Origin of the sequence: Paenibacillus periandrae (genome assembly GCF_022458865.1) — a bacterium.
Lineage (GTDB): Bacteria > Bacillota > Bacilli > Paenibacillales > NBRC-103111 > Paenibacillus_S > Paenibacillus_S periandrae.
On the sequence record NZ_JAJNMU010000028.1, the window covers coordinates 1 to 111,969 of the forward strand.

Consider the following 111,969-nt stretch of genomic DNA (forward strand, 5'->3'; position numbering starts at 1 on the left):
GTATTCAGGCTATTGCTGCTGGAGCGGTACACTTGATACTGCAGCGCACTTGACGCACTTACCGCATCCGCGGCCTTCGTCCAGTTCAATGTTACTCCTGTACCAGTGAGAGCTGAAGTGCTTATCGCCCCAACGGAAACAACCGGCGACGTCATGTCTGGCGTCACAACCTGCTTCGTTGTGTAGGCCGTCTTATTGCCCGCCTCATCCTTCACAATGACATTAAAGTAATAGGTTGCACCTTCCGCTAGTCCCGCTACACTATAGGTGCCGATATCCGCCGTATAGCTGCCCACTGTTGTTCCGTTGGCTTCGATATTTGCCACTGTATTCAGGCTATTGCTGCTGGAGCGGTACACTTGATACTGCAGCGCACTTGACGCACTTACCGCATCCGCGGCCTTCGTCCAGTTCAATGTTACTCCTGTACCAGTGAGAGCTGAAGTGCTTATCGTCCCAACGGAAACAACCGGCGACGTCATGTCTGGCGTCACAACCTGCTTCGTTGTGTAGGCCGTCTTATTGCCCGCCTCATCCTTCACAATGACATTAAAGTAATAAGTTGCACCTTCCGCTAGTCCCGCTACACTATAGGTGCCGATATCCGCCGTATAGCTGCCCACTGCTGTCCCGTTGGCTTCGATATTTGCTATCGTGTTGAGATTGTTACTGCTGGAGCGGTACACTTGATACTGCAGCGCGTTTGACGCACTTACCGTATCCGAGGCCTTCGTCCAGTTCAATGTTACTCCTGTACCGGTGAGACCTGATGTGGTGAGCGTACCGTCAGACACTGTTGGTGGCGTGACGTCCGCGCCCACCACATTGGCTATCGTAATATTATCAAAGTTTAAATTCGATGGTGCCAAGGTATTTGCGAATTTCCACGTTATCGTAATAGAGGCAACATTGTCGTAACTATAAGGTGACCCACCAAGCAAGCTGCTCAATTGAGCGGTAGTACTTGTAAGGATGACAGTCCCTGAGTTAGAGAGCGTAGCAATTGTAGCGCCCCCCGTATCTTTTAAGACTACAGAAAGCGAGGTAAGATTCTGACCTGATGCTTCATAAGAACTTATACCCAAATCCCTAAAGGTAAATGTCCTGCAGGTTGCCGTGCCTTCAGCCTTGATAACAAGAGTCCCTGATGTGTTAGCAGTTTGCTGATTCTCAGACCATAATTGTGTACCTGCAATAGCAAAACCATTGCTCACAATGAACTTATCAGCAAAGCTCGCATAACCGGTGCCTCCGCTATTATTCGCTTTTAATGGTCCACTGAAGTCGTAGGTGCCATTGGCTGTTCCACTAGATACTGCATATACATTTGAAGAATTTACACCAAATACAGTTACAAAAATGAGCAAAATGAATAACAACAGGCTGAATTTTCCAAAATATTTTCGCATAATGCCTCTAACCTCCGAAACCTAATTTTTGAACTTTACAGATCATGTGACGGTGAATGAGTCACCTCGTTTTATTAAGAGGAATATGAGGACGAACTTATAACTTTCATACTATAAGTCTACAATAGCCCAATAAAAGAATAATGAAAGAATCGAGCATTTTATAGAAAAAACTGCGTTATATCGCGATTTTATTAAATTTCCAACTATTTAAATATGAATAGATCGTCGGTAATGTCATCATGCTCTTGTACATTTACCTATGACAACATCCTGATTGTAGAGTAGAGAACTGAAATTTCTAAGGAGGGCGTATGCCCTCTTTATTTACTTTTTCAGCTCCCCCTTCATCAAACCGGACGTGAAGTTTTCCTTCATCCGGCTTTCCGATGTTCTTCTTTCTTCCGCGTTACGGTACTTCCCTAACCTACAAGTTTCTTTAATCCAGAACACTGAGCTACAAGGCCCGCTAATCTGGAGTTGCTGTGCTTCTTACGACGATTTCTCTTCTTGTTCCAAAACAGCATCAGTCTTTTTCGAATATACCAATCGATTTTATTCAGAAATAGATCGGCAAAGGCGTCCATCGCGTAGTAGTTTCTCCACCCCTGTATTTTCGAGTTGAGTTCTTCGACCATTCGGTTCATGGTCCAGAACAATCGGTTACGTGGCTCTGTGACTTCTTTTACCTTCTCTCTCATCTTCTTCATGGCTTTCTTCGAAGGGTAGCTTCGCAGGGTATAGCGGTCCACTCCCTTTATCTGTTTTGGGATTTTTCGGTGTTGCATGCCGAGAAAGTCAAATCCTGCTTTGTCACCCCATAGGTTGATCAATTTGGATTTGGACGTATTCATCTGTAGTTCGAGTTTCCCGAATACAGCTTTTAATACGTCGATTGATGTCAAGGCTTGCTCCTTGGTTTTGCATAGGATGACGAGATCGTCCGCATAGCGGACCAGTGTCCCCAGTTCAGTGAATTTCTTCTCCCAGATCGTATCGAGGTAGTTCAGATAGATGTTTGCAAGTAATGGACTAATGACTCCGCCCTGAGGGCTTCCGAGGTCGGTTTCGTAAAACTGATCATCTTTCACGAAGCCTGCTTTTAGCCATTTCCGGATGAGCTTGAGTATTCTTCTGTCGCTTATCCGCTCTTCCACAAGCTTCATTAGTTTCTCATGCGAAATGTTGTCGAAGTACCCGGCGATATCCACGTCTACTACCCAGTAAACACCTTTCTTTACCTCGCGTCGGATGTGGCGAATAGCTCCTTTAGCATCCCGTTTTGGGCGGAATCCATAAGAGAACTCCTTGAAATCCGTTTCAAAGATGGGCTCCATCACCCATTTCGTTGCCATTTGTACCACGCGATCACGCACAGCAGGAATTCCAAGAGGACGAAGTTTTCCGTCCTGCTTCGGTATCTCCTTGCGCCTTGCCGGTAACGGATGATAGGTGCCTGCGATCAGCTGTTCCCGAATTTCCTCAACGAATTTCTCTTCCCCGTAGGTCTTTACGATGTGGTCGATGGTTATCCCGTCCACACCTCCACTGCCCTTATTGCCTTTGACTCGTCTCCATGCTTCCCAAAGGATATCTTCCCGATAAATCTTGTCGTAGAGGGCATGAAACCTTCGTTTCGGATTTTCCTTGGCGGTAAGATATAGCTTGTTTTGAAGTTCTTGAGCTTTTACTTTGGCGTAGTTAGCAGGTTTGACTGCATTCACTCACTCGTACCTCCTTCACTTGCTTGAACAAAGCAGGGGCTCTTCCCTCCATGAGGTTTTGTTGTCCTCACTTCATCGGTAATACGGCCCCCTCCGACTCCCTTCCCGCAGCTCGCCACTTCACCTTTTGGGCTTATAGGTCCGCTCCTTACGAAAAAAAAAAATCTCGTGCGGGGGAGGGTCTCCCTAGTTCCAGACACAACTTTCCCAGCATGCCGATCCCCATACGCCGGAGAGTTCTTCCGCGCTGCACTTCCAAGGGCTTCACGCGTTCCATGGTCTTCGCCCAATTTCCCGGGGCTCAACTCTCTCTTGTCCTTTTCAGGTCTTTTTTGACGACGCGGCAGGATTCAATTCATGTTACGGCCTGTTGTTTTGCTCGCTCCCCTTTTGGGGCTACTTTGTCACAGGGCTTCAACCTTAGGATCTCTCCACCAGTTGCCTGTTAGCTACGAGGCGACTTGGCTCTTACCTCGATTGATCTTTCATCAATTAGTTGTGCCTAGCTTGGCTAGGCGCGCACAAAATAAAAAAGCCGCAATTTTTTGCGACTCTTAAGGAAAGAGGAAATGAGCAGCAAGCAAAAAAAAGAAACCCGGGTTCTTAAAAACCGGGGTTCTTGCCATACTGATTACTGAGTGTGAATTAAACTTGTACTGTTTTTTTCCAATCGGCAGCGAATTTATCCATACCTTGATCCGTTAGAGGATGTTTGGTCAATTGTTCGATAACAGCGAAAGGAACGGTTGCGATATGCGCGCCAGCCATTGCCACGCGTGTCACGTGATCGGGATTACGTACAGATGCCGCGATGATTTGTGCATCCAGCTTATGAGTACGGAACAATTCAGCGATTTTCGTCACAAGCAAAACGCCGTCTTCTGAAATATCATCCAAGCGGCCCAGGAACGGGGAGACATAAGTTGCTCCAGCGCGAGCGGCTAAAAGCGCCTGGTTTACAGTAAAGATCAGGGTTACGTTCGTTTTTACACCTTTTTTCGTCAGGTAACGGCATGCTTCTAAACCTGCCAATGTCATCGGAAGCTTGATGGTGATGTTTTTGTCGTTATTGTTGATTTTGATAAGTTCATTCGCTTGGGCGATCATGTCCTCAGCTGTTATTGCATCAGGCGTTACTTCGGCCGAAACGGATTCAACCTCAGGCACTTCGCGCAAAATTTCAGCGATACGATCTTCGAATTTAACGCCTTCTTTGGCAACTAGGGACGGATTAGTCGTAACACCGGACAAAATGCCCACTTTGTAAGCCTTTTTGATATCTACCAGGTTTGCAGTGTCGATAAAGAATTTCATTGTTATTACCTCCGGTTATATAGTTATATTTTAAATGACTTGCACAATCCGGCATAATCTCCAATAACATTCCAACTATGCACGGACTGCTGTTCTATTCTTACTATATTACTATAACAACTCTTTCGTCAAACGAACCACGTTATCCACAGAGAATCCAAAGTATTGCAAGACCTCAGCTCCTGGTCCTGAAGCGCCGAAGGTATCAATGGATAATACATTGCCGCTTGGTCCTGTGTAACGCTCCCAGCCGAGTGAAATACCAGCTTCTATAGCTAAACGCTTCGGAACAGCAGCAGGTAGTACCGATTCCTTATAAGCTTCTGTTTGGCGGCTAAACAGCTCACGGCTCGGCATCGCCACTACGCGTACAGAGATATTATCCTTCTCAAGCTCAGCTTTGGCGTTCACGGCCAAGGAAACTTCGGAACCGGTAGCGATCAGGAGTACATCCGGCTGATTGTTGGTTTCCGTCAGAACGTATGCTCCTTTGGCTACCCCTTCCACATTGCCTTTGGTTGCATCGTAGATAGGCAGATTCTGTCTGCTCAGCACGAGAGCAACTGGACCTTCATTTTGCTGCAAGGCATAAGCCCATGCACTTGCCGTTTCGTTGGCATCCGTAGGACGAATGACCGTAAGTCCCGGAATGGTACGTAGCGCTGCTAAATGCTCAACGGGTTCATGCGTAGGTCCATCTTCGCCGACAGCCACTGAATCATGCGTGAATACGTAAATAACAGGCAGCTTCTGCAGTGCAGCCAGTCGGATCGACGGACGCAGGTAATCACTGAATACGAAGAACGTGCTTACGAAGGGTTTAACACCTCCGTGCAGTGCCATACCGTTGCCAGCAGCGCCCATGGCATGCTCGCGAACACCAAAGTAGATGTTACGTCCAGCATACGATTCAACTGCAAAAATTTGCTCCCCGCTAATGTCAGTCATCGTCGAATGAGACAAGTCCGCGCTGCCGCCAAAAATCGAAGGAACTGATTTAACGAAATGATTGATCGCTTGACCGCTTGCTACGCGAGTTGAAATTGTCTTGGAAGAATCGAAAGTAAGGATGTCCGCGGCATCGATCACAACGGAACCATCGATGACTTGTTCAAGCTCTGCACCAAGCGCTGGATGCTGATCTTTATATGAGGAGAACAATTGGTTCCATGCTGCTTCTTTCGCTTCGCCATTTTGTTTAAGCTGTGCAAAATGAGCTTTCACTTCTGCCGGAACCGTGAATTCTTCCTCGTACTTCCAGCCATAAGCTTCCTTGGTTGCCTTTGCTTCTTCTTTGCCAAGTGGATTGCCATGTGCTTTATTCGTTCCCGCTACTTTACTTCCGTATCCAATAATGGTCCGGATTTCGATAATCGTCGGCTGGGAATCATTGAGCTTGGCAGCTTCGATTGCTTTAGCAATTTGCTCGATGTCGTTGCCGTCTTCAACTCTTAAATACTGCCAATGCGCTGATTCTGCTCTCTTTTGAATGTTCTCTCCGAAGGAAAGGTTGAGGTCTCCATCCAAGGAAATGTCATTGGAATCATACAATACAACTAATTTGTTCAGCTTCATATGTCCGGCCATGGACATCGCCTCGTAAGAGATCCCTTCCATCAAGCAGCCATCGCCTACGAGCGCATACGTGTAGTGATCGACGACCGGGAATCCACTCTGATTAAACTTTGAAGCCAGATGCGCTTCAGCCATCGCCATACCTACAGCCATAGCAATACCTTGTCCAAGAGGACCTGTTGTAGCATCAACGCCATCCGTGTGGCCAAATTCAGGATGTCCAGGTGTTTTGCTGTTCAGCTTGCGGAACTGCTTCACATCTTCTATAGAAAGCTTATAGCCAGACAAATGCAGAAGGCTGTACAGTAAAGCAGAGCCATGCCCTGCGGATAATACGAAACGATCGCGATTGAACCATTTTGAATTGGCGGGATTGTGGTTGAGGCTTTTACCCCAAAGTGCATACGCCATAGGCGCTGCACCCATTGGCAGTCCCGGATGTCCGGAATTAGCCGCGTTAGTAGCATCGATCGATAACGTACGAATCGTATCAATAGCCAGTTGATCAATTGTTTGTGTGGTAGGCATATTGTTCTCCTTTTATGGATTTGATTTCGGTTTCCGACTTCTCATCGAACCACCAGTGATAGCCGTCCTGCTCCAACAGTTCATCAGATTCGGCAGGACCATAGGTGCCGGCTGCATAGGAATGAAGCGGAACCAGATTCTCTTTGTAAGCATCTAAAATAGGCTGAACCCATTGCCATGACAATTCGACCTCGTCCCAGTGCGCGAAGAAGGTAGGATCTCCATGCAAAGCGTCACGAATCAAATTCTCGTAAGCCTCGGGCACATGATCCCGATTTTCATGAAAGTCGATGTGCATGGGCTTGAACTTCCCTTTGTTCAAAGGATCTCTTGTATTTAATTGGAGCGATATGCCTTCGTGGGGACCGATTTCAATTACGAGCAGATTAGGTGTTTTGTTGTCATCATTGGACCCAGGCTGCTTTAAAGGTTCCTTGAATTCGATCACGAGTCGCGTTGATTTGTCCTTCATTCTTTTGCCTGTACGGATATAAAAAGGAACGCCGCGCCAAAAATAATCATCGATTTGCAGCTTAGCTGCGATAAAGGTGTCATTGCTTGAGGTTGCCGCAATATTCGGTTCGGATGTATAACCGACCACAGATTGTCCTTGAATCGTTCCTGCTGCATACTGCCCGCGGATAACAGAGGAACTGACATCTTCTTTTTGCAGCTTTTCCAGAGATTCCATCACGAGCTTCTTTTTGTATCGGATATTCTCTGAAGTACTGTTGTTTGGAAGGTGGATCGTCAGCATCATGAGCAATTGCAGCATATGGTTTTGGAACATGTCTCTAACCGCGCCAACATGGTCGTAATAGCCAGCCCGCTCTTCAACACCGACGATTTCATTTGCCGTTATTTGAACGTTAGCAATGTAACGGTTGTTCCATAATGCCTGAAGGACAGGATTGCTTTGCTGCAGAACCTCAAGCTTTTGTACCATGGGTTTGCCAAGATAATGGTCCACTCGAAATATTTCATCTTCTGTAAAAACTTTGCTCAGATTATGATTCAAATCCCGAGCAGATTGCAAATCATGACCGAAAGGCTTCTCGATCACCAAACGCTTCCAGCCATTCGCTGAACCAAGTCCGCTCTCATGAATGTTGGCTGTAATCGGTTCAAAAAATTCAGGTCCTACGGACAAATAAAACATCCGATTCGGCTCCATGCGTTGCTCTTCTTCCTGCTGTTCAATCAGCTTCAGCAGCTTCTGATAATCTTCTTTGCGGCCAACATCGAGAACGCTATAACGGAATGCCCGCAGGAACTTTTTCATGATATCGGGATCATTCGCTTCGCGCCTGGAAAACATATGGAGTGATTGCTCGACATTTGCTTGAAAGGTTTGATCGGATAGTTCTCTTCTTCCCAGCCCGATCACGGAGAAGGATTGAGGTAGTTTCTGATCAATGAACAAATTATATATGGCTGGATAAATTTTTCTTTTGGCTAAATCCCCAGTCGCTCCAAATAAGACAAACGTGGTAGCTTCCATTTCTCTCTCTCCTTCCAGCAGGGCCTTCATCATTAGCTCTGGATTCTATTTCCTTTATCCACTATAATACGAATATCACCTATACAGGTAATTAATATATTTAACAGGGGCTATAGACCGTGTCTATGATCAATTACGAATTATACAAGGTTTTTTATTGGGCAGCGAAGACAGGAAGCTTGTCTAAAGCCGCCAAATCGTTGTTCATCACCCAGCCGAGCGTCAGCCACGCCATCAAGCAGCTGGAAGACAGTTTTGGGATCACCTTGTTTTACCGGAATTCCAAAGGCGTTGCCTTAACACAAGAGGGCGTCACCCTGTATTCCTATATTGAGAAGTCTCAGATTCTAATCGCACTGGCAGAGGAAAAGATGGCTGCACTTAAAAATCTGGACAGCGGCGAGCTGCGGATCGGCGGAAGTGATTCGTTGTTCAAGCACTATATGCTTCCTTATCTGGAAAGCTATCATCAGAAGCATCCCGGCATCAAGCTGCATCTGAATCATGGGACGACGCCAGAAACCATTGCATTTTTAAAAGAGGGAAGAATCGATTTGGGCGTCGTTCGAATGCCTATTGTCGATTCTCAGCTGGAAGTAATGAAGGGCATTCAGCTGCAGGATTGTTTTGTGGCGGGGGCTCATTATGCCGAGCTTAAGGGCAGAGTACTTTCACTGGAGTTGCTGCTTCAGTACCCCATCATCCTATTCTCGCGCAATAGCAGGGTACGAATGGCGATCACAGAGCTATTTGAAAGCTATGGGTATGAGATCAAACCAGAAATTGAAGTGGGAAGCGTGGATCTTCTCATCGAGTTTGCGCGGAAAGGACTCGGTATCTCCTACATAACCAAAGAATTTATTTCCAAGGAACTGGAGGAAGGCTCACTGTTTGAAATTCAATTAGATATCAAGATGCCGCCTTCCCAAGTAGGCTTCATGATCATGCGCAATATGCCGCTTTCCAACGCGGCAAGCAAGTTTATCGAGCTTGTGAAATAGCACAACCTGTACTTATAGGATCATACAAACAACGAAAATTAAAGCATCCGCAGCACGGTTAAAACCGGATGGGATGCTTTTCTTTTCACACACATCATAATTTCCTTTAGAGTCATCAGCCACCGCCCCATTTACAATCCATAGCTCCGCAGGATCGCTCCATACGCAATCTACCTTGCTGCAGCGACTTTTTATTACTATAAAACGTCTATTATGTATAACCGAGAGGTGAAAGTTTCTTGCATGATTCAGGAGGGAATATTCCATGAGACAAAGAGATAGGCACATCTTAAACATGAAAAATATAAGTAAGAAGACCGTCCGTTTTGGTGCAGTCGTACTCTTGAGCGGGGCACTTGGATTATTGACCGCTTGCACATTCGGAATAGGTCAGAAGGATAGCTTTGCCCTGCTAACACCAACTTCCTCTTCCCACAGCTCCAACAGTGAGCATGTAATTGCGCACGAACCAGTTAACTCATATTCGCTTGACAAAGAAGGCAACGTATCTGTTTCGTACCAGAATGGGAAAGTAAAAGCAAGGGTACCATTAAAATTAGATACAACGGGAACCACCATCGGTATGAGCAAGGAGGATACAGGCTTTTATATATCCGACGATAAAACCGCTATTGTGTATGGTTTTGCAGATGGGCAGTCATCACCGCTGCATGTATTGATTAGTAATGATATGGGGAAAACGTGGAATGACTATGAAATTAAAGGGGCAATGGGGTATGATAAGAAATTCATCGGTTTCACAACAAAAAATGACGGTTGGCTGGTCTCCGGCGGTTCAGCAGGTGTCGGACGTTCGCTGAATCATGTGTATCAGACCTCGAACGGCGGCCTAACATGGAACGAACTGGGTAACCCGAACGATCTATACTCAGAACAATTGACGGGTGCAGGCTTTTCCAATAAGGACATCGGGTTTTTGGGGTTCAGATATTATTCGGACAATGGACCCAACGTTTATTGGACCATAAATCAAGGGCAATCATGGGAAAAGCTTTCTATACTGCTTCCAGCCAAATACAATGAATATCAAAAAACTCCCCTTTCCCCTATTTTCAATGGAAAAGAGGGGCTTTTCCCCCTCGTGCTTCATAAGAACGGTAACGTGACAGATACCATTTATCTAATTAGTAATGACTATGGCCTAACATGGAATTATGAGGCATCACACGATAAGCTGGATAGCTCGATGACTTCTTTTTGATTGCAACTGTAAACCGCAGCCTGTATAGCTCCTCTCCAAGTTAACACAATGGAGTGGGTCACACCGTTCCAATCGGGCTCCCACCATAACATCACCTCTGCTGTCGTTTCACAGAAAAGTGTCCGGTTTCAGCGTCTTAAGTAAAAGCGTTCCGCATTGCCGCAGCGGAGTACATCTAGCTGCTCGTCTGTCAGCCCGCTTCCAAGCACCTCGTTGAACAACCGTGTGACATCCTCGTAGCTGCCAGCCTGCAAAGCAACTGGCCAATCGCTGCCATACATGAGGCGCTTTGTGCCAAACCACTCCAACAGCTGCTTCACATATCCGCGCAGCCGCTCAGGATGGAATCCGCCGGCTGGTGTAATCATGCCGGAAAGCTTGCACATAACATGAGGATAGGCCGACACTTTCTTCATTCCTTCCGCCCATTGACCAGCACTCGTCTCAGCCGCCGACAGCGGGGAACCCAGATGATTCACGACGCCCCGCAATAATGGCACAGTCTCCAGCAGCTGTACGACATACGGCAAATCTGCCGGCCGGACTAAAAGGTCGACATTGAATTCGTCAGCGGCCATCTGCCGGATATGAGACAGTCTCCTGCCGTGCTTTTCTTCAAGCGCACAGCGAATTTCAGCGCCGCCGAGCCGGATGCCGATAAACCGCGGATTGCTGCGGAGCTTTTCGTAAACGTCCAAAAAATCTCTATCAGCGATATCCAACCAACCGACGACACCGGCGATTAATGGATACTGTGCAGCTAATGTTAGCAAAAAACGAGTTTCCTCAACAGTCGAAGCAGCTTGCACGGCAATAACCTGATCGACTTGATATTTATTAAACGATGCCATCAACTGCTCGGGTAAATAATCTTGGTACAAAACCGACTTGTCCGGTGTAAGCCATCCGTAATCTCCCCGGTCCAGCTTCCAAAAATGGACATGGGCATCGATGTACATCCATACCACCTCTGCTTCGCTTGCATATTTTGATTGCTCTTTTTGTTTCCGCTTAATGATAAACCAGCGGTTTTCCTGCAAATAAGTCGAAAACCATCTGCTGGTCTGATTCTGCAAGCCCCTTACCGTCACAAAACGAAGCATTGTGCTTAATCATATCCGGGGTTGACGCACCGGACAACGTGACTGCGATATCCGGACAAGTCAAACTGAAGCGCATAGCCGCTTCAACCAGTCCATGCGGGCCCGGCGCTCTGAGAAATCGCAGCTGCTCCTTCCTTGCCTCCGTCTCCTCCATAATAGCTGCATGATTTAGCATAAAGCCCGCAGGCGTATCAGCTAAAATTCCCATATGAAGCGGACTGCCATTGATAACCGCGATATTGTATTCCCGTGTAAGCGGGAACAAATCCTCTCTTGCAGAATGATCCATCAGCGTATACCTGCAATAGGTTTGAACAGTATCCAACAGCCCCGTACGGATGTATGGCTCCAGAACTTCCAACCGCCGCGCATTAACGCCTATAGCCCGAATTTTGCCTTGCTCCTTCAGCTTCAAAAACGCTTCTATCGTTCCCTCCATGGATTCATTGAAAGTCGTAGACTCCGCTTCATGCAGCTGCATCACATCAATCCAATCAGTCTGCAGCCGCTGCAGGCTCTCCTCTACCGATTTTATTGTATTGGCATACGTATAGGCATCGCCGCGCATCACGGCCTTACTGGCCAGAACGACCTTATCCCTGTTGCCTTTAAGCCCTTTCCCCATTCGGCGTTCACTTTCACCCCGACCGTATAAAGGAGCTGTGTCATAGAACGTAATACCTTCATCCAGCGCTGCATGAATCGTACGGATTGCGTCCTCTTCGGCGGTATAACCGAAGTCACCTCCCAGCGGAGCGCCCCCCAGCCCAAGACGTGAAACCCATATACCAGTACGTCCAAGCCATGTATATTCCATCGTAATCCCCCCGCTTCAAAGATGTTCCAATGTAAAATGCAGCTTTAGCTTTGTATGGCCGACCAGCGTCCATTGAGCCAACCCGTAGTGGCCGTTCCGATTAGGCATCAGTCCGGGATGCAGTTCCAACGACGCCTCTGCGGCTCCAGTCCCTAGAAGCTGTTTGATTGTATAGACGACACTACCGTATTGAATAGAAACAGAGCCATCCGAGCTTTCGGACATTAGCGCCTTTTCTTTTCCATTCGTCTCCAGTAAAGGAACATTAACTGCAATCGCTGTAAGAAATGCACCCTCGGCCGCTTCCACTTCCCATTCAACCGTAACGCCTTGCCGAGAAATACAATAATGTTCCCTTATTATGCTGCAGCCTTCATTAGCCGGACGCGAAATAATATCCTCCCAAGCTCGACGCTGCACTTCTTCCGCCGCCACTCCGTTCACAGCTGGATTAAGCCCTGGAATTACCATTGAATTGCTCACGGCTTCATAAACGATTTCGAATTGCAAGGCTTGAAGGCCCGAGCATACCCTCTTTAAATCAGCCTGCCAAGCCTTAGCTTCCGGTTCCAACGGCTGTCCGTTTCGGTCCAGCGCGTGGTACACTTCATGCTTACGGCGGCCGTAATCGGCCAGACGGTGCCATGCGCCGTGTCCGTCCCGCCACTGCAAGCCGATTGCAGCCGCATGCAGCGGTGCAGGCAGCTCGTGCCTCGGCCGCATAAAAACAAGCGGAATTTCCCCGAAGCTGCCGGGGATTCCGACGGACAGAGCGGTCTCCCCCGGCAGGTCACGGCGGTGCAGGCGAACCCAGCCTGTCGCGTCCTGTCCAGCCTGGGCAGCCGTATCCATACACAGGTGGTAGCTACCTTGTGAAGGACTGCCTGCCGCATAAATGCGGTTAAACGACGGCAGGCTCAGCACATAATCTCCGGTATCGCAAGGAGCCGGCTGCTCCTCAATACTGTCATCCGCCAGCAGGTAACAGGATGCGGCGATTTTAGCCGCATACAGCAAATAGTTGGCGTAGTAGGCATACAGCTCATAACCGGCGCGGCTTGGCTCGGCAAAGCGATTTTTGACCGGACGGATAGAGTTGTCATCCGCTGTCGGCATCCACCGCTCAAGCGCCTCCATGGCCCGTCGGGCCGCCCGTTTAAAAACGCCGGCAAGTTGGGCATAACCTGATTTGTGATAGAGCAGAGCCTCGCGTTCACAGATGTGAGCGAAGGTCAGCTCGTTCCACAAAAATTGATTGCTCCGCCCCCCGCAGGACGTTTCACCGTTAACCGATTGTGTGAATAGCATTGTTAACGCGCCGCGCCTTAGCAGCGTATCCAACAGCCTGGAATATGGTCCCGAATAACCTTCAGCCAATAATCCGGCCAGGTTATCCCTTGCCGCCATATCATAAGCAGCTGGCAGGTTGGGATCGCGGTATAATCCTTCCGGCGTAAATCTCGGCATTTGCGCTTCCAAATATCGGTCAATAAATGCTTTGGTGAAGGCCAGACCGTCAGTGATACGCATCTGCTCCCCGAGCATCGCATAGGTCGCCCAATTGCGTACCTGCCGCAGCGGCATATGAGGCTCCACCTGAGAATAGACATGCTCCGGCTGGAAGGAAGCCAGTCCTTGCCTCCATACCGCCGAATTAACAGACATCCTGGTGTTCTTTTCCAGTATCCTGAGCGCCTTTATTAACATATGGGTCGTAAAATCGGCATGCCGATCCGGGACCCTATTATTGCTGAGCGCCGCTACGGCAGCATCCATGGCCTTAACAACCGGTTCCTCAAAGCCGCTGCATCGACCTGCCGATAGCAGAACTGCTCCTGTCATTGCAAAACTGGATGTTACGAACTGGCGTTCCTTATGGTCGAATGGATCTATAATAACTCCCGATTCATGCTGATATGGAATAAATTGTATAAATCTCGCTTCGGCAAAATCCAAATAACGCTCCTTGTTCCACCCCGTATGCTGCAGCTCAACAGACGGATCAGACTCTCGGGCAAAATAGCTTTCTATAAACGGCTGAACAGGATTGTCCCGCTCCAAGCTTTGTAAATACGCCAATTCATCCTCGGAAAGACAACTGCCACTGGACATGCTCGATCCTCCATCCTTTGTATGGAATGCTTACGATTCCTTGGGCTGCTGTATACATATCTGATCTATAAGCTTCTTCCGTGAATGATGCCTCCGGCTTCTGCTTCTCCGTACCACGGCGTATAATAGGTCGGCTTGTTACTGTATCGCTTCATGAACAGTTTAAGCCTGATACCCGTGCCGGGTGGAAGCTGGATTTCAAGCCATTTACTGTCCAATGAAACGCGTGTTAGCTCCTGTTGCTGATCATCAAGCGTCACAGCTTCCGTAAATTGATGCTCTCCGAAGCTTCCTCCCTGAATGATCAAGCTTCTTCCTTCCAGCAGGTTAAGATTTACCAGAGTTACTGTCGCTGCATCATCAGCAAGCTTCTCAATCAAAGCAGCCACCGATTCAGGAAGCCCCGGTCTTCTAAGCAAGGCATCATAATATCTTACCCTCGCATGCTGCAGACCACCGTGGGAAATATGCATTGGCGCGCCCAATGTAAGCTGTACAAGACTTTCAAAATAAACCGGACAAAATTCCTGCCAAAAGTGAATGCTGGACAAATCATCCGTATTGAACGTTCCATATTGCCATTGACGCGGATCGCCTGCCGTAGAACGCATTTTATCCAGCTGCTGCTTCAAAAGCCGGTGGTTGGCAAGCAATATTTGCTCTGGATAATCCGGCTTCAAGCCTTGAACGAATAAAAACCATGGATACGTATTTCCGATAAAATGCTTGGTCTCCTTGCGTGTTACCGGGTTTCGGCCGGAAACAGAGGGCACTTCGATATCGCGGTAATGAGGCTCCACCTCAATGCGTCGAACTCTGGCCAAATCCTCTGCCGCCATCGACACGGTCCATAGGCAAATCGAATGCTTCGGATCAGCCGGACGGTAATCCGTCCAACCGCTGTCAAAATGCTTATGTGGAACAAGATATTTACCGTTTTCTAGTTTACCAAGCTGCCAATTGCGGTCCAATTGATCGCGCGCTGGCTGCAATCTGGCGATATCGCCTGACATCAGGACCGCGTTCATAGCTGCATTGGTCAGCGGTTCGATGATCGTCATAAAGCCGTGCGGCCAACGCCAGCCGTAATAGCCGCCCCACCAGTTTCCGTTAAAGTTCTCGCCGATTTCACCGGACAGTCCCACGTTATCGGGCATGATGCCTCCGTTGCGTTCGGCCCTTTGTTCCCAGGCAGCATAATAATCGAGTACCCACTGCCGGAACTGCTCGTCGCCAGTGTACATATAAGCATTAGCAACGAGGCTGGTAGCATTCAGATTTAATGGAACGTCGCCCTTAGCCATACGCTCATTCATAAGTCGAACGATCTCGGTATAGACCGTATCATTGGACCAAGGGCATTTGCCGCTTGCGAAGTCGACGTCTGGAATATCCTCAAACGGAGCCAAATAATCGTCCAAAACGCCTCGATGGGTACACCAATCCTCTTCCGTCAGCATAAATTGTGGTCCTTTGCTGCCTGAGATCGGCGAACGAATCAACTGCAGCGTTTTGTCGTAATTCGGCACCTCAGGATCGTCTCCTGTATAAAATCGGGCGAATTTTACAGCGCGCTGAATATTTTTGGGCAAGCCCGGATCTATCAAGCCAAGAAAGTAAAAATATAAATAACCTTCACCGTGGTGCATCCAATCGTAATATGCGTCGAATTCATTATGAATTTGGCCATACTGCGTCCACTGCCACGTAAGGGTTTCCCACATGCTAATAGCAAGCTTGTGCACCTCCTCACTACCGCCTATTGCATACAGCAATGCCAAATTCATAAACGCTTCATAAGGATCGTCCGAGCCGTCCATACCTGGCCAATTGTCGCGCCAAATCAAGGTACCATCCGGATTCGTATAACGCTTGACGAACTCAACCGCAGCTTCATTCAAATTATTGAACAAATGACGCTGCAGCAGCGCCCATTGCGGCGGCATCCAGGCCGTTTGCGCAACTATCACCGGAATCGGCGCACTATCCAGCCTACTATTTTCATTTAAGCCTTGCATCCTGTAGTGCATCCTGTACATCCTCCTGAACGTTCTGCCCTGTCCGGCTTCCATCAAATGTCATGATTAAAAGATCGGAAAACGTGCTGATAAACAGATTTTCCGATGTGATAAGTTGTCATTGTGAGCATTTACTTACACATTTACTGTAAATTGAACCTTTACCTGTTCTTTGGCAGACGGTTCGTGCAAATCCAGTATGAGGCGGTATGCAGTTTGTTCTACGCCTCCAATCGTGCGGTAAGCTGCTTCTTCAAGCGTACAATGAAGCCGGCTGGCTTCATAATGCATTTCCAACGGTCCAATTCGAATGTAACCGGCTTGAATCGGTTCTGGCCGTACACTGCAAATAAACACCTCCCGAAACGATACAGGCTTCCCGGACCATTCGATAACATCGTTCATGGTCAGTGAATGCTTCCCAGCAGACCGATCCCAAATCCATTGACGATGAAGCAGACAAAGCCCTGCACCATCATAGGCCTTTGTTAAATCGAGCTCATAAAGAATCTGCTCCTGCGAAGCTTCATACCGCAGCACCTGCGCCTGATAATGCTTGCCGAATTGCTGATGCATGCCATTAATGACCGGAACGGAATGCCCCTGAGAGCCGGCCGTCAGCATCCTGTAGCGGTGAGCGGGCTGGAAATATTGACGGGTATATTCCCCCGCTCCGAGATCGCACAGCACGGAGCTGCCGTGTGCATGCACAATAAAATGACCCAAATCGTTGTGGTTGTGCGGCTCGTCATTACTGCCGCCCTTGGCCGCAAACGCAACAATGCCTTGCGGGCTTAACGTCTTACTGATCACCCAGCCGTGCTCACGAAAGAAATGATCCTCCGTATCGAACCGGGTACCGTCTACGACAGCTTCCTCATTGTCCTTATCCTCGCTCGGCTCTGATGCTTCTCCCAGCCACAACACCATGCGGCTGGCCATAATCCAGCAGCGGAACGCATCTCCGAACACCGGCTGCTGATCCGGCACCTTCATCTCCGGGAAACGCGAGCGCAGCTTACAATACAACCCTGAGTAATAATCGATAACAGGTGGAGCGTCGGAGAAATTAACAACCTGATTGCCAGTCAGCATGCCCGCTCCTGGAAACAAGGCAATACGACGAAGCTTTTCTCCGTCAAGAAGCTGTATGCTGCCTCCGGTTCTTGCAGCCAGCAGCTCGGCAAAATATACATAATACCCAAAACCGAACTGCCAATAAGCCGTACCCTCAGGAGTTGCCCCCTCTGCATCAAATCCCGACAAATGCTGCTTAAGCGACGCCAGTACCCTCCACAGCATGCCCGCTAACCGCTCCGGCTCCTTCACAAGCCATAAGGCTGCGCCACCGATAGAGGCAGCGCACACAGCCGGCCAGTTGTTAATTTTCATCTCCCAGTTTTGCGGCACCGGATCGTCAAAAAATACGCGGAATACACGACGTTCGATTTCTGCATGAACGCGGTGTACAACCCACGGCTGCAGACGCCCTTCCAGCACCTGGGTAATTTCCGCGAGAGCAAACGCTGTTTCCCCCGCAAACAAATCAACCGTTTCTCTGGGTGGAGCTGGCTGATCCCAGATTCCTTCCGGGTAACGATTATGGTATAAACCGACATGTGCTGGGATCACCCATGTATATTCATCGCATATGGCCCATATCACGTCCTCAAGCTCTCGCAGCCAACGCTCGTCGCCGTCCGCCAAATACAGCAGGGTCATAACGGAAAGTCTGCGCCTGCGGTCAAAATATTTATGATCGTATTGCGTTCGGTCTCCAGTCTTGTGAAACAAAGTAAATTCAGAATAGAGCAGCGGCTCCATCTGCATGCTCCTATATTGCGCTCCTGCTTCGCGTACTTCGTTCCAAAGTGTCCGGCAGCGTGGATCCTCCAGGCAGCCTAATAGCTTCCTACGGTCTGCCGCTTCCGGAAACAGATGAGTATTCCCCTCCGTTTGTTCGAGAATCGTTTTCAAAGCACGTAAGGTCAGCCCTTCCATATCGAACGATTGCTTCAATCGTGTCACCTCCTGTACATAAGATACCCTACCGGCGACGCTGTTTTTTCAACCTCACAACCTCGTCCGGTACGGGTAGGACTTCCATAATCGTTATTTTTTAGATTTCTTCCATTCGTCGAGCTGCTTCTGTGCTTCGATAATCACTTTATCACTGCCCGCTTTTTTCAGCTTTTCAAGAAATTCTCCCAGCTTACCGGTATCAACCGTTCCCGTACTGAGGCCAGGTGTATATTCATCAACAACCGCATTTATGTTGGCAATCTCCGCAGACACGGGGTCCGCTTTAAATTTAAAGCCCATAATTGGCGAGGGTTTGGCCGATTCGTTTTCTTTTTTGGTCATTTCAGCAATTTTCGGATCTCTTCCTTCTAATGGAAGTCCGTTGAACACATTGCCAAACACCCAATCCGCGGCCATATAGCCGGCGTCTTTATTCAGCTTAATGGTGCCGTCGGCATTTTTCGTATAATGCTTACCCTCAATTCCGAAGGATAACAGGTTAAACAGCTCTTTATCCGTGTTGACCAAATTCAAAAACATCATGGCACGCTCCGGATTTTTGGAAGTTCGGCTAATAGCTTGCATTGTAGTAATGATCGTGTTTGTGCCTGAGTACACATCTGTAAATGGAATATATACGTAGTCCACCCCGCCAGTTTGCGCTTTTTTCTCCTGCTCGCCACCCGGCTTCAATACATTATGGAAGCCTACCGCTTCCTTACCTATTTTGGAGTAATCGTTTGCATTTTTAAGCGTAGCGGCATCCTGGTTTATATAGCCCTTTTGAAACCATGAGCGCATAAGCTCCAAATAATTCTTATATTCAGGTGTTTCGTACATGTTAATAATTTTGTCCGGGTTGCTCAGGTTGATAGCGGCAATGTTGTTAATAACAGTTTCCATATTATTCGTCCGCATCATATTGCCGTATTTGCCTCTGCGGTCCATCATAAACGGTATGAGATCTTTTTCATTTTCCTTAATTTTGGCGAGCAAAGGCTCGACGTCTTCCAGTTTGGTAAACTGTGAAGCATTCATTCCGTACTTTTCCAAAAGCTTCTTTTGCGGAATCAAGCCTTCACGGTTGGTTACTGTTTGATAATTGGGCAATCCGTATATTTTACCTTCAATTTTGGTTGCGTCCCACACGAACGAAGGCATGCTTTTTTTCACTTCTGGTGCGTACTTATCGATTAAAGCATCCAACTCGATGAACGCGCCTTTGCTTTGATTTTGAACGTAATCAAAGTTCCAGTTCGAGGTCCACAAAATATCAAAAATCTCTCCCGAAGCAACAATCGTATTCATTTTTTGATTGTAATCGCCGGAGGCCACCGCGTTCAGCTTCACCGTAGCGTTAATCTTTGACTTCGTGATTTTGTTGACTGATTCCTCAACGGATTTAAGATCAGCAGGAATACCTAGGGTAGCCGGGTAATACCACGATATTTCTACCTGCTTCAAATCGCTCGACGCAGAGCCTGCGGCCCCAGCTGTTTTGGATTCTGCGGGGACAGGCGTACTTCCACTGCAAGCGGATACAACCATCGATAAACCAAGAGCAAGCGCCATAGATTTCATTCCATAATGACGAACTGTTTTTGTCATACATAAACCTCCCTGATTGTTTATTCACACTGGATCTATTAGATATCTTCGAGACTTGGGCTAGCTTTTTACAGACCCAACCGTCAACCCGGCAACGAAATAACGCTGAAAAAAAGGGAAAACAAACATCATCGGACCGGCTGCCAGCACAGCCATCGCCATTCTGGCGGAAAGACTTGGAAATTGGGTTAAATCAATCTGTACATTGACCATATCGATGTTGTTGGTCATAAATTCTATGGTGTTCATGATTCGATACAGCAGCAGCTGCAGCGGCACCAAATTCTGATTATCGATAAACAGCAGGCCCAGCCACCAATCGTTCCAATAAGCGAAAGCGATGAACAGACCGACGGTTGCCAAGGCAGGAGTCGATAGCGGCAGTACAATTCGGAAAAAGATCCGGTATTCACTGGCACCGTCCATTTTGGCGGATTCAAATATTTCTGAAGGCAATTTCTCCAAAAAGCCCTTCAGGATCAAAACATTAAAGGGACTCAGCAGGTAAGGGATGATCAGCGCCCATATGCTGTCTTTCAGATGAAGATATTGCGTAACGAGTATATAAAAGGGTACTAAACCACCGCTAAATAGCATTGTAAAAAAAACATACAACGTTGTGATCCGCGCATATTTGTAATCTTTGCGAGAGATCGAGAAGGCGATCATAGCAGTGAACAACAAGCTCAGAACTAAACCGGTCACGGTCACAAATATCGTGACGCCATATGCCTTGAGCAGCTGTGCCGGACTGTTCAGAATCAATTGGTAGGCTGTAAAGCTGAATGTCTCGGGGAGCAGCCTGTATCCATTTAACAACAGATTCTTCTCTTCTGATAGTGAGATCGAGATAACCAGCAGCAGTGGCATGACCATCACAACGGTAAGAAGCACAAACAACAGATTAATTGTAATTTTGGCGGCATACGACGGGCCGGATGCTGTAGGATTACTTGACATTTACGGCCTCCTTTCTACCAAAGCGCATTCTCGGAATTGATTTTTTTGATGATATAGTTGGTGGAAAGAACCAGGATCAAACCTACAACCGACTGGTACAATCCAATGGCCGAGGACATGCCCAAATCGCCGACAACTCTTAATGAGCGGTAAACATAGGTATCGATAACATCCGTCGTCGAATATAAAAAGCTAGTATCATTGGGAACAAAGTAGAATAAACCGAAATCCGCTCTAAAAACACTGCCCATCGCGACAATAAATAGGATGATAATCAGTGGCGTTAATAGTGGAACCGTAATCCGTCGAATCATTTGCAGCTTGGAAGCGCCGTCAATTTTAGCCGCTTCATAATAGCTTGGATCAATACCGATAATTCCCGCATAATAAATTAGGCTGGAAAAGCCTACAGATTTCCACAGGTGCACCAGAATTAAAATATAGGGCCAATACTCCTTTTCCTGATACCAGTTTACAGGGGATAATCCGGCGTGCTCCAGCATTTTATTCAAAAATCCGCTGTTATTGTCCAAAAAACCAAGCGTTACATAGCTAACTACAACCCAAGATAAGAAATAAGGCAGAAACAATGCCGTTTGATGAACCTTCAGCCAGCGCCGACTCAGCTCATTCATTAAGATGGCCAGGCCCACAGCTATAATCGTCGTAAGTATGATAAAGCTCATATTGTACAAAATCGTATTGCGAGTGATTCGGTAAGCGTTCTCGGAAGTAAAAAAGAATTCAAAATTTTTCAGGCCTACCCATTCACTTCCCCATAAACCTTTTGCATAATTGAATTTTTTAAAAGCGATAACAAGTCCTATTAACGGAAGATACGAAAAAATGAATTTGAATACTAGTGCTGGAAGCGACAATATAAAGAGCTCTCTGTTTTTTGCAAACAGCTTCCACTCACGCTTCAGCCTCTCCCCTGCTCCTGTCTTCTTCACCGTCAGGAAGGCTGCTGCATCGGCTGAACCGGTATGCTGTTTCATAGCTGGTTTCCCCCTTCAATTAAGATGTGCCTGTTTCATCCGCTGCTCGCTGTGCAGTTTGTTGATTAGCAGCGCTATGCCCTTTATTATGCTGATTTGCGGCTTGCCTGGATACTGTTTCTATTTGCGTTTCCTGCACATTACGACTGTATAATTCGTACTTTCCTTTATATTTTGACTGTTCCTCTGTACAGAAACGCTAAAATCCGTTTCCATTAAAAAAAAACGCCCGGCATGCCGGACGAATCAGATGTTTACTTCTATTCTTACTTTTCGTTGGCTTTTTTTAATCGGTACTCCCTCGGCGTAGAGCCTGTCTTCTTTTTGAAATGCTTGAAGAAATGGCTTTCATTAGAAAAACCGACCTGCTTCATAACGGCAGCAATGCTTTGCTCTCCTTCTTGTTCCAATTGCTCCAGCGCTCTACTTAGCCTTACCTCGATAATGGTATCCGCAATTGAGATGCCTTCGCTGGACCTGAAAAACCTGCCAAGATATGATGGAGACATCCGAAGCGCTGACGCAACGAACTGCAGACTCAGATTTTCATCTGCATAATTCGTTTCGATGATTTCCTTAACAGCCTCAATCAAGTATTCGTTTTTGCTTTCTTTAGCCGTATGAAGCTGCTTGTCCACCTCTTCAAGCAGATCAAACACAAGCTGTCTGACCTCGTTTAACGTCTCCTGCTCAAGCACTTTTTGATTAAATGCTTTCACTTCGATTACCATCGTTGACAATATGTTTGCGCTGATCTCTCTGACGGTCCGGTGTATAATCATCAAAAGCTGCAAAATCGCAAAATCAATAATTTCCGGGTCTAAGCCGGATACATAAGAAAATACGGTATCGAGCTGCACCTTTCTATCTACAGGGTCGTTGGAACGAATTGCACCGGCCAGCCTTTTCTCCAGCTCATACGGAATTTCATAATCTTTGCCGTTGATGTGGTTGCGGGCCAGCTCTGGTGTTATCACGGACATTTTCCCGTAAATGGTTCTGTACAGCGTCTGTGCAAGCGCTTGCTCATAATGAGTCGAGGTTTCCCGGTAATCATCGAACGGTCGGCTGATTGAGGCTGTCAAGGACAGGCTGTAATAGCTGTCCAATGTTTTTTGCGCAAAGGCTATCAGTCGTGTCAGCTCCCCATAAAGCGCTGCTCGCTGGTTTTTTGTAATTGCCACCATCACTGCCGTATGATCCTGCTTCATATCGATCGGTTGATTTGGAAAATGCTCTCGTAATACCTCGCTCGTAATATTCGTAACCGCAAACCGACAAAGCCTTTGCTCCGATTCGCTCCGCTCTTCCTTGAAATGGATAAAATCATCGATCTTCAACACAACAACCAGATAATGTACGGAATCGGCTTCTTGAATACCTGGTAACGGCAAATATTCCTCGGCTTCTTTTGCCGTAATAGCCGCGCTATCGGTTATCAGACGTCTCCAGCGGTAATTGTGCAGGATGCTATGGTTGCTGCTCTGCTCTGTTTGCAGCTTTTGGATATTCGTTGCAATATTCTCATATACCGATGACATGAGGCTTAGCTCGTCCTTGTCATCCAGCTGCGCATCAAGCTGTGAAGCCGGATTGGTACGAATTTGCTTCATTAGACGTCCGAGAGGACGGTAAAGTCGCACCGTCGCAAGCGCTGAAGCTGCGAAGGCCAGCAGCAGAAAGACACCCAGAATAACCACAATGAAGGTGTATAGACTATTGATTTTGCTAAAAATATGATCATACGGCTGCACGCTGACTATATTCCAGCCGTTTGCTTTCGATTTTAAATAGGTTACGATTTTTTTAGACTCGCCTTCGCCCAGCATAAAATAACCTGTCGAATCGGTGGCAGATTGAATGCTTTCGGTCATTTCCTTACGGATTTCATCGGTTAAAGGAGCCTCATTGGCAGGGCTGAAATAATTGCCATTCGCATCGAGAATAAACAGATCTCCTAATGAATTTTCACCCAGCTCGTTCAACCTTCTGATGTTGTCATAAAACCAATCCCCTTTGATCGCAAGCATAAGTACGCTCTCCTGCGGGGTATAGTCTCCAAGCTTGTTGTACGTCATATAGGCAAACAGCTTTTGTTTATCCTCGGCATTTCCGTTCATGATCGGCAGAAGTGTGAATTTAGGAAGCTGGCTAGAGCGGACGATATACGGCTTCAGCAAATTGCCAGTGCTGCGGTTATCAGGCTCAAGACAGGAAACCATCGAGGCCAGCCCAGTCGTATAGTAACACCCGTTGAATGCATTATATATCCATATCGAATGAATAAATGGATTAGAACTCACAAATATATCCAATTTGTAAAGTTTATTGTAAAGCTCAAATACTTCGATTTCCCGCGTATTCATCAGTGCGGTTACATCCCGGTCGTTGAATGCTGTAGTTGCCAAACTGCGCAGGGTCTCATTCAAATTATCGATATTATAATTAATTTGATTCAATACTTTGCGGTTCGCTTCCTGCTGGAGCTCTAAGGCCATGTTTTTGGAATAGGTATACAGCACGGATGAAAATATGAGCAGAAACAACGCCAGCAGCAAGGTTACTGTAAACAAAATACGAATAAAATACGTGCGGGAACGGAATATGCTCGTTAACCCCATATATGCTGCCTCCTTGATTTGTTAGCTATTACAATGTACCGTCACAGGTGTGTTACGCCAGATGGCATCCTAATTCTACCATTATTTATACTATATATACTGAACATAAAAAAGGTCAACCATATTAAATGGTTAACCAGGCTTGAATGGATTTAATTATCGCTTCCATGCCTTACCTTCTCGAAGAAATATTCGCCGCCAACCTGGCCTCCTTTAAGCACCAGCTCCAATCCATCAAACTGCGGATCATGGGAATAAGCCATGCATAACGGAGCTCCCGGATCCAGCAATGCCTTGCATGCCAGTGCGTACAGACACGACCAGCTTAGCTGTTGAACCTGGCTCTAAACTCGTTTAATGCATCGCCTTGCGACGGATGAATCCCGCGTATAAATGCGAGATACAGCGTGACATGATCGATCAGATAAACTAGCGAGCACATCCGCGCCAAGCGGCTCTCACCCACGGAAGTGATGACGCGCACAGCACCCGCCCGTGAGGCCAGCACTTCCCGGGTCGCCCGCAGCCTTCTTCCCATAGGCTCTGTATCCTCCCGATCATGGATCAGGGTAAAATGGAACTGCCGCAGCATCGCGCTGTCCGCATCCCAGCCGTTAGCTTCATCATGATGAAGCCCCGACATCGCGTTGCTGAAAGCCATCACCTTGCTGACCTCGGCCAATTGGTTCTTGAAGCGCACCGCAGAAGCATCCGTAAACGGCAGCGTGCCATATACTACAGGAATCAGCCCATCCATTTCAGTGGCAATCTGCTTGGCTTCATTGTCGGCCAGTACGGCCTGCGGCGCATAGGCTGGCGTCAATTGCTCGATCAATCGGATCGTTTCGGCAATCCCCTGATCGGGATCGGCAATCAGCCCCAGCCTATGCAGAATAACAAGTATTGGAACAAGAACATGGCTGGTGGAGATCATTCGTGGCTGCCTGCCCGCGGGCAGCTGGAACAGCAAATGTCCATTCTGCTCGGCAAGCTCCCTCGCCTTCCCGCCTGCAGTCAGTACAATAATCGTCGCCCCGGTTGTGATCGCATGTCGGTAGGCGCTGACAACCTCCTCCGAACCGCCGGAATAGTTGACGATGAAGACAATTGAATCGGAATCAACATAAGCAGGCATTGAATACGCTTGTGAAAGAATAATTGGAACCTTGATTTCATCGAACAGCAGCGACTTCAGCTGAACGAGACTGGCTACTGGCCCGCCGCCGACACTGCACATCACGATTTCATCTACCTTGCCGGACAGCGCCTTGACTTCAAGTGCCTTGGCCTGGGCATACCCATCTGCCATCCAGCTGGAATATTGGGCTGTTGCCTCGAATAATTGGGTCTTATCAAGCTGAAGCAGGGTATCGGATTGATCCAAATTGATTTTCATTCCTCGATCTCCTTTGGCGTTTCTTCAATCTTCACAACGATGGCGGCAAACTCCTGCAGCTCCGGCAGTTGAATCACTATCTTTCCGTTGGACGTGGCATAGATGGCTTCAACCTGCTCCGTTAAGCTTGTCAGCTGGCTGCAATGCCCTATATCATGCAGCGTGATCTCCAGCCTATAGACTGGAAGCGGCTCGGAATATGTCATCCCATTAAAGCCGGACAGGTTTAGCACATGCAGGATATAGGTTTGATCATCAAGCTTATTGAAGAACACCTCCACATTGGACGGAGCGTTGGTCGTCAGCCTCCAGCGCTGGTCCAGCATATTGTCCAATATATCGAGCACAATGTGCTTATGATCGGCATAGCCATACCTGTAGTACAGCTCCCCGGCCTGCCATGGCAGGTAAACGGCTCTGCGCAAGCTGTTCTTGCCTCCGCTGACCAGATTATCCGTACGGATCGAGGCTCCATAGCTTTTGTCAGAAATCAGATGTCCCGATGCACGCTCTGGCGGGCCGAAGGTTGAGGGGATGACAAAAGGCAGCTGCGGCAGCGTTTGCTGCCCGAATTCAAGCTCCTGAAATGTCCCTTTCAAAAAGATCCAGTCCCGCTCCGGAAAGCTTTTAAAGAGTCCTTTATCGGCAGTTTTCAAATAAGCGGCGTCCCGTTCGTACACCTGTGCCTGCCCGGGCAATAGATCGAATACACGCTGCATAAAAGATAGATTGGCCGCTCCCTCGGTAAAGGAGCATCCCGTACTGATGAGCTGTACTCCTTCCTGATAAAGCGTCTCCAGCAGCTGCAGTCCCTCCTCGGAAAATTCGGCAATGTCGGGGATGATCACAGCCTTGTAGCCCTGCAGGCTGTCTCGTCGATTCAGCAAATTATTTTGATGTATCACATCAAACACGATATGCTGTTCCTTGAGCATCTTGAACAGGCCTGAATATTCCTTCATGCTTTTGGGTGCTGGTCCGCCCGGCTTGATCAGCGCAACATCCGCAGCGGACAGAAAGCTGCCATAATAAGCTTCATGGTCCTTATGGTATTTGAAAATTTCGGCAACGATCGGCAGATTCTCACGGTCCGGGTAATCCTCAAACACCCCGATAATGCAAAAGTCCAGGCCCGAGCCGCTGGCGAGGCTTTCCCTTAAACAGATGCTCATCTCATGCTTGGAAACCGCTGTGAATCTATGTACCAGATCAATCGCATTGATACAGCAGTTGCTGATCAGCTTATCCTCCCACGAATCCTCCAGCGATTTTACATTTTCCGATGCTGAATACAGCCATAACGGGTGCGGACGCCTGTTATCCGTATTCGATTCCTTGCGGACAATATCGACCTTATGCTCGTTATAGGTCGAGATCGCAATATCTTTGCCCGTGCTTGTTACCAAGTCATGGATCCGCTCCAGCATTTCCTTCGTTGTCACATCCTGGAACACTTTGTACCTGCGGAAAACGGGATCATCCAGGCTTTGCGTTTCGGGAAGCTCCAGACCGCTCCACTCGCGGAAGCGGGTTCTGCAGTTGTCGCAGAAGCAGATGCCGTAATCATAACCGCTGTAATCACGGGTCTGATAGCCGAACATATTGAAGAAGATACCGTCCACCTCGTATTGGGAAATAACCTCGTTGATCAACTGCAGCGAGTATTCACGCTGGTAGTAGCCGTTGATACACGTATGGACGATACCGTGGTAATTGACTTCCTTGCCTGCCTTGGTACGGTAAAACCACTCCGGCCGTTTATTGAACAGGCTTTCGTGCGCTTTACTGAAATCAAACCGGGCAATGAACCTCATGTCGGCCGCATGCGCCTTGTCAATCGCTTCCTTGAGCAAATCCTTATGCTGATTGGCGGCTCTGTAATGATATTCAAGCCGGGTCGGGTAAAAGGCGACAATACCGCCTGCATTCATCATCATTACATTGGTAGATAACTTCTTCAGGTCGCTGATCAGCAGATCCACATCAAGGTTCGCATCGGTTTCACGAAGATTATTCTGGATAAGCCGCAGCTGATTGCCGGACCACCATGATGCCATGGGCATAGCCTCCTTAGTAGCCTTTTCCGAATTGGCGGATATTGATCATCTCGTCCGTCCTGCCTGCAAGGAACAAGTCGAGATTATGCATGAACCCCTGGCTGAACCGGTCGTGGAATTGATCCCCGCCGCCTGCGCAGTGCGGAGTGATGATGACGTTGTCCAGCTCCCAGAACGGACTTTCGGCCGGCAGCTTCCCGAGCTTGAATTCTTCAACGAACACGTCCAGTCCGGCTCCGGCAATCTTGTTGTTTTTCAAATAATCCAATAAAATTTCTTCGTTGATCAGCGCCCCACGCGATATATTAATAATAAATGCACTCGGCTTCATCAGCCTGAACTGCTCCTCATCCAACAGATTAAGCGATGCCTCTGTTAGCGGTAGTGTCAGTATAATAAAGTCGCTTTGCGCAATCACCTCATTCAACTGTGCTTGCTTGTACATCCGGTCGAATTCAGGCAGTGGATTGCCGGTCGTATTGACGCCGATTACCTTCACACCGAAGGCGCGGGCGCGAATCGCCGTTTCCGTTCCGACATCTCCGGCTCCGATAATACCGGCCGTTTTCCCGGACAGATTCATAAAGGGGCCAATACGTCCCCAGGTATGCTCGAGCTGGTTTTTGATGCCTTTGACGCTGTTTCTAGCCAGCATCAGCATCTTGGTCATAATATCCTCGGCAATTGGCAGTCCCATCGAACCACGGGCATTGATTACGATAACACCACGTTCCTTCAAATAATCCATCGGCAGACGCTCGATTCCGATATGGGCCACCTGCACCCACTTCACCCTGTCGCATTTCTCCAGAAAGTCCTGCTGCAGCGTACGGTGATTGGCAATGATGATATCCGCGTCGGTATAGGCATCGGAATCGATAAGCTCCTGTTCTCCTTTAAACAGGGTGACTTCGATTCCTTTACTGTTCATCTCGGTAACCTGTCCAGAATCGAACGGGTAGGTGGATACTATTTTCATAGGGCTTCCTCCTTAAAATTGGCTAAGCTTACTTGTTCAGTTTAAAGCGTTTGCAATGAGATACCTATACAAAAGATTTAAGATGATACCACTTTATTTGTGCAGGCTTCCTATTGGCTCAGCTTGAACTCCTGCGGTGTAACGCCATAATATTTCTTGAACACCCGGATAAAATAATGTGGTGTCTGATAGCCCAATTGGCTCGCGATGTTGTAAATTTTCTCATGCTTGTTGCGAAGCAGCTCGACGGCCTTCTCCATCTTGACCTTCATTACGTAATCGCTGATCCCGATACCGGTCTCGACCTTGTACATCTTGGACAAATAAGCCGGATGCAGAGCGACATGATCGGCAATCGCCTGCAGCGAGGCGTCACCATCCATATGCTGCTCAATATAGGCCTGAATCCGTTCAACAACGGTCAATTTGGGGTCCTTGTGCTGCTTATGCAGGTCATTTTGAAGCAGCGCGAACACATCGAATACCCATTCGCGTAACTGCGCAAGCGAATGAAAGGGACGAAAGGTGCGGTTCTGCTGCAGCTTCTTCCCGTAATGACCTATCATGTTTTGCAGCTGCCGCCCGTTCTTGTGTGAGATGTGCATAAAAGTGCCGGCGATGAAGAAAAAGGCCTCGCTCAAATACTCCGGTGATTCCCTCCACTTCGCATCCAGCTCCTTAAATACCAGCTCCAACCGCTCCTCTGCCATATCCCAGCGTCCTATTTCCAATACATGCAGCAGCATTGGCGGCTCATACAGGGAATGCAGCGAGCCAATACGGATCGTCTCGGCATCATCAGTAACAACAGCAAAAAACTGCTGCTCACTCCCGATATGCTTACGGATTCCGGCAATGGCACAATGATATAGAGGGACAATCTGCTCGGACAAACGCACCCAGCGATTGACTAACAGGACCGAGATTTTACGCTTCAGATAGGTTCTCGTTTTCTTCTGCAGCTCCCCGATATCCGCTGCCAGCTGCAGCCGGTACTGCTCATTCGTCTGCTCATGAAGCGGTTTTTCCAGCTGCTCATGATTGAGGCTGACCAGAAAAACCAGATGTCCATTAATGTCCTTGCAGTGCCAGAGATGGAAGGTTTCACGAAAGACCTCCTCGGCCATATTCGTAATCGCGTATTCCAAAAGGGACAGCTTGACTTCATCCTCCACAGCGCTCTCCTCATCCATCCGAATGACCATCATACACACATAATCCTCGCAATCAAACGGCAGCTCCAGCGCTCTCATCTTCTTGCATAACACGGGACGCGCGATTTCCCTGCCCTGCAGCAGGTCCATTAATAATTGGGATCGCAGAAAAGGAATGTTCTCACGCAACGTATACATCGCATTGTGGTATACCTCCTTCACATTCCACTCCTCCCGCAGCTCGCTGCAGATTTGCTCAATGAGAGCTGTCAATTCCCCGGTATCAACCGGCTTCATCAAATAGCCTGCCGTCTTAAATTGAATAGCCTGCTTGGCATATTCAAAGTCACTGTATCCGGACATCAGTACACAACGAATTTTCTCGGATATAGACCTTACGCTTTGGATAAGCTCCAGACCGTTCATATCGGGCATGCGAATATCCGTAATCAGGATATCAATGGATTGGGCCCGGATCGTTTCCAGCGCTTCCTTAGCCGAATATGCCTTATAGACCGCTTTGACTCCGTAATCACACCAAGGAATCGTCTGAGCCATACTATCGACCTGGGCCGGATGATCGTCAACAATCAGCAACTGCATATGCAGCCCTCCGCTGCGAGTATGTTCTAAACAAGGAAACGAATCAGCTTATCCGTACTTTCATCGTAAATGCAACCTTCCAGCCACCGAGCAGTGAAGCGGAAATATGCAGGCCGGAGCCTCCCCCGAATTGATGCCTCAGCCTCTGATGCACGTTCCACATGCCATGTCCAAGCTCTTCCTCCAGCCCTCTTTCAAACCTTTCATTCATCTGTGCAATTTCTTCCAGACTGCTGCCGATTCCGCTATCTTCGATGATCAGAGTGTGCTCTGTTTCGGTAGCATAACCGGAAATTCGGATCGTTCCGATACCGGACTTGCATTCAATTCCGTGAACGATGGCATTCTCTACAATAGGCTGGACAAGCAGTCTCGGAATAATACTCGCCTTCATCTCCTCTGGAACATCCAGCACGTACTCCAGTCTGCGGGTTTGCAGCTTATGAATTTCCAAATAATTGACAATTAAATTCAATTCATTCTCCAGTGTAACCTCCTGATGCTCAATATGGGTTGCATAACGGTAATATTTACTTAAATGCTGTGTCATGGCAATGATTGCCTGCTTGTTTTCCAACTGGGCCATGCTCTGGATAAAAGCCAGGCTGTTATACAAAAAATGCGGATTAATCTGTGATTGCAGCTGCTTCAGCGTCGCGTCGCGCACCCTGATTTTCTCCCGCAGCACCTTTTCCACCAAATCCTGAATTTGCTCGGCCATGCTGTTAAAATGATTGAATAAAATCGTGAATTCGCGGCTTGCCGTAAGCGTTATCCGTGTCGAGAAGTTTCCACGTTTCAGATTGTTTACGCTTCCAATCAGTCGGGTTATCGGAACCTGAACATTTTTAAATAACAGGTAGGAAGCCATAATACTCGTCAGCAGCAGCATCGAGATCGTGATGTAGAACAAATTGCGGCTTGTCGTAATCGGTGCCAGCACGCTCTCCAGCGGCACCACGTCAACCAGGTACCAATCCAGGGAGCTGGATTTGGCATAACTCAGCATATATTTGATTCCATTCATCTCCACAGTCCTGCTGCCCGACCGCTGCAGCTTATCGCCTTTGAGTAGAGCGGCCAGCTCCGAGACAGTTTGCCGGTTTGCCGTGGAATTCATGATCGGATCATACCCCTCATGAAAGAAAAATGGCTCCCCAACGCTGCCCGCTTTGAATTGGTCCAGCATCAGCTCGATATTGCGGGCTGCAAAAGCCACCTCAATGATGACATTCACCTGACTGAGGTCGCCAAACAGCAGTGACGGGTCGGTCGAATATCGGTAAAAATAGTTTGGCTGCTCGCTGCCACCCGTATGAGGACGATAAACCCAGTCGGGTGACATATTTTTCTGGAAATAGCTTAAATCATAATTTTCCAGGGCATTCGTCGATACCAGCTGCTTCAAAGCCGGCGAATAGATCGACAGCTTATTTGTCCAGCTGTAGGAGGCGCTTTGCAGATTGATTTTTTCCAGCAGCGTTTGTCGAATCTGAATCGAATCGAACAACTCGTAGGACAAATGAATCGACTGGAACTTGACCGCCTCCGGTTCTCTGCCCAATGTAAAAGCTACCTTGGCCAGCTGATCCGCGTTCGTATCCATTTGATTCAAAAAAAAGGAAAGACGGTTCACATTCGATTTCTCAATTTCCGACTTCACGACATTCGTGCTCACCTGATTCGAATAAGCGAACAACAGCAGCAGTGGAATCAGCAGCAAGCATACAATGATCATGATTTTGCTGAAAATACTCAAGTTTTTCACCATGACATGAAGCACCCCATTATCTATTATCCAAGGATACCCATATTGTACAGAGCTGTCCCCGCAATGCACAACCTTTTTTCACAGCAGGTCAGGGTACAGGCACACAGGGATTTAAGAAACGGAATGAGGTGTCAGGCCAGGCATCCATGCACGCTATTCTTTTATTCCTTGACGGACCCGAGAATAACTCCCTTAACAAAGTAGCGCTGCAGAAACGGATATACCGACAGTATAGGCAGAGCGCCGATAAACACCTGGGACGCCTTCACGGTCCGTGGCGATATGTTTTTGATCTCATCCTCGGTAAGACCGAGTACCGAGAAATTCTCGGAAACAATAATCGATCGCAAAAAGGTCGAGATCGGATAATCGCTGGCATTTGACAAATAAATCATCCCGTCAAACCAGGCATTCCAATGGGTCACCATCGCAAATAAAGAGAGCGTCGCCACTGCCGGCATCGAGATCGGCAAATATATCGTGAACAGAATCCGCAAATGGCTGGCGCCGTCCATCAATGCCGCCTCCTCCAGCTCCTTGGGAATCGCACGGAAGAAGTTCAGCATCAGGATCAGATTCCAGATGCTCACGGCTCCGGGCAGCACCAGCGCCCAGATTGTATTCATCAGGCCGGTTCCCTTGACTACCAGATAAGTCGGAATCAAGCCCGCATGGAACAGCATCGTAAATACGAACAGCCAGGCATAGAACGTCCGCCCTTGAAACCGCGTTTCTTCCTTGGACAGCGGATAGGCCGCCAGCACAACCAGCAGCATTGCCCAGTAGGACCCGCTTGATGCCTATCCATAACGCATGGAGGAAGTTGCTGTTGCCAAGCGTCTCCGTATACGCTTCAAATGTAAAATGAACCGGCCAAAAGGTGACAATATTACCGGTCGCAGCGGCACTTGAGCTTAAGGAAATTGCCAAAACGTGAATCAACGGAAGAACGCAAAGCGCGCTCAGGATGAACAGGCAGGCATAGTTGCAATAAGAAAACACTTTATACGGCATCGATCGATACATAGCAGCTCACCCGCTTCAAAATATTCGATAGTTGGCAAATTTGTAGGCCAACCGGTATGAAACGACAACAAGTATAAAGCCGATCAGCGATTTGAACAAACCGACAGCCGAGGCAAAGCTGAATTGTCCACCGACAAGCCCAACCCGATAAACGAAGGTATCAATAATATCCCCTTTGTTATATACCAGCGGATTATAGAGATTAAATATTTGGTCAAAGCCGCCGTCGAGAATTTTGCCTAGCGCCAATGTCGTGACAACGGCGACAATCGGCAGCACGGAAGGTACGGTAATATGAATCGTTTGCTCCCAGCGGTTGGCTCCATCCACTTCAGCGGCCTCGTACAAGGCAGGGTTGATTCCGCTTAATGCGGCCAAATAAACGATCGCCGAGAACCCAAAATCCTTCCATACATCGCTGACGATAACCGTAACCCGGAACCAATCCCCGTCTCCCAGAAAAAAAATCGGCTGAAACCCAAGCAGCTGCACCACATGGTTCACAATCCCGTCCTTTACCGAGAGTACATCAATCAATATCCCTCCAAGAATAACCCATGATAAAAAATGCGGTAGATACACGAGCGTTTGTACCGCCCGCTTGAAATACGTCTTTCGGACTTCATTCAGCAGGAGTGCAAATATAAAGGGAATCAAGATATTGGTACTGATCTTCAGCGTCGAAATCACGATTGTATTGATAATGACCTGTACGCTGTCGGGGTAGGTGAATAAATATTTGAAATGATCCAGTCCCACCCATTCGGAATTTATGATGCCCAGCCAAGGCTTGTATTCTTTAAAAGCTATGACGATGCCGAGCATCGGGATGTATTGATATATAATGACCACGATTAGTGCAGGCAGCAGCAGCAGATGAAAGCTCCAGGTTCTTTTGAAATAGGAGATGTATTTGGAGTTTTTTCTGGCAGCAGCAGTCTGTGTATCCGTGATCGGACGGATCAGCTCGCTCATATGCCTGCCCTCCTATTTTTTCAGCGTTTTGTACCACTCGTTGACTTCTTTGGTAATCTCATCGCCTCCGCTTGCTTTCCAGTCCGATACAAATTTATCGAAGGCTTCGACCGGCAGCTTGCCATATATAATTTGGGTAAAGGTTTCCTTTTCCATTTTTTCAAGAAGCTCCAGCTTGGTCCGCATCGTTTTGGTTGGTGCGCCTTTAAATTCATTCGCCAGATCGAATTTGTTCTGCTCTACCCTGATTTTACCTGCTAATTGGTGCACAGGCACCCGGTCCTTGATGCTGTCCTCGATAGGATTGGCAGGTGTCGCCTTTGGATCGTTGGCAAATTTGAGGATACCTTCATCGTATGAATAGGGCCGATTTAAATTCGTTCCGCCGATTAGCGAAGCATAGGCTTTGGCTTCAATCGGTGTTTTGCCATCAGGCAGCGGCCATTTGTCCTTAGGAATACCTGCCTGCTCGAACTGCTGGTAAACCGGCTTGCCATCCTTCATCACGTAATCATAGCCTTCGTGATTGCCAAGATAGAACTCCGAATCCTTGACAAAAAACTGGTATTCAAACATCTTCTGATAATAAGCAAACCACGCATCGATATGCTTGAAGTCCTTATTGAATAGAATTCCGCGCTTCACCATCGGCGTCTCGACTCTTCCTATATTGCCCGTTGGACCTGCTGGAAGGTAAAGCGGCTTGAATTCTGCTTGCGGATTGTTTTTCGTCGTATCCAGCAGCGGATTCGGATACATATGATACTCACCGGCAACCAAGCCGGCTGAGCCATTGACAAAGCTTTCCGTTGCTTTGTTCTTGTCTTTAATGCCCGCTTCCGGATCGATATAGCCCTTGGCCATCCAGTCGCGAATTTTTGAAAGCGCTTGCTTCACAGACGGCTGAATAGAGCCATACATCAAATTACCGTCCTTATCCTTGGTCCATTGAAAGGGCATGTTGTTACCATAAGCGCCGAATACCCAATCCACTGTTGCTCTCGTTCCATTGACCCGATCCAGCATGGAAAGCGCGAGACCGAATGTATCCTTCTTGCCGTTTCCATCCGGGTCCTGATTCGTAAAGGCCTCAAACACTTTGTCCATATCATCGATCGTTTTGGGATCAGGCAGATTTAATTTTTTCAACCAATCCTGCCGTATCCAAAATATCGTGCCGCCGGTCAGGCTCTCGTACATCGGGATTCCGTACGTCTTGCCATTGCTTTTAAACATATTAAATCCATCTGGGTATTTGGCATATAAATCCTTGATATTTTGCGGAGCATATTTGGCTATTGCCTCATCTACAGCCATCACCTTGCCGGACTGGATTAATTCACTGATCAGCGTCGGATCGCTCACTTGAAAAACATCAGGCAGCGGATCGCTTCCGGCCAGCAGCAGACGCAGCTTGGTATTGAAATCCTTATCATTGTTCACAACAAATGTATGTTTGACTTGAATCCCCATTTTATCCGCCATCCAGCGGGTGTGCACATTATCCTCGATCGTTTCGCCCGGTTTAAACTTCACATTTGGATCCAGCACACGCGCTGTTGTAATTGTAATTGCAGGATCATATTTTCCATTGACTACCTTGGCAGTTGCTCCTGTTGTTTCGCTTTTATCATCCGCACAACCTGCGACCGCCAACGCCATGCTTAATACCGTACCCGTGAGCACATAATTTTTATGTGACATGAACATGTTATTCTTCCCCCTACTGTACAAATATTTGGCTTACTTTTATTGTAAATCAGAGGGTCAAGTGAATATATACAAAAATTTTAAGGTGATACCACAATTGCTTTTCGTAAGACTTTTAAACATGAAAAAGCCCCCTATACACGGGAGCTCTCTAGGATTCGCTTATGTTGCTGCTTACTTCTTAACTGCTTCCTTGCCTGACCTTCTCAAAGAAATGCTCACCACCGACCTGGCCTCCTTTAAGCACCAGCTCCAAACCATCAAACTGCGGATCATGGGAATAAGCTATGCATAACGGAGCTCCCGGATCCAGCAATGCCTTGCATTCCAATGCGTAAATACCAAGCTCTCGCGTAATATAACCGGATGTATCTCCACCCGCAATCAGGATGCGGGAAAGACCAAGCTCAGCGATTAACCTGCGGGTCAGTACACCAAGAGCATTCCCTAATAATCGGCTGCTATCGTCAGCTTTTAAGCCTTGCTTCATAAGCGCTTCACGAATCATAGCGATGCTGCTATCGCTCGGACCCGCAGCCGTATACAAAATCATGCTTTTACCTTCGCTAATCGCCTGTTGAGCTTCATATTCCAGCTTGGCCAGCGCTTCTGCTGTCCGTTCAGTCTGGATCAGATCATGAACCGGAACCTGTATGCCGACAAAGCCCGCTTCCATAGCCACACGGATCTGTTTCTCAGTTACAGGTGAACAGCTGCCTGATACGACCAACAGCTGTTCAACCTTTCCAGCCGCTTCATGTTTTCTAATCAATGCAGCAGTGAGCCCATCTGCCTGCCAGCAGGCGCCAAGTGCGTATTCGACACCTGAGGAACCGATTACGAATAATCCGTCATCAGCTTCAGCCGCCTCAGCCCAGATTAATCGGCCTGCTGTCTCCAGCCTTGGCTCATCCAGCACATCAAAGAGCACAAGATCCGGCTGTTCATTGTGAACCAGGTTATGCAGTCTTTGTTCCACCTTTTCATAGATTCCGTCCAAGGCCAATAAGTCGAAGAGCGAGGTTTTAAGCAGGGTCTGCTTTTGCAAATGTTTAATTAGATCAGCCTCTGCCATCGGTGTCACGGGATGCTGTGACATCGTAGGATGACGGTCAAGCCTGTGAACTGTATCTCCGGCAGCCGCAAAATGATTGCCAAATATCGTGTACCTGCGCAAATAAGGAACACCCGCGAGTAGAGGTATATAACGGCTGCCGAACACAGCCTTACCTATTTCTGCTGCCTTACCGATGCTTCCGGTATGAGGTGAGGAATCGAAAGTAGAACAGATTTTATAGTGGGTGATAGCAGCTCCGGCGGTTTTAAGCGTCTCCAGCAGCGGACGCAGCTCGCGGTCCATTGCATCGGGAGAAAGTGATCTCCCTACACCCGCTACTCCAAAGCATTGTACGTTCCGAAACTGTTCACTCAGCATAGTTTCTGTAGGGGGCTCTAGGAACAATACCGTGCTGAGACCCGCATGAAACAAAGACTCAAGGACATCTGTTGATCCTGTAAAATCGTCTCCATAGTAGCAGAGCAGACGCTTGACCTGTGAGCGAGATGGGATTGGTTCCACATCCATTGTTGATTGTACATTCAAGCACTCGGATTGAGCTTGACCCGCTTTACGTTCATTATTATTTGTCTGCATCTCCGGTCAACCTTTCCCGTACTTATCGATTGCATGCTGCAGGGCCGGATGCTGCTGGGCATACACTTCAAGTGGAATTCCCTGTACAGCCGCTTCCCAGCCCAGCTTCATACTTTCAAAACCGGCTGCTGGTCCGTCAGGGTGGGCCAGCATACCACCACCAGCCAGATGCATCACATCAACTGAGCCCACAGCACTGTAGGTTACAGGAGCCGTTCCCGCCCATTGCATGGATGAGACTACTGGCATCGTTGTGTATCCGCCAAGTATAGGGGTTGTACAAGCATGAATGGAACGAGTAACCGATTCGTTGCTTTCATAAAACTTACTATTTAAACCATTTACATGCAGGTGATCCGCACCGGCAAGCCGGCACAGCTTTTGGTAGGCCGTGAATTCAATACCCAATAACGGGCAGCGCGTCAGCATCCCCCACTGGTTACGATGACCATGGATGGGAACCTCGCTATAGCTATTCAGGGCAGCAAGACCAGAGAGCCCTACACTAAGTATACTAACCATCACGCAGTTGCCCCCTGCCCTCACGACAAGATCATGATTGCGCCGCAGCTCATCATAATCACCCGTAATATTGAAGGCATACATCAGCTTCTTTCCCGTGACATCCGCTGCACGCTCTACTGCTTCCATGACTGCCTTTACCTTATGTTCAATGGGGGCAAAGGGCGGATTGGCATTTAATTCATCATCCTTGATAAAATCCATTCCCGCTTTTGCCAGTTTGCCAACCAAGCTCGACAGCTGTTCGGTGGTTAAACCTATGCTTGGTTTTACAATCGTCCCAAGAATAGGTCGGTCATGGACACCTGTGAGCCTTCGTGTTCCTGCAATACCGAATTTCGGACCTGGATAACGTGAAGTAAATGCCTCCGGCAGTTCTAGATCCATCAGTCGAAGACCCGACAGCTCTTGAAGCTCATATAAATTTCCAGCAACAGCTGACAGCAGGTTCGGAATAGATGGGCCAAAATTGTGCAGCGGAAACGATACGGTTATGATGCCACGACGAAATCGCCCGTCATGCGGAACAGGAATTTTTGCACCAGGCAAGGAAGGCGTAGCCACCTCCTCCAGAGCTTCGATCCGCTCTACCGTTGCTCCATAACGCTCCTTCAACTCATCTGTCTCTCCTGGTACCGCTGTAAAGGTACCCGTGGATTGCTCTCCCGCAATAGTCGCCGCTGCACGCTCCAAGGAATAAGGGGTTTCTACCAAATATGTCGCTTTCACTCGTTCCTGATTCAATGGTTCTCCTCCAATACTCTTATCTCTATGCAGTCGGTTCGGCTGCCTCAGCTGCTGCCAGTACAGCTTTTACTGCTTCAACACCCATCCGCGGCGAAGACAAAACGGGCTTACCGGTCACTTCGGCAAGTGTCTTCTCCATTCTAGCCATTGAGCCCTGTGCCAGCACAAGAACGTCCGCTTCAGCCGCGATCCGCTTGGCCGTTTCCAGCAAAATCCGGTCATGCTCCTCGGGACGTCCACCTACCAGCGCATCGAATGCACCATCGGCAAGTCCGTTAACTAGTGTAACCTGTTTACCTGCCAGGTCCGCTTGCTTGCGAATCAACCGTATTGTCGGCTCCAAGGTCGACGGCAGTGTAGCCAATACCCCAATACGCTCGTAACTGAGAGCTGCTTTGGCCGCCATCGACTCATCAATCTTCACAATTGGCACACCAATCAAACGTCGAGCATCATCGGCGACTTCACCTACGGAGGAGCACGTATTCAGAATAACATCCGCTCCCATTTCTTCCCCATGGTGAAAATATTGCACCAATCTTCGCGCTACGCCTGGTGGCACATGGCCTGCCTTCACCACATCACCGATCAGACTGTCGTCGATGATATTAACTAGCCGGACGTTCGGCAGAACCTCTTTAAATACCGCCTTCAGCGGGTCGGCCAGCCCTTGACCGGTATATACAGCTACTACGGTTTTCATATCGATATGCCTCCAGAACAGTTTATTTTTTTACGTGAAGGGTTACCACACAAACTCGTTATCCAGCCGACGGTAGTCACCCTCGCGCATAGGCGCTTCATTATATACCTTACGCCCGCTGTATAGCGGCTTCTTCGTTCCTTGCGGTGTAATACCGACGACATCATCGCCGCGCCACTGCGTCTCGAACGTTTGTCCGACTGCATTTTCCAGCGTACGGCGATAGCTGAGCGGGAACGTTACCGTAATGGTCTCTCCAGCAACAGCGGGTCCGAGGACCAGAAAATGCTTGTTCACCCATCTGCTCTCCTCATTGCCTTTACCTTCCGTTTCAACACCATCAAGGCTGCGGGTAAACCGAATTTTCGTAAAACCGGCCCATTCCGGAATCCGAATCAATAGCCGTGGGATATCCATATGAACATCAATGACGACTTTACCCTCATGCGGCAGGTAACTGCTGACATCAAGCCATTTGGAGCCCCGGTTCAGCAGGAAATTGATGCTGACCGTCCCGTTCTTCTCCGTCACGCTGTTGCTCCAGCCCATGAATAGCCCCCGTGTACCCGATCCGAGGCAGCATATTTGCAAATCACTTGTATGTCCCCGGCCCTCATTCACATCACAGACAAAATCATTGGGTGCCGAATATCCGGCGAATGCGCCTCTGGTACGTTTACCTACTTGAAAATAAGTCGTATGAGCATGAATATCGTTGGATTGATCATCCGAATCCTCAACCCAATCGAGATCCAATAACTGTGATTCCGCCAAGTGGTTGCGCAGGAATCTTTCGACCACACCCCAATACTCCACATAACCGCTCTTCGCCAGCGTAATTCCGGTAGCGATCAAATCGACCAATGAGCAGGTCTCGTGCTCGTAGGCTTGCTCATGCAAATCTCCGGGTGTCCAGCCGAAGGCTGTGGATTTGGTCAGCGCCCAATCGTAGCACTTTTTCACCCAGCTGATCATTGCCGCATCTCCGGTGAAGGCGCCAAACCGTGCTATCGCATCCAAAGTACCGATACGTGTGTGAAAATGACCGCTGCGATAGGCGAGTGAATCGTTAAAGCTGCCATCTTGATTGAAAACACCGCTACGCTCGATAATTAGGGCTGTAAAAAATTGACATAAATCAAATGCATCCTGGTTGCCCGTCAGCTCGTGATATTTTAAGAGCGGCATCACCAGCCGTCCGCAAAAGGCAGCTGGATCTGGCGCCAGCCGCAGCTGGATACCGTTGGCAGAAGGCCAGCCTGTTTCTTTATACTCTGAAGCGGGGTAGTACCAGACGTCACGCTCCTTGATTGCAATCCGCTTCAATGCAGCTACATGTCGATCCGCCGCTTCCTTAACCGCCACATCGCCTGTTTCCATAAACCAGGTCGTCAACGATAAAATAACGGCGCGTTGATCGATCAGATTGGCGTTCGGCTCCCAATTCCGGGTCGGATTGATCTGGCGATAGCTCATCCCGTCTTCCTTGAAGAAAGATAGCAGATTGGCCCGATAACGTGCCTCCACCTCTGCACCGAAGGTTTCACCTGACATATGGCGGGCAAGGATCAGTCCGTCAATCATTCTGCCATGTGAGGAACCGTAATCCCAATCTCCATGCGACATTTTTGACGGTTTATGCATCAAGTCCGCTCCGAAAAAGGGAATGTAATTATGATCGCTATCGGCCATGCCTACCATCGCATTAATGGCAGCACGCGCACGCTCCTCCAGCATAAGCGTATCCGGGATCCATCGTTTATGATCATCCCTGTTCAAATTATCGTTTTTTACAGTGTCCACAGTTGTTCTCTCCCTATTTTTAAAAGTCGGGTGAATAAGTCTCGCTGCGCTCGTTTCTTCACCGGACTTTTAAGTAATTTCGGCTAATATTCGGTAGTCACCAATCGTCATCCCGGTTTTTTTCTTAAAAATTTGACTGAAATAACGATAATCCTCGTAACCAACCATTTGAGCGATCTCGTAATTTTTATATTTCGACAGCTTCATAAGCTCCTTGGATTTGTTAATCCGAATATCCATCAAATAATCAACGAAGTTGTGGCCGGTCGTTTTTTTAAACAAACGGCTTAAGTAGTCGGTATTCATATAGTGACTAGTGGCTATCTGATGCAGTGAAAGAGGCTGGTCATAATGGGATTCAATTAATTTTTGCACCTCTCGAACCACCTTCTCTCCCTGCTTCTCACCCGAGCGTGAATAATAAGTCAGCACATGAGGAAGGATTTCCTTGTCGAAAATCGACTTGACCGAAGCTGCATCATTGCGGTGCTGAATGATTTCCGTGTACATCAGTGGATTTTTGCCGCATACCTCCTGAAGCCTTGTATCTGTGGCCCGCAGCTGTTTTTCAATAGAGTGGATAAGTAAAATAGCACTCCGCTGCATATGATCCACGGTCATCGTATCTTTACTGAATGCAGTAAACAGCTGTTCGAATTCTTGTCCGGCTGCTTCTTTATTGCCCATATGGAGCGATAGTAAAAAGGCGTTTTCTTTTTCTTGCGGGTACAGGTCCATTGAAGACTCGGAATCATGCCCTGTAAAGAGAATGGTTCCAGCCGCGCACAAGCTTTTGTTCTTTAAAGTACGTCTGGCTTCCAAATAGGCTTCCCTCAGGTGCTGAAGCTTTGTTCTTTTTTCACTGATACCAAAGCTGTAGCCGTGGTGATCGGCCTGCTTCAACACCGTCTGAAGCGACAGATTGAGCTTCACAATTTCCTCTTGCTGCAAGCGCGCTCCTGCAATGATCATCACCAATTCCCTGGAATCATCTGGAGCCGTCGTTACTACATAGTTCCAGCGTCCTCCAAACAGGAACGGCCGGGTTCGATTCAACTGCTCCCGAAGTGGCTGCAAAAGCTTCGCTTGCTCCGAGCACTCCCGGAATATATCCGGCTGCCCTACAAGCACGAAGGATTCACTTGTTGTCCACTCTTTAGGAAGCTGTGAGTACTCCTGATCATCAGACCCTCCGCCTTCGGCATCCGCTTGAAACAAAATTCGCTGCAGCCAATCCTCCCTATGATCCAGAGAAGATTGTCGCTTCTCGTTCTCACGTTTGGCTAATTCAGAAGTTGCTTTTTCCAGCAGCGCAGCGAGCTCCTCCTTCTTGACCGGTTTCAATAAATAATCGAAAGCTTTATGACGAATGGCCTCCTTCGTATATTCAAAGTCTGAATATCCGCTGACCACAACAGTCAGGAGCTCAGGCATATCGCGATTCAGCAAAGCAATTAGCTCTTTGCCATCCATACCTGGCATCCGCATATCCAGGAACAGAAGGTCCGGCTTCTGTTTAAGCGCGATCATATACGCCTCCTGTCCATCTCCCGCCTCTCCCACAAGTTCGAGTCCAAATTGATCCCATGGAATCGATTGAATCAGCCCTCTACGGATCCAACGCTCATCGTCGACAACCACGACTTTCCACATGGCTGGACCTCCTTTCTAAGCAAAAGTAATTTGAATCCGATTACCCTTTCATAGACCCCGCCGTTAATCCGTCGATAATATATCTTTGCAGCAGCAGGTATATGACCAATATGGGAGCTACAACAATAACCATAAAGGCGAACACAACACCCCAATTCGTACTGAACATCGTAACAAAATTAAATATCGAAAGCACCAAGGTCCACTTCGTACTGTCCGTCATTAAGTAAAAGGGTCCGAAGAAATCGTTCCATACCGAGACCATCACCACAATCGTAACCGTTACCAGCACGGTCATCAGCAGCGGCAGAATGATTTGAGCATACAGTCGGAAATAGCCACACCCCTCCAACAGCGCCGCTTCATCAAGCTCCCGCGGAATCGATTTCATAAATCCGACCAAGAGAAATACCGAGAAGGGCAGCAATACAGCCGTGTAATACATAATCAAACTAAAATAAGTTCCTTTGATATGCAGGTCACCCATCAGTTTGATGGTCGGTATGATCGACACCGGCACAATTAAGCCCATAATGAACATATAAAAAGAACCGCGCAGAAATTTGGAATCTCTCCGCTGAATAATAAACGCAGCCATGGAGGCAAATACATTGACACACACCACGGTAAGACCAGAAATCAACAGGCTGTTGGAAAATCCGCGCATAATATGACCTTGATTGAACACTTCCTTATAATTATCGAACTGCCAAACCGTAGGAAGCGATAGTGCGAACAAGGCGGATTCACGTATACCCTTGAACGAATTGACCAGAATCATCAGGAAAGGGATCAGAATGAGCAGCGCCAAAGCAATCGCCACCAATTCAAGCACAATCAGTCCCAGACGCCGCTTAGGCTTATAGCTTTTGACCATTTGCCTCTGTACAGCTTGTTCTGTGATCACATCTCCACCTCCCTTTTCTTCATCACAGCGAGCACAGGTATTCCCACAGCACTTACGAGCAGGAACAGCATAATGTTGATTGCCGTGGCATAACCGAACTCACCCGTACTGAACATCCCTCGTATATAAGTGAAGAACACTTCCGTTGTATAGCCGGGTCCACCCTCGGTCAGCACCATGACCATTTCGAATACCTTCATCGAGCCGATCATCGAGAGCAGTACATTCACGGTAAAGGCAGGAGCCAGCAGCGGAAATACGATATTGCGGAAACGTCTCCAATAATTAGCACCGTCAATGGACGAGCTTTCAATCAGATCTTTCGGAATAAACTGCAGCCCTGCCAAGTATACAACCATCGAGAATCCAGCAACACGCCAAAGATCGGTCACGATAATAGAAAACAAAGCGTAGCTTGGATCATTCAGCCAATCGTGCGAGAGGAACCCAAGCCCCGTACTCTTCAACACCACGTTCACAATACCATGCTCAGGATGATAAATGGCACGAAAAATATAGCCGATAACGAGAGGCGCGATCACGTAAGGCAGGAAAAATATCATTCTCAGTAAATTGCGCAGCTTCAGTGCCTCATTCAAAATCAAAGCCAGACCCAAACCGATAACGTTCTGCATAACCGTAACTACCGCCGCAAAAATCAACGTATTAGAGAAAGCTGTTGCCAATCTCGGCTCCTTCATCAGCTCTTTATAATTATCCAAGCCGATAAATTTGATGTTCGGCGCGTTGATGTTCCAATCAGTAAAGCTGTAATAAAATCCAATTATGGTCGGTGTAATAAAAAATAACAGGAAAACAGCGAGCGCAGGAAATGAAAAATAGAGTGGATACTTATTTTTCCCCATGTCTTCACCTCCTCAAAATTTTTGAAGAAAATTCGTTTGTTAAGCATTTGTTTAAGAGCTTTTGAACTTCTCTCTACCCCTTACTAAATCTCTGGTGAATAAGGAGCGGAGCGGCCGTAGTGTTCTGGAGAAGCGTTAGTGTTCGCCTTTGTTCAAGGATTTCCACCTCTAAATCATTCATATCATCAGGAAATCCTTGAACAACAGCGATCGTAGGAACACTATGGCCGCGCAGCAGATCGCATTCACCTACCTACCTCTCACTCAAATCCAGGAAGCCGCTTGGCTTTACCATCCTTCTTATAATTGGCATCAAATTCCTTGATAGCCGCATCAACACTGCCATTAATAAAGAAGGTTTGAAGCGTTTTTTGGAAATCAGCGAAGGTAGGTGTCAGACGGTTCTGAACATTCACCTTCGATTTGCCGGCAGCAATCAGATCGTTAACCGTTTGCTGAACCGGATACAACTCGCTTTTGGCACCTTTAAAAATAGGAATACCAGGGGCTGTCTGGTAATAGAGGTTCACCATGTCAGGTGAAATCATAAATTTGATTAGTTCTGCAGCTTCCTTGGCATTTTTGGCTTTGGTCGGTATCATCAGCTGGTTGGGAGGTGTGATTAACGCAGTACCTGCATCCTTAGCCGATGGGAATGGGAAGAACCCGATTTTATCCGTGACGAAGGGCTTGCCGAACTTCTTTTCCAGCTGCGGGATGATGCCGTCCAGCATAAAAGCCATCCCTACCTTGCCGTCACCCATTCCATTTTGCAGCTCATCATAAGTTCCAGCCAGTACGTTGTCCTGATACAGACCCAAATCCTTCAATTCCTTTTGCTTGGCGAACAAGTCTTTCAGCTCAGGTATATCGGCAAGATTCAGTTCGTTCTTCTCCAGCTTCTGTACACCTGCATCGCCAATAACAGGGTCTACGTTGGACACCCAACCGGTAAAGTAAAAGATTTGTGGCGGCCATCCGTCCTTCACACCCTCATAGAAAGGAGTAATTCCGGCGCCTTTAATTTTCTTCGCTATGTCGATCAAATCGGCGTAGTTTTTAGGTGCTTCAACCCCTACTTTTTTGAACACATCTTTATTGTAATAAATGCCCATCATTCCCGTGGCACCGAAGGGAACGCCGTAAATCTTTTTGTCAGGAGTCGTTTGAAATTCTTTCATTGAAGGAATAATCCGGTCCCATATATCAGCACTGCCTGACCACTCCTGCAGTGTTTCCTCCGCTCTCAATTTAACATTCTGCTTCGTACCCGGCTGCATCAGGAACAGATCGGGAAAATCACCTGTGGAAAATCGCGTTTTCATCATGTTATCAAATTCGCCGCCTGGCAGCGCTTGCAGTTCGACTTTGTTGCCGGTTTGCTTGGTGTAGGCTTCAAAAATTTTGTTAAAGGGTGCAGCATCGACCGTGTTGGCGATAACGAATGTCAGGGTAACGGGATCTTTTTTCTTCGCTGGCTCTGTAGCCGCAGGTGCCGCTCCTGTATCCGCTTTCTTATTGTCGACCGCTGGGGCTGCGATATTACTTGACCCACATCCGGCCAAAGCCGCTGCCGTCATACAGAACGCCAACAATGAAACCACCGTTTTCTTCTTGTTCATTTATTTAGACCTCCTCAAGGAATCGCTTACAACTTGATTATATGCAAACGCTTTCCAAAGCCATATCCATGATTTCGACCATTAATGTTGAATATTCTTACTGTGGTTTGGTAAGTGAGTTTTCCGCTGACAGCTTCAGTGTCACCGTGGTTCCTTGTCCAGCTTGGCTATCGATTTGGAACTCAAATTGGTCACCCAGCCTGATCGCATAACGTGCGTACACATTCCTGAGCCCAATCCCACCCTCGGATGCGGCGACCGGAAGATGCTCCATATAGAAAGGTTCGCCCAATCTGGCATGGATTTCTTGTAAACGCTCCGCACTCATCCCTACGCCATCGTCGCTAATCGTCAGCAGCATATGGTTATCCTCTTTGCGGGCAGTGATCCGGATCGTGCTTTTGCCAAGCTTTTGCTCCACTCCATAAAAGACGGCGTTTTCCACCAGAGGCTGCAGCGTCATTTTGAGAATAGCAAACGTATACAGCTCCTCTTCAATGTCCAGCTCGTAGGCTAGCTTATCCTCGAACCGCGTCCGCTGAATGTTCATATAAGCATCAATTTGCTCCAGCTCATCACGGAGTGTCACAACCTCATCCTTGCTCTTGGTGTTATACCGAAACATATCGGCAAGTGATTGTGCCATGTCCCCAATATCCTCAACCTTGTAATAATCAGCCATCGCTTTGATACTATCCAGCGTATTGTACAGAAAATGCGGGTTGATCTGTGAGTACAGCATCGCCAGCTCCACCTGCTGCAGCTTGATCTGGTAAACATATTTGGATTCAATCAACGTCTGCAGCTCATCCTGCATATCATTGAAATTCGTTGCAATTCGCCCGATTTCATCACTTCTTCTTACATGAACACGAACTGAAAAATCGCCTCTTTTGACCCGATTCACGGTTTTGTATAAGTCCAGAATCGGATTGGTAATGCTTCTTCCAAACAATAAAGAAATACATAAGGTTACGACAAACGCAATCAGTGCGGTAACCAGAGTCGTCGTTTTGATTTGATCCAATGGCCCGAATATTTCTTTCTTCGGCGTGACCAGCACGACTTTCCAATTGGAATACTCGGAACGTGTGTAAGCAACAAGCCTTTCGTCTTGACCGCTTCCGTACCAGAACTTGCCGCTTTCACTATTAATAAGAGACAGCATACCTGGCTCTGAGGCTGTATCCGGACGCTCAGAGGAACCGTAAACCTGTTGATTATGCTCATTCAGAATGATGATGCGGCTGCTCGCGGACAGGTTATCGTTCTGGCCAATACTGCGAAATAATTCATCATTGTATTCCGCACGCACGATAATAAAATTGACCGGATTCGAGAAGTCTCGAATCAGCAGCGAGGAAGAATAAGCAGCTTCCCCTGTTTCTGCAGGTGTGCTGGTGAGTGGACCGTTAAAGTGAACACGTCCGTCCTTGGCAACCGTTTGGCGAAACCAATCGGCATTTTGTACATCCTTGGCAGCGACCGCTTTGTAAGCATCTGATGCATTAAGAAGCTCACCACTGCTGTAATAAATTTGAAACCGCTTAAAATCGCGGATCGGGGTAATGTTGAAGCTCTTGAGAAACAGGTCGCCGATTTTTTGTCGAAACAGAAATTGGGCCTGTTCGTCCATCGTCGCGTAAGCGTTGATTCCATCAATATATTCCTGATTGTAGTAAGGAGCGAGCAGCAGGTTTCTTTTATTCTGAAAATCGTTATCCATATTTTTCTCGATTTGCCTGACAATCTGAAAGCTTGCTGACTCCACACGCTCCAGCATCGATTGATAAGAGACGTAGAAGGAAACGGTTCCGACCAAAGTAATTCCGAGCAATATGACGACAAAGTAGCTTAAGTGCAGCGTCACCCGAATACTCGTAAATAAGGAACGAGCTGCTCCCAGGATTCCTTTTGATAGATGAAAGCGCATGGTGTCTCCTCCCAAATGGGGATATAGGTGCATGTAATTGGTGGTGCTGAACAGTCCTGATGCTGCTCATAAACAACTACAGACAGTGAAGGAAGCCAGCATAAGCGCTGCCGCTCTGCTGCTTCGATCCTGTCTGCTTTTTTACGGATAGGAGTAGACTAAACACTACTCACCATGTCCGTACCGCTATACTAACGATATAACGCCACTTGATTTCTGTAAACTGTTTTATGCAGGAAACCCTTCACTTTCGAATACATAAACACCTGAGCCGATTCGGAATCGGGAGACACCATCTGCTTCACCCAGAGGGTAGCAGCCATTTACAACATACGTACCTATGCTGTCAGTTTGAATCTCAACTCCATCGACCTGTACGCCGCTTCCCGGTACATATACGGTGGCAGTTGCATTGGCTGGCACCTTGACCTGCAAACGGAATATCCCACGGTCGGATACGCTCCATTCCACAGAAATCGTACCGTATAACGAATCATAATCTGCTTGAACCCAAGTCAAGCTCCCTCCTGGCTGCGGCCGGATAACAGCATGCTGGAACCCGGGGTGTTCGGCATCCGTTTCGATACCAGCCATATAGCGGTACATCCATTCCCCTATCGATCCAAGCGAATAGTGATTGAACGAGTTCATGCCCGGCGTCTGAAAACCGTTCTCTTCGGTCCAGCCGTCCCAACGCTCCCAGATTGTTGTCGCTCCATGCTTGATAGAATACATCCAGGATGGAAATGCTTCTTGACTCAACAGCTTATAGGCAATATCCAATCTGCCATTGTCAGTGAGAGCCGGCAATAAATAGCCTACACCGAGAAATCCAGTCGATAATCGGTTGCCACGGCGCTCGATATCGTTCACAAGATGCTGGATTGCTTGCTGCCGCAGCTCCTCTGTCAGCAGTCCAAATTGAAGGGCCAATACGTAAACGGTCTGCGTATTCCCGTGAATCTGTCCTTCACTGTCGATAAAGGCATTGCGGAATGCCGCGGCAATCTGCTCAAACAAGGAGTGGTAATGCAGCTCATCGGCTGCGTGACCGAGAACCCCGGCAATTTGCGCAAGCAGCTTCGTGCTATAGGCAAAGTAAGCTGTTGCCAGCACTTCGTTCGGTGTATCCGCATCAATGGACAGCCAGTCCCCATAGTTGGCATAATCGGGCCGGACGAGATCATTCGTATTCGCCTGCAAATACTCAACCCAGCGGACCATGGCCGCATAATGGGTCCGCAGGATTTCTGTATCCCCATACATCAAATATAGCGTCCAGGGAATAATAACCCCCGCATCCCCCCAGCCCGCATTGTCGGGAGCAAACCAGTTTAAGCGGGTACTCCAGTTTTTATAACGAATCCAACCGGCATCTGGAGCCACATCGGCAAACGCTCCCGAGGGCTGCTGACTGTCAATCACATCCCACATATACTTGGTGAAAAATCGCGATACATCCATATTATAAGAGGCTGTACGGGCAAATATTTGCGCATCTCCTGTCCAACCCAAACGTTCATCTCGCTGTGGGCAATCCGTAGGCACAGAAAGAAAATTACCTCGCTGACCCCACGTAATATTGGCGTACAGCTTATTGACCATTTCATCAGAGGTTGTAAGCTTACCCGTGAGTGGTGTATCGGAATGCACGACTTTCCCAAGCACAGCATCCGGCCCCGGCTCTCCCGGATATCCAATCAGCTCCACATAACGAAAGCCTTGGAATGTAAAATGGGGCTCATAACGCTCCTCCCCTTCTCCTTTACATATATAGTGGTTCTGCTGCACGGCCTCACGTAGGTTGTCCAGATACATCGACCCGTCAGGATTAAGCATCTCCGTATGACTGAGCGTAATCTTCGTACCGCGCTCACCCTTGACTCTGAGCTCGGTCCAGCCGACCATATTTTGTCCCATATCATAAATATAGCTGCCCTGTTCCGTCTTTCTTACATCAATGGGCCTCACAATTTGTGTAATGCGAACCGGCGGCTCGACGGCGGCAACCAGCAATCCGTTATAGCCCGGGCGGATATCCAGCTCCTCCCATGCAGAATCGTTGTAGGCTGGACGATCCCAGCCAGTAAGCTCCAGACGGGCGTCATAGGTTTCACCTTTAATCATATCCGAATATTGAATCGGTCCCCTCGCTGTTTTCCAGCTTGCATCCGTGATTACACTTTCTCTGGTTCCATCCGCATAATCAATATTGACCTGCATAAGGAAAAACGGTCTTTCCCCATACACGCTTCTCCCCAAAAATCCGACATATCCCGAGTACCAGCCATCTCCAAGAATCGCACCGAAAGCATTCGCACCCTCATGAAGCTTATCGGTCAAATCAAAGGCCGATACCTGAACACGCGTATCATAATCCGTCCAGCCTGGTGCAAAGCGATCCCCTACAGCTTCTCCATTAACCCGCAATTCAAACAGTCCAAGCGCAGTTGCGTAAGCTACAGCACGTCTCACCGGTCCTTTGACTGTAAACTCCTTACGAAAATAAGGAGATGGCTGCATATCAATATCCTCTTCTGCTTTCCGTCCAATCCAGGCTGCCTTCCATTCTCCACGTGATAAAATGCCCATTGTCCAAAACGCGGTTTCGCTCCATGCCGAGGTACGTCCATGATTGTCCCAGACGCGTACCTTCCAGAAATATTCGCCTTCCGATTTCACCGGCTTGCCCTCGTACACAACATGAACGGATTGCTGGGACTCAACTTTACCGCTATCCCATAAATCACCTTCATGATGGTTCAGCTTTTCACGCGTACTGGCAACCAGTATGTGGTAAGCCTTCTGACTCGTCTCACGCTCCTCCGTCTCCAGCTGCCAAAATAGTCTCGGCTTGCGCTCGTCAAGGCCTAGCGGGTTTGTCATATATTCCGTTTTGCAAGCAATCACACGAACTGTCATTGTGAAACCTCCATTCGATTTTTTGTCTATAAGTCTCGCTGCACGGGCCGTATACGCACTGTAAATTTCATAGGTTTTGCTTCAATTAAATACGGTTCCAGTGTGGGAACGTAGCCACAGCTATGATTGCCTAGACCACTCTGCGCAGCATCGATTTTGATAATCGTTTCCTCAACACGTGTCAATAAATGAACATTTTTCGTTAAGGTCATATCCTTGGTCTCATAATGATGAGCACTGAATTCGAATAACGGCAGACCGCTGAACAACAAACCGTTTCCTTCATGATTCGTTACCTTGGCATATCGCACATCGGATTTATTTCCATTCTCCTGAGGTTTAATGTAGGGTACAAACTGCTCCTGCACAGAACCGCTGTATACACCCAATTTCCCACTTTCCTTGCGATCGGCATAACATTCATGCGGACCCCTGCCGAACCAGCTCAATTGGTTAAATTCCACTGGCATACGCAGCTCAATTCCAAATCGCGGCAGCGGCGGCAATCCTTCTCTTGGCTCGAGACTAACCTCCAGTATAAGCTCACCGCTATTTGTAAACGTATACAATGTCTTTGACCGGAAGGCAATGGGTTCACCTCTTGCACCGATTACACCTTGTACAATAAGTCGTGCACCTTGTTCGCCGGGAGGTTCAATCGTAAGATGATGCTGCTGAATTACCAAACGATTATATCCAGCCTTGATCCATTCTTTAGCCAAATGAACATCGTTGTCAACAGGTGCTCTCCATAAATGAATAACAGGTCCAGCGGTGAGCAGCTGCAATCCCTTAAAGCGCCATGAGGAGATGATCTCCTGCGCCTTGCTAAACGTGATTAAGGAACTGCTGTCTCCTATCCTTATGGCGTCCAGCGTTTCCTCCAGCTTGAGCAGCGGTAAGGTTTCCTCGTGCTTACTCGGGTGCTTGATGTACCCTAAAGCGAGATCACTCCAGGCCACTTCATGCCCCTTCTGTGCCCATAGCGTATCGTTCTTTAGCTTGAAACGAACATGCAGCCAATATTCGCCTCCCTGCATCATAGCATCTGCGGGTAAAAGTACGGGTATGTTCTCTTCTGCACCCGCAGGTGTTTGCAGTAACGGCAGCTCACCTGACGTCATGACGATACCATCACAAAGCAGCTGCCATTCACCATCAAGATGAGACAAGTTCAAAAAGTCGTATTTATTCTTGACCTTTATTACTCGATGCTGATAAGCTCCTGAACTTGTTCCCAAATCAATTGTGTTGTTATCCTTGTCACTATCCTCTGCCATTTCAATCTTAACAGACTCGATCACCTTTTTATATTCCAATATAGCTGCCTTCAAGCTCCTGTCCGGGAACAGCAACCCATCCAGGCAAAAATGCCCGCTGTTCGGCTCATCATCAAAGTCACCACCGTAAGCGTACCAAGCTCGACCTTGCTCATCAACCTGACGAATGCCTTGATCGGCCCACTCCCAAATCAATCCTCCAAGCAGCCTGGGATACTTATCAATAGCTTCCCAGTACTCCTGCAAATTGCCAGTCGAATTACCCATCGCATGACCAAACTCGCACATCAAATAAGGACGTGGATCGTCTTTTTGTCCCTCTTCAACAACCATTGCCACAGACGGATACATACTGCTGACGATATCAACAACCGGGGCATCATATGCCCGTTCATAATGAACAGGTCGGGTGGAATCCAACGCTCGAATCCATTGTGCCATCTTATCATGATTCGGACCATAACCGGATTCATTGCCAAGCGACCACATGATGATGGACGGATAATTTTTATCCCGCTCCACCATTCGTTCGACTCGCTGCACATAGGCTGCTTCCCAATCCGGATGGGAGGATAAAAACCCTTCATTGCCTATAAAATGAAAACCATGCGTCTCCAGATCAGCCTCATCGATAACATACAGACCATAGCTGTCGCACAGCTCCAACCATTGTGTATCATTGGGATAATGAGACAGACGTACTGCATTAATATGATGCTGCTTCATGATAGTAATGTCCCGCTTCATCGATTCCAGCGTTGTCACATACCCCAAATCAGGATCAAACTCATTACGGTTAACACCCTTAATCGTGATCGGACTGCCATTAACCAGCATCTGCCCTGTATCAATCCGAATATCGCGGAAGCCTACCGAGACCCTCAATACCTCGGAAACTGCTTGCTCTGCGTCATATAAGGTTAACAATAGTACATACAAGTTTGGTGTCTCAGCCGACCACAGAAGAGGATTTTCGATAGGCTCCACAACCTGAATGACCTGCTCCCTGCTCGGTTCTGGATCGATCAACTCCTTGCAATCATGGTCGAAAACCTGTTTTCCCTGCCCGTCCAGCAATGTCAATCTCAGCTTGGAAGGCTTATGGCCGCTTCTACCTGACCGATTAGCAGTATCCACGCGAATATCCAATTCTGCACGGCTGTTCCCTGTCGCCAATCGAGTCTGAACACATACATCGCGAACCGATATATTGGGATACGAGAGTAAATAAACATCACGGAAAATGCCGCTCAGCCGCCACTTATCCTGGCTTTCCAGATAGCTTCCATCCGACCACTGATAGACGCGAACTGACAAGCTGTTTTCCCCAGGCTGCACATAGGAAGTAATGTCGAATTCAGCATGATAGTGACTGCCTTGACTGTAGCCTGCAAGCTGTCCATTGACCCACACATGAAACGCTGAATCCACACCTTCGAAAACCAGATGAACTCGTCTATCGTACCATGTGTCGGCTACCTTAAAGGATCGACGATAGCAGCCAACCGGATTACGGCTTGGCACATGAGGCGGGTCAATGGGAAATGGATAGGGACAGCTGCTATAATGCGGTCGTCCGTACCCATGCAGCTGCCAGTTGGAGGGCACGGGGATAACAGGCCAATCGGCCGTACAATAGTCTCGGTCCATAAAATCCAGCGGCGCCTCAATTGGAGATTCTGCATACATAAACGGCCAAGCTCCATTCAATCCCTGATAATAGGCAGACGCCGCAGAGGATTGCTCTAAAGCATGCTCCCAGCTATCATATGGGATCAAATGAGCATGAGAGGGCAGTAAGCCCCTCTCCAGTACTTGTAGATTTGCCCAATCTGGTATTTCCTTGGTTTCATTATGCATCTCCGAAAGCCTCCAGCGGATTGTGTAATCGTTTTCAATAATCATAAATAAAAATCTGCTTTGAAACCATTCACAATACCGACCTCTTATGTTTGTCTTTCTGATTATGACATAACGAAAAAGCCGCGATTTACGCGACTTTTCATGTAACGAATGATTGCAACTGCCTAACCCTTAACCGAGCCAGGGGAACATTAATTAACTCGGCAATATCACAAACATTAATCACACCTTGATGGACAAGACCTGGAATTCCAATTCCAACAGCCTTAATCCCAGTATGTTGGGTAATGAGCAGTTCGATTACATCCTCAATGGCGCTAACGTTGGCCACCTTCACAGCAAGGAATCCATCCTCCACGGTTTCGCCGGATAAATTCGCTATCCACATACGTTAAAGAATGTTGATCCCCTTCCGAGCTAGCGTATATGCAAGCTATGTAGGCAAAATTGGAATTGTAGGTATAGCGCCTTGCCGGCCTGCCGCCATTAGGCTATTGGTTATCTGACTGATTTCACACACCTCTTTTATACCCATTATCCATTTTTCTCTATTCATTAAGATAAAGCGGATGGCATATCCATTACTTTGCATACATAGGCAAATACACGTCAGTCGGAAGGATCGACATGAAGATCTTGATCCGGCTCAGTTAAGCACCAGCGGGTGAAGGTAACCTCAAAGCCTGCACGGGTGGGCGAACAAGTATAGGGTCCAGCCTGATTCCCGGTATCGTAGGGAAAGCGCGCAACACGAATCGTACGCCAGCCGTCATGTTCGGTCCGTGCCCTGATTATTACAGCATCCTTCATGATAGAAGCTCGCATCGTCACCTCTTCCCCGACCCATTCCGGCACAGCCGCGAGCGACCAATCGGAAAACCTATCGGTTACGACTACGGAAAGCTGAGGAATGCCGTCATTGAATTCAATCCCCGCTTTAATCCATTGTTCCGGGCCATGGTACATTAGAATGCCTGCCTGGTCGTACAGTTCTGCAAATGATCCGAGCTGGAATGATACCTCCACCGCAGTGTTGTTGTCCCAATCCGCCAGCAAAGCTGCTCCATCCTCATATTCAAAGCCGTACAAAGTTTTTTTCCAGAAATCTCTTCCCTTTTCAGCCGTAACCTTAAGGAAATCTCCTTCTTTACGGGCAGACAGAGGCACATTAATCCATGCTCCTGCATCCCAATCCATTCTCTTTTTCGTCATCGTTGCTGCCTCCTTGTTATGTAAAATTTGTCGTACAATTACGCTACGTCCAGTTACAATCATACGGGTACCATAAAAAATATCGCAAATATTCAAGATTTATTGTTTTTTACTTGCAGTTTATGATGCAATGTAGGTATCATAGTAACAGACTACTTTTTAAATTACTTTTAAAAATAGTTTTGATAAGAGAAATATAATAAGGGTGATGTCAAATGTCAATAAAAACCGAAAAAGAAAAAATGTTAAGCGGGGAGCTGTATCTAGCCTCAGACGCGCAGCTAACCGAAGAACGGGCGTTTGCCAGAAGAATCCTACGAATCTATAACCAAACTACAGAAAATGAAATCGAGCATCGTACACATTTGTTAAAAGAATTATTCGGTTCAACGGGAGCAAATTTAAGTGTTGAGCCCACTTTTCGATGTGACTACGGGTACAACATCCATGTAGGAGAAAATTTCTATGCTAACTTTGACTGTACGATTCTGGATGTTTGCGAAGTTCGAATAGGAAACAACTGTTTTCTTGCCCCGGGTGTACATATTTATACAGCAACTCATCCGATTCACCCTCTTGAGCGGATAGCCGGACCTGAGTACGGAAAGCCGGTAACCATTGGTAATAATGTTTGGATTGGTGGGAGAGCTGTCATAAATCCAGGTGTTATCATAGGGGACAACGCGGTAATCGCATCTGGTGCAGTTGTAACCAAGAATGTTTTAGCTAATAGCATAGTGGGCGGTAATCCGGCGAAGTTAATTAGACAGATTGAGCTTTAAAGGGAACATGTATGTTCATAGCCGCTAACAGCTGATCAACAAGTATCTGCTTTTCAACATAAAAATGCACCCCCTCATTTTAATCGGAATCACCAAAGGTTTTTCCAATTTTCATGACAAGGGGTGCATTTCAAAGCGATCTGAACATGATTAGATAAATGTGCGACTAATGATAACCAACAAAATGAAGAGCACAAGAATGACACCTGTAGTAGTTCCTAAACCATAGCCACCGCAGCTACCACCAATTCCCAATCCCATATGTCCCCCTCCTTCCGCTATTCATTGTGTATGGTATGAACTCGGGGCGTTATCGGATTGGACGGTTATTAAAATGGGTCATTTACACAACTACCTGATTGTGTGGTCGAACATGTGCTGTTCCCTTTGTTTATTGATTAGATTGGCTTGCTGCAAGAAGTTGCTCAGTTGTTTCTTACTTGCTCAAAGCAGTAACAGCTTCGTCTATAATTTGACTAAAAGCGATGGGTCCATACCCTGCGAACCATTTGGCGGAATCCTTGACTACATACAAATGATTATTTTTTACAGCCGGAAGGGTTTTCCAAATAGGGTTTTGCTGCAGCTCCGACCATACCTTTTCATTGTCGGCTCCATCACGAACGAGCATGAAAATATGATCAGCCTTCAGATCGGGCAGCTTTTCCATTGAAATGGTCGCAATCGACTTTTTAAATTCAATCCCCATTGCTTTATAGTCCGGTTCCTTAAGTCCAACGTTCTCATACAACAGACTGCCGAAGTAGGTCATTTTCCCACGATTTTGTTCCTCAATTCCAACTACCGACAATTCTTTACCACTAACCCTCACAAAAGCTACCGTTTGATTACCTACAATCTTGGATAGTTTTTCTTTGGCTTGTGCGGCTTTATCAAGAAGCTGCTTGACCACGACATCGGCTTCTTTTTCTTTACCTACAATTTTGGCTGTGTCACGGAACCACTCCATGGCATCCAGATAATTCTCCTGCAGCACCGTCGGAGCGATCTTGTTGAGCGAATCATACGTTTTCTCATGAAAGCCTGTGTTGGCAATAATAAGATCAGGCTCAGCTGCCAATACAGCTTCCAGATTCAGTTCATGTGCGAGACCGAGCGGCTTAACGCCTTGCAGTTGATCCTTCAGATAAGGCAGAAACTCCGTCCCTGTCTGAGTGACCAACGCGTGAGGCTTGATGCCAAGCGCGAGCAGATGATCCGCATGGGCATAGACGAGCGCAGCTATTTTTTTGGGCTCGGCCGGGATCTTGACATCGCCCAGCTTATGCTTAACCGTACGCTCTTTGGGGTTCTCCTTAGGATTCGGAGCTGTTGTACCCTTATTGTCAGCCGGCTTTACTCCTGCTTCCGTCGTACTCGGTTCTGTACCCGTAGTTCCGCAGCCCGTTACGATCCATACCATCGTTAAAATCAGAGCTGTAATCAGCAGCCAATGGCGATTCCCTCTGTGTACTTGTGTACCTAACATGCTCTAATCTCCCCGTTTCGTCTAATTGATATCGATTATCATTCACAATTATAACGATTACTCAGGGAAGAGCCATGAACAAATATGACGGATCACATAGATTATTGTGACACGAACCATTCCACAACCTCATCAAGAATGCATGCATGCGATAACGAGGTGTAGCAATTCCATGAGGAGGGATCATCCTGAATCCAGTACACCTGCTGTTTTTGAACAGCCTTCATCTTGTTCCAAGGCCCGGTTTTTAGCGGCTCGGCCGCCTTTCGTACATCCGCGCAATCCCTGTTTTGTATGATCAAATAATCAGGCTCATACGTGTTCGTTATAGCCTCTTCCGTCATTTCCATAAAGTGATAAATACCGCAAACTCCCTCCGGAGAAGCCAAATGCAAGTCTCCATAAATAACCGCCCCGGCATTACGGCTTCCATACACGTAGTATTTACCGCCGCGAATGACGAGTATGAGTACTTTGTTAGAGGACCCCATATGTTTTTTGAGCTGGCTGCGGGCACGCTCGGCTTTTGTCTCGTAATTGCTCAGCCATTCATTTGCCTGCTTTTCCTTACCAATCACTCTGGAAACCGCTTTGAAGTGTCCCCTCCAGTCCATCTGGAAAAATGGAATCGTAATCGTAGGAGCAATACTGTTTAACCGTTCCGCTTTAAGCGGATCCACGTATTCGCTGGTCAGGATTAAGCTTGGCTGCGCATCCGCCAAAATCTCTAGGTCGGGATTAACATCATCCACATGGGTAGCTTCAGGTAAATGGGCGGTAATCGGATTGGACTTGATTCGGGGTGAAATATAGGGCTCAACACCCAGCGCCAGAAGATGCCCGGAATAGGGAATGAACAGCGAGGCCACGTTTTTCGTGCGACTGTAGTTTTTTACATATACCGTGGGGGCAGACCCTTCGTTTTGCTTGAATTTGCGGCTAAAATAGAATTCATCGTTAAAACCGACGCTATGTGCAACCTCTCTGATGGAGGTGTTGGAAAGTACAAGCATACGCTTGGCATGTCTCATACGAATCTCCGTCAAATAATCCATAGGGCTTTGCCCATTCTGCTTTTTGAACAACCGTGAATAATACTCGGCACTCATCCCGGCAATTTGCGCCAGCGTTTCCCGGGTTATCCCCTCCCGGTAGTTGCGTTCCATGTATGCCATCGTGCGAGATATCGCCTCTTGGGCATCCGGCTGGCTGCCAAGAAAACCTTGCTGAACAATATCGAGAAGCAGCTCCTGGAACCATATGTTCGCTTTGAGCCTGTCCCATGTATTCTCCCGCTGCCGATGCTGTATCATATTGCGTGCAATTTCCTCCAGTCTGGAGCAGGAAGGAACACTCACGACCCTGCGGCAAGGAAGCTCCCCGTATTGATGGCGGGTTGGCTCAGAGACATCATATACATGGAAAGCAATCAGATAGATTTGAATTTCACTGACCTCTTCCTTACTGGCCTCCAACAGGACCCCCGGTGACAGTACAAGGCAAGTGCCACGACTCATGCTTATGCTGTCTCCATCAATTCTGCACACGCCTCCGCCTCCGCTTACCAGCAGCAGTGTGTGTAAGGTGATAATGCTTTTGCCCAATCGGCCATATGTTTCCGTATTCAGCAGACGAATCTCTTCAAGCTTGTATAACAAAGAATCCACCGCAGGCACCTTTGACTCCTGATCATGCATCACAATCACCACTTTCGCTCAAAAAAACGATGTAGCATCACAGTCACAACGTTCATGATAAGTTTGTTTTCCATCCCTATTTCCGGTAATGCTCCAAGAGCAGCTGCACCTGCTTCTCCAACTGTTTTTCAATAGAGAGCGGGTCACCAGGAAGGAAATCATCGACACTGACAGGGATGACACGATTCTCCTTGACGACGGGCAGGCTGCGCCAAACCGGTGCATTTTTGAGTTCGTTCTCCAGTTTGGAATTATCACCGTTCTGCCAATCGTAGACGGATAGGAAAACATAATCGCCCATATATTCCGGCAGCGCTTCAAGAGAGACTTTTACATATGACGGCTCTTTGTCCATGATCGTCTCCTGAACCTTGGGCGGAGCTTTCAGCTGCAACGAATTATACAAACTAAAGGTGCCCCGGCCAAAGAGGTTTCCGAAAATCATAATTTCTGACTTCGGCCACGCTTCCATTACCGTAAATGTAACATTTGAACCTATGACTCCAGCTAATTGTTCGCGATACTGCGCTACTTTCTTCTCATACTGTGTAATCCACTGCTCCGCCTTCTGCGGCTGACCGACGACATCGGCTACTTCTTTCAACTGGTCCAACATCGTTTTGGAGCCGTATTTCAATATTACAGTAGGGGCGATTTTGGAAAAAGCCGCATAATTCTGAGTCTCCTCATTAGCATTTTCCTGCAAGATAATCAGATCCGGCTCCATACTGAGCGCCTTCTCCAGCGAAATCGTGGTACCCAGGTCTTCAATACCCGCCGTCAAGCCGTGCGGTTTCAGGAAAGACGATTTCTCAAATTGACTCAGCTGATTCGAAGTCGCACCAAGCGGCTTTACCCCAAGCGCCAGCAAATGCCCCATAAATTGGTTGACGATGATCCGTTTTGGATGCGTTGGAATTGTTACTTCATGTCCTTGATAATCTCGGAACACACGCGTTTCTGGTGCTGTCGACGACGATGCCTGTCCGCTTCCAGCTGCAGATTGTACAGAATCTGATGTCTCCATACTTGAATTTGCGCCGCAAGCGGCCAACAGCATGCAGAGCAGCACGCAGACAACAAACGATTTAGCAAATCCGGATGACAATTTCATGGTATTCTCCTAACGTAATCTTATTAAGATAATGATTACTAATAATCTTGAATTACGTCTTCGAACGAGCCAGCAAATAAAGAAAATAAGGAGCGCCAATAATCGCCACAACAATGCCTGTCGGGATTTCAGAAGGCTGCAGAATCTGGCGGCCTAGCGTATCAGCAGTTATAACCAACAACGATCCCACCAGGGCCGATGTCGGAAGCAGCAATTGATGCTTGGGTCCAACCAGTCGCCGCGCCAGATGCGGTCCAATAAGTCCTACGAATCCGATGCCTCCGCTTACAGCAACACATGAGGCGGCCAGTCCAACTGCAGCGGACAATAGCTTCACCTGCTCTCTTGATACCGATGCCCCCAGTCCGACTGCCGTTTGTTCACCCAAATTGAGCACGTTCATGACCGAAGCTTTATAGAAAACAAAAGGCAGCAGAACAACAATCCATGGCAGCAGCGATAGCACGAACTTCCAGTTCGTTCCCCATATGCTGCCCGCCATCCAAGTCGCCACAAATTGGTATTTATCAGGGCTCAGCCGCAGCATCAGCACGATCATCGCCGCGCTAATACCCGCCGCAACGGCAATTCCCGTCAGCAACAGACGCGTTGGCGACAAGCCCTTATGGCGCTTGTACGCAAGTGAATAGATGAGGGCAGCTGTCAGACCTGCTCCCACCAAGGCAAGTACCGGCAGCAGAAAGACCGGCGCAGCGGCTGTCGTCGGATAGAACGAGATAAACAGCATCACCATTAATCCAGCTCCGGCGTTGATACCAAGAATTCCAGGGTCCGCCAAGGCGTTACGCGATATTCCCTGCATCACACACCCTGATACGGCCAATCCAGCGCCAATCAGCACGGAAATCACGATCCGTGGCAGGCGGAAATCGAACAAAATCAGATTTTGCTTATTCGTCCCCAAACCGAACAATGTACGAATCACATCTATCGGGGAAAGCCGGATAAATCCCATATTCATGCTAACCAAAAAGGCAATGATAATAAGCACACTGAGTATGGACAATACCAGAATGCCGTGCTTTCTCTTCCTTTGTTCGACAGTTGAAACCGATACGATATCCATCTATAGTTCCCTCCTTTCCTTACGTGCCAGATACAGGAAGAAAGGCACCCCGATGAGCGCGATGAATGCCCCGATCGGTGTTTCATAGGGTGGATTGATCATTCTTGCCCCCAGATCAGCGAACACGACAAGCAGGCTTCCCAGCACCGCCGAGCAGAGAATAATCCAGCGATAATCGACACCAACCAGCTTTCGTGTTAGATGGGGAATAATGAGCCCAACAAAACCGACAGCTCCAACAACCGCTACCGCTGCTCCGGCAAGAATAAGTACAATGACAGCACCGGCCAGCCTGACCCATTGCGTTCGTTGCCCAAGTCCGCGAGCGATATCTTCTCCCAGACTCAGCATCGTGATCGAACGAGACAAGGCAATCGCCCCAAGGATGGCAGCAGCGACCCAAGGAGACATAATTTTTAGTTGGATCCACTTCGTCCCTGCTACACCGCCTGCATACCAAAATGCCAGGTCTTGACCGATTTTGTAGTAAAGCGCAATCCCTTCACTGATCGCACTAAGCAGCGCGCTAAGCGCGGCACCGGCCAAGACCAATCGTACAGGTGTCAGCCCACCTTTAGCCAGCGAGCCGATGCCGTACACTAGCCCTGCGCCCATACCTGCACCTATAAACGAATACATAATCAGGTACATAAATGGCAAGCCCGGGTAAAAAGCAAAGCAAAGCGCCAGCATTAATCCTGCCCCGGCATTCAGCCCAAGCAGGCTCGAGTCCGCCAGCGGGTTACGAGTCATCCCCTGCATGATGGCCCCCGCTACAGCAAAGCAAGCCCCGACCATCGCGCCGCCGAGCACTCGCGGAAGACGCAGCTCCTGAATAATCTGATGTTGAGTGAGATCGGGATTAAAGTTGAAAATTGCCTCCCACACAACGAATAAATGGATATCGGCCGCACCGAAGGAGACGGATAAGCCTATGCCCAACACTAATGCGACCAACCCACCTGTCAATATGAAGGTTGCCGTCCATGGTCGGCTTCGGAACCTGTCGGCAGAGGGTGAAAATTGTTTTTGCTTCGAAATATGATGTTCCATTGATTTACTCATCTGTTCCACCTTTGCAAGTATTAAATTAAATAGATACCCTTTCTTGAAATGAGACTCTATCCATAAAAGAACATGTGCTTAAACCATGATATTGATTCTCATTATCATACAACACTTTTTAATTTGATCATATATAAAATCAAAAAATTTTACTTTTTTCTTCAAATTCATAATCAATCTCTATGACTTTCTATTAGTCAAAAAGAGAAGTTTGTCCGGCTCACCCCGAACAAGCCTCAATACCTTTGGTATCATTATGCTTCCTCGGCCGCCAAGCCAAGTGCACGATTCTTCTCTTTAAACCGCTCATTGTGGGAGGATACATATGCCACCTTAGGAGCTTCTGGATCCATGTACAGCTTGGCACTATTGAGCGCCAGCACGCCGTCTGTAAACGTTCCTGCGATCAGTCTGACCTTGCTGTTATAGGTCACGAAGTCGCCTGCACCGAAGATGCCCGGGATGTTGGTCGCCATTTTCTCACCTACGGTTGCATTCCATTCTCCCATGTTGAGATCCCAGTCACGAATCGGTCCAAAATCACTTCTCATCCCATGATTCACGATAACAGCATCCACCTCCAGCCGTTCGCACTCCCCTGTTTCTACATGTGCAATCGTCACCTGATCAATACTGTCTCCGCTACTGCTGTGGAGTGCATGCATGGCATATGGCGTACGCACGTCTACAGAGGATTGCTTCATCCTGGACACGTTTCGCTCATGACCTCCAAAGCTGTCACGTCGGTGCACGACGGTTACACTCTTCGCAATCGATTCCAACTCATTAGCCCAGTCCACTGCCGAATCGCCACCCCCGGAAATCAGAACTCGTTTCCCACGGAAGACCTCCAGCTCTTGGACCGTATAATACAGGTTGGTCACTTCGTATCGGTCTGCTCCTTCGATCTCCAGCTTCGCCATCTTGCGAATGCCGTAACCGATTGTCAAAATAACCGTTCTTGTATGATGCCGTTCTCCATTTGCAGCAGTCAGGATAATGGTACCGTCCGGCTGTCGTTCAAAGCTTGTAATTTGCTGACCGAGTACAATTGTTGGCTCAAAGGTTTCGGCTTGCTCAATCAATTGGGCGATCAATTTCTCGCAGCGAATCGGTGTGAGGCCCCCTACATCCCAGATGATTTTCTCGGGATAGGTGAGCAGCCTTCCGCCCAATTGATCCTGTGCTTCAATCAGCTTCGTCTTCAATTCACGCATACCACTATAAAAAGTCGTATATAGACCAGCAGGCCCTCCGCCAATAATCGTGACGTCATAAAGTTCTAATTGTGCGTTCATCATTTGCCTCCAGATTTGTTTTCGTATTGAGATGGATTCATGCTCCAAACTGAGCCCGATGCAAGCGACTGTATATACCCTGAGCGGCTTGCATCGTGGGAGTGTCCTGGCTGTGAATTTGTCACAGCAGCTCATACACAAATTGATAGAACAGTGCTTTCGCATGAAATCGCTTCATGGTCCCTTGCTCCATCCATTCCTGATGCACGAGCTGTACCTTGTGCAGCAAGGAAGCAGGATGCTCTGGCACAAAGCTATATTGAATTTGAAAAGGGTCCCTCTGTTCCATTATGGATACAATTTCCTGACGAACGGGCAGCCGATAGGAGCTTAGCCACTCCTCCGGCTTCATTGAGATATATGACGAATATCAATGAGCTTAATGGATGCCTGGTTCCATAGTATAAGCTCTTCATCTAAATGCATTTTGTCCCTTCAACTCCGAGGTTAGCATTTGGCGCATGATAACTGACAGTACCCTCAAGCAATTATAATTGATAATGGTTATCATTATCAAGAATGAAGAAGATGCCTATCATCGGCCCGGGATCGCTCCCAACGATTCCCTATCATAGCACTTCATTTGTTGCCTGAGTGGAATCTCATCATCTACGATTAGCACAGTGAGCAATTGCTGTTCCATGTACGTACCCCCATTGTAAAAAAGACCCGTGAGGGTCCAAGGTTTCAGCTGCTGTTGAATGGACCACCTGTTATTAATACTGCGGTCCCGTTATTGTCATCATAGGCGTCCCCCCTGCCATTCCTTTATAAGACTGTACCGTTTCATTTGTATAATAAAACTCCTTATCTGCTTTCTGTATCCTGATCTCATACATCTTCTGCTCCAAGGGATGAATGAAGCTCGTCCGAGTATAGGCTCGGAGAGCCGGGATCGGTCCCTCTTTTACTTTATTTTCATTCAACCTTAATGCCAGGAAGCTGCAGCGCCGCGATATGCATGTTCATGTCAATACCGACCTCACTCAATCATAGCGCAGCAGAAGCCCAGATAAAATCGTTGAATACCCTTACATAGGATTGTTTAATTGTATATAATTGGTTGTGTTACAGACCATTCTGAAGGAGAGATTCCGCACATGGAAGATTATATTGAATTATAAAAAAGTCTACTGGCTGAGGAAGATGAGCTTCAATTTTCACAGTTTACCAATGAAATGGCACTGCAAATCGGGTGCAGAATTATAGAAATAATAAAGCAGGAAAATAAGCATGTTACCATTGACATTACGAGGAACGGACAGCAGCTATTCCATTACGCCTTTCCCAAAACCTCAGCAGACAACGACCAATGGGTGAGAAGGAAAAGTAATGTCGCTTGCCGTTTTGGTCATAGCTCCCATTATATATGGGCGCAGCTCAGAGCTGCTAAGAAAACCATTCAGGAGAGGTATCTGGTTGATCCTACCGAATATGCCGCAAGTGGAGGCGCTTTCCCCATTATTGTTAAAAATGTCGGTGTGATTGGCGCAATTGCTGTTTCCGGCTTACCGCAAGAAGAGGATCATCTCGTAGTAACTACAGTCATCCGCGAATTCATTAATAAAACCAATTGAGTAAGGTGCATGTATTCAATGTAAATGAAGCTTTTTTGGGTGGGATAACAAACAGCCAAAACCATGTTTGCTGTGGTTTTGGCTGTTTCTTTGTTCAATATGCAGGATTCGTCCCGGTTAATTTAGCTGTTATCATTGGGTTCGATCAAACGATGTTTATACCATTTTTGCCCGCGAAACCGCCACAAAAAGGCTGCACCTCGCACTCCCCATTCACTATTCATAGCCAACCATACACCTATAATTCCAAATTGGAGGACAACTCCCAACACATACCCTAGGGTAACCCGGAACAACCACATGGATAGCATGGATGTAATAGATGTAAATTTCGAGTCGCCAGCTGCTCTAAGCGCTGATGGAAGTAGAAAACTGATCGGCCAAAGCGGTATTTGGACGATCGCCGTGATCAGGATGATGATGAAAATATCATTCACAATTTCATCAGGAGGATGAAACAAACTGACAATCGGCTGGAACAAGGGGATCACGATCAATCCCATCAGCAATAAGGAAAATGACGATAACCAGAGAAACGATCTCGCGAATTTTCTGGCATCCTTAACATTTTGCCGCCCCATACATTGACCAACCACTGTTACAATAGTCTGTGACAAGGCGATGGAAGGAACAAGAAACAGAGCAGCCAGTGATGCGCAGATCGCATTGGTCGCCATAGCGTAAGTGCCAAGACTGACAATGAACACCTGGGTTAACATTTTTCCTCCATTAAAAAAAACCTGCTCCACTGCAAATGGAATACCGATAAACAAAATCCTTTTGAGCATCGACAAATTCAACACAAACATATCCCTGATTCGTACATGAAGGGTCGCATCCATTTTGGCCAAATAGATCAGCGCGAAGATCGCCGCCGAATATCTGGCTACGTTCACCGCAATGGTCATGCCAAGCACACCCATATCCAGAAAGTTGACAAATACAATGTTTAATAGAACGTATGAAAGGTTCATGATCAAGGAAAGCGTCAACGAAACCCGCGACTTCCCTATCCCTCTCATCGATCCGCAAATCGACTCCACGATGGCAAAGCCCATATAGGAGATGCTGCTTCCGATCAGATAAGTTTGGGCATGGGCAAAAACCTCCGCTGAAGCTGTCCCAAACAAAAAATTTAAAGTAGGACTATGGAATAAGACTATGAACAAACTGATACTGAATGCCAATAAGGAAACCAACGATATGGAGCTGGCAGCAGCTTTGGAAACCATCAGATCGCTACCGCTTCCTTTATATTGGGCTACCACAACCGTTCCCCCTGTTGACACGGCGACAAAAACACTGATCAGAAGTATATTCAGCGTATCAATCATACTAACCGCGCTGACAGCTGCTACACCGGACGAACTTATCATGGCTATGTTCAATAAATTAAGACAGACTAAAAATGCCTGATCAATCAGCATCGGTATAAAAAGAGAAATAATTTGACGATAATCGATAGAATCTCCAGAAAAATGTTTTTCCAAAAAGACTTGCTTCCTGATCCTAAAATTGAGTTGGAACACATCGTCACATTCTTTTTTTTATATTTAAAAAACTCTTCAATGAGAAGAGTTTTGCTTGTTACTGTTCTATATATTGTATTTGAAAAGAGCGAGAGCCCGAGGAAGTTACTACCAATAATGTGAATAATTTGGAATTCGTTGCGCTTACTCCCTTTTTGCTAGATACTATCACCGAGGATGAAATCTGTCAATACAGCAAATTCACAAGCTTTATAAGCGGTTGGAATCCGACCTCCTTTAAGGGTTTACTATATAGAAAGAATAGGATACTGTTATATTGTTACAAAATAATGGATTGGGTAATAATAGTATATTATTGTCTCTGAGGAGGAGTCTTATGGAGAGACATTTAGATTTACTGCTTTCTCAATATGGCTATATCGGCATATTTGTAGCGCTAGCGCTTGGGGTTGTTGGAATACCTATTCCCGATGAATTATTGCTGACCTTCATTGGAAACAAAGTATCACAAGGAACACTAATTTTATTATTTGCATTAGGCAGCGCCTTCTTAGGATCTATAACAGGAATTACATTGAGCTATATAATTGGACAAAAACTTGGCCTTCCCTTGCTAATCAAATATGGACGCAGAGTACATATTACTGCTGATCGCATTGAACGTACCCAGCAAAAGATCAATAAGTACGGAAGTATATTGTTAATATTTGGATATTTCGTGCCTGGTCTTCGTCATATTATAGCTATAACAGCAGGCACTTCGAACATGAATTTTCGGAAATTTGCACTTTTCTCCTATCTGGGTGCACTCATATGGTGTGCATTTTTTATTTTCATTGGACGAGGGTTCAGTGATAAATGGCACATCGTTAGAAATTATATTTTTGCGTATCGCGCGTATCTTCCATCCGTTATTTTCATTATTATCGTCGTAATACTAATATATTTTCTTTATATTAGAAAACCACGACAGAAGCCTGAGTAATTTAAGTAGAAATGATGTAGAGCTCATTAATTGCACAATGAACAAAAACCGCATTTCAGCGGCTTTAGAAGGTGAATACACTTTGCGGGCCTGCTATGCGCAAGCCCGTTTTCTGCTCCAACTCGAATCTAGCTTGGTCATCTGCATATTGATCGTGATAATGCATCAGTACCAGCTTCTTCCGTACGTTCTCCGGCAATGTAAGCAGTTCCGATAACGAAGTATGGGACTTCAGCGTATCATTTTGCAAATGGCATTCATGAAAAATAGTTTGGATCCGATCCGGCAGCGAGGTGAGAAAACCACTGTCTAACGAGGTATCACCAGTAAAATAAAAATACGGGTCCGCTACAATTCCATGGGTCGACATTCCAGGGACATGATGAGTTTGTACGAGCTCAAATGTAGTATGACCGATTGTGAAGGCTTTCCCTGCCGTTCTTACATCAAAATAATCCTCCAGGGTCTTTGGCCCCGTCATTGAAGGCTCCATACCCGTTCGCAGAGTCTGCCATAATTCCTCGTACAGCTCCTCTGCAAATATTAAAACAGGTTTGCGCTTCGCATATACTCTAAAGTAATTTCCTAATAGCTGCAGGCCATTAATATGATCCTCATGCAAATGAGTAATAAACACATGCTCAATGTCTGTCAAATCTTTACCAAGCTTGAATAGCTGCTGACAATTCGATTCAGGAAAATCGATGATCAGGTTCGTATTATCAAATTCCAGAAGCACACTGTTATGACCTTGCTTAAAGCTAAACATATCTCCTGCTCCGAGGAAAGTCAATTTCAAGAATGATCCTCTCCTTAATTGTAAATTATAACTACCTTCACTTCGATCTGGTGCGGTCCGGGCATAGCTCAACAGTGAGCTGCACCCGCTTTTTGCTATTGAATAATATTAGAGCTCAACGATCTTGGTAGCAATATTTTTGCAAAATTCACTGTCATGCTCCACAAAAAGAATCGTCGATGAGTAGCTCAGCAGCAGCTCTTCAATTTGCATGCGAGAAATAATATCAATAAAATTGAGCGGCTCATCCCAAATATGCAAATGAACTTTCTCACAAAGACTTTTGGCAATCAGCACTTTTTTCTTTTGACCGCCACTAAAAGAAGCTATATCCTTTTCAAATTGCACTCTGGCAAAATCAAGCTTTCTTAAAATAGATTTAAAAAGACTTTCATCAATCCCGTTATCTCTGGCGTAGTCCGTTAAATTGCCCTGTAAATGCGAGGTATCCTGTGAAACATAGGAGATTTTCAGCTGACTTCCTTTTCTGAAGGTGCCCGTATAGTTCAAGTTCTCACCGCAAATCAGTTTGATAATACTGGATTTTCCGGAGCCGTTTTTCCCTGTAAGCGCAATTCGCTCACCTTGCTCAATAGTAAAGCTGATATCGCTGCAAACCATCTTTTCATCGTAATAAATCGACACATTTTCAAGCTCAGCAAGTTGGTTTTTATGATAAGCCAGCTGTGAGATCTTTAAGCTTTCCGCATTTTCAATGTTTTTAAGAAGCTTAGATCTATCATCAATAGCAGATTGCTGTCTTTGCTCAATCGATTTTGAGCGTTTCATCATTTTGGCAGCCTTGTGCCCAACATACCCTTTGTCCACCTTCGAACCGGAATTTCTTGTACCGTTTTTAGTTTTTTCCACTTCGTGGGACCAGTGGCTCGTTCGCTCGGCAGCATCGGATAAGCGTTTGATGTCTTTTCTTAGCTTTTCGTTCTCTGCAAGCTCAAAGTTATCCTGTCGCTTTTTATTTTCCCACCATTCGGAGAAATTGCCTTTTTGGATATCTACGTTGGTCTTATTGATGGAAAGTATATGATCCACACAGTTATCCAAAAATGAGCGATCGTGAGACACCAGAATAAAACCGCTTTTGCTATTGAGATAATCACTGACCAGTTGTCTTGCATTCATGTCAAGATGATTGGTCGGCTCATCAATTAACAGAAAACTGTTTTCCTTAAGAAATAACGCTGCCAACAGCACTTTCGTCTGCTCTCCATTAGACAGGGACTCAAAGGGTCGGTATAACACATCCTCAGCAACCTTTAGCAATGAAAGCTCACGCAATAATTCCCAATGAGGAAAGTCCGGGAAAATATCGTCGATTACATCAATGGTATTTATTTCCTTATTTTCGATATGGAAAGGGAAATATTCAAAGCTGACATGAGCAGAAATATTTCCACTATATTCATACTTACCAAGCAGCAAATTGAGAAATGTGGTCTTGCCTCTGCCGTTTCTTCCCGTAAATCCTAATTTCCAATCCGTATCTAGTTGAAAGCTTACATTTTCAAATATATTATCGTAACTTCCATCATAGGCAAACGTAAGGTTTGTAACATTAATTAATGACACAGAATGATCCTCCAATATGATATAGAAATTCTACCCACTATTATTAACAAGAATAGCAGCTCTAAACACAAACAGTGTACCATATTACTTTTGGTGAAGTATTTGTATAACTAAACTATCCTGTTTTTCGGATGTATCCAATCTGCATGACCCGTCCAATCCTTATGGATATCATAGCTCTAATCATATTTGGACATGATTTCTGCGAACAGCCGTTTCATCTCATTTATTAGCTCCGAAGGATGCTTGACTGTAGCCTCATTGCCCAGCCCGATGATAAATCTGGCATAAAAAGCGATGTCCTTCTGAGGTATTAATCCCTCCAGCCACCCTGTACCATTCCCCCGGATATACAAATGGGAGCCCAGCCATAACACAGCCTCGCACATTTGAACACCTTTTGGGCTCAGTTCCGCATAAAGCTGCGTCGATTCCTTATCCGCTTGAGTATGCAACTCCTTGTTTGCAAGATGGATATGCCTGAGATCCATAGGCTCTATGCCGTTAGTATCGTATACCGCTGAATAAATTCGATCACAACGAAATATGCGAAAATCATGACGTAGAAAGCAATAAGCCGGACAAAACCACAAGCCGTTATTGGCATAAATCCCTATTGGTTGTATGTGTCGGCCCGCCGCGTCTCCCTGTGACTCATATTCGATATGTAACACCTGCTGATGAACGGCTGCCTCGAGGAGTATGGATAAATAAGGGGACTCCTGCTGTCTGGTTGGCGTCACGAAATCCATCCTATTTTTTATTTGATCGATCCGATCACGGACATCTCCGGACATGTGCAAGTAAAATTTGTCCAAGGCGGATGCAGATTCCGCTTCAAAGGGCAGAGAAGAATAATGCCGTAGTGCGTTCACCGCAAAAAACATCGCGACCGCCTCTTCTTCGGAAAAGGCGATGGGCGGCAAAATTCTTTCCTTCAACACCTGGTAACCACCGTGAGGACCCACCTCCGAATAAAGTGGAACCCCAAGCTCGCTTAATTCCTGCAGGTCTCTTAACATCGTTCTCGTGGATACGCCAAATTCCTGGGCTAGCTCTTTTACCGTAAATTTCCTTTTTCGGTTGACCGTCATCATCAGTTCTAACAAACGTTTTGATTTGGACATAACACGGCTCCATTTATTTCATATTTTGTGACAAGTATTGTCACTATTATCCTCTACAATAGGGTTAAGATCAAATTTAAAGGAAAATGGTGAAGCAAATGCGTAAAATGATGATGTTATTTTTTCTTGTTATGTTCGTTATCGGGACGGATACGTTCCTGATTTCACCGCTGATTCCGACACTGCAAAGTGCATTCGGTGTCCCTACGGAAAAGGCGGGATGGATGATAGGAGCCTACACCTTGGGTTCGGCGGTGTTTGCGCTGATCGCAGGCCCCTTATCGGATGGATGGGATCGAAAAAAGGTGCTGCTGTCCGGCCTTACCTGCTTTGCAATTTCAACATGCTTGTGCGGCTTCGCTGTTGATTTTTGGACCATGTGCTTGTTCCGCTTTTTGGCGGGAGTCAGCGCGGCATTCACAGCTCCGCAAGTATGGGCTGCTATTCCGACCCTGTTTCCTCCAGCTAAAATCAGTAAAGTGCTGGGTGTCGCCTACGCAGGGCTCGCAGTCTCTCAAGCGCTCGGTGTACCCATCGGAAGCCTGCTGGCAGTTGGCAATTGGTCTCTTCCATTTTGGTCCATAGGCATATTTTCATTAATACTGGTGGCTGCTGCCTATTTCGTTGTGCCCAGCATGAAGCCGCACCAACAGCAAGGTGCTAAGCCGTCTATGCTCACGAGATACGTTCCCCTGCTGACAAGCGGCAAAGCAAGAGGCACCTTCGTCGCCTACTTTTGTGTCCATCTTGGGAGCAGCGCCGCCTTTGCGTTTCTCGGGAAATGGATGACGGACCGCTTTGACCTTTCGATTAATGAAGTAGGCTATGTCATTATCTTTTTAGGGCTTGGCAATTTAATCGGCAGCTTATGCAGTCCTTATATAACCAAAGCGTTAAACCAGTTTCAGACTATGGCAGCGGGTATGCTGATTGTTATTGCGGCTTATATCTTGCTGCCCCAGGTGTCGTCGGTTTATATCGTAAAAGGGGTTTACTTTTTCATTTTTGCTATTCTCGGTATCTTGTTCCCGCTTATGGTGGGACTGCTGAACAGTTTAAATCCGACTATCCGCGGGACCATTTCTAGTCTTGCCACATCAACGATGAATGCGGCGACGACACTGGGAGCTTGGATGGCCGGAATGCTTTATGTGTTGTTTAACGGGTATACGGCTGTAGGTATTTTTACGGGGATTTGCCTGGCGTGCTCGCTACTCGTGTTTATTTCAAGCGGGGTTTTATCGACTGCAACGGCAAAAAGCGAACCAAAAAATGAGCCTGCAGCTTAAAGCAAATTGTATTGCTGCACTTCCTTGAACAACTCTTAACCGCATTAAGCTTGTGCTTCTTCCTCTGTACAGCCCAGAACTCAACCTTGCTGAAGGTTATGAAGTGAGTGACCACGTCTTCTATCATTCAACAGCAATGTTGAGTATTCATGGGTGTGTATGATTGCTTTTTCTTTTAGTGACGACTCCTTCCTTGAACGGTTTTATTTTTCTCCGAGCTGGTATGTGTAATATTAAGATCAATATGGATATCATGAATGGCATCGTCGGTCAGCAATCTATCTTCCGCCGGGGACATAGCCTTCCATTCGTCATAATGATACCGGAATAAGTTATACTCCAGATTCAAGACATCTGTCTTTTTATCGATCCCGGCTCTGAACAAACTTCGGATTTCAACTTCGATCGCTTTCTCCGTCTCGCTGGTTAATTGTCTGAAGTTCAGCAGGTCATTTTTGGTCCGGTTGACTATATATCCTGTCGCTTTCATATTGACGTCATATTGCGGCCGATCTCCGCGATTTATATATTTCAGGCTCGCTTTCGGATTGTCGACGACGACATGAACCGATGGATCTTTAGGATCCGGTACGGGGATGCCTATGCGTATCATACCGGGCTGAACCCAACGAAGTCCCGATAATTCTTTCAAGGGGATATAGCTTTTATACGCATCGCTTTTGAGAAATATCGCCCCGTCAATCATCAGTTTGGGATCAGGCTTATTTTTTACGGACCACTGAGTTTTGTTAACGGCCAACGTCGGGATGCACGAAGTAAAGCCCGGCTCATTGTTCTGTCTGATCAATTGTTGAAGCCTTATCGAAGTCACGTAGGAATTCTGGGAGTGTATCCCTTTCGGTTCGTGAAGAATGGTACTGAGCGGAGACCGTTGGTAAAATCCGGGCACTGAAAAAATATCCTTTACCGATTCTCTCGTGGCATACACCCAGGGAGTCATACGATATTCATGATACCGGCTAATACAGTCATAAATTTCTTTAATTCCTTCTTTTAATACGCTTTCGCTAATCAAAATAACGGTCACGTGCCCCCAAATGATTCTTTCCTGAGCCGTTTCATAGGGCTGAAATAGCGCCTCTTCGAAGGTATGTCCGACCCCTTCGCCTATCCATATTCTCGCTGGCCCCTTTTTATCGTCGGAGGTTTTCGCGACGTTCTGAAAATCAATGAATTGTATGTATGCGTAATACTTTCCATCCTTGTAATCGACGCCTATGGCGTTCGCGTAATTCAATTTTTCAATATTTTTCATATCGGTGGCGCACCCCGAACCGATTAACAATTCAACGATCAAGACAAGTGTACATATCGATTTGCGCATCAGTCTTCTCACTTTTTTTGTTTTTTTAACATTGGAGCCGAGAAATGTGATCTTTTGAACGGATCGACCAAAAAAGCAGCCAGCCATTCTTTAAAACGCAAGGAGGCTATTGGCTCAAGAAAGGCTAATCCGAAGCTTTCGAGCCTGCACAGGTAAATCAGGATGACAAACATAGCCATCATGAATCCGTATACGCCAAGGAAAGCGGATACCAACGTGATGAATACTCTGAGGATGCTGACAGTGCCGGACAAGGATTGATTGACCAATGAAAATGTAGCCACTGCCGAAATGGCGATAACTACGAGCAGCGTGGGAGAAGCAAGGCCTGCCCGGATGAGAGACTCTCCGATGATCAGGCCACCGACAATTCCGACCGTCTGTCCGACTGCCTTAGGAAGTCTGACGCCGGCTTCCCGAAGCAATTCGAACAAAAAAAGCAGCAACAGGGATTCAAGGATCATAGGAAACGGCACTCCATCGCGGGAAAGGACGACCGTCGATAACAAAGCCAATGGAATCTGATCCAGATTCACGGTCGCAATCGCCATCCAGAATCCTGGCAAATAAATGCTCAGCATCAAGCCGATGAGTCGAAGAGCCCGCTGGAACATAACGTAATAATAAGGAAAATGAACGTCTTCAGGCGTTTTCAGCAGCTCCAGAAAATTGCTCGGGCCGATGAGCACCATAGGAGATCCGTCTACAAGAATGGCGAATCTTCCACGCAACAAAGTTTCTATAACAAAATCGGGCCGGCCGATATAATCAATCAAAGGAAACAGTGAGTAAGTCCGATTCGACAGCCACTGCTCGAGCTGACCGCTGCTCAGCACGCTTTCCGTTTGAATAGTTTCCAATCGTTGGCGCGCCTCGGCAATCATATCCGGATTTGCTTTATGGCTCAGATAGAGCAGCGATACGCGAGTTTTGCTCAAGCTCCCGATGACGAACATTTCGCTGAATAACATTCCCGTTTGCAGACGTTTCCGAATTAGTGCCATATTCGTAAACAATTCTTCCGTGAAAGCATCCTTCGGCCCTTTAATCGAAATTTCCGTACTGGATTCTTGCAAAGCACGTTTTGGCACATCGGAAATATCGACCACCCAAAAGTCAGTATTTCCAACGTAATAAAGGATCAGTCGGCCGCTGAACAGCCCTGCAACCATTTCTTCGATCGTCTTTCTTATGACGAACAGAGGTAATGTTTCCGTTTGGTCCGCAGCTGTGTCCAGATGGAAAGCTGCATGGCTTGCATGTAGGCACACGCTGGCAAAATACTCGTTTAGCTGATTTTTATCAATCATACCTTCGCAGTAGAGAACCGTCAGTTTGTCCGACAACTCCTGTTGCGGCACCGGAGGAAAATAGATGTCGGCATATCGAGAGAAGACTTGTATCAATGCATCCTTCTGCAAGGTTCCATTGCGCAGATTATCGTTCAGCTCCGCAAAGAGCGTAACTTCCTCGGGTGTTTGATTCATTCAGTCATTAGCCTCCTTTCCTTTTCGGTATAAAGGAACATACATAAAGAGCCGCCAACATCGTGATTCCGAAAATGAACGATAACTGATAGAAGTAGCGGTGGACCATTTCCTGCATCGTGATGTCGCTGATTTGCATTAGAGAAGGTATGGAAACTAGAGCCGTAAAGCAACCGAGTACGATTTGGCGAAACTTCGGGAATCGGCCAATAATCAGTTCGGACAGCAAATGCAAAAGAAGGGCTGATCTTGTAACACTGCCGGCCATCAATTGAAATACAGCCAAAAAATCGACGTGGGAGACGTAGTCGCCAATCATGACCAAACGCCATTGTTCGAAAGCGGGAAACCGCATATTACCGGCTTCTGTAGGACCGAAAGCAGACAAGGACCCTAAGGTAGGCCCGGCAATAAGACCCACCAGCAGAGTCAGCAGTACAAACATCGCTCCGTAACTTATGGGCTTGCTCATTTTATGCTGCAGCAGCAGCAGTACCAGCAGCTCTACACTTCCTCCGAACACAATCACCCCTCCGTGCAGGTTGGGCCCTATTCCTTCTACAAGGAGAGGATAAATGATGCTATAATCCTTACTTTTCATGGTAAGCATGGAAATGCCGATTCCCAGCAACCACACGATCGGCAATAACACGGTAGACATATAGACAATCGTTTTGAGTCCAGATCTTGCGGCGCTGTAAGAAATAAGCACAAATGTGAGAACGATTACGGCGTTCGGCGTTCTGGGAAGCAAGTAAATGTTTATGTTTTTTGTCGTATCGAAAATGATCAACGTCCCTAAGATCAGGAGATATATGACCAATACGCCGCAAACAAGCCAACAGCCGAATTTTCCGATTCTCTCTTTAAGCCAGTCGTTAAAGGTTGTAGCACGCATGGACTTTAAAATCAGGTACAAAATCAAACTCCAACCTAACAGAGCCACATACCCAAGCAGGATGCTGAACCAGGAGTCCCGTCCTGCCGCTTGGATAAGATGAGGAATAATAAACACATGATTCGAGATACCAAGCGACAGCAGCAGCATGAATAAAATCTGCCGTCTTGAAAAGGTTGCCTCCATCGCTTACCCCCGGAAACAGGATCACTGTACGCATTGGTATAATATCCAAAAATGGAATTCATATACATGAAATATTCGTCTTCCTTCAACCAAAGAAAGAATTGCAGGCTATAAAGATAATAATAATACCGCTCAAAATCGTGCCAAATTGGCCTAAGGTAAATGAACCGATATGAATTCCAGCTACTTTACGGCCTAATGCGACACCAAACCACACGGTGATAAAACTACCGACAGCTGCCGTTAATGAGATGGCTAATGGAGACAATCCGAGCAAGCCCGCACCCAAACCATTCGTGACTGCATTGGCGGAGAGAGCGATGCCGAGAATCACAGCTTCAAGCATGCCAATTTCTCCTGATTTATCAATATCGGCTGCTTCCGGGTTTTGCAATATACCCTTTAACGAATGGTTATCAGATATTTCTTGGTCTCCTTTCACTGATCTCTGTTTTTTACGTGGAACCGCGAATAAAATGATACGAATCCCAATAATAATCAGTAAGAACGCACCGACCAAAACAGGAAAAATTCCTGGTAAAACCGTGGACAGCCACTGCCCGAATAAAATCCCGGCTTCACTAAATAGAAAACAAATAATAGCCATAATCAGATTGGATACAAAACCGATACGAATTCCACGAATTCCGTACGATATGCCAACCCCAAGATTATCCAAACTCGACGAAATCGCGAAACCTAATATTAAAAGCCATGCCATAATGTTTCACTCCTCAACATGTTGTCATGTCATTGTATGGATAATGTTGAGAAAAGGTGCTTATCCACTTCAGGAACTGTTGAGAAAAATCAACAACCTTGTTCAACATGAACTTGAGAGGAGTGAATAATAAACTATGTATGAGAACAACGAGGATCAGGACCTTAGTATTACCTTAAAACAGTTACTAAAGGAACGCTCATTGTCGATGCGCAAATTAAGCTCGCTTACCGGTATTGACACCGCCACGATTTCCCGAATAATAAGTGGTAAGCAGAAGGCCAAGCTGGATCATTTGCACCTTTTTGCTATGCATCTTGGCATATCCTCCGAACAGTTATTTCAGGCGGCAGGATTTAATACCAGTACGCGTCAAGTGGCTCGGCATTCCGATATTCACGCTTCCGTAGACAGCATTGAAGAAGTGCTCCACACCTACAATCTGTTCGACTACCAATTCACAACAGAACTCGTGCAAAAGGAGCTGAACAAATACGAACAATATGCATTAACAGAAGAAGGCAATCAACTCATTCTCGACACGTTCCAGACGAAAATCGAAAGTATGAACAGCGCAGGACCTTTCATCGATCAATTAAGGCACATGTATGAATTGTTTGGTGATAGCGGGATTACATTGGAAAGACGCGCGATAATCGGGAGTGCGTTGCTCTATTTTATATTGTCAACCGACATCATTCCCGATTATGTCTTTCCTATTGGTTATTTGGATGATGCCATTGCCGTGCAAATTGTGTCAGATCGGCTTTCATTAATGGAAACGAAAGCTCAGTCGGAAGAAATAAAAAAAAGTCAGGATACGTGAGAAAACACGTTTACCCTGACTTCTTTTTTTGTGAATGAAGTGGCTAATCTCCCTACAATGGCTTAACCACTGCTTCTAATCCATACATTTGATGGTCAAAAGCTATGTTCGCATTCAACTGAATATAATAGAATCCCGGCTGCCAGCGTTGAGACCGCATCATTTCCGTTGATCCAATCCGATTAGCGGCAGAATCGACTTGCTTCAGCTTACCGTTATAGGCGGTCACCGACATCTGAACGTAGTCAGGAATGCCCGTTAGATGCAATTCAACTATGCTTTCCTGCTCGATTTTTATCGAAAACCAGTCCGCATCAAGAGTACTCTCGATAAGCCCCTGGTATGGGGTGTTTTGGTGCATGTGTGTTGCCAAATAAGGCTTATGATTCGGCTTGTTCGGATCTAGCAATTTCGGATTAAACTCGATGAACAGTGTGTACTCACCCGTAATTGAGGTTGGATAACCATCGGCATTACTAACTCGAATGTAATAGTCTCCAGGAAACACTTCTGTAGAGGGGAAATATTCGGTTTCACCTTCCCCGTTCCGGTCGATGATCATGCCTTTTTCGCCTTTCTTCTGGACGAACAGCACCGGGTCCATGCGTGCCGTATCCGTTGATAATTTCATACTCAGCTTACCGGTTTGTGTGACGGGCAAGACGAACCAGTCCTGGTCATTTTTTTTATGAAATGTGCCTGTAAGGGTTTGCGTCCCCGCTGGCAATACGTAAGCCTTATACTGCCGATCGTTATCTGCATAAGGATCTTTATAGATTTCAAATGAAGTCGTTAACAGATAGGACAGCTTTCGTTGTAAAGTACGATCTTTAAGCTGCAGCTGCAAGTAGCTTTTTCCTTTTTTAACAGGCATTTGCACTGTTCCGCCTGGGCTCAGGTCATAGTAGCGCTTTGTTCCGGGTGTATCCGTATGGGAAACAGCTACCACATTGCCACCTTCCATACCCAATTCGAGCTTGACCGTCCCATCATATGGCGCCTCGAACACGAACCAGCTCTGGTCTTTTCCGTCTACAAACGAAGCGTTGACCATTGTACTCACCGAAATCGCTTTCGCCCGCGTCTGGGAGTTATTGGGCTTATACATATCATCCTGATACGGTTGTTCCACGATCCGGTCTGCGCGCAGCAAACCATAACCGGTCGCGGGATTCCAGCCCTTACCATCGATATCCTCCGCTGTCTGACGGACCAGGCTGCGAATCTGATACGGCTTCATCCATGGGTATTTATTCCAGGCTAAGGCGCAAACCGCGGCAACCTGGGCAGCTGCCATTGAAGTACCATCCTTATATTCATAGCTGTCGCCTAAACCTGTAGTAAATACATCCCATGGTGCCACGACGTCAATTTCCGGACCCTTATTGGAAAGCTTGTGCGCCTTCTTGTCCGATGACATCCCGCCAACAGCCAGCACGGTTGGATAAGCAGCCGGATATTTGACGTTATTCCCTTCGTTACCTGCTGCCGCTACGAGCAGAACATTGTGATCTTCTGCATACTGTACAATATCTCTCATAAAGGTTGAGTACTTATTGAGTCCAAGCGACAAGACTACGATTTGTGCCCCATGGTCTACTGCATAACGAATCCCTTCGCCCAGCATGGCTTCGCTTCCGGTCCCATCTCGTTCCAGAGCTTTAATCGGCATCATTTGCGTTTTCCATAAAATACCTGATATTCCCTGATCGTTGTTAGCCACAGCACCGATCACACCCGCAACGTTCGTACCGTGTCCATTGTCGTCACGCGGCGGCTGATTAGGATTGATTAAGTTGATTCCTTTGACCAGATTCGAGCTGAGATCCGGATGGTTTAAATCCACACCTGTATCTACGATCGCTATGAGGATGGATTCATTGGAGGTCGCTGTATCCCATGCTTCATTGATGTGGATTTGTCTCAAATAGGTCTGTTTCTCCACTAAGGGGTCATTCGTAGTTGCCATGATCTGAACCGGTTTGTCTTCCCCCAAAGCATCGTGCAGCCCAAAAACCGGAGACAAACACGCCATGAACAGACTAAGAATAACTACTCTGATTAATGTACTATGTAACATCGTATAAATTCCTTTATTTTCTATTTCTCAGCCGAAAAGATTGAAGTCATTCATATGATAAGGAAAAGGCAGCCCGAATGCAATCATTCGTCTGCCCTTTCTGTGAAAAATTTTAAAACTATTCTCGTAATTTTCAATTCTATATAATGTCTGCAACGATTTCCTCATTCAATTGCAAATGAATCTGCTCACCGATTACTTCAACGTTGTGCTGGGTTAGCATATAACGTTCAATGGCTTCCTTGATGGTGGCTGCGATGATAATATGGCTGCGACCTTCAGAATGCACTTCTGCCGAAAAGCCATAATCCTCATCCCACATCATTTCGACCTCGATCTGGGTCGGCGGCAGCTGCTTCCGTTCGGCCATATGCAGACATATGGCATTAATGATGTCCTGCTCAGATAATCTCATGTTTAAAGGGCCTCGTTCATCCATTGGTTATTAACTACGGTTAGCATCTTCATCAAGCTTACGTTTGTTGCGGAAATGCTGCACAACTTTGACGACACCCACAACCAAAGCCCCGACAGCTAATACGTTGACCAGCAGACCCAATATACTCCCGAGTCCCCCCAAGTCACCTAGTAAGCCACCGAACAGCATGCCAGCCAAACCGCCGATGAGTAAGCCCTTCATCAAACCGCCGTTAAAAAAGCCAGGCTTTGCGGTTGTACCCGGATTTGCAGTCGCGTTAGGTGTTTTGGTAGCTGTGCTTGGATCAGCTTTGTTCGCGCCAGTGTTTTGATTTGGAGATTTGTCCAGATTGATGCTTTTCTTAGGAGCCTTATAAGACTTAGCTGCATCGGCTACGTCTACGGGACTGAACGATAAAGCAATCGTTAACCCCAAAATAATCATTGATAACCTCTTCCACATACCAGTAACCCTCCATCATCATTTTACATATTTTATAACTTATTTTTATAATACGACAATGTCGCTTCATGGTTTCATTTTTTTACTTCTTTTCATACCACGGATTTAAATGCACCAATACCTCCCCCACATCCTGAACTTCATTTTTGATTGCATTCTTGATCAGACTGCTGACATCATGGCCCTCTTGAACTGTTAATTCATTGGGTACGCTGACCCTAATATCCACGATCATGTAATGACCGTGATCCCTTGCCCGAATACGGTCTACCCTCTTGACCTGAGGAATCGATCGAACGATGTTTTCCAATTGTCCCAATTGCTCTGCGGGAACGTTGGCTTCCATTAGAATGCCTATGGATTCCTTGCCCATTTTATAAGCTAATCTCATAACAAAATAGGATACGAGGATGCCGGCAACCGGATCTCCATAATGGCCAAACGACAAGTTGTAATAGCCGCCAATCAAAGCTGCTCCAATACCTGCAACAGCGGCAAGAGAAGCATACACATCCGCAAGGTGGTCGTTTGCTGTGGCAATTAAACTTTTGCTATTCATCGCTCTTCCAAGACGAATACAGTAAGTGTAGAGTCCTTGTTTCCATAGTAAAGAAATGAACGCTGCAATCAGTGTAATCATACTTGCTTCAGCAACTGGCATGAGTATCGCTTCGATTGATTTATATACCATAAAAATAGCAGCAAATGCCAAAATAACGGCAACAAACGCAGACGAAATAACCTCCGCTTTACCGTGACCGTAGGGATGATCATCATCAGCTGGTTTCTTGGAAACCATCGAAGACGTCAGGGCAGCAATGGTGGCCACGACATCACCCGCATTGTGGATTCCGTCAGCTAGAAGCACCTGAGAGTTGAATACATATCCAACAACAATTTTTAATGCAGTCAGAATCAAATTACTAATGAGACTAATCCATAAGGCTAATAGTGCAGATGATTTTTGCGTTGACATTCTTTTTGTAACCCCTTCCCCTCTATTCTAAATAGTGGACGCCGCAAATCAGGGCATAATCATGTTTGTGTACCTGCCAAGTGTTCCCAACGATTATCGTTCCCCTATGTCTCATATTCTGATACATCAAGAAGTGTTTCGGCAGATGATATAGCTACAAGTATTACTTTATTCTCGTCATCCTATCTTTATATGTCTCCTCTTGGTATAATGTTTTCTTATATTAGCGATTATAGGCGATAGGAAACGTCCATCAGGAAGGGAACCTAAGGAGAGTGAGAGGATGAAAGTGAAAAAATGGCGTAAACGATTAGGGAAGTTGGGTATTGGCGGACTGCTGGTTATTCTGGTTCTTCTCGGATCAGGCGTGATATATGAACAGGTGAGTGTCAGACAGGATCTGCAAACTTATACTCCAAGCGGCAAGCTGTACAAAGTGAATGGGCAAAATATGCATGTATTTACCGGGGGTCAAGGGGATGTAACGGTTGTATTCGCTTCCGGTTGGGGGACGGCCAATCCATATGTTGATTTTTATCCGCTGTATGATAAGCTCGCGGCACATGCAAAATTCGCAGTTTACGACCGGTTTGGCTATGGATATAGTGATACAACAGACAAGCAGCGTGACATCGACACTATAACGAACGAAATCCACGAGCTGCTGCAAGTATCTGGCCAAAAGCCGCCCTACCTGTTTGCCGCACATTCGCTCGGATCTCTCGAAACACTCCGATTTGCGCAAAAATACCAGGACGAGGTGAAAGGCATCGTGATGCTGGATAGCGGAAGTCCCGAATATTACTACGATGATACAGAGAATGTGGGAAATGGCGGCTTCATGAATAAACTGCTCATACACACAGGTGTAATTCGGATGCTAATGCACTCTGACAGTGTTATCGAAAGCTCACGTGCTATTCGCAACGGTTTGAAGTTCGTGCCGGATGAACTGAAGGCGATTGATCTGAAAGCCTCATTACTTAAGCTTGAAAATGCCAATATTGACGCCGAGCTGCGCCAATCTCGTGCTAATGCCAAGGTTGTATTAGATCACAAACAGCCCTTCCCTTTCCCTATTACCGTGCTGACTTCGGATTACTTAGGTGTGAGCAATGACGTCTGGAACAAATACGAAGCAGAATTCACTTCCTGGTCCTTGCAGGCGAAGCAATTAGTGATCAAGGATACCGAGCATTATATTCATCAATATCGCCCGGATCTTATTGCAGATGAGATATTGGCCTTGGTCAAGAGGTAAAAAAAAGTCCACAGCAACCTCGTGGTTACAAAGACTTACGCTAAAAAATTCAAATTGTATAATAAAGTTTGTTATCAAAAATTTAATTGTACAAGGAGATCATATTAGCTCGCTATTTGCTGGCTTCGCAGCAATGAGACTGCGCAGGTAGAGAATTTTGCGGAAATCGTAAAAGGCTTGTCATACAAACCGACTTGAAAGACTAATAAGAAGCTAAAATACCCCATGAAACTTTCTTCATGGGGTATAACTGTGACCTGTAGCAATGGTTATTGGATCAAAGTGTTGCTATAGATCATCAAATCACTTTTCAGTCCAACACAATTACTTTTTCCATAATATTATCGTCCATTACAAAACCATTTCCTATATTCGCTACCTGTGTACGTACAGTCCTAAACCCTTTTTTCTCATAAATAGCAATCGTGGCATCATTATAGCGATTTACTGTAAGCCATATTGTACCTAATTTCCGATTATTGCATAGATTCACCAATAGCTCCATAGCCTCACTTGCATAGCCTTTGCCCCGATGTTCTTTCTGTATGTAAAACTTGCTCAGAAATAACTTGTCCTCTTCTTGCTTTATACCCAGGTACCCAACGTTGTGTTCATTCACGTTCATAAAGTAATATTCATAACCCTGATTTGTAATTTGGTTAGTGATTGCCTGAACAGATTGAAATTTCTCAAGCATATAGTCGATTTGCTCATTGGATATGACGGTCACAAAATATTCATTCCAGATCTCTTCTGCCATTTGGGCCAATACCGCGATCGCTTCTTCTGTTTCAACTTTTGTAAAAACGAGTTCCATGAGATTTACCACCCTTTCTCTTTTTTTATTTTACCTTCTTTAATAGATGAGTACAAACCGTGCATATCCAAGACCAAAGTCTAGTACAAAACTAAACCTTAGCCAGTTATGGGTTTTGTTGATTTAAGCTAAGCTAGAATATGTAAGTAAAGTCGCGTCGTGGCCAGTGAGGAGCATAAGAAATGGAATGGTTGGGCAACCTTTTTGGACAATACGGATATTTTGTTTTATTTCTTGGATTATTTGCTGAATCCTTGGCCTTACCTTTTCCTGGCGAGCTAGCAATGGCTGTATCCGGTCACATGAATAATCTCGGGACCTTTAGTATCCCGTTAATCATCCTCTGCTCTTATTTGGGAGCAATAGTCGGTACAACATTCACGTATTATTTAGGTTATAAGCTCGGTACCCCCTTTTTTGAAAAGTACGGAAAGTATTTCTTTCTGAATCAGCAGCGGTTAACCAAGGTAACCAAATGGTTCGACAAATATGGTGACAAGATCATACTTGTTAGCTACTTTATTCCCGGATTGCGACACTTCACAGGCTATGTATCTGGAATTCTTAGAGTTCGGTTGCGCACTTTTTTCCTCTATAACTACATGGGTGGATTCGTCTGGGTGCTGACGTACGTCATGATCGGGAAGTTGTTTGGTCAACAAATCGAACAATGGCTGCATATCATTTCTCAATATTCCGCAGCAGCCGTTAGTGTATTGGCAATTGGATTGGTGTCAATCTTTCTCATCAAACATAATAAAATGGCCATAATGAATTGGATACGAACCAAATCGGTTAAATAAGCTTAGGTTGGAGCAAGGGATCATAGGAAGGGGCTTGAGATGATGGCAAAAAGAGAGAGAATACTCATTCTTACAGGCTCACTGGGGGATGGTCATAATAAAGCGGCTCAGGCGATACTTGAAGCAGCGAAGTTTTATAATCCTGAGGCCGAGGTGAAGGTAGTTGATTTTTTGGAGTGGACCCATCCGTATCTGCATTCAGTAGGCAAGTATTGCTACATCCAGTGGATGAAAAATCTGCCATCCGTATACGGCTATCTATACAGCAAAACTCGTGATGTAAATACATTTTCAAATTGGTTCAAACGGATGAAATCGTTCAGTACGGACAGAATGGTAGAACTTCTTGACGAGATACAACCAACAAAGGTCGTCAGCACATTCCCTGGAGCTGCGGCGGCCATGTCGTATCTGAAATCGAACGGTTTGACAGCAGTCCCAACAGTTACCGTCTTAACGGATTATACCGACCACAGCTACTGGATTCATCCGGGTACAGACCTATATTTGGTTGGTGCCGAGCATGTGAAACAAAAGCTGCGGCGGCACCGCATTCCCGAGCATCGGATTGTGGTGACCGGCATTCCGATCGGGCTGCCGTTTACGCTAACGTATGACCGCCTCATGCTTCGCGATAAACACCATCTGGATCGTAGGATGCCAACCATACTTGTTATGGGAGGCGGGCATGGTCTGATCGGTAAGCAGCTGATGTCCGTTCTGCAGGACCATGAGCTTAGTGCTCCTGTGCAATTTATTTTTGTATGCGGACGCAATGAGAAGCTAAAGCAGTGGCTTGAAGACGAGCTGAAAGGGGCTCTAATTCCACATCGTGTAATCATCACTGGTTTTGTGGATCATGTACATGAGCTTATGGCCTTGTCTGATTTGATCGTAACTAAGCCGGGGGGACTTACCATATCAGAGGCATTAGCGCTAGAGCTGCCCATGATGTTATATAAGCCAATTCGCGGTCAAGAGCAGGATAATGCGGCATACCTTGTCGGGCTTGGGGCTGCAATTGAAGCCAGGAACGCTGCAGAGTTGAAAAGGCAGCTGCTTCAAGTCATACATGATCAGTCTCTCCTATTGAATTTGAAAAGAAATGCACGCCTCAGCCAGTTGAAAGAGGGCGCACTTCATACGCTCACTGCGATACTGGAAACGAAGAGTCCTTACAAGATGGCAAGAGAAAAGGGTCAGCGAACGTGGCAAGGTACTCCGAATTTTTTTATTTGAAACCAAGCCGCTGCATCGGCACAATTTTCTTATACACACCGGCCGAGTATGACTCTGTGCCGCCATGTGTTTCGGGAGCACGCATGCCAAATACATATTTGCTGCCTTCGCGAAAACCAATTACACATCGAGGAGAGGTGTAGTGTGCAGGCCCCCACCATTTCATGACTAGTGTCGGATCTGTCCATGCCTTCCAAACTAACTCTACCGGATAGTCATACTCCCGCCTTTTAAAACAACATCCAGCGTATCTAGACGACTGCTCCAGCGCAGCCTCATTTGATAAAACCACTTTTCAAATTCAACCATAGCTTCAGTGTTTATCCGATATATGCGTTGCTGCGCCTTCTTCTTCATGTGAACCAAGCTTCACGAAGAATTTTTAGATGCTGGGAAATTACCTGTGGGCTGACTTGGAATTGATTGTGAATTTCCGATGCCGGGAACCCATCATGGTCTGCCAACATCTCCAAGATCCTTCGCCGCGTTGGATCAGCCAGAGCTGAGAATATATCTATCGCCATATATCGGTTCGCCCCTCCTTTCCCTACAAGATTTGTACTGTAACGGTCTACCTTGGTGTCTATATTTGATTGATTAAGGAAAAGATGAACAAAAAACCGGACCCGTCGCTTGCGCCAGGTCCGGTTTCAATATGAACTATTTCAATAGTGCATCAAAACCTATTTCGTTACACCCTTGTTACGCAAAGCTGCTAAAAGGTGGTTGACAAGCATGAGGGGGCTCCTGCCCTACAAGCTTTTTACCAAACCGCCATCGATCAGCAGGGTACTGCCGGTCATATAGGATGCCGCCTCTGATGCAAGAAAAGCAACCACTTTACCGAATTCCTCCGGTTCGCCATAACGTCCAAGGGGTATCGCTTTGCGGGATTCCAGTTCTACCTGCTCTACCGAAATGCCTGCTTGCTTCGCTTTGATTTCATCTAAGATTTTTACCCGTTCAGTCGCAATTCGTCCAGGAGCCACGGTATGCACCAATATGTTATAAGCCGCCAGTTCCATGGCTAACGTCTTGGACAACCCGACGACGCCGAGACGGAACGTATTGGACATTAACAGCCCCGGAATCGGTTGCTTGATCGAGGAGGAGGTCAAATTAATAATTTTACCTCTCGTTTGCTTCTTCATATACGGCAATACCTCACGAATCAGACGAACATAGCTCAGCAGACTGAGTTCAAATGACCGCATCCAATCTTCATCTGTAAACTGCTCAAACTTGCCTGCAGGCGGTCCTCCCGCATTATTGATTAAAATATCGATCGTTCCGAAAACGTCCACCGTTTGCTTCACGGCCATAGATAGCAACTCCGGGTTCGTCACATCACATACCACATACTCTACCTTCCCCGTCGAGTGTAAAAGCAATTCGGCCCGGGTACGCTGCAAATCCTCCTCTTTACGCCCTGTGAGCATGACATGAGCACCTTCCTTCGCCAGCTCGAGAGCACATGCTTTACCCAGTCCTTTACTTGAGGCAGCTACCAATGCCGTTTTTCCAGATAAACCCAAATCCATGTTAATCCTCCACTTCCAGTTATGTTTCACTTACTGTTTGGTTGACCCTATCGATATGGCATTTATGTAGATTATGACAGCCCCAGAAAGGCAATCATATCCTGCAGCTCCTGCATCGTTCGCTTGTCTACGGGTGTCCCGGGAAAACGAACATGTGAAGATGCAATGGTCTGGCGCAATTTGAACGTTTCTTTGCGGATCGTCACCCCGCCAATACCGAGCTGTGCTTCAAAACGGATCAATGGCAGGTATCGGTAGAAATATGCACGCGCTTCATCTTGGTTACCGGCTGTAAACAGATCGTACGTTTTTACCAAAATTTCCGGGTATGCGAAGCCGGTCATGATGCCCACAGCACCACGATTCAGCTCTTCATACAGATACATCCCGCCAAGTCCGCCGAAAATACGCAAATCGGTAAGCTCAAGAATACTGGAAATTTTGATTGTGGTTGGTGCTTCTTCAAGCTTTACATACTGAATCAGAGGCAACTTCTCCACAAGCCTGGCTATAAAGGCGGGGCTTAGCCGTACCCCGGTGGTCACCGGCTCATCCTGTAAAACAATCGGAATCGAGATATGTTCAGCAATCATCGCAAAATACCTGATCAGCATATCTTCGTTTCGGAGGTTAACGGGAGGCGCAATCATCACAGCTGCCGCTCCGGCCTGCTCCGCCTTTAGGGCCCATTCAGCAGCCAAATAGCTGCCAGGAGCCGAACAACCGACAATGACGGGAACTCTCGCTTTAGTCTGGTGAAGAACAATGTCAATCACCTGCATTCTTTCGACTTCAGACAGCTTATGCGCTTCTCCCATGATCCCGAGTATGGTCATGCCGTGAACACCACAGTCGATATAAAAATCTGTCAGCTTCCGCAGGCTTTCTTCATCCAGACTCCCGTCTTCATGAAAAGGAGTTACTGTAATGACACAAAGTCCTTTTAATTCACTCATCTGTAGCCCTCCCCATGCTGATGCTTACATAAAACCATCTATCTGGAAACAAAATCAGTTCGTGTCTTTCCCTTCACAGCTGAGCCTGCTACAAATTTTCCAAAACCCGGCTGCTGGACGATCTGCTTACCATCATACACGGTACATCCGCGAATTATCGTATGAATGACTCTCCCTTGCACTTTTTGCCCATGGAAGGGAGTGATCCTGGCTTTGGTCTGAAACTGCCGTTCATCAATTTCCCATTCAGCATAAGGGTCTATAACGGTAAGATCCGCATCATAGCCTGGGGCGATCTTTCCTTTAGCGGCTATCTGGAATAATTGTGCCGGATGATGTGAAAACAGATTCGCAAATTGAACCGGGGTTAGATGCCCTCTCGCCACACCATAATCAAAAATCAGCGAAGCCATAATTTCCAAACCTGGCAGTCCCGGAGCGGCGCTAAATATATTGTCCTTGCCCGCTTCCTTCCTGCTTAGATCCCAAGGAACATGATCGGAAGAAATCAGGTTGAATGCGCCTGCTTGTACATAATTCCACATACGATCAACGTCGATTCGCTCACGAAGAGGAGGATTCATCTTGGCCTTGGGACCCAATCGCTCCAAGTCATTCACATCCATCAACACGTAGGGGTAGCAGGTTTCCGCCGTTACCTGTACGCCCTGCTTTTGAAACCATTGAATAAGCTCCAGGGTACGGGGATGGCTGACATGGACAATATGCAGCTTGGCGCCTGTCCAATACGCAAATTCCATCAATTTCAGCACCTCCACCGATTCGCTGACTGGAGGGCGTGTTTCCATGTGGGCCCGAGGTGCAACAAGCCCCTGGTTTGTATACTCCGCAATGAGGCTTTCGATCAATTCCCCATTCTCGGCATGAAAAGCAATCACCATCCCTACTTCATGCGTGAAGATCATCGCCTTGATCACTTCGTCATCAGGGATACGCGGAAACCGGTAAGGGTCCGCCTCAAAGGTCGATAATTTAAATGCTATGGCCCCAGCTTCAGCCAACGGCTTGATCTGCTCAGCACCACCTTTGGCAATGCTTGCCCATAATGCGACATCGACAAGAGATTCCTTCTCCAGCAATTGAACTTTTGCTTCGAACCGTTCGACATTGGTGATGGGATCAGGCGAGTCGTACGGCATGTCCAGAATGGTCGTAATCCCCCCGACTGCGGCAGCAGCCGTGTTGCTGCGAAACCCTTCCTCCGGGTTCGTATAACAATGCACGTGGGCATCAATCAATCCAGGGAAAACATAAGACCTGCCAAAATCAAGCACCTGCACTCCCTTTAATACGTGTTGAGTTGGACTTATCGTTTGAATCACTCCGTCATTAATGCCAAGCTCGCCTTCCATCACTCCGGTTTCGAGCACAATTCTCCCTCTAACGACAAGATGATAAGCGTCCATCCTCTTCTTCTCCCTCAATTCGATCTTGGTTTAATATAATAGACAAGCGACTCCGTGACCTGGAGAAACCTCCTTCCACTGTGGGGTTACGGTTCGGCACTCCGCTTTGGCTGCGGGGCAGCGTGTATGAAAGGCACAGCCGTCAGGCGGATGCTGCGGGTTCGGTACATCACCGCTCAGGATGATCCGCTCCCTTTTGGCATCCGGGTCAGGGATCGGCAGCGCCGAGATCAACGACTGCGTGTAAGGGTGAAGCGGCCGGTCGTACAACTCCTTAGTAGGCGCCAGCTCTACCAGCTTGCCCAAGTACATCACGCCGACCCGATCACTAATAAATCGGACCACAGACAGATCATGGGAAATAAACAGGTACGTTAATGAGTACTGATCCTGCAGGTCCTCCATCAGATTCAACACCTGAGCTCGTATGGACACGTCAAGCGCAGATACAGGCTCATCGCAAACGATGAATTTAGGTTTAAGCGCCAAGGCACGTGCAATCCCGATCCGTTGGCGCTGACCTCCTGAAAATTCATGGGGAAACCGATCCGCATGAAAGTGAGACAGGCCCACCACTTCCATCAACTCCGCCACCTGCTGGCGAAGCTCCGTATCAGACAGCCTTTCATAAGTCCGGAAAGGCTCCTCCAGCATCCTTTGAACAGTCCACCTCGGATCAAGAGAAGCATAGGGATCCTGAAAGACGATTTGCATTTTCGTCCGAAAATTGCGCATCTGCACCGGAGATAGCTTGCGAATGTCCACACCCTCAAATACAATCTCTCCATCGGTCGGCTCGATAAGCCGCAGGATGGAGCGACCAGTTGTTGATTTACCACAGCCGGACTCCCCAACAATTGCCAGCGTCTCCCCGGTCTGTATGCTCAAAGATATACCGTCAACCGCTTTAACTACTCCTGACTGTTTACCGAAGAACCCCTTGCGAACCTGATAATGCTTTTTCAGGTTGCGTATTTCAAGTAAGGTGCTCATGGTTTTCCCCCCTGGTACAGAATGCAGCGGCATTTATGGTCTTGTTCTAGCTGAATCAAGTCCGGCTTTATTTGAACACACGCTTCCGTTCGGTAGCTGCAGCGTGGAGCAAAGCGGCAGCCCTCGGGCATTTCCCCCAGGTTGGGCACACTGCCCACTATAGGGTCCAGCCTTTTTCGCTCACCGGCGAGCTGCGGCAGGGAAGCCAGCAGCCCTTTCGTATAAGGGTGGCGTGGATGCTTGAACAGCGTTCGCACCTCCGCTTCCTCCACCACTTGTCCGGCATACATGACGACAACACGCTGACAGGATTCAGCCACCACACCCAAGTCATGGGTGATCAGCATAATCGCCGTCCCCTGCTCCTTCTGGAGATCACGCATCAAATCCAATATTTGCGCCTGGATGGTCACGTCAAGCGCTGTTGTAGGCTCATCGGCAATGAGTACCTCGGGATTACAGGCCATTGCTATTGCAATCATCACCCGCTGGCGCATCCCTCCCGACAGCTGATGGGGATATTCCTGCGCAATACGCTCAGGACGGGGGATACCCACCTTGGTCAGCATGTCAACGGCCTGGCTCCATGCTTCTTTCCTGCTGATGCTCAGATGAAAGCGGAGAGCCTCCGCAATTTGCGAGCCGATTTTAAATACGGGATTTAACGACGTCATGGGATCCTGAAAAATCATTGCAATTCGATTACCACGGACCTGCCGCATCTCTCGGGATGACAGTGTGAGCAGGCTTTTACCATGAAATCGGACGTCCCCTCCCGCTATGCGGCCTTGTCCTTTGGGAAGCAGACCCATAATCGACATGGAAGTGACGCTTTTGCCGCAGCCTGATTCGCCAACCACACCCAGGGTTTCACCCTTGCGCAAAACGAAATCCACTCCGTCAACCACCCGTACCGAACCGCTACGGGTTAGAAATTCCGTCTTAAGACCCTCTACTTCAAGCAGAACGCTCATTTCATTACCTCCTCATACCGTCTTCTCAGTTGAAATGAACAAACAGCTACTGGGCTTTGCTCAGGTCGAAAAAGCGGATGAATTCATCTGGATAGAACATGTAGCCTTGTACTTTATTGCTGACGCCTACGATACGGTTGTATTGATACATGTACAGCCATGGCGCATCGGTCGTAATGATTTTTTGCGCCTCTTGGTAAAACGCCGTGCGTTTGGCTTGATCCCTTTCGTCATTTGCCTGATCCAGCAGCGCATCGACCTTTGGATTATTGTAATTGTTAAAGTTCCCGGTACCCTTGCTGCCCATAAGCAATCCCAAGTGCCAGCTTGGATCGTAGACCATGGATGTCCATTTGGACAGGTATGCTGACATACTGCGTTCTTTTTGCATTTCCAGGAACTGTGGACGAGCCACATTTTGAATGTTCATTTTCACGCCTATTTTGGCATATTCCGCCTGCAGGATAACCGCGTCATCATTCCAATCGGGATACCCGGAGCCCACAGTGAGATCAAAGCTAAATCCATCGGGGTAACCCGCCTCGGTTAATAGCTGCTTGGCTTTTCCCAAATCATAATCATAGATATAACCCGCTTCCGTATGTCCAGGGGTGTTGCTCGGCAAAGCACTCTTCATAGGACGCGCCTCATCGTACATCACATCGTGAATCAATTGGCTGCTGGGAACCGCATAGGAGAGTGCCTGCCGAACCTTGAGGTTATCAAACGGTTTTTTGTTGACATTGAGAGCAAGGAACAATATCCGGTTGCTGCTGTTCGAATGAACGCTCAGACCTTGCTCCTTCTTCAAATTCGGCATATCCTTCGGTGGAAGCTCTACAGACACATCCACATCGCCTTTTTGCAACAGCATGACGCGATTGGAAGCTTCCTGCACATATTTAAGCGTTACTTTATCGACCTTCGGTGCTCCCTGCCAGTAGTCCTTGTTGGCTGTAAAAATAACTTCATTCGAAGGGTCCCACTTTTCGATCCGGTAAGGTCCGGAACCAACGGCATGGTCGTTGACATACTTGTCGCCCTTTTCTTTGACCAGTTTGTCATCAAGAATGGAGAACCAGTACATGGCGAGCATTTGCAAAAACATCGGATTCGGTTTTTTCAGCTGGACTACAACCGTTTTTTCATTTTTGGCTGCGAGCTCTTTGATTTGTGCCAAGCTGTAAGTGAATCCACCCGTTGCCGAATCCCTCATCCGTTCCAGTGAAAATATGACCGATTCAGCCGTGACCGGATTTCCGCTTTGAAATTTGGCATTGTCCTGCAGTTCGAACGTATACGTCAAACCATCGTCGGATATGGACCATTTTTTGGCGAGCATGGGTTTAAGATCAAAAGTCTTTGCAGCATCTCCATCCCCGGGCTTGACGGCGTAAGTAAGCAGTCGGTCATAAGCGTTGACCGCGAGCACGTCGGAAGTAGCATTAACCGGGTCCAGCGTGCTGGCTACGGCTTGCCAGGCTACCGTAAGGGACTGTTCCTTGGCAGAAGCGTTTGACGCTGAAGCATTGTTTTGATTTGCATTTGTGGAACAGCCAACATTCGCCACCAACAGTAAACCTGCCAATCCAACCAACCATTTTTTCATGTGTGTTCCCTCCACCTTTTATTGTTTATGTGATAAAGCCCGTACTACCTTCTTGTTCGAAGACGAGGATCAAGCACATCCCGCAGGCCGTCTCCAAGCAGATTGAACCCCATGATCGATGTAGCAATGGCGAGCCCTGGAAAAGATACGATCCACCACTCGCCAGAAGTGATGTAACGCCGCCCTTCCGCGATCATTGCGCCCCATTCTGCTGTTGGCGCCTTGACACCAAGCCCGAGAAAGTTGAGGCTCGACGATATCAGAATGGCAAACCCTATTCCGAGCGTAGCCCGCACGATCAAGGGTGCCAACGCATTGGGAAGGATATGACGGTACAATATAATCGAGTCTTTCAGGCCAATGGCCCGGCCCGCCTCCACAAATTCCTTTTCTCGCAGCAGCATGGTCTGACCGTACATCAGACGCACATACTCAGGTATACCAACGACGCTTACCGCGATCATCGCACTGAGCAGTCCTGGCCCTATAGAAGCGGCTATCGCCATCGCCAGCACCAGAGCGGGAAAAGCGAGAAACATGTCCATAACTCTCATAATCACATTGCCAATCCATCCACCGTAATAGGCCGCTATACCTCCGAGGGGTACACCAATGCAAAATGAAATGCCTACTGCCACCATTCCCGACCAGATCGTGTACTGAGCCCCATATAAAATGCGGCTAAAAATATCCCGTCCAAAATTGTCCGTACCGAACCAGTGCTCCGCACTCGGTGATTTCAGCTTGGCCAGCAGATTCGGCTCGTTCGGAGCATAAGGAGCAATGAACGGCGCCAGCAAAGCCAGAACAATCCAGCCTGCAATAAATAGAAGTCCAACCATGGCGAGCCGGTTGTGCATCATCAGACTTAGCGATACAGCTGCCTTTCGTTGAGGGACTGTCGGCGATTGTGTTATGAAAACGGAAGATATCGTTTTACTCATGAGTGTCCCCTCCTATCTGAGACCATTTATTCATAACGAATTCTGGGATCGAGCAATCCGTAAAGCACATCAACCGTCAAATTAGTTAGGCTGATAAATACGGCGCTCATGAGAGTAAACGCCTGGATCGGAGCATAATCGGTCGCCAATATCGATTCCGTAATATAACCTCCGACACCCGGCCAGGAAAAGATCGTTTCGGTGACAACAGCGCCTCCCAACAGCAGGCCGAATTGCACTCCGATGACTGTCAGTGTCGGTAGCAAGGCATTGACGAACGCATGTTTCAGGATAACAGTACGTTCATACATCCCCTTGGCTCTTGCAGTTCGTATGAATTCCTGGCTAATAACCTCCAGCATGCTTGACCGTATCATTCTGGAGATGATTGCCATGGTACCCGTACTGAGACAGAAAGCGGGAAGGAGCAGATGCGTTAACGTTTGAGTTAATGCAATAAAGTCTCCTGACAGCAAGCTGTCTATCACATATAATCCAGTTACATGGCTGGGCGGATTGATATCTCTGCCTATTCTCCCAAGCGGTGCGGGCACCCAATTCAGTTTGGAATAAAATACGTATATCAAAATAAGACCCAGCCAGAATGATGGTACACAGGAGCCAATCAGGGAAAAGACACGGGATACGTGGTCTATGATCGATTCTTTTTTTGTAGCGGCTATGATGCCAACAGGCAGTGCAATAAGCAGTGCAATAATAAAGCTGGCAATAGTCAGTTCCAAGGTAGCTGGAAACTTGCTGCTAAAATCATCCCATACCGTGTGACCCGTATGCCAGGCAAACCCAAAATCTCCATGCAGCAATTGCATAACGTAATGAATAAACTGTTGGTACAGTGGATCGTTCAGCCCCATATCCTGGCGAATTTTTTCAATAACGCTGATCGGGGCTTCCATTCCCGCCATCATCATTGCAGGATCGCCCGGCAATATTCTGGTGAGAAAGAACGTGATGAACACAATCCCGATTAATCCTGGAATCATCAACAATAATCTACGCAGAATATAGTGAACCATCTATTCACCCCCTCTTATATACTTGGTTTCAAGCCCAGCTAGACCGTTAGTATTGTCTATTGATCGTAACGTTCCACCAGCTTGTTCAGGTGAGGCAGCCATGGATGAGCCTCTTCGAAAGCACTGGAAGCTCGCAATACGACATCATCTGCCAAATGCCCGCCAATCAGCTGCACACCTACTGGCAGTCCATCAGTTGTCCAGCCTGCTGGCATGGAGGCTGCCGGGAATCCAGTCATATTAGCCAAACAGTTGAAAGAAGACCAATGGTTGTCAGGTACTTGTTGACCGTTGATTTCATCAGGTCCGTAAATGCCGACTTTGAACGCTGGCGCGAATAATGTCGGAACAATCAGCAGATCATAATTTTCCATAAACCTTCTCATTGTAATGTTGATCGCCTGTCTGTGCATCGCAGCATCGGTTAATTGCTCATCGGTCCATACCTTATTCACTACATTCAAGAAATTAGGATCCATATACGCACCGAATTCCTTTGCCAGCTGCCGCAGCCCTTTAAAATCAGTATCCCGGGCAATCATACCTGCAAAAAACTGGCTCGGATTGGATATCCCCGGGTGAACCTCTTCCACATGACAACCAAGCTGTTCAAATACCTTTACGGTTTCTATCGTAATACGTCTTACTTCGGGATCGACAACCCCGTAGCCCATATCCACACTCCAGGCGATTCTCAAGCCCTTGATATTTTTGTTTTGAATAGCGGCTGAATAATCGACTGTGCCGGGAAGGCTGTGTCGGTCCATATGACTCGGGCCACTCATTACCGAAAGCATCAAGGCACTATCTTCGACGGTACGCGTCAGCGGCCCGATGCTTTCCAGTGTTTCCCAGCTGCTGCCTCCCGGAAATTTGGGATCGCGGCAGCCCGGATAGAGCGGCACTCTTCCGAAGGAAGGCTTGAAGCCGTAGACCCCCGTCAAGCTTGCCGGATTGCGAATGGATCCGCCGCCATCGCTGCCCACAGTCAACGATCCCATACCGGTAACCACAGCAACTGCTGAACCGCCACTTGAGCCTCCTGGCGTCAAATCCGTATTCCATGGATTACGGATAATACCAAACACTTTATTAATACCGCGATAACCGAATTCGGGCACGTTTGTTTTACCGATAATGATCGCCCCGGCTTGCCGTAAACGTTCTACGCTAATGTCATCCTCGTCTGGAATGTAGTTTTCAAACGCTTTGGAACCAAATGCGGTACGAATTCCTTTGGTTAACACCAGATCCTTGACGGAAACGGGAACTCCGTGCAGTGGACCTACTTCTTCTCCATTCATGATCTGCTGCTCGGCCAGAGCTGCTGTCTTTTTGGCGTTATCCTCATCCAATAAACAAAAAGCGTTAAATACGGGATTTAATTTATGAATGCGATCAAATACCTGATTGACTAGCTCAACCGGTGAAACCTTGCGACTAAGGATAAGACGAGCTTGTTCGGAACCTGTTAGTGCATATAATTTTTCCATATACGTGTGCATCTCCTCTTCTCCAACCAGACTATCTCTTTAGAAGTACGTTCCCTGCATGCTAACGGTACAATTTAAAGCAATGTTTGGGGGAGATATTTGTTATGTTTTCTAACACAATGTATCACAATTATTTGTGAGGCAGGTAATAGAAAAATTAAATATAACATTGGGAATTTAAACCATTCTACCCGCAGCCTATGTGAAACTATCTATTTTAGCTCCGTAAACGACTTTTAAAACAAAAAAAATACCCTGATCATTGATTTATCCTTAGATAAACCATGTAAATTAGGGTTGATTCTTCGTAACCGTAATTTTGGATGTTGGTGTTGCTATTCGATCAGATCAGCCGCAGGGGATCAATATGCTTCCTGTTTCTGTTTTATTGCAGAACAGATGTATGTGATGTATAATGACATGATAACCCCTTTATCGATACATCGACAAAGTAACTTTTGGAAAAGAGGATGATCCCTATGGATTTAATGGATTTGCATTCTTTGGTTACTGTTGTCAGAGAAAAAAGTATCTCCAAAGCCTCTCGGGTTCTGCACCTTTCACAGCCCGCATTAACGATACGGCTTCAAAAATTGGAGCAAGAGCTTGGTTTTGTTATATTGGAAAGAACGCGCAGCGGGGTGTATCTTACCAAAAATGGCGCATCGATTATGTACCATGCCGCGAAAGCGATCCAGCAAATGAACGCTATGCGGGATTTCGAAGATAACTCAACACTGATCAATCGAATCAAGCTGCTCCATCCTGAACAAAACGATACCGAGGGATTGTCAAGCAATGATAATAATTTAAAAATAGGCATTGCCAACCCACTTGGTTCGACGATGTTCAAGCCGATTTTTCATAAACTATACAGCTTTGATCCGGAGCTGAGATACCACATGCTGTCCGATTCCAACGAAGTGATATTGGATCTGCTTTCATTGGGTGATATTGACTTGGGGATTGTGCCGTATTTCGAAAAAAGAGAGGGTTTGGAGTCCATTCCGATCCTATGTGATGAGATGCTGCTGCTGGGGCCCAAGGACGATAACGTTCCGGATAGTGGACAGCTGGATTACATGAACACTTTGTTGCAAAAAACATTTTTCGCTTTTTATTCCAATCAACCGCTGCGCACTATTATTAATGAAGTGATGCTGAAGCTGTTGGGCAACATTCCGAAGGATCTGCGTAAAATCAATGATACCGGCATCATTCTACAAATGATATCCAATGGGCTTGGCTACACTATCTTTCCCAGCTCCTTCATCTATGATACGATGGATTTTTTCAAATCGCTTTACCCATCGGGAGTGCTGCCAAGCATATTACGACATGAATCGGTTCCCTTTCAAATTCAACGTCTGGGCAAAGAATTTCCATCCAGAACCATTCAGCTGATTTATCCTGCTTCCTCTCCTTACCGCAAGACCATCCAATTCGCTATAGAAGCATTGTAATCCACGCTCTTCACAAATGCTTTATCACGTTCACTCATCATTCATATTTGATAAGTACACTTCACACGGTAAAAGGGCAGTAAGGCCCTTTTACCGTGTTGTCTTATCTACTTGCCTGACAGCAATCGCCCCCAACCCGCCAATTGAATCGGAGACGATCCGGCCAGGCGCAAGGACTGCCATAAGGTTGCCCCCGCCGTATCCAATACAGGAACGCCATATTGCGCCTCCAGCGATTCCACCAGCTGTGCGGCACGCATGTTGGTCCCCGATAATACGATTGCCTCCGTTCCAGGAACAAACGTTTCCTGAACGGCGGAGATGATCTGCTCCTCCGAAATAGAACTGCTCAGCTTGTTCAGTCTCACATTGAAATTGCGATATCCTGTACATTCCAAGCCGTGCCTGGCATATTGGTCAATTACTTTCTCCGTAACCTCATTCAGTAATGGGGTCACCAAACAAAACGTGCGGATGCCATATAGACGCAAAGCTTCATGAAGAGCAAGGATCGATGTCGTAGCGGGTATGGTAGTCAAATTGGTTATTTGTTCACATAATTCCTGATCAGATTCAACACCCAGCCATCCTCCCGATGTAGCATTATAAGCAATGACATCGACTCCTGCATCCGCCAACAGAGAGGCCGCATTCAGTAATGATTCCGTATCGGATTCCCCGCGCAGCTCCTGATCCAACAAAATTTGTGTTAATTTGAAACGGGTAAAATGCACCGAAACCTCTTTTAATGCAGCAGCCATCGACACAGTTAATGGCTCAACGACTGTATTCGAGGATGGTGTCAGCATGCCTAATTTTATCATAGTATTCCTCCCTTTCGACGACACTAATATAGCACATAGAAAGAGATATACGGTCATAGTAAATATAAATATATCGACTAAAATCGGTCGGGGTAAGATAGAATCGTGTTCATGCTTCGATACACCTGCGCTGTTTGTAAAGGTAACGAAAAGACAGCTTGACAAAAACGACCAAGCCTTCGAGACTGGTCGTTTTTGCTTATATCTATGAAACAAGGTAACTACGACATTTGGGTAAATGCCCATTTGCCGGCTTTTGAAAACAAGGGATGATGCTAGAGCTATCCTGAACAGTTTCATATGCCAGTTAGCCAGCAGTAGATTCTCTCACAAATTTTTAAGCAATTCCGTTCCAGAACGTTACATCTGTAATAGGCAAACGAACGGTAGGATGCCCTGCCTGCGCTGCCTTTCCTATAGCAATCAGCATGACTGGAACATAGCGATCAGAAATGTTAAAAGCTTCTATGAATTTACCTGCATCAAAGCCTGCCATCGGAACGGTATCATAGCCGCGTGCCTTGGCAACAAGCATAAGCTGCATCGAAACCAATCCGCTGTCAATGAGCACACTGTTTTTCAGACGATCCGGTGCCATTTTTGTTAAGTAACCGGTAATATTGTTTACCAGGTTTTCTTTAATTTCATTACTCATGTAACCTGCTTCTACGGCAGAAGCATAGATTTTCTCCGCCTGCTTATAGCCCTCCAAATCACCCAATACGGCAATTACAGCTGAGGACTCCACCACTTGGATCTGGTTATTGGCAATCGGAAGCAGCTTTTCTTTCACAGCCTGGTCATTGAACACAATAAACTTCCATGGCTGCAGGTTAGCGCCAGACGGTGCAAGGGTCGCTTCCGTCAAGATTTCTGACAGCTCCTGCTCTGAAATCTTAAATGTGGGGTCATAATGCCTCACGGAACGCCTCTCTTTCAGGACTTGATAAAAATCTTGTACTTGCGGTATATTGGTTTCCATTCCACTGCCTCCGATTCTCTTTTTAAATAATTTGCACAAAATATTCTGAGCAAAAATACGCACAGTTTAAATCAAAAAAATATTTAATTGAAAATTAAACTGTGCGATATTAATCACAGTATAAGTCGCATCATGATTCATGTCAATCTCTTTTCATGATAAGTCCGTTGGCTAATTGTGCAATCGTGTACTGTTTCATTACATCCAACATACTTTGTTTCATTTCTGTAACCATATCGGAAAAAACATCATTCATTTGAAGTCCCCACGGATGGTCTCCTGTAGAATCCAGCATCCCCTCACATAAAGAATCTTCTACCTGAAGCGCTAAATAAATATCGGCAAAGGTAATAGATTCGGGCGGCAGCTTGAGTCGATATCCTCCATCACGTCCTTCTCGGACCTCCAATATATTTTCTTGCGCCAACTTAGCCATAATACGACGAATTAGCGTTGCCTCAGAGCACAAGTAATCGGCGATACCACTGCTAGGACAACGACTCGTATTCTTGGATAATACAACCAAAGCCTGCAAGGCCAATCCGAACGCTTTGTTATTAGAAGAGCAGGTATGCTTTATCTTTTTCAATAGTAGGCTGCTCCTTTCATAAATACGTTTGTTAGAGCATTATAGCAAACCCCCTTCTCTCATTCAAGGTAATGGGCTCTGTTTCATATAATTGAACCTCATCTTCTCCAAGGGGGCTGCATTCTTCTCATGACTATAGTTTTAAAGCCAAATCATTCCGTATGACATATCCATCCGGCCATAAGGACAGTAGAGTAAAACCTGGTGATTTTTGTAAAGCCGGATTCGGCAAGCAATGCTTCGATTTGTTTTTCAGGAAGCAAAGATAGCTTTGTAATGCCACTGCTTATCAGCTTATCAACTTCGGATGGTTCCCGGCCGGCATCAATCCAGAAGCTTTTCCATACATTTAACCTGGCTTGAAATTCAGACTCATCATTGTTTCCGTACGCGCTTACGAGAACAAACGGGGCTCCCGACTTTAGTTTATCCTTTATCGATCCAAGCAGCTTCAACTTTTCCTGAACATCGTCAATGAAGTGAAGTACCAAAATGCAGCTAGCCGCGTCGAATTTGGAGTCAGCCTGAGGAAGATCATCAATCGTACCTTGAATGAGACTGGCGCGGCTCTCCAATCCTAGTTCAATTACTTTATGTTTAGCGATTTTAAGCATTTCTTCCGAGGGATCGACTCCAGTAAATGTCCATCTGGGGTTAGATGGCCCCCACGCAGATAGTTCATTGCCGCCGCCTATGCCGATTACGAGCAAAGATGCAGCATTGTCCCCAAGTTGTAATCGATAATAAGCTTGAACCATCGCGAATAATGAGTCATAGGAGGGAACGGAAATTCGAGCGTTTTTCTCATATGCCTCCGCCATCTTTGAATTAAATGTAACATCTTCAGTCATCGTTATGCCTCCATCGCCTTAAATCCATACGTTATTTGATATTCGAAAGATAGATCGAAACTATCCTTCTTAAATTAAAAATACAATCAAAGACTTTATGAATCTATAATAACTCCAATCATCCTGAATGGCAAGTAGCAGTTCATGAAAAAATCCGCGTTGAGGCGACAGGTCGTGTACTACTTCAAAACTAGATCAAATTTGTTCATTATTTTAGGAAAGACTGGTGACTCCCCTAAAGTCTAAAGTAGATAGATAAATAATCAAATCCCAGGAAGCGATAAAACAAGCTGTTATTGAGCTAATGTCAGAGAAAAATTTTGACCAGATTACGATACAGGATATATCCGACAGAGCAAATGTTAGTCGTAGAACCGTCTATCTTCGTTATATGGATAAATTTGATTTACTGGACAAACTCATTGAATAGCATATTAACGAACTACGAGAAATCTGTGAGCCGGCATCTGACTTGAATGCTGCAGTGGGATGTATCAGCTGGTTCGAATACTTTGAACGAAATTATTTATTGTTTTCAGCCTTGTTAGGGAGTAAAGGAGCGCCTTTCTTTCGCAGCCAGCTCCTTAAGTTTGTCGTTGAAGATATTAACAATAACAGGTAGGTTTTTTGTTGGAAAAGAATTTATCCTAGCATTTGCCCATTTGCTATTTATTCCGTTCTCATAGAGCTCACATACGACCCACTGCTACAAATACGGCTAACACCAAAAATATGATATTTACGACAATTTGTTGATATTCTTTACGCTTAACATGGAATACAGCTCCTGCAAGAACAACTGCGGCAAGCAGGGTGGCAGCAAGCGGCGTCAAGACAGGTGCGATATTCGTCGCTTGAGGTAAAATTAACCCAAATACCCCTAGAAGCTCTGCGATCCCAATAAAGAAAACCAATCCTCTCGAAACTTCTTTTACCCAAGGCCAGGACGCTTTTGCTTTTTCATATTGAAAAGCTTTCATCCAACCGGAGAAAATAAATCCTAATGCTAAAATCCCTTGCACAATCCATAGTGTGATATTCATGATTTGTTAGCCCCCCTGTTTGTGCGCATTCAACACCTAGGTATATAATATTTTGTGGGATAACGATTTGGAAGTAGGCACTTGAAATAAACATAGTATATAAAAGTAAACCTTAGGAAGATCAAGGAGCGAGGGAATGTAATGACTACTTATTGCAAATTTGAAACGGCATTAGATATCCTTGTTGGGAAATGGAAGCCTGTCATCCTGCTTCGCCTTTTCTCAAATGGCACCATGAGATTTAGCGAACTACAAAAAGCGATCCCGGACATCACAAAAAAAATGCTCACTCAACAATTAAGGGAATTGGAGTATAACGATATCATACATCGCGAGGTCTATCAGCAAATTCCTCCCAAAGTTGAATATTCCATTTCGGCATACGGTCAACGAATGACCCCTTTACTACAGGCCATGAATGATTGGGGAATGGCCCATAAAGCTCATTTGGATGAGCTTTATGGAGAAGAACAGTCGGCGGAATAAAGAAGATGGCGGTAGGCGGTTATTACATACTAATACAAAATAGAGTTGCGTACGATATCGAATTTGCTGTCTTCGGATACGGTATACCCGTTATGACTAAAAACATCATAAATAATTTTTTTCCCTAAGGGATCCTGACCAAGGGAGATGAAAGCGTCTTGAATTTTGTGTTTCCACTCAGGAGTCATATCCGGCCGCACGACAACCGTATCGTTTGGTAACTTGTCAGTCATGGCAAGCACACGTGTTGTTGACATCACATCAGGATAATCAATTTTTACTATATTTCGAGCGTCTTGAAAAACGGCAGCAGCATCGACTTGTCCATTCAATACGGCGATAATCGATTTATCATGACCTTTAAAAACAGAGCCTTGAATATCTTGCTTCGGATCGATACCTTTTGATTTCAACAGATCTGCTGGATACACATAGCCCGCTGCAGAAGTTTCAGCCTGCCATCCGATCTTCTTGCCTTTTAAATCTTCTAGTGTGCAAATTGAAGAGTCCGCTTTTACAATAAACATCGACTGATAAAAGTCAGTTAATTTGGATGTAGATCTCCCTGTTTCAGCATCAATTCCGAATTTTAGCGCTTGGAGAAGAATATCGGCTGAATGATGCTTGTCATGAGCGAGCACATAACCGGAAGGTGGCAGAAAACTGATATCTATTGTTTTGGATTTCAGCGCTTCGTGCACCGAATTGTAGTTCGTATCAATGGACAATTTTACAGGGATGGCCAATTGATCGCTTAATAGTTTTTCCAAAGGCTTCGCTTTCGCCAATAGGATTTCAGCACTTTGTGACGGCACAAATCTGATGTTGAGAGAAGCAGGGACATAGTTACCCGAATCGGAATGGATTATTTCTCCTTCTGTAGGACGGGTAGATTCAGTAGTAATAGCAGCTAGTTGGTCTGCCTGAGTCCAAACGACGGTGGCATTGAATGCTTCGGCAATGAATCGAACCGGTACGAGCGTATTTCCCCCGTTAACGAATGGAACGGCACCTAAGACTACCGCTCTATCGTTAATGTAAGCAAAGGAGGATCCAACCTTTAGACTGATGGTCGTATTCCCCCTTTCAGCTATTACAGTCAACTGATTTTCGTTCCAAATTAAGCTGGCCCCGAGCGCTTCAAAGATTGGACGCATTGGCACCATCACGGTACCTTGATGGTTTATAGGTGGAACTTCCAGGGCTAGTTCGGTATTGTCTAACGTGATCCTCGCTTTCACAGAATCATTGGCCATTGCTCTGCTCTGGCTAAATAGAACCGTCGTGCCTACCATTAAACATAGGATACAAAACAATAAATTTCGATTTTTCATCTTCCAGCATTTTGTGAAAATCATGGAAATCCTCTCATTTCTGTTATTTTGCACAACTCGGCTGATTCAACCTCTGTATAATGGTGCCATTCTATATTCTCCAGAAATCCCCATTATCCTCCCTAAAGCACAACGCGGCTGCCGATTCATACCGGCAGCCGCGTCTTAACTGTTTAAGCTATCATTTTACATCGCTTGACAATTACTGAAATCCAATTATCGGATGAGGCACATACGGCTCTTCCAACGATGCAATTTCTTCAGGTGTTAACGTAATCGAAAGAGCAGCTACCCCATCTTCGAGATGAGATATTTTTGTAGCACCAATAATAGGAGCTGTTACCGGTTCTTTCTGCAGCAGCCATGCTAGCGCAATTTGCGAGCGAGGAACACCACGCTTTTCTGCGATTGCCGCAACCCGTTCTACGACCAATCGATCGGTATTTGCAGTCGCATCGTACTGAGATTTCTGAACTTGATCGGTTTCGGAACGATGGGTCGTTTCCTCCCAATCACGTGTCAATCTTCCTTTTGCAAGCGGGCTATACGGAATCACAGCAATTTTTTCCACCTTGCACAGCGGGAGCATTTCCCTCTCCTCCTCACGGTATATGAGGTTCAAATGATTCTGCATCGATACAAACCGGGTCCAGCCATTTTTCTCAGCTACATGTAACGCCTTCAGAAACTGCCATGCGTACATGGCAGAAGCGCCGATGTATCTTGCCTTCCCTGCCTTTACCACATCATGCAGAGCTTCCATTGTCTCTTCGATGGGCGTATGGTAATCCCAACGGTGAATTTGGTACAGATCCACATAATCAGTTCCCAGCCGCTTTAGACTTTTATCAATCTCACTCATGATTGCCTTTCGGGAAAGTCCGGCACCGTTAGGACCTTTATGCATGCGGCCATGAACTTTTGTTGCGAGAACAATTTCATCACGATTAGCATAGTCCTTTAAGACCCGCCCAGTAATCTCCTCGCTCGTTCCGTCAGCATACACATTGGCTGTATCAAAAAAATTGATACCAGAATCGAGAGCTTGTTTAATTATAGGCCGACTGTGCTCTTCATTAAGTATCCATGGATGATGCCACCGCTCTGCTACACCAAAACTCATGCAACCAAGACAAAGCCGGGATACATCCAAGCCGGTATTTCCAAGTTTTATATATTCCATTGTATAGTTCCTCACTTTTCTATATATTGGGTTGTGCTGTGTACGTTACCGCCAGCTTGTTTACGCTGCTGCTAACTAAACTCTTGACGACGGGGCAATGAGAACCATAACTGATCGAGCCACGCCAGCACTTGTTCCGTTAATTCATCCGTATCGGCAGCTCGCAGGCTCGCGTCCAATTGCTCCGGGCGACTTGCCCGGGTCCCATTACGCCAAAACATTTTGTTGCGAGGACGACTTTATCTCGTTTACCCTGCATCCATTCTCCGATAATCGACTCCGTTGCACCTGCTGTTGCATACGATGCCCGTCCAATTGGATACACATCGGCTGTGTCGATAAAATTCACACCTTGAGCAAAGGCTTTGTCGAGAATCTCGAAACAAGTCTCTTTGTCCGCCTGATTGCCAAACGTCATCGTTCCCAAACAAAGATTCGTCACTTATAAACCCGTTCTTCCAAGCGAATGAATTTCCATCACAATTCTCCTCTCTCAAATCTTGTGTAACAGCTTTTCCATAATTCTTGTTATAGTTATGGCTAAAGGGCGTAACCTTATTATGCAATAAATGAAAAAACGAGCGTTATCTCATTTGTCTTAATTGATTGCCTAATCCTCTCAATACCACTAACGTTATAGACAAATATGCCTTATAATAGATCACAGGCTACAACATTAAGGAGGCGCCTATGTCTGAAGAAATACTTCAACGGCGTGAAGAACTTGCCAAACTGATTTCGCGTCATTCGGGTCTGGAAGGCGTTTATGAGACCCTGATCCCATCTTTATTTTTTATTCACCGCTCTAATGTGACCAATCCCGTCTATAGAGTTTACAAGCCATGCTTATGCTTCATAGCTCAAGGATCGAAAGAGATATTACTGGCACAGGAGCGTTTTGAATATGGTCCTGCCAACTACCTGATTTCATCAATGGATTTGCCGGTAATCGGTCGGGTCATAAAGGCTTCTTCCGACGCTCCGTATGTGAGTTTCAAACTTGAATTTACACAAAGTCAAATTTTAGAGGTTTTAAATGAATCTGAAATTTTAATTACTCCAAAAGAAAACGCTAAGCGAGCTATGTATGTCGGTCAGATAGAGCTACCTATACTGGATGCGATACTAAGGTTAGCTCGTTTGCTGGAACATCCCCAAGATATTCCGTTCCTTGCTCCTATCTACACAAGGGAAATTCTCTACAGGCTTTTGCAAGGGCAGTATGGGTCTACACTGGCACAAATCGCAATGGAAGGAAGCAGCACCTATCGAATCCGGGATGCTATCGAACAAATTATTAATAACTGTGAGAAGTCTTTGCGAATTGAGGAGCTTGCAGAAATAGCCAGTATGAGTATTTCATCATTTCACAGACACTTCAAAGAGGTAACCGCTATGAGCCCTATTCAGTTTCAAAAACAACTGCGTTTGCAGGAAGCGCGGCGCCTTTTATTATCCGAGTCAGCCGATGCCGCTGATGTTGCATTCAGAGTAGGTTATGAGAGCGCCTCCCAATTCAGTCGTGAATATTCTCGTATGTTCGGTTCTCCTCCCAGAGCAGACATAAAGCGTCTCAAGGAAAAATATGACCATAAAGTACACGCGTGACCATATCCTACCCTAGAGCACAACGCGACTACCGTTCCCTGCCAGCGGCCGCGTTGTGTTGTTTATTGTATTTTGTCAATAATTTCACTAACACAATGTTCTACATCCTTATTTGAGCAATCCAGAGTTATGTCACTATACTTCGTGTATAGAGGAACTCTTTCCTCGTAAACATCCTTAAGGCTGCTTCCTTTCTTTATAACAATGCCTCTTGTCGTTATGTTTGTTAGCCTCCTCGTAATTTCTTCAAAGGGGACATGTAAATAAATAATGTGTCCACCCTGCTTAAGGACATTCATAGCTCGATCTGAATAAATAACACTTCCACCTGTAGATATAATGCAATTTTTCAGTTGCAATCCGGACACAATTTTTTCTTCGATTTCTAAAAATTTTTCAATGCCATCCTTATCAATGATATCTTGTAACAGCCTGTCTTCACGTTGTTGTATAACAATATCTGTATCCACGTAATCCATCCCTAAAGCTTTTGCAAGCAGTACACCTAATGTGCTTTTACCAGCTCCAGACATACCTATAAGAACTATGTTCATATTATTCCTCACTTTTTAATACTTCCATTTTTTAATTTTATTAATTTGTATTAAGCTTCCGTTCGTTGAGAAAGCCTAACTTCGCTTGCGGCAGCCTCGTGTTTTATTAACATTTTATTTAATCTCCACAGCAAAAATATATGAAGTATCTCCTGAAGCAGCCCACAGTGATTTGATCCATATGGTATAGGTACCAGGTTCATCAGGTAAAAGAATTCTGTGGTTCTCAAAAATCATATCTTCAAATCGGTCACTCATCATGTCGCTTTCTGATTCTTGAGCAATAGCTCTTATAATTTTAATTGAACTGGGTTCCATTCCTTTTGGATACTGAATTAAAATTGATGAACCAGGAGCAACCGTCACTGGTTGATATTCCACCATCTTCAATAAATGAGAATACGGCTTAATGACATCGACGCACCCCTTCCAACAACTACTCCCTAAGAGAATAGGAATTTCCTGATTCCATAATGTACCGTTTTGATATTTCCTTTCATAGTAAACAAAAGGGACAGGAGCTGCCAAACCTTTTTCGATTTTAACGCTATTTTGTTCAATACGGATCTCTTTTTTATGATCATCATAATCAATGGATGAAGGCATGTTCTCAGCTATAAAACGAATTGGAACATAGATATGCCCCTGATAGTTCATAACCGAGTACTCACTACCTATATCTTTCTTAATACCATTAAATACAAACTTCACATTAACTAGTATGCTCTGGATTGAATCCGATGCGTACACTACAGAACCAAGAGATAAACATAAACCAAAGATTAAACCTAACATGAATTTTTTGATATTAAAATCGCTCCTCTCAGCATTCCACCACACACCCATATATTACCATACATTGAGCAGGTGTTTAAGCTCTGGTCCTCTTACTTTCTGCTGATTGAATCCACGATTACCTAATTAGTCATATTAATCTCCGCGTATCATCGCTGTCGTACCCGTTCGAGATAACTCCAAAATTCCATATGGTTGTAAAAGCTCGATCATCGCATCGATTTTACGAAGTTCCCCAACCACTTGAATGATCAGGGTATTCGGTCCAATATCAATCACAGAAGCACGAAAGGTGTCGACAACGCCAAGGATTTCTGGACGTATGGATAGCTCCGCCTTCACTTTGATAAAGGCGAGTTCCCTCGCCACCATCGGATTGGAACTTACATGGAGTACCTGAATAACGTCGATCAGTTTGTTAAGCTGGTTTTCAACCTGCACAATCGTTCGTTCATCACCCGAAGTCACAATAATCATCCGTGATATTCCAGCTTCTTCGCTGCCCCCAACCGTGATACTGTCGATATTAAAACCGCGGCGGCTGAACAAGCTGGAGACACGTTGCAAGACTCCAGGTTGATCGTTTACCTGAACAGAAATGGTATGTTGATTTATCATTCGAATTCCCCCATTATCATTTGATCTAAAGTCGTTCCAGGAAGTACCATGGGATATACATTCTCTTCCTTTGGTACCACAAACTCAACAAGCACAGGTCCAGGCGTCTCCAGAGCCTCCTGCCAAATACGTACAGCATCTTCTTTATTGCTCGCGCTCAATCCTTTAATTCCATAAGCTTCAGCCAGCTTTACGAAATTGGGACTACCTGCAAGATCAATATGACTAAAGCGCTCATCGTACATGATTTGCTGCTGCTGCTTGACCATACCCAGCACTTGATTGTTAATTACGACGATTTTGACTGGAATATGATGAATGGCGCAGATAGCCATCTCTTGTGCACACATCTGCATGCCACCGTCACCGTTTATGGAAACTACAAGACGATCTGGATTTCCGATCTGAGCACCTATAGCAGACGGGAACCCGAATCCCATAGTTCCAAGACCCCCAGAGGTAATAAGTGAACGGGGATGTTGAAATTTATAAAATTGGGCTACCCACATTTGGTGCTGTCCTACATCTGTCGTAATAATCGCATTCCCTTGTGTCGTCTCATGAATCATTTCAAGAACAAATTGCGGTTTAATCTCTGCATCCGAATCTTTGTATCGCAATGGATACATGATTTTATTTTGCTGGACCTCCTTAATCCAACTACTGGACTCAGCAGGCATTGCTTTCGTATTTGCATATTCCAGTACAGCTTTTATATCGCCGACACACGCAAGATGTGTATGAATGTTCTTACCAATCTCCGCCGGATCGATATCGATGTGGGCTATCCGTTGGGCAAGTGGCGCAAAACCGTCCAGCTTCATCGTTACCCGGTCATCAAATCGCGAGCCAATGGAAATGATCAAATCGGCGTTTTGGATAGCCGTGTTCGCCGCATACGTACCATGATGGCCCGGCATGCCCAGACACAATTCGTGAGCACTTGGGAAACCGCCTAACCCAAGCAATGTGGTTGTCACAGGAATTTTCGTTATATTCACGAACTCCAGCAGTTCTTGGGAAGCATTGGAATAAACGACTCCACCACCCGCTATAATGATCGGTCTTTGGGATTCTGCAATAGCCTGAATGAATTGATCTATTTCGTTGTGATCAGGGCTCGGCACCTCACTGTAGCCACGTATATTAATGCTATTAGATGGATCAAAAATCATTTTTTGATTGGATACGTCTTTGGGTATGTCGATCAATACAGGACCTTTCCTTCCTGTGTTTGCAATATGAAAGGCTTCATGGATAATGCGGGGTAGATCATGTACGTCGCGAACCAAGTAGCTGTGCTTGGTTATGGACATCGTAATACTCATGATATCCGCTTCCTGAAAGGCATCCGTACCCATGACTGCGGTTGGGACATTGCCCGTAATGATTACGAGCGGTACAGAATCAAAATAGGCTGTCGCAATTCCAGTCACCAAGTTCGTCGCTCCTGGACCCGAGGTGGCGATGCACACCCCTACTTTCCCTGTCGACCGGGCATAACCGTCCGCCGCGTGGATAGCTCCTTGCTCATGTCGAGTCAAAATGTGTTTAAAGTCTGGGTTACCTACCATCGCATCATAGATGTAAAGGACATTTCCCCCTGGGTAGCCGAATACACATTCAACCTCTTCCAAAAGCAAGCTCCGCAAAAGAACCTCCGATCCCGTTATTAAATCCTGTGCTTGTTGATGCGAGTGGTCAGTAGAATTGGATAAATTTCCCATGTAATAGCCTCCTCAAATATAAATAACCCCTCTCATCCTAAGGTGACAGATTACATCTGCCGACCTAGGGACGAAAGGGGAACTTTTCGTGGTACCACCCTGATTTGCCAAGAATCTTGCGATTCCAGCCTCATGAGGTAAG

General features: G+C 46.5%; 92 protein-coding genes and 2 pseudogenes. 14 read left to right on the forward strand and 80 right to left on the reverse strand.

Annotated features, from left to right (window positions below; all coding sequences use genetic code 11):
* The 5 genes and pseudogenes from LRL21_RS35750 to zwf form a co-directional block, all read right to left on the reverse strand.
* Positions 1-1,409: pseudogene (locus tag LRL21_RS35750) on the reverse strand (fibronectin type III domain-containing protein); the annotation flags it as partial.
* 422 nt (positions 1,410-1,831) lie between these two features.
* Positions 1,832-3,133, reverse strand: a complete 1,302-nt coding sequence (ltrA, locus tag LRL21_RS35755) for a group II intron reverse transcriptase/maturase (RefSeq protein ID WP_240420591.1) — start codon at positions 3,131-3,133, stop codon at positions 1,832-1,834.
* Positions 3,134-3,778: 645 nt separating this feature from the next.
* Positions 3,779-4,447 carry a fructose-6-phosphate aldolase gene (gene fsa, locus LRL21_RS35760; protein WP_240420592.1) on the reverse strand — a complete coding sequence of 223 codons (669 nt, stop codon included), beginning with the start codon at positions 4,445-4,447 and terminating at the stop codon, positions 3,779-3,781.
* 111 nt (positions 4,448-4,558) lie between these two features.
* Positions 4,559-6,550, reverse strand: a complete 1,992-nt coding sequence (gene tkt, locus LRL21_RS35765; RefSeq protein WP_240420593.1) for a transketolase — start codon at positions 6,548-6,550, stop codon at positions 4,559-4,561.
* Positions 6,528-8,051, reverse strand: coding sequence for a glucose-6-phosphate dehydrogenase (zwf, locus tag LRL21_RS35770; protein ID WP_240420594.1), 1,524 nt, complete (start codon positions 8,049-8,051; stop codon positions 6,528-6,530). Before zwf ends, tkt begins: the two co-directional genes overlap by 23 nt.
* Before the next feature lie 125 nt (positions 8,052-8,176).
* On the opposite strand from zwf, the gene LRL21_RS35775 reads away from it, so the two are divergent.
* Both LRL21_RS35775 and LRL21_RS35780 read left to right on the forward strand, forming a co-directional pair.
* On the forward strand, positions 8,177-9,052 hold the full coding sequence (locus LRL21_RS35775; protein ID WP_240420672.1) for a LysR family transcriptional regulator: 876 nt from the start codon (positions 8,177-8,179) through the stop codon (positions 9,050-9,052).
* Between the two features lie 265 nt (positions 9,053-9,317).
* Positions 9,318-10,274 (forward strand): WD40/YVTN/BNR-like repeat-containing protein, encoded by a 957-nt coding sequence (locus LRL21_RS35780; RefSeq protein ID WP_240420595.1) that lies wholly within the window; start codon positions 9,318-9,320, stop codon positions 10,272-10,274.
* A 128-nt stretch (positions 10,275-10,402) separates the two neighbouring features.
* Here the strand turns inward: LRL21_RS35780 and LRL21_RS35785 are convergent, their stop codons facing one another.
* The 30 genes and pseudogenes from LRL21_RS35785 to LRL21_RS35930 form a co-directional block, all read right to left on the reverse strand.
* A complete protein-coding gene (locus LRL21_RS35785) occupies positions 10,403-11,377 on the reverse strand; it encodes an amidohydrolase family protein (RefSeq protein WP_240420596.1) in 975 nt (324 codons plus the stop codon).
* A complete protein-coding gene (locus tag LRL21_RS35790) occupies positions 11,286-12,194 on the reverse strand; it encodes an aldo/keto reductase (RefSeq protein ID WP_240420597.1) in 909 nt (302 codons plus the stop codon). The genes LRL21_RS35785 and LRL21_RS35790 overlap by 92 nt, the downstream gene beginning before the upstream one ends.
* A gap of 15 nt (positions 12,195-12,209) precedes the next feature.
* Positions 12,210-14,306: a hypothetical protein gene (locus tag LRL21_RS35795; protein WP_240420598.1), complete on the reverse strand. Its 2,097-nt coding sequence runs from the start codon at positions 14,304-14,306 to the stop codon at positions 12,210-12,212.
* A 65-nt stretch (positions 14,307-14,371) separates the two neighbouring features.
* The gene (locus LRL21_RS35800) at positions 14,372-16,336 is read right to left on the reverse strand and encodes a DUF8034 domain-containing protein (protein ID WP_240420599.1); all 1,965 of its coding nucleotides are present in this window, start codon (positions 16,334-16,336) and stop codon (positions 14,372-14,374) included.
* 123 nt (positions 16,337-16,459) lie between these two features.
* Positions 16,460-18,343, reverse strand: coding sequence for a heparinase II/III family protein (locus tag LRL21_RS35805; RefSeq protein WP_240420600.1), 1,884 nt, complete (start codon positions 18,341-18,343; stop codon positions 16,460-16,462).
* A 93-nt stretch (positions 18,344-18,436) separates the two neighbouring features.
* Positions 18,437-19,954, reverse strand: coding sequence for an ABC transporter substrate-binding protein (locus LRL21_RS35810; protein WP_240420601.1), 1,518 nt, complete (start codon positions 19,952-19,954; stop codon positions 18,437-18,439).
* Positions 19,955-20,014: 60 nt separating this feature from the next.
* Positions 20,015-20,914 (reverse strand): carbohydrate ABC transporter permease, encoded by a 900-nt coding sequence (locus tag LRL21_RS35815; protein WP_240420602.1) that lies wholly within the window; start codon positions 20,912-20,914, stop codon positions 20,015-20,017.
* Between the two features lie 14 nt (positions 20,915-20,928).
* Entirely contained in the window at positions 20,929-21,912 is a 984-nt protein-coding gene (locus LRL21_RS35820; protein WP_240420603.1) for an ABC transporter permease, read from the reverse strand.
* 266 nt (positions 21,913-22,178) lie between these two features.
* A complete protein-coding gene (locus tag LRL21_RS35825) occupies positions 22,179-24,533 on the reverse strand; it encodes an AraC family transcriptional regulator (protein ID WP_240420604.1) in 2,355 nt (784 codons plus the stop codon).
* A 325-nt stretch (positions 24,534-24,858) separates the two neighbouring features.
* Positions 24,859-25,929 (reverse strand): bifunctional phosphoglucose/phosphomannose isomerase, encoded by a 1,071-nt coding sequence (locus tag LRL21_RS35830; RefSeq protein ID WP_240420605.1) that lies wholly within the window; start codon positions 25,927-25,929, stop codon positions 24,859-24,861.
* Positions 25,926-27,986, reverse strand: a complete 2,061-nt coding sequence (locus LRL21_RS35835; RefSeq protein WP_240420606.1) for a family 10 glycosylhydrolase — start codon at positions 27,984-27,986, stop codon at positions 25,926-25,928. The genes LRL21_RS35830 and LRL21_RS35835 overlap by 4 nt, the downstream gene beginning before the upstream one ends.
* Positions 27,987-27,999: 13 nt before the next feature.
* On the reverse strand, positions 28,000-28,965 hold the full coding sequence (locus tag LRL21_RS35840) for a D-2-hydroxyacid dehydrogenase (RefSeq protein ID WP_240420607.1): 966 nt from the start codon (positions 28,963-28,965) through the stop codon (positions 28,000-28,002).
* Between the two features lie 110 nt (positions 28,966-29,075).
* Entirely contained in the window at positions 29,076-30,722 is a 1,647-nt protein-coding gene (locus LRL21_RS35845) for a response regulator (RefSeq protein WP_240420608.1), read from the reverse strand.
* A gap of 43 nt (positions 30,723-30,765) precedes the next feature.
* Positions 30,766-32,493: a sensor histidine kinase gene (locus LRL21_RS35850; protein WP_240420609.1), complete on the reverse strand. Its 1,728-nt coding sequence runs from the start codon at positions 32,491-32,493 to the stop codon at positions 30,766-30,768.
* 161 nt (positions 32,494-32,654) lie between these two features.
* Positions 32,655-33,519: pseudogene (locus LRL21_RS35855) on the reverse strand (carbohydrate ABC transporter permease).
* Between the two features lie 15 nt (positions 33,520-33,534).
* The gene (locus LRL21_RS35860; RefSeq protein WP_240420673.1) at positions 33,535-34,428 is read right to left on the reverse strand and encodes an ABC transporter permease; all 894 of its coding nucleotides are present in this window, start codon (positions 34,426-34,428) and stop codon (positions 33,535-33,537) included.
* 78 nt (positions 34,429-34,506) lie between these two features.
* Positions 34,507-36,204, reverse strand: coding sequence for an extracellular solute-binding protein (locus LRL21_RS35865; RefSeq protein ID WP_240420610.1), 1,698 nt, complete (start codon positions 36,202-36,204; stop codon positions 34,507-34,509).
* 181 nt (positions 36,205-36,385) lie between these two features.
* Positions 36,386-37,858 carry a four-carbon acid sugar kinase family protein gene (locus LRL21_RS35870; RefSeq protein WP_240420611.1) on the reverse strand — a complete coding sequence of 491 codons (1,473 nt, stop codon included), beginning with the start codon at positions 37,856-37,858 and terminating at the stop codon, positions 36,386-36,388.
* 6 nt (positions 37,859-37,864) lie between these two features.
* Positions 37,865-39,124 carry a ribulose-bisphosphate carboxylase large subunit family protein gene (locus LRL21_RS35875; RefSeq protein WP_240420612.1) on the reverse strand — a complete coding sequence of 420 codons (1,260 nt, stop codon included), beginning with the start codon at positions 39,122-39,124 and terminating at the stop codon, positions 37,865-37,867.
* A gap of 25 nt (positions 39,125-39,149) precedes the next feature.
* Positions 39,150-39,830 (reverse strand): aspartate/glutamate racemase family protein, encoded by a 681-nt coding sequence (locus LRL21_RS35880; RefSeq protein WP_240420613.1) that lies wholly within the window; start codon positions 39,828-39,830, stop codon positions 39,150-39,152.
* 42 nt (positions 39,831-39,872) lie between these two features.
* A complete protein-coding gene (locus LRL21_RS35885; RefSeq protein WP_240420614.1) occupies positions 39,873-41,633 on the reverse strand; it encodes a glycoside hydrolase family 127 protein in 1,761 nt (586 codons plus the stop codon).
* 69 nt (positions 41,634-41,702) lie between these two features.
* Positions 41,703-43,286: a response regulator transcription factor gene (locus LRL21_RS35890; RefSeq protein WP_240420615.1), complete on the reverse strand. Its 1,584-nt coding sequence runs from the start codon at positions 43,284-43,286 to the stop codon at positions 41,703-41,705.
* 40 nt (positions 43,287-43,326) lie between these two features.
* Positions 43,327-44,193 carry a carbohydrate ABC transporter permease gene (locus LRL21_RS46470; RefSeq protein ID WP_083689761.1) on the reverse strand — a complete coding sequence of 289 codons (867 nt, stop codon included), beginning with the start codon at positions 44,191-44,193 and terminating at the stop codon, positions 43,327-43,329.
* Positions 44,190-45,059, reverse strand: a complete 870-nt coding sequence (locus LRL21_RS35900) for a carbohydrate ABC transporter permease (protein ID WP_076236190.1) — start codon at positions 45,057-45,059, stop codon at positions 44,190-44,192. Before LRL21_RS35900 ends, LRL21_RS46470 begins: the two co-directional genes overlap by 4 nt.
* Positions 45,060-45,319: 260 nt before the next feature.
* Positions 45,320-46,681 carry an ABC transporter substrate-binding protein gene (locus LRL21_RS35905; RefSeq protein WP_240420616.1) on the reverse strand — a complete coding sequence of 454 codons (1,362 nt, stop codon included), beginning with the start codon at positions 46,679-46,681 and terminating at the stop codon, positions 45,320-45,322.
* 97 nt (positions 46,682-46,778) lie between these two features.
* Positions 46,779-48,614 carry a cache domain-containing sensor histidine kinase gene (locus tag LRL21_RS35910; RefSeq protein WP_240420617.1) on the reverse strand — a complete coding sequence of 612 codons (1,836 nt, stop codon included), beginning with the start codon at positions 48,612-48,614 and terminating at the stop codon, positions 46,779-46,781.
* Between the two features lie 228 nt (positions 48,615-48,842).
* Entirely contained in the window at positions 48,843-51,536 is a 2,694-nt protein-coding gene (locus tag LRL21_RS35915) for a glycoside hydrolase family 78 protein (RefSeq protein ID WP_240420618.1), read from the reverse strand.
* Positions 51,537-51,562: 26 nt separating this feature from the next.
* Positions 51,563-54,676, reverse strand: a complete 3,114-nt coding sequence (locus tag LRL21_RS35920) for a glycoside hydrolase family 2 TIM barrel-domain containing protein (RefSeq protein ID WP_240420619.1) — start codon at positions 54,674-54,676, stop codon at positions 51,563-51,565.
* Positions 54,677-54,818: 142 nt separating this feature from the next.
* On the reverse strand, positions 54,819-55,067 hold the full coding sequence (locus tag LRL21_RS35925; protein WP_240420620.1) for a hypothetical protein: 249 nt from the start codon (positions 55,065-55,067) through the stop codon (positions 54,819-54,821).
* A gap of 221 nt (positions 55,068-55,288) precedes the next feature.
* Complete coding sequence (locus LRL21_RS35930; RefSeq protein WP_240420621.1) at positions 55,289-55,891, reverse strand: DUF1349 domain-containing protein; 603 nt, start codon at positions 55,889-55,891, stop codon at positions 55,289-55,291.
* 215 nt (positions 55,892-56,106) lie between these two features.
* Between LRL21_RS35930 and LRL21_RS35935 the strand changes: the two genes are divergently transcribed.
* Positions 56,107-56,673, forward strand: a complete 567-nt coding sequence (locus LRL21_RS35935) for a maltose acetyltransferase domain-containing protein (protein ID WP_275901074.1) — start codon at positions 56,107-56,109, stop codon at positions 56,671-56,673.
* A gap of 150 nt (positions 56,674-56,823) precedes the next feature.
* Here LRL21_RS35935 and LRL21_RS35940 read toward each other — a convergent pair whose 3' ends face one another.
* The 9 genes from LRL21_RS35940 to LRL21_RS35980 all read right to left on the reverse strand — a co-directional run bounded on the left by LRL21_RS35940 (position 56,824) and on the right by LRL21_RS35980 (position 65,349).
* Positions 56,824-56,934: a sporulation protein YjcZ gene (locus tag LRL21_RS35940; protein ID WP_240420622.1), complete on the reverse strand. Its 111-nt coding sequence runs from the start codon at positions 56,932-56,934 to the stop codon at positions 56,824-56,826.
* A 175-nt stretch (positions 56,935-57,109) separates the two neighbouring features.
* The gene (locus tag LRL21_RS35945; RefSeq protein WP_240420623.1) at positions 57,110-58,162 is read right to left on the reverse strand and encodes an ABC transporter substrate-binding protein; all 1,053 of its coding nucleotides are present in this window, start codon (positions 58,160-58,162) and stop codon (positions 57,110-57,112) included.
* Between the two features lie 101 nt (positions 58,163-58,263).
* Positions 58,264-59,859: an AraC family transcriptional regulator gene (locus LRL21_RS35950; RefSeq protein WP_240420624.1), complete on the reverse strand. Its 1,596-nt coding sequence runs from the start codon at positions 59,857-59,859 to the stop codon at positions 58,264-58,266.
* A gap of 76 nt (positions 59,860-59,935) precedes the next feature.
* Positions 59,936-60,973: an ABC transporter substrate-binding protein gene (locus LRL21_RS35955; protein WP_240420625.1), complete on the reverse strand. Its 1,038-nt coding sequence runs from the start codon at positions 60,971-60,973 to the stop codon at positions 59,936-59,938.
* 52 nt (positions 60,974-61,025) lie between these two features.
* On the reverse strand, positions 61,026-62,060 hold the full coding sequence (locus LRL21_RS35960; RefSeq protein ID WP_240420626.1) for a FecCD family ABC transporter permease: 1,035 nt from the start codon (positions 62,058-62,060) through the stop codon (positions 61,026-61,028).
* Positions 62,061-63,113: a FecCD family ABC transporter permease gene (locus tag LRL21_RS35965; RefSeq protein WP_338044727.1), complete on the reverse strand. Its 1,053-nt coding sequence runs from the start codon at positions 63,111-63,113 to the stop codon at positions 62,061-62,063.
* A 266-nt stretch (positions 63,114-63,379) separates the two neighbouring features.
* The gene (locus tag LRL21_RS35970) at positions 63,380-64,423 is read right to left on the reverse strand and encodes an NAD(P)/FAD-dependent oxidoreductase (RefSeq protein WP_240420675.1); all 1,044 of its coding nucleotides are present in this window, start codon (positions 64,421-64,423) and stop codon (positions 63,380-63,382) included.
* Positions 64,424-64,544: 121 nt separating this feature from the next.
* Positions 64,545-64,775 (reverse strand): hypothetical protein, encoded by a 231-nt coding sequence (locus LRL21_RS35975; RefSeq protein WP_240420628.1) that lies wholly within the window; start codon positions 64,773-64,775, stop codon positions 64,545-64,547.
* A 364-nt stretch (positions 64,776-65,139) separates the two neighbouring features.
* Positions 65,140-65,349: a hypothetical protein gene (locus LRL21_RS35980; protein ID WP_240420629.1), complete on the reverse strand. Its 210-nt coding sequence runs from the start codon at positions 65,347-65,349 to the stop codon at positions 65,140-65,142.
* 207 nt (positions 65,350-65,556) lie between these two features.
* On the opposite strand from LRL21_RS35980, the gene LRL21_RS35985 reads away from it, so the two are divergent.
* Positions 65,557-66,000 (forward strand): heme-degrading domain-containing protein, encoded by a 444-nt coding sequence (locus LRL21_RS35985; RefSeq protein WP_275901080.1) that lies wholly within the window; start codon positions 65,557-65,559, stop codon positions 65,998-66,000.
* A 122-nt stretch (positions 66,001-66,122) separates the two neighbouring features.
* Here LRL21_RS35985 and LRL21_RS35990 read toward each other — a convergent pair whose 3' ends face one another.
* Complete coding sequence (locus tag LRL21_RS35990) at positions 66,123-67,529, reverse strand: MATE family efflux transporter (protein ID WP_240420631.1); 1,407 nt, start codon at positions 67,527-67,529, stop codon at positions 66,123-66,125.
* Between the two features lie 337 nt (positions 67,530-67,866).
* Here LRL21_RS35990 and LRL21_RS35995 point away from each other — a divergent pair, with 337 nt between their 5' ends.
* Positions 67,867-68,475 carry a DedA family protein gene (locus LRL21_RS35995; protein ID WP_240420632.1) on the forward strand — a complete coding sequence of 203 codons (609 nt, stop codon included), beginning with the start codon at positions 67,867-67,869 and terminating at the stop codon, positions 68,473-68,475.
* A gap of 64 nt (positions 68,476-68,539) precedes the next feature.
* On the opposite strand, the gene LRL21_RS36000 is transcribed toward LRL21_RS35995, so the two are convergent.
* The 3 genes from LRL21_RS36000 to LRL21_RS36010 form a co-directional block, all read right to left on the reverse strand.
* On the reverse strand, positions 68,540-69,274 hold the full coding sequence (locus LRL21_RS36000; protein WP_240420633.1) for an MBL fold metallo-hydrolase: 735 nt from the start codon (positions 69,272-69,274) through the stop codon (positions 68,540-68,542).
* Positions 69,275-69,382: 108 nt separating this feature from the next.
* Positions 69,383-70,861 carry an Lsa family ABC-F type ribosomal protection protein gene (locus LRL21_RS36005; protein ID WP_240420634.1) on the reverse strand — a complete coding sequence of 493 codons (1,479 nt, stop codon included), beginning with the start codon at positions 70,859-70,861 and terminating at the stop codon, positions 69,383-69,385.
* A gap of 179 nt (positions 70,862-71,040) precedes the next feature.
* Positions 71,041-71,988, reverse strand: coding sequence for a helix-turn-helix transcriptional regulator (locus LRL21_RS36010; protein WP_240420635.1), 948 nt, complete (start codon positions 71,986-71,988; stop codon positions 71,041-71,043).
* Between the two features lie 98 nt (positions 71,989-72,086).
* Between LRL21_RS36010 and LRL21_RS36015 the strand changes: the two genes are divergently transcribed.
* Entirely contained in the window at positions 72,087-73,277 is a 1,191-nt protein-coding gene (locus LRL21_RS36015) for an MFS transporter (RefSeq protein ID WP_240420676.1), read from the forward strand.
* 175 nt (positions 73,278-73,452) lie between these two features.
* On the opposite strand, the gene LRL21_RS36020 is transcribed toward LRL21_RS36015, so the two are convergent.
* The 4 genes from LRL21_RS36020 to ytaF form a co-directional block, all read right to left on the reverse strand.
* The gene (locus LRL21_RS36020) at positions 73,453-74,622 is read right to left on the reverse strand and encodes a Ger(x)C family spore germination protein (RefSeq protein ID WP_240420636.1); all 1,170 of its coding nucleotides are present in this window, start codon (positions 74,620-74,622) and stop codon (positions 73,453-73,455) included.
* Positions 74,623-74,630: 8 nt separating this feature from the next.
* The gene (locus LRL21_RS36025; protein ID WP_240420637.1) at positions 74,631-76,109 is read right to left on the reverse strand and encodes a spore germination protein; all 1,479 of its coding nucleotides are present in this window, start codon (positions 76,107-76,109) and stop codon (positions 74,631-74,633) included.
* Between the two features lie 7 nt (positions 76,110-76,116).
* Positions 76,117-77,193 (reverse strand): endospore germination permease, encoded by a 1,077-nt coding sequence (locus tag LRL21_RS36030; protein ID WP_240420638.1) that lies wholly within the window; start codon positions 77,191-77,193, stop codon positions 76,117-76,119.
* Positions 77,194-77,278: 85 nt separating this feature from the next.
* Positions 77,279-77,914 carry a sporulation membrane protein YtaF gene (gene ytaF / locus LRL21_RS36035; protein ID WP_240420639.1) on the reverse strand — a complete coding sequence of 212 codons (636 nt, stop codon included), beginning with the start codon at positions 77,912-77,914 and terminating at the stop codon, positions 77,279-77,281.
* Between the two features lie 136 nt (positions 77,915-78,050).
* Here ytaF and LRL21_RS36040 point away from each other — a divergent pair, with 136 nt between their 5' ends.
* Complete coding sequence (locus LRL21_RS36040) at positions 78,051-78,740, forward strand: DUF1232 domain-containing protein (protein ID WP_240420640.1); 690 nt, start codon at positions 78,051-78,053, stop codon at positions 78,738-78,740.
* 52 nt (positions 78,741-78,792) lie between these two features.
* Here the strand turns inward: LRL21_RS36040 and LRL21_RS36045 are convergent, their stop codons facing one another.
* The 4 genes from LRL21_RS36045 to LRL21_RS36060 all read right to left on the reverse strand — a co-directional run bounded on the left by LRL21_RS36045 (position 78,793) and on the right by LRL21_RS36060 (position 82,676).
* Positions 78,793-80,820: a S8 family serine peptidase gene (locus LRL21_RS36045; RefSeq protein ID WP_240420641.1), complete on the reverse strand. Its 2,028-nt coding sequence runs from the start codon at positions 80,818-80,820 to the stop codon at positions 78,793-78,795.
* 139 nt (positions 80,821-80,959) lie between these two features.
* Positions 80,960-81,235 (reverse strand): DUF2653 family protein, encoded by a 276-nt coding sequence (locus tag LRL21_RS36050; protein WP_240420677.1) that lies wholly within the window; start codon positions 81,233-81,235, stop codon positions 80,960-80,962.
* 30 nt (positions 81,236-81,265) lie between these two features.
* Positions 81,266-81,700, reverse strand: a complete 435-nt coding sequence (locus LRL21_RS36055) for a hypothetical protein (protein ID WP_240420642.1) — start codon at positions 81,698-81,700, stop codon at positions 81,266-81,268.
* Between the two features lie 82 nt (positions 81,701-81,782).
* A complete protein-coding gene (locus LRL21_RS36060) occupies positions 81,783-82,676 on the reverse strand; it encodes a cation diffusion facilitator family transporter (RefSeq protein WP_240420643.1) in 894 nt (297 codons plus the stop codon).
* A gap of 283 nt (positions 82,677-82,959) precedes the next feature.
* On the opposite strand from LRL21_RS36060, the gene LRL21_RS36065 reads away from it, so the two are divergent.
* Entirely contained in the window at positions 82,960-83,937 is a 978-nt protein-coding gene (locus tag LRL21_RS36065) for an alpha/beta hydrolase (RefSeq protein ID WP_240420644.1), read from the forward strand.
* A 310-nt stretch (positions 83,938-84,247) separates the two neighbouring features.
* Here LRL21_RS36065 and LRL21_RS36070 read toward each other — a convergent pair whose 3' ends face one another.
* Positions 84,248-84,754 (reverse strand): GNAT family N-acetyltransferase, encoded by a 507-nt coding sequence (locus LRL21_RS36070; protein ID WP_240420645.1) that lies wholly within the window; start codon positions 84,752-84,754, stop codon positions 84,248-84,250.
* 182 nt (positions 84,755-84,936) lie between these two features.
* On the opposite strand from LRL21_RS36070, the gene LRL21_RS36075 reads away from it, so the two are divergent.
* Both LRL21_RS36075 and LRL21_RS36080 read left to right on the forward strand, forming a co-directional pair.
* Positions 84,937-85,557, forward strand: coding sequence for a DedA family protein (locus LRL21_RS36075; RefSeq protein ID WP_240420646.1), 621 nt, complete (start codon positions 84,937-84,939; stop codon positions 85,555-85,557).
* Positions 85,558-85,596: 39 nt separating this feature from the next.
* On the forward strand, positions 85,597-86,796 hold the full coding sequence (locus LRL21_RS36080) for an MGDG synthase family glycosyltransferase (RefSeq protein WP_240420647.1): 1,200 nt from the start codon (positions 85,597-85,599) through the stop codon (positions 86,794-86,796).
* Here LRL21_RS36080 and LRL21_RS36085 read toward each other — a convergent pair.
* The 11 genes from LRL21_RS36085 to LRL21_RS36130 all read right to left on the reverse strand — a co-directional run bounded on the left by LRL21_RS36085 (position 86,789) and on the right by LRL21_RS36130 (position 97,770).
* Entirely contained in the window at positions 86,789-87,088 is a 300-nt protein-coding gene (locus LRL21_RS36085) for an SRPBCC family protein (protein WP_240420648.1), read from the reverse strand. The two genes, LRL21_RS36080 and LRL21_RS36085, sit on opposite strands and share 8 nt — an antisense overlap.
* A 61-nt stretch (positions 87,089-87,149) precedes the next feature.
* The gene (locus tag LRL21_RS47005; protein WP_420832528.1) at positions 87,150-87,320 is read right to left on the reverse strand and encodes a metalloregulator ArsR/SmtB family transcription factor; all 171 of its coding nucleotides are present in this window, start codon (positions 87,318-87,320) and stop codon (positions 87,150-87,152) included.
* Between the two features lie 228 nt (positions 87,321-87,548).
* The gene (locus LRL21_RS36090; RefSeq protein WP_240420649.1) at positions 87,549-88,337 is read right to left on the reverse strand and encodes an SDR family oxidoreductase; all 789 of its coding nucleotides are present in this window, start codon (positions 88,335-88,337) and stop codon (positions 87,549-87,551) included.
* A gap of 71 nt (positions 88,338-88,408) precedes the next feature.
* A complete protein-coding gene (locus tag LRL21_RS36095) occupies positions 88,409-89,293 on the reverse strand; it encodes a dihydrodipicolinate synthase family protein (protein ID WP_240420650.1) in 885 nt (294 codons plus the stop codon).
* A 38-nt stretch (positions 89,294-89,331) separates the two neighbouring features.
* The gene (locus LRL21_RS36100) at positions 89,332-90,720 is read right to left on the reverse strand and encodes a dihydroorotase (protein WP_240420651.1); all 1,389 of its coding nucleotides are present in this window, start codon (positions 90,718-90,720) and stop codon (positions 89,332-89,334) included.
* A 30-nt stretch (positions 90,721-90,750) separates the two neighbouring features.
* A complete protein-coding gene (locus LRL21_RS36105; protein ID WP_240420652.1) occupies positions 90,751-91,713 on the reverse strand; it encodes an ABC transporter ATP-binding protein in 963 nt (320 codons plus the stop codon).
* Positions 91,710-92,687 carry an ABC transporter ATP-binding protein gene (locus tag LRL21_RS36110; RefSeq protein WP_240420653.1) on the reverse strand — a complete coding sequence of 326 codons (978 nt, stop codon included), beginning with the start codon at positions 92,685-92,687 and terminating at the stop codon, positions 91,710-91,712. Before LRL21_RS36110 ends, LRL21_RS36105 begins: the two co-directional genes overlap by 4 nt.
* 46 nt (positions 92,688-92,733) lie before the next feature.
* A complete protein-coding gene (locus LRL21_RS36115) occupies positions 92,734-94,296 on the reverse strand; it encodes an ABC transporter substrate-binding protein (protein WP_240420654.1) in 1,563 nt (520 codons plus the stop codon).
* A gap of 44 nt (positions 94,297-94,340) precedes the next feature.
* The gene (locus LRL21_RS36120; RefSeq protein WP_240420678.1) at positions 94,341-95,159 is read right to left on the reverse strand and encodes an ABC transporter permease; all 819 of its coding nucleotides are present in this window, start codon (positions 95,157-95,159) and stop codon (positions 94,341-94,343) included.
* 107 nt (positions 95,160-95,266) lie between these two features.
* Positions 95,267-96,277 carry an ABC transporter permease gene (locus LRL21_RS36125; RefSeq protein ID WP_240420655.1) on the reverse strand — a complete coding sequence of 337 codons (1,011 nt, stop codon included), beginning with the start codon at positions 96,275-96,277 and terminating at the stop codon, positions 95,267-95,269.
* A 56-nt stretch (positions 96,278-96,333) separates the two neighbouring features.
* Positions 96,334-97,770: an amidase gene (locus LRL21_RS36130; protein ID WP_240420656.1), complete on the reverse strand. Its 1,437-nt coding sequence runs from the start codon at positions 97,768-97,770 to the stop codon at positions 96,334-96,336.
* Positions 97,771-98,249: 479 nt separating this feature from the next.
* Between LRL21_RS36130 and LRL21_RS36135 the strand changes: the two genes are divergently transcribed.
* On the forward strand, positions 98,250-99,233 hold the full coding sequence (locus LRL21_RS36135; RefSeq protein ID WP_240420657.1) for a LysR family transcriptional regulator: 984 nt from the start codon (positions 98,250-98,252) through the stop codon (positions 99,231-99,233).
* A gap of 107 nt (positions 99,234-99,340) precedes the next feature.
* Here LRL21_RS36135 and LRL21_RS36140 read toward each other — a convergent pair whose 3' ends face one another.
* The 4 genes from LRL21_RS36140 to LRL21_RS36155 all read right to left on the reverse strand — a co-directional run bounded on the left by LRL21_RS36140 (position 99,341) and on the right by LRL21_RS36155 (position 102,479).
* Positions 99,341-100,057 carry a maleate cis-trans isomerase family protein gene (locus LRL21_RS36140; protein ID WP_240420658.1) on the reverse strand — a complete coding sequence of 239 codons (717 nt, stop codon included), beginning with the start codon at positions 100,055-100,057 and terminating at the stop codon, positions 99,341-99,343.
* 337 nt (positions 100,058-100,394) lie between these two features.
* Positions 100,395-101,039, reverse strand: a complete 645-nt coding sequence (locus tag LRL21_RS36145; RefSeq protein WP_240420659.1) for a nitroreductase family protein — start codon at positions 101,037-101,039, stop codon at positions 100,395-100,397.
* A 142-nt stretch (positions 101,040-101,181) separates the two neighbouring features.
* On the reverse strand, positions 101,182-101,628 hold the full coding sequence (locus LRL21_RS36150; RefSeq protein ID WP_240420660.1) for an RrF2 family transcriptional regulator: 447 nt from the start codon (positions 101,626-101,628) through the stop codon (positions 101,182-101,184).
* A 152-nt stretch (positions 101,629-101,780) separates the two neighbouring features.
* On the reverse strand, positions 101,781-102,479 hold the full coding sequence (locus LRL21_RS36155) for a class I SAM-dependent methyltransferase (RefSeq protein WP_240420661.1): 699 nt from the start codon (positions 102,477-102,479) through the stop codon (positions 101,781-101,783).
* Between the two features lie 304 nt (positions 102,480-102,783).
* Between LRL21_RS36155 and LRL21_RS47010 the strand changes: the two genes are divergently transcribed.
* The gene (locus tag LRL21_RS47010) at positions 102,784-102,909 is read left to right on the forward strand and encodes a TetR/AcrR family transcriptional regulator (RefSeq protein ID WP_420832529.1); all 126 of its coding nucleotides are present in this window, start codon (positions 102,784-102,786) and stop codon (positions 102,907-102,909) included.
* Between the two features lie 259 nt (positions 102,910-103,168).
* On the opposite strand, the gene LRL21_RS36165 is transcribed toward LRL21_RS47010, so the two are convergent.
* Complete coding sequence (locus LRL21_RS36165; protein ID WP_240420662.1) at positions 103,169-103,522, reverse strand: DoxX family protein; 354 nt, start codon at positions 103,520-103,522, stop codon at positions 103,169-103,171.
* Between the two features lie 141 nt (positions 103,523-103,663).
* On the opposite strand from LRL21_RS36165, the gene LRL21_RS36170 reads away from it, so the two are divergent.
* On the forward strand, positions 103,664-104,008 hold the full coding sequence (locus LRL21_RS36170; RefSeq protein WP_240420663.1) for a winged helix-turn-helix transcriptional regulator: 345 nt from the start codon (positions 103,664-103,666) through the stop codon (positions 104,006-104,008).
* 29 nt (positions 104,009-104,037) lie between these two features.
* On the opposite strand, the gene phnD is transcribed toward LRL21_RS36170, so the two are convergent.
* The 3 genes from phnD to LRL21_RS36185 all read right to left on the reverse strand — a co-directional run bounded on the left by phnD (position 104,038) and on the right by LRL21_RS36185 (position 106,967).
* Positions 104,038-105,342 carry a phosphate/phosphite/phosphonate ABC transporter substrate-binding protein gene (gene phnD, locus LRL21_RS36175; RefSeq protein ID WP_240420664.1) on the reverse strand — a complete coding sequence of 435 codons (1,305 nt, stop codon included), beginning with the start codon at positions 105,340-105,342 and terminating at the stop codon, positions 104,038-104,040.
* Positions 105,343-105,544: 202 nt separating this feature from the next.
* The gene (locus tag LRL21_RS36180) at positions 105,545-106,525 is read right to left on the reverse strand and encodes an aldo/keto reductase (protein ID WP_240420665.1); all 981 of its coding nucleotides are present in this window, start codon (positions 106,523-106,525) and stop codon (positions 105,545-105,547) included.
* Positions 106,526-106,664: 139 nt separating this feature from the next.
* Complete coding sequence (locus tag LRL21_RS36185) at positions 106,665-106,967, reverse strand: aldo/keto reductase (protein WP_338044725.1); 303 nt, start codon at positions 106,965-106,967, stop codon at positions 106,665-106,667.
* A 248-nt stretch (positions 106,968-107,215) separates the two neighbouring features.
* On the opposite strand from LRL21_RS36185, the gene LRL21_RS36190 reads away from it, so the two are divergent.
* Positions 107,216-108,133 (forward strand): AraC family transcriptional regulator, encoded by a 918-nt coding sequence (locus tag LRL21_RS36190; protein ID WP_240420667.1) that lies wholly within the window; start codon positions 107,216-107,218, stop codon positions 108,131-108,133.
* Positions 108,134-108,195: 62 nt separating this feature from the next.
* Here LRL21_RS36190 and LRL21_RS36195 read toward each other — a convergent pair whose 3' ends face one another.
* From LRL21_RS36195 to ilvB, 4 genes are all read right to left on the reverse strand, one after another.
* Entirely contained in the window at positions 108,196-108,687 is a 492-nt protein-coding gene (locus LRL21_RS36195; RefSeq protein ID WP_240420668.1) for a shikimate kinase, read from the reverse strand.
* Between the two features lie 114 nt (positions 108,688-108,801).
* Complete coding sequence (locus tag LRL21_RS36200) at positions 108,802-109,533, reverse strand: copper amine oxidase N-terminal domain-containing protein (protein WP_240420669.1); 732 nt, start codon at positions 109,531-109,533, stop codon at positions 108,802-108,804.
* An 84-nt stretch (positions 109,534-109,617) separates the two neighbouring features.
* The gene (gene ilvN, locus LRL21_RS36205) at positions 109,618-110,100 is read right to left on the reverse strand and encodes an acetolactate synthase small subunit (protein ID WP_240420670.1); all 483 of its coding nucleotides are present in this window, start codon (positions 110,098-110,100) and stop codon (positions 109,618-109,620) included.
* Complete coding sequence (gene ilvB / locus LRL21_RS36210; RefSeq protein WP_240420671.1) at positions 110,097-111,827, reverse strand: biosynthetic-type acetolactate synthase large subunit; 1,731 nt, start codon at positions 111,825-111,827, stop codon at positions 110,097-110,099. The genes ilvN and ilvB overlap by 4 nt, the downstream gene beginning before the upstream one ends.
* Positions 111,828-111,969: the final 142 nt, after the last annotated feature.

Bases quoted from the DNA above. Each gene is read 5' to 3' on its own strand.
- LRL21_RS36195 (WP_240420668.1), bottom strand. From the start codon at position 108,687: ATGAACATAGTTCTTATAGGTATGTCTGGAGCTGGTAAAAGCACATTA.
- LRL21_RS36075 (WP_240420646.1), top strand. From the start codon at position 84,937: ATGGAATGGTTGGGCAACCTTTTTGGACAATACGGATATTTTGTTTTA.
- LRL21_RS36090 (WP_240420649.1), bottom strand. From the start codon at position 88,337: ATGGATTTGGGTTTATCTGGAAAAACGGCATTGGTAGCTGCCTCAAGT.
- LRL21_RS36135 (WP_240420657.1), top strand. From the start codon at position 98,250: ATGGATTTAATGGATTTGCATTCTTTGGTTACTGTTGTCAGAGAAAAA.
- LRL21_RS35900 (WP_076236190.1), bottom strand. From the start codon at position 45,059: ATGGGGAAAAATAAGTATCCACTCTATTTTTCATTTCCTGCGCTCGCT.
- LRL21_RS35940 (WP_240420622.1), bottom strand. From the start codon at position 56,934: ATGGGATTGGGAATTGGTGGTAGCTGCGGTGGCTATGGTTTAGGAACT.
- LRL21_RS35905 (WP_240420616.1), bottom strand. From the start codon at position 46,681: ATGAACAAGAAGAAAACGGTGGTTTCATTGTTGGCGTTCTGTATGACG.
- tkt (WP_240420593.1), bottom strand. From the start codon at position 6,550: ATGCCTACCACACAAACAATTGATCAACTGGCTATTGATACGATTCGT.
- LRL21_RS36165 (WP_240420662.1), bottom strand. From the start codon at position 103,522: ATGAATATCACACTATGGATTGTGCAAGGGATTTTAGCATTAGGATTT.
- LRL21_RS36155 (WP_240420661.1), bottom strand. From the start codon at position 102,479: ATGACTGAAGATGTTACATTTAATTCAAAGATGGCGGAGGCATATGAG.
- ytaF (WP_240420639.1), bottom strand. From the start codon at position 77,914: ATGGCATGGCTTTTAATATTAGGTTTCGCGATTTCGTCGAGTTTGGAT.
- LRL21_RS36200 (WP_240420669.1), bottom strand. From the start codon at position 109,533: ATGGGTGTGTGGTGGAATGCTGAGAGGAGCGATTTTAATATCAAAAAA.
- LRL21_RS35865 (WP_240420610.1), bottom strand. From the start codon at position 36,204: ATGTTCATGTCACATAAAAATTATGTGCTCACGGGTACGGTATTAAGC.
- LRL21_RS35790 (WP_240420597.1), bottom strand. From the start codon at position 12,194: ATGGAATATACATGGCTTGGACGTACTGGTATATGGGTTTCACGTCTT.
- LRL21_RS36170 (WP_240420663.1), top strand. From the start codon at position 103,664: ATGACTACTTATTGCAAATTTGAAACGGCATTAGATATCCTTGTTGGG.
- LRL21_RS35995 (WP_240420632.1), top strand. From the start codon at position 67,867: ATGGAGAGACATTTAGATTTACTGCTTTCTCAATATGGCTATATCGGC.
- LRL21_RS35825 (WP_240420604.1), bottom strand. From the start codon at position 24,533: ATGGGGTTAACGAGCATATTCCGTTCCCGCACGTATTTTATTCGTATT.
- LRL21_RS35800 (WP_240420599.1), bottom strand. From the start codon at position 16,336: ATGCACTACAGGATGCAAGGCTTAAATGAAAATAGTAGGCTGGATAGT.
- LRL21_RS35870 (WP_240420611.1), bottom strand. From the start codon at position 37,858: ATGCAGACAAATAATAATGAACGTAAAGCGGGTCAAGCTCAATCCGAG.
- LRL21_RS36130 (WP_240420656.1), bottom strand. From the start codon at position 97,770: ATGGAAAAATTATATGCACTAACAGGTTCCGAACAAGCTCGTCTTATC.
- LRL21_RS35945 (WP_240420623.1), bottom strand. From the start codon at position 58,162: ATGTTAGGTACACAAGTACACAGAGGGAATCGCCATTGGCTGCTGATT.
- ilvN (WP_240420670.1), bottom strand. From the start codon at position 110,100: ATGATAAATCAACATACCATTTCTGTTCAGGTAAACGATCAACCTGGA.
- LRL21_RS36020 (WP_240420636.1), bottom strand. From the start codon at position 74,622: ATGCGCAAATCGATATGTACACTTGTCTTGATCGTTGAATTGTTAATC.
- LRL21_RS36065 (WP_240420644.1), top strand. From the start codon at position 82,960: ATGAAAGTGAAAAAATGGCGTAAACGATTAGGGAAGTTGGGTATTGGC.
- LRL21_RS36050 (WP_240420677.1), bottom strand. From the start codon at position 81,235: ATGAGATTATCTGAGCAGGACATCATTAATGCCATATGTCTGCATATG.
- LRL21_RS35810 (WP_240420601.1), bottom strand. From the start codon at position 19,954: ATGACAAAAACAGTTCGTCATTATGGAATGAAATCTATGGCGCTTGCT.
- LRL21_RS35780 (WP_240420595.1), top strand. From the start codon at position 9,318: ATGAGACAAAGAGATAGGCACATCTTAAACATGAAAAATATAAGTAAG.
- LRL21_RS36045 (WP_240420641.1), bottom strand. From the start codon at position 80,820: ATGTTACATAGTACATTAATCAGAGTAGTTATTCTTAGTCTGTTCATG.
- LRL21_RS35880 (WP_240420613.1), bottom strand. From the start codon at position 39,830: ATGAAAACCGTAGTAGCTGTATATACCGGTCAAGGGCTGGCCGACCCG.
- LRL21_RS35835 (WP_240420606.1), bottom strand. From the start codon at position 27,986: ATGGCATCATGGTGGTCCGGCAATCAGCTGCGGCTTATCCAGAATAAT.
- LRL21_RS35890 (WP_240420615.1), bottom strand. From the start codon at position 43,286: ATGTGGAAAGTCGTGGTTGTCGACGATGAGCGTTGGATCCGTAGAGGG.
- fsa (WP_240420592.1), bottom strand. From the start codon at position 4,447: ATGAAATTCTTTATCGACACTGCAAACCTGGTAGATATCAAAAAGGCT.
- LRL21_RS35970 (WP_240420675.1), bottom strand. From the start codon at position 64,423: ATGAACGCACAATTAGAACTTTATGACGTCACGATTATTGGCGGAGGG.
- LRL21_RS35930 (WP_240420621.1), bottom strand. From the start codon at position 55,891: ATGACGAAAAAGAGAATGGATTGGGATGCAGGAGCATGGATTAATGTG.
- LRL21_RS35845 (WP_240420608.1), bottom strand. From the start codon at position 30,722: ATGCAGTTGCTGATTGTTGACGATCATCCGGCCCAGGTCGATAGTATG.
- LRL21_RS35840 (WP_240420607.1), bottom strand. From the start codon at position 28,965: ATGAAAATAGTATCCACCTACCCGTTCGATTCTGGACAGGTTACCGAG.
- LRL21_RS35795 (WP_240420598.1), bottom strand. From the start codon at position 14,306: ATGTCCAGTGGCAGTTGTCTTTCCGAGGATGAATTGGCGTATTTACAA.
- LRL21_RS35830 (WP_240420605.1), bottom strand. From the start codon at position 25,929: ATGAAAATCAATTTGGATCAATCCGATACCCTGCTTCAGCTTGATAAG.
- LRL21_RS36100 (WP_240420651.1), bottom strand. From the start codon at position 90,720: ATGGACGCTTATCATCTTGTCGTTAGAGGGAGAATTGTGCTCGAAACC.
- LRL21_RS35820 (WP_240420603.1), bottom strand. From the start codon at position 21,912: ATGAAACAGCATACCGGTTCAGCCGATGCAGCAGCCTTCCTGACGGTG.
- LRL21_RS47010 (WP_420832529.1), top strand. From the start codon at position 102,784: ATGTCAGAGAAAAATTTTGACCAGATTACGATACAGGATATATCCGAC.
- LRL21_RS36060 (WP_240420643.1), bottom strand. From the start codon at position 82,676: ATGTCAACGCAAAAATCATCTGCACTATTAGCCTTATGGATTAGTCTC.
- LRL21_RS35960 (WP_240420626.1), bottom strand. From the start codon at position 62,060: ATGGATATCGTATCGGTTTCAACTGTCGAACAAAGGAAGAGAAAGCAC.
- LRL21_RS36025 (WP_240420637.1), bottom strand. From the start codon at position 76,109: ATGAATCAAACACCCGAGGAAGTTACGCTCTTTGCGGAGCTGAACGAT.
- LRL21_RS36055 (WP_240420642.1), bottom strand. From the start codon at position 81,700: ATGTGGAAGAGGTTATCAATGATTATTTTGGGGTTAACGATTGCTTTA.
- LRL21_RS35920 (WP_240420619.1), bottom strand. From the start codon at position 54,676: ATGCATAATGAAACCAAGGAAATACCAGATTGGGCAAATCTACAAGTA.
- LRL21_RS35785 (WP_240420596.1), bottom strand. From the start codon at position 11,377: ATGCTTCGTTTTGTGACGGTAAGGGGCTTGCAGAATCAGACCAGCAGA.
- ilvB (WP_240420671.1), bottom strand. From the start codon at position 111,827: ATGGGAAATTTATCCAATTCTACTGACCACTCGCATCAACAAGCACAG.
- LRL21_RS35950 (WP_240420624.1), bottom strand. From the start codon at position 59,859: ATGCATGATCAGGAGTCAAAGGTGCCTGCGGTGGATTCTTTGTTATAC.
- LRL21_RS35955 (WP_240420625.1), bottom strand. From the start codon at position 60,973: ATGAAATTGTCATCCGGATTTGCTAAATCGTTTGTTGTCTGCGTGCTG.
- LRL21_RS36030 (WP_240420638.1), bottom strand. From the start codon at position 77,193: ATGGAGGCAACCTTTTCAAGACGGCAGATTTTATTCATGCTGCTGCTG.
- LRL21_RS36015 (WP_240420676.1), top strand. From the start codon at position 72,087: ATGCGTAAAATGATGATGTTATTTTTTCTTGTTATGTTCGTTATCGGG.
- LRL21_RS35815 (WP_240420602.1), bottom strand. From the start codon at position 20,914: ATGTCAAGTAATCCTACAGCATCCGGCCCGTCGTATGCCGCCAAAATT.
- LRL21_RS35910 (WP_240420617.1), bottom strand. From the start codon at position 48,614: ATGCGCTTTCATCTATCAAAAGGAATCCTGGGAGCAGCTCGTTCCTTA.
- LRL21_RS35975 (WP_240420628.1), bottom strand. From the start codon at position 64,775: ATGAAGCCGGAGGAGTGGCTAAGCTCCTATCGGCTGCCCGTTCGTCAG.
- LRL21_RS35850 (WP_240420609.1), bottom strand. From the start codon at position 32,493: ATGGTGAAAAACTTGAGTATTTTCAGCAAAATCATGATCATTGTATGC.
- LRL21_RS47005 (WP_420832528.1), bottom strand. From the start codon at position 87,320: ATGGCGATAGATATATTCTCAGCTCTGGCTGATCCAACGCGGCGAAGG.
- LRL21_RS36105 (WP_240420652.1), bottom strand. From the start codon at position 91,713: ATGAGCACCTTACTTGAAATACGCAACCTGAAAAAGCATTATCAGGTT.
- LRL21_RS36125 (WP_240420655.1), bottom strand. From the start codon at position 96,277: ATGGTTCACTATATTCTGCGTAGATTATTGTTGATGATTCCAGGATTA.
- LRL21_RS36095 (WP_240420650.1), bottom strand. From the start codon at position 89,293: ATGAGTGAATTAAAAGGACTTTGTGTCATTACAGTAACTCCTTTTCAT.
- LRL21_RS36190 (WP_240420667.1), top strand. From the start codon at position 107,216: ATGTCTGAAGAAATACTTCAACGGCGTGAAGAACTTGCCAAACTGATT.
- LRL21_RS36120 (WP_240420678.1), bottom strand. From the start codon at position 95,159: ATGATGCACAACCGGCTCGCCATGGTTGGACTTCTATTTATTGCAGGC.
- LRL21_RS35965 (WP_338044727.1), bottom strand. From the start codon at position 63,113: ATGGAACATCATATTTCGAAGCAAAAACAATTTTCACCCTCTGCCGAC.
- LRL21_RS36070 (WP_240420645.1), bottom strand. From the start codon at position 84,754: ATGGAACTCGTTTTTACAAAAGTTGAAACAGAAGAAGCGATCGCGGTA.
- LRL21_RS36110 (WP_240420653.1), bottom strand. From the start codon at position 92,687: ATGAGCGTTCTGCTTGAAGTAGAGGGTCTTAAGACGGAATTTCTAACC.
- LRL21_RS36115 (WP_240420654.1), bottom strand. From the start codon at position 94,296: ATGAAAAAATGGTTGGTTGGATTGGCAGGTTTACTGTTGGTGGCGAAT.
- phnD (WP_240420664.1), bottom strand. From the start codon at position 105,342: ATGAAAAATCGAAATTTATTGTTTTGTATCCTATGTTTAATGGTAGGC.
- LRL21_RS36180 (WP_240420665.1), bottom strand. From the start codon at position 106,525: ATGGAATATATAAAACTTGGAAATACCGGCTTGGATGTATCCCGGCTT.
- LRL21_RS35935 (WP_275901074.1), top strand. From the start codon at position 56,107: ATGTCAATAAAAACCGAAAAAGAAAAAATGTTAAGCGGGGAGCTGTAT.
- LRL21_RS35925 (WP_240420620.1), bottom strand. From the start codon at position 55,067: ATGTGGATAGCGAATTTATCCGGCGAAACCGTGGAGGATGGATTCCTT.
- zwf (WP_240420594.1), bottom strand. From the start codon at position 8,051: ATGGAAGCTACCACGTTTGTCTTATTTGGAGCGACTGGGGATTTAGCC.
- LRL21_RS35775 (WP_240420672.1), top strand. From the start codon at position 8,177: ATGATCAATTACGAATTATACAAGGTTTTTTATTGGGCAGCGAAGACA.
- LRL21_RS36010 (WP_240420635.1), bottom strand. From the start codon at position 71,988: ATGTCCAAATCAAAACGTTTGTTAGAACTGATGATGACGGTCAACCGA.
- LRL21_RS36145 (WP_240420659.1), bottom strand. From the start codon at position 101,039: ATGGAAACCAATATACCGCAAGTACAAGATTTTTATCAAGTCCTGAAA.
- LRL21_RS36080 (WP_240420647.1), top strand. From the start codon at position 85,597: ATGATGGCAAAAAGAGAGAGAATACTCATTCTTACAGGCTCACTGGGG.
- LRL21_RS36040 (WP_240420640.1), top strand. From the start codon at position 78,051: ATGTATGAGAACAACGAGGATCAGGACCTTAGTATTACCTTAAAACAG.
- LRL21_RS36140 (WP_240420658.1), bottom strand. From the start codon at position 100,057: ATGATAAAATTAGGCATGCTGACACCATCCTCGAATACAGTCGTTGAG.
- LRL21_RS35915 (WP_240420618.1), bottom strand. From the start codon at position 51,536: ATGACAGTTCGTGTGATTGCTTGCAAAACGGAATATATGACAAACCCG.